Source organism: Streptomyces sp. NPDC053431, assembly GCF_044544925.1.
Classification (GTDB): Bacteria; Actinomycetota; Actinomycetes; order Streptomycetales; family Streptomycetaceae; genus Streptomyces.
On sequence record NZ_JBITXX010000002.1, the window covers coordinates 1 to 105,350 of the forward strand.

The following is a 105,350-nucleotide window of genomic DNA, read 5'->3' on the forward strand; positions in this document are numbered from 1 at the left end:
CAACAGCGGCGCGATCACCGCCCACGCAGCGTCAGAAATCTCCCCATCCCTCACGACCAGACCAACGATCCGATGATCGGAAAGACACCCCCTAGGAGGCCGTCCCGGGGACGGGCTCCTGGCCGGTGCCCCGGCAGTCCGGGCAGTCCATGCCCAGGCCGCACTCGGGGCACCGCCGGCCGTCGACGAAGCCGAGACCCTCACAGGTGCGGCACGAACCCCAGCCCTCGCACATGACGCACAGGCGGTGGCCGGGCCTCAGGGTCTCCGCCGTCGCCGCGCGCGGCGGGCGGATCCAGCGGGCGTGGATCCACACGACGGGCGTCGTGCCCGAGATCCGCAGCGCGCTGCCCGCAGCCCCGACGCTCGCCTCGAACGGCCCGCGCTCGCCGGCACGGCGCGTCGCCCTGACGAACGGACGCCCGCCGAAGTCCTCGCCGGGCTCGGTGTGCCAGCCCGCCGCGCGGAACGCTTCGGCGGCGACCGGTGCCGCGGTCTCGTACGGGACCCGGGGCAGGAGCAGCGAGAGCGGGAAGCGCTTTCCCGTCATCGGACGCACGGTGGTGCGGTCGTCGGTCCGCTCCTCCGCCCGAGGCGCCACGCCGGGGGCGACGGCGGCCGCGACCGCCCGCAGCTCCTCCCGCAACCACGTGACCGCGCGCGCGAACTCCTCGGCGGCGCCCTCGATCTCCAGGCTCATGGCCGGCCTCCCCTCCCCGCCCTCACTGTACGGACGTGACACTCCCTCAGCCGGTGCGCCCTCGGCGCAGGGAGATGTGGGGCTCGAACGCGTCCAGGAGCAGCTCGCGCATCCGGGGCGCCGACATCTCCGCCGTCCCCGCCAGCACCTGGATCGCCAGGCCGTCCACCAAGCCGGTGAACCTGCTGGTCAGAGCCTCGGGGTCGGCGTCCGCGCCCATGCCCTCGGCCTGGCAGGCGCGGACCAGGTCGAGGACCGTCCGCCGCCAGCGGGCGTAGACGGCGCGCTGCCCCTCCCGCAGCGCCGGGTCGAGGATCGCCTCGGTCCAGGACTGCACCCACACCGACCACTCCTCACGGTCCTCCTCATGGGAGATCAGCTGGACGTCGATCAGCCGGCGCAGCTTCTCGACCGCGCCGTCCGCGTCCCTGAACTCGGCGTCGAGGCGCCGGTGGAGCCGGTCCGCGCAGTGGAGCAGGGCCGCGCGCAGGGCGTCGCCCTTGGCCGGGAAGTGGTAGTGGACGGTCCCGGTGCTCGTCCCGCACGCGCCCGCGATGTCGGCGACGCGCACCTGGTGGAAACCCCGGCGGGCGATCAGTCCGGCCGTCACCCGCAGGATCTGCTCCTTGCGCGCCTCCGGGTCCACGGCGTCCGCCCGACGACGCGCCCCCGCCCCAGCCGAGGGCAAGGGGGCGGCGGGCGGGCGCCCCCGACCGGTCCGCAGATACCGCACGGAGACCCCGCCCTCCCGTGCGAGGGCGGCGAGTTCCGGATCCGTGAGCCGGCGGCTGCCGCGCAGCGCCTTGGACAGCGCGGTGGGGCCCATGCCGATCCGCCCCGCGAACTCCCGCTGGCTCACCCCCGCCGCGCGCACCACCAGCCGCGCCCGCTCGGCCACGTTCCCCGGCTCGGCCACGTTCCCCGGCTCGTCCACCGGCCGCCCGTTCTCCGCCGGCGCGTTCACCTGTCGGCTCGCAGGGCCGCCAGGACCTCGTCGGCGGCCCGGTATCCGGAGGAGAGGGCGCCGTCGATGTAGCCGTTCCACTCGGACGCCGTCTCGGTGCCGGCCCAGTGCACGGGCCCCGTCGGCTCGCGCCAGCCGTGCGCGCCGGCGGCGCTCCACCCGCCGGGCGTCAGATAGGCCTCGTACCCGCCCCTGGCGAAGGGGTCGCGGGTCCAGATCTTCTCCGTGTAGTCGCGCGGTCGCCCGGCCCGGGGCCCGACCACGGACGCGAAGCAGGCCAGCGCCGCCGCCCGGCGGGCGGCGGCGTCCAGGGCCTCGAAGCGGTCCAGGCGGTCGCCGTACACGAAGCCCACGAGAATGCCGGGGGAGCCGTCGGAGGAGTGCTCGGCGGAGGAGTGTTCGACGGAGAAGCGCGCGGTGGAGAAGCGCTCGGCGGAGAAGTGCTCGGGCGAGTCGTCCGGTGAGTTGTCGAACACGACGCCGACCGGTCCCTCGTCGTACAGCGTGGCCACCCCGGAGAGCCCCTCCTCGCGCCAGAAAGGAGTGTCGTACACCGCGTGCACCTTGGCGACGCGTCCCATGGGGCGTGCGCGAGCCAGGCCTCCCGGGCGGCCGGGAGCGGCGGCGTGAACTCCAGGGCGCGGACGGCGTGTGGGGGCAGCGCCACGATCGCCCGCCGGGCGCGGATCTCCGACGTGTCGGTGCGGACGCGGACGCCCTCCGGGCCGTGGGCGAGGGACCGTGCCCGCTCGCCGAGCCGGAGCCCCTTCCCGTCCCGCTCCCGCTCCGGCGCGCGGAGGAGGGCGGCGACGGCGTGGGCCGGGCCCGCCGCGCCCGTGGTGAAGCGCCGGTCCTGCGCGCAGCCGCGGGTCTCCATCAGCTGCTCGTAGCCGCCCGCGGCCGCGAGGTAGAAGAGCACGTGGAAGAGGGAGATCTCGTCGGGCTCCGCGCACCACAGGCCCTGGACGGCGAGGGCGAGCCGGCGCAGGGCGTCGGGATCGTGCGTCTCGGAGCGGAAGAAGTCCCCGGCCGTGCGGGCGTCCCACTCCGCGAAGCGCGGGGTGCGCCACGGCCGGACGGTGTCCACGGTGCCGGCGAGGGCGTCCAGGAGCCCGGTGACCCGGGCGTACTCGGCGGTGCCCGGCCCGTCCTCGGGCGCCGCGCCGCGATAGGGGACCCGCGCACCGTCGTGCCAGATCTCGATGTGACTGCCCTCCTCCCAGGTGGGGAAGGTGGGGCAGCCGAAGCGTGCGGCGAGGGCGACGAGCCGGGTCTGGGTGGGGCCGACCCACTGCCCTCCGTGGTCGATGGTCGTGCCGTCCGGCCGGGTCTCGGTGAGCACCCGGCCGCCGACCCGGTCGGCGGCCTCGATCAGGGTGAGGTCCACGGCGTGGTCGTGGAGCCGGAGTGCCGAGGCCAGTCCGGCATATCCGCCGCCCACGACGACGACCTCGGATTCGATCAGACGCGTGCTGCTCCGAATCTCCATGGCCCGAGAGGATGCGGCAACACTGACGGACGCGTCAACGGTTGCGGCAACGCGGACCGTGCAGTGAGCCCGGGATCAGCGCGCGGACTTCAACGCCTCGTGGTCGATGCCCAGTTCGCGCACGAGCGCGTCGTCGACCCAGGCCAGCATCGTCGTGCGGCTGAGCGGTCCCTGGTACGAGGTGGTCTGCACGGCCAGTCCGTCGAGCAGGGCGGTGAGCCGCCAGGCCGCGTCGGCGGGGTGCTCGCACCCGAACTCGCCGGCGGCGACGCCCTCCGCCACGACCTCGGCGATCGCGGCCTTCCACTGCTGGTCGAGGTCGTGGGTGACCTTGCGCAGGGCGGGCTCGCGCAGCGCGGCCGCCCAGCCCTCGATCCACAGGCGCCAGCCCTTGGCCTGTCCGGTCGGGGCGTACCAGCGCACCGCCGAGCGCAGCCGCCGGGTCGCGCTGGTGCGGGGCTTGTTCAGGATCTCGCGCAGCTGGGCGAGATCACCCTCGGCGGCGTGCGCGAAGGCCTCGGCGACGAGCAGTTCCTTGGTGGAGAAGTGGTAGAGCACCAGCGAGCTGCTGACCCCGAGCACCGAGGCGACGTCCGCGATGCGCACGTTGCTCACGCCCCGGGCCTCGATCTGCTCGACCGCGACGCGCAGGATCTCCGCGCGCCGCTCCTCCACGCTCAACCGGACTCTGGCCACACCCGCACCCTACACAGCCCTTGACAGTGCCGTGTGGCCGGGCTCACAGTGCAGGCTACTGACTGGCTGTTCAGTCAGCAGGCGTGTCACCCATGCCGCTCCCGTACGAGATCCCCCCGTGTCGCCGTAGGAGCCAGCCCCGTGACCCACGTACCCGTCACCCCCAGCAGAACGCCTGAACCGTCCCCCGCAGAGCCGTCCCCCGCGATCCCCGACCTCTCCTCCGGCTGGAGCGCGCAGCGCGGCCGGCTGCGCAAGGAACTGCGCCGCTTCGACGTCCTGCTGTTCCTCGTCTGCACCCTCGTCGGACTCGACACCATCGGCTCGGTCGCGGCCCAGGGCCCGCAGGGACTGACCTGGATGGCCGTCCTCGCGCTGCTCTTCTTCCTCCCCTACGGACTCCTCGTCGCCGAACTCGGCTCCGCCTTCCCCGTCCAGGGCGGCCCCTACGTGTGGACCCGGCTCGCCTTCGGCCGGCTCACCGCGGGCCTCAACCAGATCCTCTACTGGATCTCCAACCCGGTGTGGGTCGGCGGCAGCCTCTGCATCATCGCCCTCACCACCTGGGAGGAGTTCTTCACCCCGCTGCCCGGTCCGTGGAAGTACGTCGCCGGGCTCGTCTTCATCTGGGGTGGCGCGCTCGCCGTCGTGCGGTCCGTCCGGGTCGGCAAGTGGGTGCCCATCGCCGGGGCCGTCGCGCGCGTCGTGCTGCTCGGCTTCTTCCTCGTCTCGGTCGTCGTCTACGCCGTGAAGAACGGCCTGCATCCCCTGCCCGCCCACGAGTTCACCCCGACGTACGCCGGATTCGTGGCCCTCGTCCCCGTCCTCATCTTCAACTACGTCGGCTTCGAACTCCCCAGCTCCGCCGCCGAGGAGATGCGCAACCCGCGCCGTGACATCCCGCTCGCCATCCTCCGCTCCGGGTTCGCCTCGCTGCTGCTCTACGGCGGCCCGATCCTCGGCATCCTCTTCGTGCTGCCCGGCGACCGGATCGGCAGTCTCGGCGGCTTCATCGACGCGTGCAAGGCCGTGTTCACCGTGTACGGGGGCTCCGTCGCCGCCGACGGCACCGTCACGCTCACCGGGGCCGGCGCCGTCCTCGGCGGTGTCGCCGCCGCCGGCCTCATCGTCGGCCTGCTCACCTCCGGCGTCACCTGGGCCATGGGCGCCCACCGGGCCCAGGCCGTGGCCTGCGCCGACGGCGCGGGACCGGCCTGGCTCGGCACGATCTCCGAGAAGCACGGCACCCCGGTCCGGGTGAACCTGCTGTCCGCGGTCCTCGCCTCCGTCCTGCTCGTCGTGGCGCTCAACCTCACCGAGGGCGACGGCGAGAAGTACTTCGCGGCGGGCCTCGGCCTGACGATCTGCACCACCTTCATCTCGTACGTCGTCACCTTCCCGAGCCTGGTGGTGCTGCGTCGCCGCTACCCCGACACGCCCCGCCCGTACCGCGTGCCCGGCGGACGCGTCGGCGCCTGGACGGTCACCGTGCTCGCGACCGGCCTCGTCGCCTTCACGGTCGTGGTGCTGATCTGGCCGGGCTTCGGCGTGGGCTGGTTCGGTACGGACGGCTCACCGGCCGACTCGCTCCCGGCGGCGTTCGCGGGCCGACGCGCGGAGTACACCCTCAGCCAGGTCGTGCCGCTGCTGGTCATCGCGGTCATCGGCCTCGTCTTCTACGCCCTGGGCGCGAAGACACGGCGTACGACCGAGGAGTGACGAGGAGGCACGGGTGAGGGAAGGGGGCGGCCGTGGTGGGCCGCCCCCGACGGCGCGTGGGTCGGCGGGAGACCGGGAGCGCGCCGGCCGCCCCGAGGGGCGGGCGCCAGGCCGCGCCGCCCCGTCGGGACCCGTCAGGCCGGCACTCCGTGGGCGTCGAGGGCGACCGCGCCGCCCGGGTGGACGAGCAGCGGATTGACCTCGACTTCGGCGAGCTCGGGATGCGCGACCGCGGCCCGCGAAAGGGCGCACAGGGCGTCGGCGGCGGCGTCGAGGTCGACCGGGGGAGCTCCCCGCCAGCCCGTGAGCAGGGGAGCGTGGCGGAGGGAGAGGAGCAGGGCGCGGGCGCGGGACGGAGTGAGCGGGGCGAGGGCGAGCGCCGTGTCGGCGAGGAGTTCGGCCGTGACTCCGCCGAGGCCGACCATGGCGACCGGTCCGAACGCCGGGTCGTACCGTACCCCCGCGATGAGTTCGACGGCGTGCGGGTGCGCGGCCATCGCCTCCACCACGAAGCGGCCGGCCCCGGTCGCCGTCCTCATCCTGGCGAACGCCGCGCGCAGCCCGGCCTCGTCCGCGACGCCCAGGGCCACGCCGCCCGCCTCCGTCTTGTGCGCCAGGCCCATCGCCTTGAGCGCCAGGGGATACCCGACGCGCAGGAGGGCGGCCTCGGCCGCCTCGTCGGCGGTGGTGACGAACGCGGCGGCGGGGAAGTCGAGTCCGTGGCCGGCCAGGAGGGCGCGGACGGTCTCGTAGCCGCCGTCCGCGGCGAGCGGTGCGCCGCGCCCGGACGGGCGGGACGGGAGGGCCGGCGGCGGCTGCGGCACCGTCCGGTCCAGCCGGGCCGTGTGCGCCAGCGCCGTCGCTGCCTGCTCGATCCGCTCGTAGACGGGCACGCCGCACCCGCGCAGCACCGTCAGGGCCGGCGTGTCGCGCGCCATGGTGTGCACGACGAGGGTCCGCCCCGACTCCCGCGCGGCGGCGCCCAACGCGCGTGCGACCTCGCACTCCTGGTCGGCCTGCTCGGGGTTCGCGGTGGCGTAGTCGCCGAAGTAGCCGGTGAGCACCGTGGCGTCGGTGTCGCCGCCGTCGAGCAACGCGCGCGTGACGTGCGCGTAGTTGCGCAGGTCCGCCTCGCCCGCTCCCGCCAGGTCGACCGGGTTGCCACTGCCGGCCCGGCTCGGCAGGTGCGCGCTGACGGCGGCCCTGGTGGCCTCCGTGAGCAGCGGCACGTCGAGGCCGCGGGCCACGAACGCGTCGGCCGCCAGCGCACCCTGGCCGCCGCTGTCGCCGACGACGGCCACGCGCAGCGGGGGCGTCGGGGCGTGGCCGTGGTCTTCGGGGCGCGGCCCCGGGTGCGTACGGTCGCGTCTGTGCCGCGCCGCCAACAGCACGGCCGTGTCGACGAGTTCACCGGCGGACTCCACCAGCGCCGCGCCCGTGTCGCGGCAGACGGCCGCCACGACCGAACGGGCGCTCACGAGGGCGCCCGTGTGGGAGGCCGCCGCTCGGCCCGAGGCTTCGCTGCGGCCGAGGGTGAGGAGGAGGACCGGCTTGCCGGCCGCGTGGGCGGCGGCCAGGGTGCGGGCCAGGCGCCGGCCGTCGCGGAAGTCCTCCACGTAGGCGGCGACGACCCGGGTCGCCTCGTGGGCGATCAGTGCGTCGAGCGCGTCGGCCGCGTCGATGTCGCGCTGGTTGCCGAGCGACACGAAGCGGGAGAAGCCCTGCCCGGCCCGCGCGAGCAGTCGGCCGATCTCCAGGGCCAGGTTGCCGCTCTGCGAGACGAGGCCGACCGAGCCCGCCGGGAAGTCGCCCCAGCTGAGCCGGAGTTCGGTCGTGGTGTCGACCACGCCCATGCAGTTCGGGCCGAGCAGCCGCCCGCCGTGCGCGGTGACGAGGGCGGCGAGCTCCCGCTCCTCCGCCGGGTCGGCCCCGCCGGAGGTGATCACGGTGAAGCAGCGGGCGCCCGCGGCGAGCCCCTCGACGACCACCGGCCGGACCTGCCGGGGCGGGACGGCGACCACGACGTGCTCCGGGGCCGTCGGCAGCGCCCCGATGCCTGGCAGGAACGGCACGCCGTCGAGGCCGCCGCCCCGCCGGTTGACCAGGTGGACGGTGCGCCGGGCACGCCCGGCGAGGGCTCCGGAGGCCAGCCAGTAGCCCCACTTGGCCGGATCGGCGGAGGCGCCGACGACGGCGACGGACCGCGGGTCGAAGAGCGCGTCGAGGCTCATGCGTACCAGCCGAAGCGCTCGGCGATCACCGGCAGCCGGTCGGCGACGACCGCGTGCGCGGCGACGCGCGGGGTGGTCGCGTCCCGCTCCGCCCGGTCCAGGACCTGTTCGACCAGGCTGCGCATCGAGCGCCGGATGTGGGCGAAGGCCTCGTCCGCGTCGGCGCCGATGTCGCCGAACAGGGTCCACCACCACCAGGCGTTCGTCGCGGAGTTGACGACCACGTCCGGCAGGACCGTGATGCCGCGGGCGGTGAGCAGCTCCTCCGCGTCGGGCAGCACCGGCATGTTGGCCGCCTCGACGATCCACCGGGCCGTGACCGCTGCCTGGTTGACGGCGTCGATCGTGTACGAGACGGCCGCCGGGACCAGCACGTCCGCCGGTACGGACAGCCAGGCGTCACCCGGCAGTTCGCTCGCGCCCGCCCGCAGCGCGGACCGGTCCACGGTGCCGTACGTGTCGCGGGCGGCGAGCAGCGCCTCGACGTCCAGGCCGTCCGGATCGGCGATCGTCCCCTTCACGTCGGCGACCGCGACGATCCTGAGCCCGGCCCGGGCGAGGAAGCGGGCGGTCGCCCCGCCCATCGTGCCGAAGCCCTGCACCGCCACCCGGGTGCCGGCGTGCGGGACGCCGGCCCGGTCGAGGGCGGTCAGGACGGACTCGGCGACCCCGCAGCCGCCCGCCAGCTCGTCGAGCCCGATGCCGTCGACCTCCACGGCGAACGCGTCCGCCAGCCGGCGGCGGGCGGTGTCCTCGTCGTCGAGCAGCGGATAGACGGCCTGGATCGAGGAGACGAGACCGGCCTCCGCGGCCGCCCGGTCGACGAGGTCCTGGGTGAGCCCGAGGTCCTCCCCGGTGGTCCAGAAGCGCTCGACGTACGGGCGCATCGCGCGCAGATAGCGCACGAGCACCCCGTACGCCTCCGGGTCGCGCGGGTCGCAGTCGATGCCGCCCTTGGCACCGCCGAGCGGCACGTACCGGGCCCGGGGGTCGTAGTGCAGGGCCTCCTTCATGGTCATCCCGCGGGCCAGTCCGGCGACCTCGTCGAGCGTGCAGCCCGCCCGCATCCGCAGCCCGCCGCTGGACACGCCGCGCACGAGCCGGTCGATCACCAGATGGCCCTGGCGGCCGGTGACGTGGTCGGTCCAGGTGAGGGAGACGAGCGGAGGGGTGGAGGCGGGGGTGGTCTCTGGGGGCGTCATCTCGGGGACTCCTCGGGGACGGTGACGACGGTGGGTCCTGGGGTGACCAGTGCTTCGGCCAGGGCGGCGGCGAGTTCCGCGGGCGTACGGACCGCCGTGCCGTGCCCGCCGTAGGCGCGGGCGAGCCCGGGCAGGTCCACCGCCGGCAGGTCGACGGCGGTCGGGGCGTCCCCGCGCGCGGCCATCTCCTCGCGGATCTCGCCGTACCCGCCGTTGTCGAAGACCACGACGGGCAGCGGCAGGCCGGCCTGGGCGGCGGTGGCCAGCTCCTGCACGGAGAACTGCAGCCCGCCGTCACCGCTCAGGGCGACGACCTGCCGCTCGGGGCACGCGGTCTTCGCGCCGATCGCGGCGGGCAGGGCGTAGCCGAGGGTGCCGAAGCCGGTCGGATGCAGATAGCGGCCCTCGGGGCCGACCGGCAGGTGCGGCAGCGCCCCGTAGTAGCAGCACTGGGCACTGTCGGAGGTGACGACGGCGTCCTCGGCGAGCACCCGGCGCATCGCCCGCAGATGCGGCACCCAGCGCGCGTCCCGCGCCCGGGTCTCGTCGTCGCGGGTGGTGCGCAAATCCGTGACGAGAGCGCCGAGATCGGGCTCGTCGTCGGCCCCGGCGCCGGCGCGGGCCCGCCCCCGGCACGCGGTGAGCAGCGCGCCGAGGGTGGCGCGGGCGTCGCCGACCAGCGGAAAATCCGCCGGCCGGCCCGTGTACATCTGGGCCGGGTCGACGTCCACACGGATCAGCATGCCCGTCAGGACCGGCAGCGGGCCCCACACGTCGGACTCGGCCAGCTCCGTGCCGACGGCGAGCACGACGTCACGGTCGGCCAGCCACTTCTGCACGGCCGGACTGTGCAGCGACACGCCGAGCGAGAGCGGGTGGCGCTCGTCGACGATCCCCTTGCCGTTGGCGGTGGTGACCACCGGCGCGCCCAGCGCGCCGGCCAGCGCCCGGCACTGCGCGGCCGCCGCCCGCGCACCCCCGCCGAGGACGAGCGCGGGACGCCGGGCGCCGAGCAGCGCGTCGGCCGCCGCCCGTACGCCCGCGGGATCCGGCTCGGACGGCGCGGCCGGCGGGGCGAGCCGCTCGGGCCCGGCCGGCTCCACGGCCTCCAGGAGGTCGAGCGGCACCTCGATGTGCACCGGCCGTGGCCGGCCCGTACGGAAGAGGGTGAAGGCCCGGGCCACCGCCGCGCCGATCTCGTCGACGGACGACACCCGATGGCTGAACGCGGCGACGCCCCGCAGGGCCTCCGTCTGGCTGTGCGCCTCGTGCAGCAGGCCGGTGGACTGCCGGGGGTGCCGCAGCGGCATTCCGGGCGAGACGACGAGCATCGGCACGCTGTCGGAGTACGCCTGGCCGACCGCCGCCGCGATGTTCAGCAGCGCGGGCCCCGTGGTGGTGATCGCGACGCCCGGCCGCCCGGACACCCGCGCGTAGGCGTCGGCCGCGTACCCCGCGCCCTGTTCGTGCCGGGGCGTCACATGCCGGATGCCATAGGGCTGGAGATGGCGGTAGATCTCCAGGTTGTGCGTCCCCGGGATGCCGAACGCGTCGGTGACGCCGTGCGCGGCGAGCGCGCGGACGACGGCCTCGCCGCCGGTGCGGCTGCCGGCGGAGTGCGGCGGGCCCGCGGGGGCGGCGGTCGCCGGCGGACGGGCGGGCGGACGCGGGCCGGCCGCCGCGGCCGCCGGGCGGTCGGCCGGAGGGTGTCCCGTCATCACAGCCCCCGCGCGATGACGAGCCGCATGATGTCCGAGGTGCCCTCCTCGATCTCCTCCAGCTTGGCGTCCCGCATCCACTGCTCGACCGGGTACTCGCGCGAGTAGCCCCAGCCGCCCAGGGTCTGCACCGCCGCCCAGGTGCAGTACGCGGCCGTCTCCGACGCCGTCAGCTTGGCCATGGCGGCCTCGGTCGTCGCCGGCAGACCCGCGTCGAGGCGCTTGGCGGCGCGCCAGGTCATCAGCCGGGCCTGCTCGACGCGGGTGCGCATGTCGGCGAGCCGGAAGGCGACGGCCTGGTGCTCGATGATCGGCTTCCCGAACTGCTCCCGGGTGCGCGCGTAGTCGCGGGCGTACTCGTACGCGGCCCGCGCCACCCCCGTCGCCGCCGCGCCGAGCACGGTGCGCGAGACGTCGAAGGTCCGCATGAGCCCGTGGAAGCCCCGGCCCTCGGCGCCGAGCCGGTGCTCGTCGGGGACGAAGGCGCCGGCGAAGAAGATCTCGCGGCAGACGATCGCGCGCTGGCCCATCTTCCGCATCGGCTCCCCGAAGGTGACGCCCGGCGTGTCCTTGCGCAGCAGGAACGCCGTCACGCCGCGGGAGCGCAGGCCGGGATCGGTCTTGGCGAAGACGACGTACTGCTCGGCCTCGCCCGCGTTGGAGATCCACGCCTTCTGCCCGTCGAGCAGGTAGCCGCCTTCGGTGCGGGTGGCCGTCGTCACGATGGACGCGGCGTCCGAACCGGCGCCCGGCTCGGTGGTGGCGAGCGCGGTCATCGGGGTGTCGGCGCCGGTCAGCGGGGTGAGCCAGGTCCGCTTCTGCTCCTCGGTGCCGAGGGCGAGCAGCGGGTCGGCGAAGAAGCCGTTGGAGCAGAGCAGATTGCCGATGCCGAGGTCGCCGACGCACAGCTCCTCCTGCACCAGGCACTGCGTGAAGACGTCGGTGAAGCCGCCGCCCCCGTACTCCTCGGGAAGCATGAAGCCGGTGATGCCGACCTTGGCGGCCTTCTGCCACAGGTCCCACGGCGTCTCGACGTCGGCCTCGTCCACGGCCCGGGCGCGAGGGCGGATCTCGTCGCGGGCGAAGCTCCGGCTCAGCTCGACGATGCCCCGCTGCTCGGCGGTGAACGGGATCAGCTCGGTGGGGAGGTCGGACATGGTGCCTCCTGGTGCGACAACGGGCTACTGACTGAACCGTCAGTCAGTATCGAGGGCGGCGGGCGGCGCTGTCAACGGACCGGGACCAGGCCGTCCGGCGGCGCCGCGGCCGCGGCGCCCCACGGGCCGCGCGGTTCCCGTAGGGTCGGAAAATGGCCAAGTACTTCGACGTCCACCCGCAGTCGCCGCAGCCGCGCACCATCGGCACCGTGGTCGACAGCCTCCGGGCCGACGCCCTCATCGCGTACCCCACCGACTCCTGCTTCGCGCTGGGCTGCCGGATCGGCAACCACGAGGGGCTCGAGCGGATCCGGTCCATCCGGCGCCTCGACGACCGGCACCACTTCACGCTGATCTGCGAGAACTTCGCACAGCTGGGCCAGTTCGTCCACGTCGACAACGACGTCTTCCGCGCCGTCAAGGCGGCGACCCCGGGCAGCTACACCTTCATCCTCCCCGCCACCAAGGAGGTGCCGCGCCGCCTCATGCACCCCAAGAAGAAGACGGTCGGGGTGCGGATCCCGGACCACGCCGTGACCCGGGCCCTCCTCGCCGCGCTGGGCGAGCCCCTCGTGTCGAGCACCCTGCTGCTGCCCGACGAGGAGGAGCCGCTGACCCAGGGCTGGGAGATCAAGGAGCGGCTCGACCACGTGCTCGACGCCGTCGTCGACTCCGGCGACTGCGGCACGGAACCGACCACCGTCGTCGACTTCTCCAGCGGTGAGGCGGAGATCGTACGGCGGGGGGCCGGCGACCCGTCGCGCTTCGAGTGACCCGGAGACCCGCCCGCTGATCCGACGACCCGCCCGCGCCGGGGAGCCGCCGGCGCCGATGCCCGGGGACACCGACCCGACCTGCTGCGATGTCAGTGGGCCGGGTTAGTGTGCCCTGCAAGGCGCACTGGGCGAACGAAGACGAACGAACCGTACGAAGCGGAAGAAACGGAGGCCGACCATGAGCAGGAACCGTGCCGGCCGCCCGCCGGGCACCCGGACGAACGACGACGGGCTGACCGAGCGGCAGCAGCAGATCCTCGACATCATCCGGTCTCACACGCGTCGGCACGGGTTCCCGCCCTCGATGCGCGAGATCGCCGCCGCGGCCGGTCTCCTCAGCACCTCCAGCGTCTCGCACCAGATCCGGGCCCTGGAGAAGAAGGGGGTCCTCCGGCAGGACCCCCAGCGTCCGCGCGCCTACGTCCTCGCCGACGGCCTCTCCGAGGGCCCGGGCATCGGCGGCCCCGAGGGCCGGGCCAGGAGCCAGGCCGAGCTCCTCGGCGAGCGGCAGGCCGTCGTGGTGCCCCTCGTCGGCCGGATCGCGGCCGGTGTGCCCATCACCGCCGAGGAGCTGGTCGAGGACAATCTCGTCCTGCCCGCCCAGGTCGTCGGAGCGGGCCGGCTGTTCGCCGTGACCGTCGTCGGCGACTCGATGCGGGACGCCCACATCGAGGACGGTGACCTAGTCGTCGTACGGGCCCAGGACACCGCGGACGACGGTGACATCGTCGCCGCCATGCTGGACGGCGAGGCCACCGTCAAGCGTCTCGCCCACGACGGCCCGCACGTGTGGCTGAATCCGGCCAACCCCGCGTACGAGCCGATCCCCGGCGACGAGGCCGTGATCCTCGGCAAGGTCGTGTCCGTGCTGCGCCGGCTCTGACCGGCGCGGGCCGGCCGGGGGCCCGCGCGCGGGCGGGGAACCGGACCGGCCCGGCGCAGGTCCGGCTCCGGTCGGCCGGGACCGGGGCTCAGGGCCTTCCCGGACCGGCCCGGATCGGCTCGACCCAGCCCGGCCCCGGATCGGCTCGCCCCAGCCCGGCCCCGGTCGGCTCAGCCCAGCCCGGCCCCGGTCGGCTCAGCCCAGCGCGGCGGCGTTCGGCACGACGACGCCGTACAGGTCGCCGATGGTCGCGAGCGCGCCCCGGTGGAGCTGCTCGGCGGAGACCTCGCCGCGCACGGTGCCCAGCGGGCGGGTGGCGCAGGCGTCCGCGACGACCGTGGGGCGGTTGCCGCGGAGGAAGGCGCCGGCCGTCGTGAACGCCACGCACATGTGGGTCATGAACCCGGCGACGACGACGTCCTTGTGTCCGGCGGCGTCGAGGTGCTCGCCGAGGTCGGTCCCGACGAAGCCGTCGGGCGCGGTCTTGACGACGACGGGCTCGCCCTCGGCCGGCGCCACCCGGGGGTGGATCTGCCCGATCTCGGCACGGATGTCGTACGGCGTGCCCTCGCCGCCGTCGTTGACGACGTGGACGACCTTGGCGCCGGCGGCCCGGGCCCGGGCGAGCAGTTCGGCGGCCGCGTCCAGGGCGGCCTCCCAGCCGGTCAGCTCCATCACGCCCCGGGTGTAGGTGTTCTGGTAGTCGATCAGGACCAGCGTGGAGCCGGCGAGCGAGGCCGGGGTCTGATCGAAGCCGCTGAGCTCGCGCAGCGTGGCCGAAGGCGTGGTGGCAGGCATGAGTGTCCCTTCCAGGGGGATTCGGGTGCGGATCGGTGCGGTCGGAGTCCCTGCGCGGACCCGGTCCGCGCGGCTCCTCGACCGTGCCTCCACGCTACGAACCACTCCCGGATGGCGGCAATGTCATGTGAGCCGCAGATCCGGACATCGCTCCTCCCCGGGCTGGGCCTCCGCGGCTGCGGTCGGGTGCCTCCCGAAGATCTTGCGCCCTGGTCACCGTCGTGGTCGGATGTGCTGTCCTTTCCAAGATCACGACATGGGGGGTAAGTGATGACCGGACACATGGACCGCCGTTCCGTCATACGCGGCGTGGCCACGGCCGGAGCCGGCGTCGCCGCGGGCGCGCTGGTGAGCGGCGGAAGCCCGGCGTACGCGGCGGGGGCCGGCGGCGACCCGTACGTGGTCAACGTCATGAGCCACAACGCCGACCCGACCGGCGCCACGCCGAGCGACGCGGCCTTCCGGGCCGCCGCGGCCGAACTGCTCTCGGCCGCCAACTGGCAGAAGAACCCGATCTCGGGCACGATCCTGAAGAAGGTCCTGTTGATCCCGCCGGGCAACTACCTTCTGACGGAGCCCGATTCGCTGCTGCCGAACGTCGACGGCCGCGGGGGCGGCGGGGTCGTCGACGGCATCTCGATCAGCGGTTACGGCAAGCGGACCTCGCGGATCGTGTACGCGCCCACGGCCAACGACACCACGCTGTGGACCAACTACCGCCGCTACAAGAACATCCGGATCTCCGGCCTCACCTTCACCAGCACCAACCCCACCTCCAGCTTCTGCTACTCCTACTCGGAGGACGGCGGCTACGGGGCGCAGGACACCTGGTACACCGACGTGGAGTGGCGCGGCGACTGGAAGCGCGGCATCGGTCTGGACGGCCCCGCCGACGCCCCTTCCGGGCAGCAGGTGCCGCAGTCCGACCTCAACAGCGAGATGGGCTGGGACCACTGCCAGATCGGCGGCACCTACTCCGAGGCGTTCCTCGTCATGGGGATGAACACCGGCGCCACGCAGCAGGACCAGTTCCTCAACTACTGGTTCCGCGACTGCAAGGTGGAGTTCAAGTCCGGCGTGTTCGTGAAGAACATCCGGGGCGGCTCGATGAACTTCATCGGCGGCTCCTACATCCTCACCGACGCGGCCAAGCCCGGCACCTTCTTCCAGCTGACGTCCGACGCCGCCACCCGCTTCGACTCCGTGCTGCGTCTGTACGTCCAGGGCATCCGCTTCGAGGTGCAGAGCAAGAACCACAAGGTGATCGACTCGCGCTGGACCCGGGGCAACATCACCTTCGTGTCCTGTGACGACACCGCCCAGCACTTCCGGGACTGGGCGCCGGACGCCGTGCCCCACACCTACGCCTTCGACGTCGACGGCAACAGCGGCCCGATGGTCCGCTACGTCGACTGCGCGCTGATGGGCTCGCACAAGGTGGTGACGGGGACCGCGCCGACCACCTCGGGCAAGGTGCTCTACGACGGCTGTCGCTTCATCGACATGAACAAGCCGACGGGCGCCGACGGCTTCCTGCGCTGGACGGGCGTCGCACCGCGGCACGAGATGCGCGACTGCCTCGCGGGACCGACCTACACGGCGGACGTGAAGTACCCGGCCTGACGGTCGCCCCGCGGCCCGGCTCCCACCTGGTCCGACGCCCCGCCCGGTGCCCCGTGCCGACACCCCGGGCGGTACGCTGCCGCGCGTAACGGTGGCTGGCAAAGGGAACGATTCGGCTCATGGGGCGTCAGAAGTACAGAGACATAGCGGGCTTGGTGGCGGCGACAGCGGTGCTGTTCGCCGCCACCGGCTGCGCCGGGCCGGACGGCGCCGGGCGCCCCGGCTCGGGCCTCCCCGGCGCCGAGGGGAAGGGCCCGGGCTCCTCGGCGTCGGCCGCGCCCTCGTCCTCGTCCGCTCCCACGACGCCGCCCTCCCGGGGTGGGGCGCCCGGCGGTGCCGCCGACGGCGACGGCGGGCTGCCCGGTCTGCCGGGCGCCGGCCAGGCCCGCACCCAGCTGGCCGGCCTCACCGTCGCGCCGCAGCGGTCGATGACCGGCTACAGCCGTGAGAAGTTCCCGCTCTGGGCCGAGCAGGGCCACAGCTGCAACACCCGCGAGGCCGTCCTCGAACGCGACGGGACGGACGTCCGGCGGGACGGCGAGTGCCGCGCCGTGTCCGGAACCTGGGTCAGCGTCTACGACGGGAAGAGCTTCACCAAGGCGTCCGGCCTGGACATCGACCACGTGGTGCCGCTCGCCAACGCGTGGCGATCCGGAGCGGACAGCTGGACGCAGGAGAAGCGCAAGGCCTTCGCGAACGACCTGACCCACCCGCAACTGCTCGCCGTCTCCGCCGTGTCCAACCGCTCCAAGGGCGATCAGGGTCCCGACGAGTGGCAGCCGCCCTCCCGCGCGTACTGGTGCACGTACGCGCGTGCCTGGACCTCGGTGAAGTCGACGTACGGCCTGACGGTGACGCCCGCGGAGAAGACCACGCTCGGGCGCATGCTGGACACCTGCGGCGGTTGACCCGCACGGCCGGGCCCGCGCCGACCGACCCGTGCCGGAGCCCGCTCGGAAAGGCCCGCTCGGAAAGGCCCGAGCGGAAAGGTCCGAGCGGAAAGGTCCGGGAGGCGATGTCCGTGCGGCAAGGTCCATGCGCCGAAGTCCACGCGGCGAAGTCCGCGGAGGGGCGGCACGGTGGAGACCCCCGTACCCCGCGTGCCGCCCCTCCTCCCCCCGATAGAGAGCAGCTCGGGTCCGTCACCCCGGCCTTACGACTTCCTCCCGCCCCTCGACGGGAGCACCATCGTGGGCCGAGCCGGAGAGAGACGGTGGCGCCGCGGCTACGGGGGTGTGACCGCGGCGCCGTGACCGACGATAGTGACCGGTGGGACGCCCCCTGCAGCCGTCCGTTTGGGGGGCTTGCGGGCCCCGGCGGTGAGGGCGACGACCGCCGCCCGCCGGCCCCGAGGGTCAGCCCCCGTCGAGACTGTCCTCCCGGACCCGTACGGCGAGGTCGATCTTCGTGTACGCGGGGCGGCCGGCCTGCCGGTACTTCGCCTTCACCCGGTCCAGGTAGTCCTTCGCGGTGTGCACCGTGATGCCCGCCCGCCGGGCGGTCGACTTGAGGGTGAGCCCGGAGGCGTAGTCGAGCAGGATCTGCCGCTCGCGCGGCGAGAGCCGGGGTGCCGCCGGGCCGCTGTCGTGCGCACAGGCGAAGGCGAGCTCGGGGGAGTGGGCGCCGAGACCGGCGGCCACGTCCTTGACGGCGGCGACCAGGGTCGGCAGGTCGTTGTCCTTCGTCAGATAGCCGTCGGCCCCGGCCCGCACGGACTCGATGATCCGGTGCCGGTCGGGGACCGTGCTGATCACCAGGACCCGGCTGCCCGTCGCGAGCAGGCGCCGGATGTTGTCCGCGGGCGCCGAGCCGTCGCGCAGGACGAGGTCGAGCAGGACCACGTCGGGCGCCTCGTACTCCCCTTCTCCTGTGCCGACTTCGGCGTCCGTCCGGGAGGTCAGGAGCTCGTCGACGGTGGCGGCCGTCGCGACCAGGCGCAGTTCCGGGACACCCCCCAGCCAGGCCCTCATGCCGTCCAGGAGCATCCGGTCGTCGTCGACGACCGCTACGGTGATCATCCGGGCCATCTCAGCTCCACCCTCACGCCCTCGCCGGGCGCGGTGTCGACCACCGCCCGGCCGCCGATCTCGGTCATCCGGGCGTGCACCGAGCCGCGCAGCCCGAAGCCGGGTACGTAGTCCTCGGGGTCGAAGCCGGGTCCCCGGTCGACCACCGTGACCACGGCGCCGCCCTTGCCGTCGGCCGCGCCGGTCGCGGTGAGGTAGGCGTGCCCGGTGCCCGCGTGCCGCCGTACGTTGTTCAGGGCCTCGCGCGCGGCGTCCGCGAACGCGGCGGCGACCTCCGGAGGCACGGCGGGCAGGTCATGGTACTGGGCGGTGACCCGCAGCCGCAGCGCCTCCACCGAGCTCACCGCCTCCTCCAGGGCCGCCCCCATGCCCGGGTGGTGGACCTCGTCGGCGGTCTGCTGGATCAGCCGCCGCAGATAGGCCGCCTCCCGGGCGCAGCGCTCGCGCACCTCGGGGGCGTTGGCGTCGACGCCGCCGGCCGCGAGGGTGGTGAGGGTGGCGAGAACGGTGTCGTGCAGCGCCCGGTGGTGGTCGAGCCGCTCGGCGTAGCGGGCCTTCTGCGCCTCGGCGGCGAGCGCGCGGGCGTTGGCCTCGTCGAGGAGGCGGCCCTGGCGGCGCAGGTACCACCACATGATCGAGGTCATGACGGCCGAGGAGAGCACGGAGTTGAGGTGTCCGCCGAGGACGGCCCGGCTCGCGCCCACCAGGTGGTAGCCGACGAGGTGTGTCGCGGCGAGCAGCGCGACCGCGGAGAGGGCCTGGGACCGGCCGAGGGCGATGGCCGCGGCGCCGCTCGCCGAGCCGCCGAGCAGCATCGCCCAGCCGATCGCCGGTGTCTCGCGCACCCCGGCCCACGCGTACAGGACGAACGGCAGCGCGCAGCCGACGACGAGGACGTCCGCCCAGATCTGCCGGGGGTCGAACCAGCCGCGGCGCAGGGCCGTTCCGTAGACCAGGACGCTCAGTCCGAGCGCGGCGGCGATCCCCAGGTACTGCAGGGGATGGGCGCCGGGGTGCTGGACGACGGCGAGGACGCCGACCGTCAGATGGCTCGCCCGGTAGAGCAGAGTGGTGAGGATCATGAAGGACCGGGCGCGCTGGAGCGCGGAGCCCGCGCCGCCCGTTCGTCTCCATGCGGGCAAGCGCCATCTGAGTATGGACCGCACCGGCAAGACCGCGCCTTTCTTCCGCCGTGTCACGACTGTCCCCGTCGCCCCGCATTCTGCCCGCGCGGAGAGCCGTCGTCAGGGCTTCTACCAGCCGTTTTGTCGAAGGAGTGAAGGAGGTGTGCGGAAGATGTGCGGTGGGTGCGTACCGAAGGGTAACAGGGTGCTTCCGAAGGCTTGTTGGGTGTGGCAAGTCCGTGGTTACCTCGGGTAAGTCCTCGTCCGGAGCCGGAAGAAGGAACCCCCATGCCCTCTCCCCGAACGTCCCGCCCGCATCCCCGCCCCCGCCCCGGCCGCGTCCGCCGGCGCCTCGGCGGCACCCTCGCCGCCGCCCTCGCCGTCCTCGCCGCCGTGGGCGGCGGAGGGGCCACCGCCACCCCGGCCGCGGCCGACTCCGGCGGCCTGCGCGAGGTCATGTTCGTGGGGAACAACTGGGACGGCACCGCCGACGTCATCCAGTCCCGCGGCGACTTCCGTCGGGTCGGGCGGGTGAACGTGATCCCCGACCGCGAGGAGCGGATGCGGGAGATCTCCCTCGACCCGATCAAGCTGGCCTTCTTCCTCGGGGTGCGCAGCGGTCCTGGTGAGGGGCACGACCAGTTCGTCGACGACATGTACGCCACCCCGGACGGCTCCGCCATGGTCGTCTCCCGGCCCAGCTTCGCCGACGTCGTCTCCGTCGACCTGCGCACCGGACGGATCAACTGGCGTTTCGCGGTGGCCGGTTACCGCTCCGACCACATGGCGGTCTCGCCCGACGGCACCCGCGTCGCCGTCTCCGCCTCCACGGCCGACACCGTCCACGTCCTCGACATCGTCACCGGCCGCCAGCTCGGCTCCTTCAAGACCGGCGACAAACCGCACGAGAACGTCTTCACCTCCGACGGCCTGCTCTGGAACATGTCCATCGGCGAGGTCACCACCGCCCTCGACGCGCCCTGGCTCGACTGGACCAAGGGCGACCGGAAGATCACCGTCGTCGACGCGAACACCTTCAGGACCGTTCGCGTCATCGACATGCGCGAGCGCCTCGACGCCTTCGGGCGCGGTGACCTCTCCGACGCCGTCCGGCCCCTCGTCTTCACCCCCGACGAGAAGAAGCTCTACTTCCAGGTCTCCTTCTTCAACGGCTTCCTGGAGTACGACGTCGCCACCGACCGCATCACCCGCCTGAAGGCCCTGCCCGGCAACGCGGCGACGAACCCCGACCGCACCACCTGGGTCAACGACTCGCGCCACCACGGTCTCTCCATGAGCCCCGACGGCACCAAGCTGTGCGTCGCCGGCACCATGGACGACTACGCGACCGTCGTCGACCGCGCCACCCTCCAGCAGGGCCCGCTGGTCGAGGCCAACAAGCCCTACTGGGCGACCGTCAGCGGTGACGGGCAGTCCTGCGTCGTCTCCGAGAGCGGCGCCGACCGGGTCACCGCGATCGACTTCGCCACCGGGCAGCGGATCGCCACGGTCGACGTCGGCGACCACCCGCAGCGCGTCCGCCTCGCCCACGTGCCCGCCGACTGGACGGGCCCGACCGCGGGCTGACCGCCCGCGCCCGCGCCCGCGACCGCGACGAAGGGGCCTGCCGGATCCGATCCGGCAGGCCCCTTCGTCATGCGGTGCGGTGCGGACGATCAGGCGTTCAGGACGCCCCGGTCGTGACTCACGACCGGGTGACCTTCACCTCGTAGAGCGAATAGCCCCAGCCGGTCGCCCGGCCCGCGCCGTGCACCCGCAGATAGCGGGCCGACTGCGACGGGAACTCCGCCGTGTCGTAGCCGCCGTCCCCGGAGTCGGTGGACCAGGCGGTCCGCCAGGTGCTGCCGTCGTCCGAGAGCTCGATCCGGTACGCGCGCGCATAGGCCCGCTCCCAGTCGAGGGTCACCCGGCCCACCCGGCGCACCGAGCCCAGGTCGACCTGCCACCACTGGTCGTCCGACCACTCGCTGGCCCAGCGGGTGCCGGTGTCGCCGTCGAGGGCGCGGCCGGGGGAGTAGTTCACGAACGGGTTCCACCACTCCGAGGTGCTCGCCGACGTCGGCTGGCCCGCGGCGATGTTGACGCCCATCTCGTGCTTCTCGGTGGACTTCCAGGTCGTCAGGTACGACTCCGCGCCGTTCGCCAGCTCGCCGACGACGCCCGGACCGCCGGGAGTGAGCCGGATCTGCTCGATCCAGTCCGGGACGAGACCGTTGTGCGCGGCGCCGTCCGTGTTGAGGTCCCAGGTGCGCTGACCCGTGACCTGCCGGTCGAGCACCGAGCCGCCGTCGAAGCTCTTGAACGGGTACTTCACGGCGTTCGGGGCGTCCGCGCCGACCGGGCCGGGCCAGCCGCCGACGCCGTTCATGTCGGTGCCGTAGCCGAGGCCGACGCCGTACTTCTTGCGCAGCTCGGCCTTCTGCCCGGCCTCGCCGATGAAGCCCTGCGCGTTGTGCATGTACTCGGCGACGAAGCCGCCGAGCCGGTAGACCCGCTCCGTCCAGTCCAGGTCCATCCAGCTGTGGCTGGAGATGACGCCGGGGTACTCCTCGGCCTCCAGGATGTCCAGGGCGCGGCCGGCCGCCTTGACGCTCATGTGGTCGAGCTCCAGCATCATGCCGCGCTGCATCATGCCCTTCAGGGCGTACTCGCCGAGCCGGGTGAGGCCGCGCGTGTTGCAGCGGGCGTCCGAGGCGTACGAGGGCACGCTCACGCCGGCCGGCAGCTTCTCCGCCAGCGCGGGCAGCACCGTGGCGAGGCCGATCGGGTTGTCGTGCTGGGGGCCGGCGCACCTCTCCGTGGCCCAGAAGGTGCCCGTGGAGAGGAACTGGCCGACGTTCACCGCGACGCCGGTGGTGCCGCTGTCGAAGCGGACGCCGCACAGCGCGTTGTCGAACTTGTGGCAGAGGAACATGCTGCGCACGCCGAGCGAGTGCAGCTCGTCGAGGCCCTTGTCGATGTCCGCCTGGCTGCACTGGGCGATGTCGAGGATCATCTTGCAGCCGAACGGCTCCGAGGTCTCCACGCCGAGCACCACCGCGAGCTTGCCCTGCTCGATCACCGAACGGGCCTGCGCGGAGTCGGTGACGATGCGGAACCAGCCCTTGCCGGGGCCGCCGTACATGCGGTCCACGTAGTCCTGCAGCTCGTAGGACTTGCGGGCCTCCAGGCGGATGGCGTCCATCTCGTCGCAGCCGCGGTCGCGCGGCAGCAGCGAGCAGATCAGGCCGTTGGTGACCAGGTCGTTGACGAGCACCCGCTGCCCGCCGCGCCAGGCCCGCTCGACCCACGCGTAGTAGTTCTGCTGGTGGCTCAGGGAGTTGTGGGCCGGCCAGTCCTTGAAGGTGGGCCAGCCCACCGGGTCGTGCTTGCCGTTGTCACCGCCCGTGAGGTGCTCGAAGAGGGCGCCCGAGCCGTCCGGGTAGTGCTCCGGACAGTCCTTGAGCGCCTCGGGGGCGCCGCCCTCGGAGAAGGTCTGGCCGCAGATCATGCGGCCGCCGAACCCCTCGTTGGACATGAGGTGGTTGTGCGCGTCGACGAAGCCGCGCACCTTGCCGTCGGCGGTCGTCCCCTTGAAGGGGGCGCCGGTCACGTTGATCTGCGAGTCGGGTGCCGGCCGGGCGGTCGGCTCCCACCAGGAGCCGGCGTCCGCGGCGGGGACCGGGCCCGCGCCGAAGACGACGGTGGCCAGGGCGATGAACAGGGAGACGACGGCGAACCGGCCGCCCGCCCCGCGTGTTGTCGGTCGAGTCATGGTCAGCGATGCCTTCGGTCATGGGGGATACCGGGCTGCGAGCCGTCCTGGGTGTTTCTTGCGGTAACAGTGGGCTCGGCCAGAGGATCGCGAGGAACTACCAGTGAGTCAAGAGTCCGGGTCAAATGACCTGTTGAAGGATCTCAGCCCTCGATGAGCGCCACGAGGTGGTCGGCGGTGGTGTCGAGCAGGGCCGCCGCGGCCCGCTCGTCGCCCAGCACCAGGTACTGCAGGGTGAGCCCGTCGATCGTCGCCGCGAGCACCCGCGCGAGCAGCTCCACCGGCACCCGGGGCGTCACCTCGCGGAGCGCGCACACCTGCTCGATCAGGATCGACGCCGACGCCACGTACTGTTCGTACTGGGCCCGGGCGAGATGCTCGAAGCCCTCCTCCCGGAGCGCGTACTGGGTGAGCTCGTAGGTCAGCATGTGTTCGGCCGGGTGGGCCTTCACATGGTCCCAGTACGTGCCGAGCGCGCCGCGGACGGTCTCGCGCAGCGTGGCCCTCGGCTCCACCCCGGACATCACCCGGGCCACGTAGTTGCCGGTGATCGAGCCGATCGCGGCTTCCAGGAGGGCCTGCTTGGAGTCGAAGCAGTAGTGGAAGACGCTCAGCGACACCCCGGCCTCGGCGCAGATCGCGCGGGTCGTGGTCCGCGCCACCCCGTCCCTGGCCATGACCCGGACCGCCGCGTCCACCAGCTGCCGGCGTCGTTCGGCCGACGGCATCCGCGCCATGCTTCCTCCTCGCGTCGGGGCCACAGGGTAACCGCCCCACCGGGGCGGCCGACCAGCACCGCTCCCGCCCCCACCCCGAAAGGTCACTCCTTCCCGTGCGGCGAGTGCGCCGCCTGGAACGCCGGCCGCGCGCCGGCGCCCGCGCCGATGCCGGCGAGGAGGTCGTCGAGCTCCAGGAAGACCTCCCGCCGTTCCCGGCCGCAGGCGGTGGCGAGCCGGGCCACGACCAGGTCCTCCAGGGCGGGCGCCCGCTTGTCTTCCAGACCTTGTCGGCGAGGCCGACGAGCAGGTCCTCCAGCTCCACGCCCGGCGTGTCCCACGAGGCGTGGCTGGCGGCGAAGCGGGCGCGCGCCGCGTCCACCCCGTGGGCGAGGAGGAGTTCCCGTCCGGCCGGTTCGTGCCGCGGGCCAGGGGCGGACGGCTCCGCCGGATGCGGCGTCCTGCCGATGTCGTGGGTCGCGGCCCCGAAGAGCGCCGCGTCGCGGTCGAACGGCAGCGCCGGACATCGTTCCTCGAGCCGGTCGGCCGGTGCTCGGGGTTGCCCCGCCGTGAACTGAGGGGTGCACAGGCCTTGTCAGTGCAATTTCACATTACTATTTTACTGCTCACGCGGCGGTGCACCATGACCGTCAACTCCCGCGTGAGCCACGGGAGTTCGCCGCGCATCCCCCACTACTCCCGACCAGGAGCCCAGGTGTCCCAGCGCAGAATCGTGCGTACCTCCCTCCTCGCCACCGCCGTCGCGGTGACCCTCGTCGCCTCCGCCGGGCAGGCCGTGACCCAGGCGGCCGAGCCCGTGGCGAAGCCGGCGGTGCCGGCCGCGTTCGCGGCCCCCGGCCCCGCCGCGAACCCCTTCGACGAGGTCGAGCACGTCGCCGACGCCCGTACGGGCAAGGCGAGTCCGGCCCCCGCCCCCGGCGGCGTCACCCGGCCCCGCGTTCCCGGACCGGCCAAGGCGGCGCCCAGGAAGGCCAAGGCCGACGCCGCGCCCGCCCTCGCGGCCGGCGTGCCCTGCACGCTCGACGGCATCACCGGGCTCTCGCCCGACCGGTTCGCCGACTTCCTCGCCGACCCCGCGGTCACCTCCGACGGCTGTCTGCGCAGCCTGATCTGGACCTGGGACGCCCGGCTCGCCCCGGTCATGTCCGACGCGCACGTCCAGGCCGTCGCCCGCCGCATATCCACCCTGGCGGCCGCCCACGACGGCCGTGACTCCTCGCACCTGGAGGAGATGTTCACCTACCTCCACGCGGTCGCGTACCACGACTTCTCGCGCCCCGAGATCGACATCACGGACGCCGCCACCGTCGACGTGATACGCCAGGCCATCGCCGACTTCGGCGGCGCCGCCCGCACCTTCGACGTCACCGCCTCCAACGCCCGCACGCTGCGCGAGGCCCTCTACATCGGCAGCGCCCCCGGCCTCCGCCAGCACCAGCTCGGACTGATCGTCAAGGTGCTCGCCACCATGGACGCGCAGCACACCGCCACCAACCAGGACCCCACCTGGGCCGGCGCCGCGCTCGCCGCCCTGTCCGTCAACTACCTGGGCGTGTATCCCGGCAACCAGGACACCGCCTTCCACGCGGCGGTCAAGGCCGCCCCGGCCTACCGCGCCGCCTTCAAGGCGTTCGCCGGCCACACCCACCTCAAGGGCACGGCCAACGCCTGGGTGGTCCGTGACGCCCTCTCCGAGTACGGCCGCTTCGGGCAGATAGCCGGCCTCCAGGACGGCGTCGTCGCCGACCTCGGCGTGCTGCTCGGCCAGGTCGAGTCCGGCTTCGGCTACGGCAGCGAGCCGTGGGCCAAGCTCGTCACCTGGCTCAACACCTACGACGCCTGCGCGCCGTACAACGTGTGCAAGGCGGACATCGAGAAGCGGCTCTTCCCCTTCACGTACACCTACGACAACGGCGGCATCAAGGTCCGCACCGCCCTCGACCGGGCCACCGTCGACCAGCTCTACTACGCGAGCAAGCAGGTCAAGTCCCAGTACCACCGCGTGCTCGGCACCGACCAGCCGCTGGCGGGCGACCCCAACACCACCCTCAACATCGTCCTCTACGCCTCCCGCGCCGACTACGAGAACTACCACCCGCTGCTCACCGGCTACTCGACCAACAACGGCGGCATCTACATCGAGAACGGCGCCACCTTCTACACGTACCAGCGGCGCGTCCCCCAGGACTCCAGCCTCACCCTGGAAGAGCTCTTCCGGCACGAGTACACCCACTACCTCAACGGGCGCTTCGCCGTCCCCGGCTTCTTCGGCGAGGGCCCCTGGTACCAGGGCGACCGCACCACCGCCATGGACGAGGGCACCGCCGAGTTCTTCGACGGAGCCACCCGCGACAACGGCATCGCCGTCCGCAAGTCGCTGGTCCGCGGCGTCATCAACGACACCGCCAACGGCGGCCCGCGCATGAGCGTGCGCCAGCTCCTGCACGCCACCTACGACGGCGACGGCTTCCGCTTCTACAACTACGCGGGCACCTTCTTCGAGTTCCTCTGGACCGAGCGCCCGAGCCTGCTCCGCGAGATGTACGGGCGGCTGCGCGCCGACGACGTGGCCGGTTACGACGCCTGGCGCGAGCGCCTCAGCGCCGACCCCGGCCTCCAGGCCGCCTACGACCGCTTCCTGGACACCCAGATCGCGCAGGTGGACCGCCTCTACGTGCCGAACACGAGCTTCACGCCCAACGAGCAGCTCCGCGACACCACGGCCGCCCAGGTCCGCTCCGCCTTCTCCGCGGCGACCTACAGCAACCCCGACTGCGTGGAGAACGGCGACCCCGGCAAGAAGCGCTTCGTCTGCACCGGCCGCATCACCGCGAACCTGTCCGACGCCTCCAGCGCGGACCGGGTCTTCAAGGACATGTCCGAGACCGTCGACTACTTCATCCTCGACCGGGCGGGCGCGGCCACCAACAACCTCGCCGACATGAACTGCTCCTTCGGCCCGGTGGAGATCTGGTCCACCCGCACCGCCGGCACGTCCAGCTACCGCTGCGAGGGCCCGCTCCGCAGCTGATCCGTCAGGCCAGGCTCAGTTGACGCGTGCCCGGGTCCGGAAGGGCCTGGGCACGCACTGAAGAATGTGACATATTACTGCCGTGCCCAAGAGACACTCCCTGGACGCCGTGATCATCGGTGCCGGCGTCGTCGGAGCCGCCTGCGCCTACTACGCGGCCCGCTCCGGCCTCTCCGTCGCCGTCGTCGACCGCGGTCCCGTCGCGGGCGGCACCACGGGTGCCGGGGAAGGAAACCTGCTCGTCTCCGACAAGGAGGCGGGCCCCGAGCTCGACCTCGCGCTGCTGTCCACGAGACTCTGGCGCGAACTGTCCGACGCACTCCCGCCGGACACGGAGTACGAGCCCAAGGGCGGTCTCGTCGTGGCGCCCGACGAGACCACCCTCAAGGCCCTCCGCGCCTTCGCGGAGGGCCAGCGGGCCGCCGGCGTGACGGCCACCGAGATTCCCGGCGACGCCCTGAACGACCTCGAGCCCCATCTGGCCCCCGGCCACGCCGGCGGCTTCCACTACCCGCAGGACGCCCAGGTACAGCCCGCGAAGGCGGCCGCCCGCCTACTCGCCGCCGCCGAGGCCGAGACCTACCTCGGCGAAGAGGTCACGGACATCCTCCGCGGCCCCGACGGGGCGATCCGCGGCGTCCGCACCCCGAAGCGCGAACTCCTCGCCCCCGCCGTGGTCAACGCCGCCGGCACCTGGGGCGGCGACGTGGCCCGGCTCGCCGGCACCGACCTCCCGGTCCTGCCCCGCCGCGGCTTCGTCCTCGTCACCGAACCGCTGCCCCGCGTGGTCCGCCACAAGGTCTACGCCGCCGACTACATCGCCGACGTGGCCAGCGGTTCCGCGGCGCTCCAGTCGTCGGCGGTCGTCGAGGGCACCCCCGCGGGGCCGGTCCTCATCGGCGCGACCCGTGAACGGGTGGGCTTCGACCGGTCGCTGTCCCTCGAAGCCCTGCGCCGCCTCGCCTCGCAGGCGGCGGCGCTCTTCCCGGTCCTGGCGGACGTCGACGTCCTCCGTGCCTACCACGGCTTCCGCCCGTACCTCCCGGACCACCTCCCGGCCATCGGCCCCGACCCCCGGGTCCCCGGACTTCACCACGCCTGCGGCCACGAGGGAGCGGGCATCGGTCTGGCGCCGGCGACGGGCGTCCTCGTCGCGGCCGGCCTGCGGGGCACCGAAGCGCCCCTGGACCCGGGCCCGTTCGACCCGGCCCGCGACTTCGGCCGGGCGGACGCGGAGGGTGCGGAGTGAACGCGGAGACGTGGGGACCCGGACCCTCCGCCAGGCGCCACGCACCCCCGAAGGAGCCCCCGATGCCCACCGTCACCTTCGACGGACGCGAACTTCCGCTCCGGGAGGGCCAGTCCCTCGCGGCCGTCCTCTGGTCGGCGGGCATCCTCGCCTGGCGCACCACCCGCGAGACGGGCGCGCCCCGCGGCGTGTTCTGCGGGATCGGGCAGTGCTACGACTGCCTGGTCACCGTCAACGGCCGGCCCAACCAGCGCGCCTGCGTCGTGCCGGCCCGTCCGGGCGACACCGTGACCACCCAGGAGGGAACCGGCCGTGCCGCACTCGGCTGCTGATCGGGCTGCTGATCTCGCGATCGTCGGAGCGGGTCCGGCCGGCCTCGCCGCCGCCGTCACCGCCGCCGACCTCGGCCTGTCCGTGGTCCTGCTCGACGCCGGAGCGCGCCCGGGCGGCCAGTACTACCGGCACCCCGCGCCCGAACTGGACCCGACCGGCGCGCGGGCGCTCCACCACGACTGGCAGGCCTTCGCCGCCCGTGAACGCCGCCTGCGCGCGCACGAGAAGGCGGGCCGCGTCGGCTACCTGCCGGACCACCACGTGTGGACGATCGAGTCCGCCGGGCCGGTGCGGACCCTCCGTGCCCGCACCTCGGACGACACCGCCGTCACGGTCACGGCCGGCGCGGTCCTCCTCGCGACGGGCGCCTACGAGCGCCACCTCCCCTTCCCGGGCTGGACCCTGCCGGGAGTCGTCGGCGCCGGGGGAGCGCAGGCCATGCTGAAGGGCGGGCTGGTCCTGCCCGGCCGACGGATCGTCGTCGCCGGCAGCGGCCCCCTGCTGCTGGCCGTCGCGGCCTCGCTCGCGGGCGCCGGAGCGCGGGTGCCCGCCGTGGTGGAGGCCTCGGCGTACGGCGGCTACGCCCGTCACGCGGCGACCCTCCTGCGCAACCCGGGGAAGCTCGTCGAGGGCGCCCGCTACGGCACCGCGCTGGCCCGCCGTCACATCAGGCTGCTCACCCGGCACGCCGTGGTCGAGGCGCACGGCACGGACCGGGTCGAGGCGGTCACCCTCGCCCGGCTCGACCGGGACTGGCGCCCGATCGCCGGCACGGCCCGCCGCGTCCCCTGCGACGCCGTGGCCGTCGGCCACGGCCTGGTCCCCGAACTGTCCCTGGCGACGGCCCTCGGCTGCGCGACCCGGACGGCCCCCGACGGCACGGTGGCCCTCGCCCTGAGCGACGACCAGCGCACGTCGGTGCCGGGTGTCTGGTCGGCCGGCGAGACCGGCGGCATCGGCGGCGCGCAACTCGCCCTCGTCGAGGGGGAGCTGGCGGCCCACGACATCGCCCGCGCCGCGGGCAGGGCGACGCCGGGCCGTCCCGCAGCCGACACCCTCCGCTCCAGCGGCGCTCCCCGACCCACCTCGGCGGACGCCGTCGCGGGCCTGCGCCGTCGCCGTACCCGCCTGCGCGCCTTCGCCGACGCGATGGCCGCGGCCCATCGCCCGGGCGCGGGCTGGGCGGACTGGCTGACGCCGACGACCGACGTCTGCCGCTGCGAGGAGGTCCCGGCGGCCCGGATCACGGAAGCCGTGGACGAGCTCGGCGCCCGCGACCCCCGCACCGTCAAACTCCTCACCCGCGCGGGGATGGGCTGGTGCCAGGGCCGAATGTGCGGCCCCGCCGTGGCGGCGCTGTGCGGTGCGGGCCCGACGCCCGACCGCCGGCCGCTCGCCTGCCCGGTCCCGCTACGCCACCTGGCCGAGCTCCCTCGGCAGAACGGCTGACGGATTGCGCGCCGCACCCTTGTGGCCGTAGTCCGGGATTCAGTAAAATGTCACACACTACAAAGGAGTTGCTGATGAGCGTCCCCACCTGGACCCCCGACCGCCCCTGGCGCGGCATCATGGTCGCCACCACCCTCCCCCTCCGCGAGGACCTCACCGTCGACCACGACGCCTACGCCGAGCACGTGCGCTGGCTGCTCGACAACGGCTGCGACGGCGTCGTCCCCAACGGCTCGCTGGGGGAGTACCAGACCCTCACCGCCGAGGAGCGCGCCCGCGTCGTCCGCACGGCGGTCGAGGCGGCCGGCGACGGAGCCAGGGTCATGCCCGGTGTCGCCGCCTACGGCAGCGCCGAGTCCCGGCGATGGGCCGAGCAGGCCGCCGAGGCGGGCGCGGGCTCCGTGCTCCTCCTCCCGCCGAACGCCTACCGCGCCGACGAGGCCGCCGTCCTCGCCCACTACGCGGAGGTCGCGCGGGCCGGACTCCCGATCGTCGCGTACAACAACCCGATCGACACCAAGGTCGACCTGACGCCCGCCCTGCTCGCCCGCCTCCACGCCGCGGGCGACATCGTCGCGGTCAAGGAGTTCAGCGGCGATGTGCGCCGGGCCTACGAGATCGCCGAACTCGCTCCGGAGCTCGACCTGTTGATCGGTGCCGACGACGTCCTCCTCGAACTCGCCCTGGCCGGGGCCGTCGGCTGGATCGCCGGTTACCCCAACGCCCTCCCCGCGTCCTGCGCCGAGCTCTACCACGCCGCCGTCGCCGGCGACCTGGCCACCGCCCTGCCGCTCTACAAGTCCCTGCACGCGCTGCTCCGCTGGGACTCCAAGACCGAGTTCGTCCAGGCCATCAAGCTCTCCATGGACCTCGCGGGACGCCCCGGCGGCGCCACCCGCCCGCCGCGCCTCCCGCTCACCGGCGCCGTCGAGACCGCCGTACGCTCCGCCACCGAGAAGGCCCTGGCCGACGGCCACCACTGACCCCCGGGGAGAACCATGCGCACCCGTCACATCTACCACGCGGTGGACTCGCACACCGAGGGCATGCCCACCCGGGTGATCACCGGCGGCGTCGGGGTGATCCCCGGCGCCACCATGGCCGAGAAGCGGCTCCACTTCCTGGAGCACCTCGACCACCTCCGCACCCTCCTCATGTACGAGCCGCGCGGCCACGCCGCCATGAGCGGCGCGATCCTCCAGCCGCCGACCCGCCCCGACGCGGACTACGGCGTGCTGTTCATCGAGGTCTCCGGCCTGCTCCCGATGTGCGGCCACGGCACCATCGGCGTGGCGACCGTCCTCGTCGAGACCGGCATGGTCCCGGTCGCCGAGCCCGTCACCACCGTCCGGCTCGACACCCCGGCCGGCCTCGTCAGCGTGGACGTCCGCGTCGAGGACGGCGCCGCCACCGCCGTCACCCTCACCAACGTCCCCGCCTTCTCCGTCGGCCTCGACCTCAAGGCCGAGGTGCCCGGCCACGGCACGGTCACCTACGACCTCGCGTACGGCGGCAACTTCTACGCCTTCGTGGAGCTCGACTCCCTCGGGCTGCCCTTCGACCGGGCCCGCAAGGAGGACCTGCTCGCCGCGGGCCTCGCCCTCATGGACGTCGTCAACAACGGCCCCGACCGGCCGGTCCACCCCGAGGACCCGGCCCAGGGCGGCGTGAAGCACGTCTACCTCGCCGCCCCCGGCTCCGACGCCCGCCGCTCCCGGCACGCGATGGCCATCCACCCCGGCTGGTTCGACCGCTCCCCGTGCGGTACGGGCACCAGCGCGCGGATGGCCCAGCTGCACGCGCGCGGACTGCTGCCGCTGGACACGGACTTCGTCAACGAGTCCTTCATCGGCACCGAGTTCACCGGGCGCCTGGTCGCCGAGACGACGGTCGCCGGACGGCCCGCCGTCGTCCCCACCGTCACCGGCCGGGCCTGGATCACCGGCACGGCCCAGTACTTCCTCGACCCCACCGACCCCTTCCCCGCGGGATTCCTCCTGTGAGCCCGACCGAGGAGCGCACGACCCGCATGACCGGGATCCGCACCACCGACTACCACACCGCGGGCGAGCCGTTCAGGATCGTCGACCCGGTCGCCGCCGGCCTGCCCCCGCTGCCCGGTGACACCGTCGCCGAACGCCGTGCCGCCCTCCTCGCCCCCGGAGGCGACGGCACGGCCCCGCGCCCGACCCCGCACGACACCCTGCGTCGCCTCCTCGTCCAGGAACCGCGCGGTCACGCGGGCATGTACGGCGGTTTCGTCGTGCCCCCGGACGACGACGGCGCCCATCTCGGCGTCCTTTTCTGGCACAAGGACGGCTACTCGACCGCCTGCGGTCACGGCACCATGGCGCTCGGCGCCTGGGCGGTCGACTCCGGACTGGTCACCGCCCCCGCCGACCGGGACGTCCAGGTCCGCGTCGACGTGCCCTCCGGGCGGGTCACCGCGACCGTGCACCGCGAAGGCGGGCGCACCACCGGCGTCACCTTCCGCAACGTCCCGGCCCGGGTCACCGGGCGCGAGGTGCCGGTCGACACGAGCTTCGGCACCGTCACGGCCGACCTCGCGTACGCCGGAGCCTGCTACGCCTCCGTCGCCGCCCGCGACCTCGGCCTGGCCGTCGACCGGAGGCACCTGCCGGAACTCGTCCGCGCCGGACGGGAGATCCGGGCGGCGCTCGCCGGCCACCCGGCCACGCGGCACCCCGACGGGCCCCTGCTGTCCGGGGTGTACGGGGTGATCCTGTACGACGAGCTCGCGGACGGCCCGAAGGGCCCGCACCAGCGGAACGTCACGGTCTTCGCGGACGGCCAGATCGACCGCTCGCCCTGCGGCTCCGGCACCTCGGCGCGACTGGCCCTCCTCGCCGCCGAGGGCCGCCTCACGGGCGACCGGGAACTGACCCACGAGTCGATCACCGGCACCTTCTTCACGGGCCGCGCCGTGGCCGAGCGCGCGGGGGACCGGTCCCGGGCGGCCGGGGAGGGGCTCGTCACCGAGGTGACGGGCGCCGCCCACCGCACCGGCGAGCACCTCTTCGCCCTCGACCCGGACGACACCCTCGGCACCGGGTTCCTGCTGTGAACGCCGACCGCCTCCTCCAGCTCGATGCCACGGCCGTCGGACGGCTGCTCACGCCCGCCGAGGCGGTCGACGCGCTCGCCGACGGGCTCCGCGCCGGACTCGACCCGGAGGCCGGCCCGCCGCGGACCGCGCTCCCGGTACCGGCCGGCGAGCTGCTGCTCATGCCGGCCGCCACCGGCTCCTGGGCGGGCGTGAAGATCGCCGGGGTCGCCCCCGGCAACCCAGCCCGCGGCCTGCCCCGCATCACCGGCGGCTATCTGCTCCTCGACGGCCCGACCCTCCGCCCCGTGGCACTCCTCGACGGCGCCGCGCTCACCACCCTCCGTACCCCGGCGGTCTCGGCCCTGGCGATCCGTCACCTCACCTCGTCCGCAGGTGCGTCGCGGGTCGTGCTCTTCGGCGCCGGCCCCCAGGCGTACGGACACCTCGCGGCGGTGCTCGCGGTACGGAAGGTGGCCGCGGTGGCGGTCGTCGCCCGCAACCAGGAGCGTGCGCGGCGGCTCGTCGCCCACGCGCGGGACCTCGGTGTGCCGGAGGCCCGGACCGGAACGCCCGAGGACGTGGCGGGCGCGGACCTGGTCCTGTGCTGCACGACCGCGCGCACCCCGCTCTTCGACGGCCGGCTCGTCGCGCCCGGCGCCATGGTCGTCGCGGTCGGCTCGCACGAGCCGGACGCCCGGGAGACCGACACGGCACTGGTCCGGCGGGCCGCGGTGTACGTCGAGGCGCGGGCGGCGGCCCTGCGCGAGGCGGGGGACCTGCTGATCCCGCTGGCCGAGGGCGCGATCGGCCCGGACCACATCGCCGGCACGCTGGCCGACCTGGCCGGCGGGTCCGAGGGCCCGGGCCCGGCGGACCCGGCGGCGCCCCGCCTCTTCAAGAGCGTCGGCATGGCCTGGGAGGATCTCGCGGTGGCGGTCGCCGTGTACCGCGCGGCGAGGAGGGCCGCGGACGCGACCGGCGAGGGCGGCGGCGAAACGTGACATTGTACGCTGTCCCCCTGCGAGTTCTCGGAGGATCAGCGTGGGTGACCTGAAGCAGCACAGTCTCATCAAGGCCCAGGAGCGGCTCCGCGACCAGGTCGGTCACGCGCTCCGAGCCGCCCTGATAGCGGGCGAACTCCGGCCGGGCAGCGTCTATTCGGCGCCCGGCCTGGCCGCCGAGCTGGGCGTGTCGGCCACCCCGGTGCGTGAGGCGATGCTCGACCTCGCCCGCGAGGGCCTCGTCGAGCCGGTCCGCAACAAGGGCTTCCGGATCACCGAGGTCAGCGAGCGGGAGCTCGACCAGTGCACCGAGCTGCGGATGCTGATCGAGGTCCCCACCGTCGGCCGGGTCACCGAACTCGCCACCCGGGAACAGCTGGAGGAGCTCCGCCCGCTCGCCGAGGAGATCGTGACCAACGCGCGTGAGCACAACCTCATCGGCTATCTCGAGGCCGACCGCCGCTTCCACCTCACGCTCCTCGGCCTGGCCGGAAACGACCGGCTCGTCGAGACCGTCGGCGACCTGCGCAAGCGGTCCCGGCTCTACGGCCTCACGGGCCTGGACGAGGCCGGCAAGCTGGTCTCGTCCGCCGAGGAGCACGTGGAGCTGCTCGACCTGATGATCGCCGGCGACGTGAAGGGCGCCGAGGCCTGCATGCACCGCCACCTCGGCCATGTGCGCTCGCTGTGGGCCGAGGCCCGCGACGAGCCGGTCGAGCGCCCGGCCGGCCGCCTCGGCCCGGTCGGCAAGGCCCGCAAGAGCTGACGGGCGCCCCCCCGGCCGTCCCGGGCCGGCCAGACCGACGGCGAGACCCGGGCTGACCGGGCCGCCCGGCGAGACCCAAGCCGACCCCGGCGAATTCGGGCTGACCGGGCCACCGGGGCCACCGGGGCGACCCGGGCCACATGGGCCACCCGGGCCACCCGGCCCGACCGGGCCACCGGGCCGGCCCGCCGGGAGGCTGCCCGTCGGTCAGCCCATCGACTGTCCGTACAGGTGGTCGACGGGCATCTTCATCAGGACCCGCCGGTCGGCCACCATCACCGACCGGTACTCCTCCCAGTCCGGGTGCTCCCCGGCGGCCAGCCGGTAGTACTCCACCAGCGCCTCCACCTCGGGCCCGTAGGGGTCGCTCCCCGGCCCGGTCAGGGTCACCGTGCCCTCGGCGGTCGCCCACGACCGGCCGTCCTCGGAGGTGACCTCCAGCGCGGCCCGTGGATCGCGCCGCAGGTTCGCCGTCTTGGCGCGGCCCTCGGTCATCGACACGTAGACGGTGTCGGTCCCGGGGTCGTAACAGGGCATCACGGGGGAGAGCTGGGGGCGCCCGTCGGCCTTGATGGTGGCGAGGACACCGAGCCGGCTTCTGGCGAGAAGGGCGCGGGCGTCGAACCGTGTGGTGGTCATGTCTCTCGTCAAGTGCCGAACACCGCCGCCTTGTTCCCGCCGCCCGCCGCGGACGTCCGGATCAGGCCACCCCGGCCGGGGCAGGGCACGAGCCCCGCGCCGTGCCCGGGGCGGGGTCACCTCCTGGGGAACCGCCGCCACTGCGGGCCCGCGCTCGCCACGGTCAGCGCCGTGACCGCGCTGGCCAGGCCGAGCACCGCGCCGGCGGCGACGTCGCCGGGATAGTGGACGCCGGTGTGGACCCGGGAGTAGCCCACGGCGCTCGCGAGGACGCCGAGCGGGACCGCGGCGGGCGGGAACACCACTCCCACCGCCGTGGCGAAGGCGACCGCCGACGCCGTGTGCCCGGACGGGAAGGACGCCGAAGTCGGCATCCGCACATGGCGGTCCACCGTCACCCGGGCCGCCTCCCGGTCCGGGCGCCGCCGGCGCACCAGGCGCTTGCCGAGCAGGTTGGCCGAGGCCGAGGCCACCGCGATCGCGCCGACACCGACCACCGCGGCCATCCGGGGGCGCCCGGGCACCAGGGCGAGGGCCGCGGCGACACCGAACGAGATCTTGGAGTGGTCGGCGGTGTGGGAGAGCCGGCGGAAGCCCCGGTCGAGGGTCGGCGTCGGCGTCGCGGCGACCGCCGCGTACAGGGCGCCGTCCACGGCTCTCATGTCGGAGAGCATCGCGCGGACCGTCGCCCGGGGATCGCGCCGCCGCGGGCGCCCGGCCGGGTCCGAGAACGGGGACCCGTTCTCCGGAGCCGGTGTGGTGTCGTTCAGGGGAGGTTCGGCCATGGGATTCTCCTCAGCTGTGGCTGAAGGCGAGGACGACGATCCGCCGCCAGGACAGGGGATGGGCGGGGGGCGCCGTACCGGGGCGGTCACGGGGGACGACGACGCGCAGCGCCCGCGGCCGCAGTGTGCAGGTGACCGGGGTCGGCAGCATGAGGGCCTCGCCGTCGACGGCCACCGGCAGCGAGTCGGCCTCGGAGGTGACCTCGACCCGCTGGGCGGTCAACACGTTCAGACCGGTGGACGAGGCACCGCGGACCGCGAGCTCGGCGGCCTGCGCCGCGCCCTCCACGCGGACGGCGATCACGCCCAGTTCCCCGCCGTCCAGGCGGGCCCGGTGACCGCCACCAAGCGGATCCGGCGTGGTGTACGGGTTGTTGCTGACCAGCAGGGCCTGCTGGGAGAGCAGCTGGGTGGAGCCGGCCAGGGCGTCGAAGCGCCGGCCGCCGCCCGTCAGCAGGTCGGGCATCACGTTCAGGGCCGTCTCCGCCTTGGCGTCGCGGTACTCGGGGCGCTGCACGACATCCGCGTACACGCCGAAGGAGACGGTGTTGACGAAGGGACGGCCGGAGACGTCGCCCAGGTCGACGCGAAGCTCCTCACCGTCCGTCAGGGCGCCCAGGCAGCTCGACGGGTCGGAGCGGTCGAGACCGAGGTCCAGGGCGAAGTGGTTGCGGGTGCCCGCGCTGATCACCAGGAACGGCAGATCGTGCTCGGCGGCCACCGCGGCCACCAGTGCCTGGGTGCCGTCGCCGCCCGCCACGCCCAGCAGGTCGGCGCCCTCCGCGACGGCGGAGCGGGCCAGTTCGGTCACGTCCCGCATCTCACCGTCGGGCCCGTCCGGGTCGAGGACGATCACCCGCGCGCCGAGGCTCTCCGCCTTCTCGACGAGCCCGAACCGGCCGACCTTGCCGCCGCCCGACTTCGGGTTCATCAGGAGGACGGGCCGCCGCGGGCGCGCCGCGGGTCTCGTCCGGATCCGGTGGTCGGGACGGCGCATCGCCGTGCGGGCGCAGAGCAGGGCCACCGACCAGAGCGCGAGCGAGCTGAGCGCGGTCCGCCACAGGCCGTTGCCCAGGTAGAGCAGCAGCACGCCCACGGGCGCGCCGATCCCGAGCAGCGCGCCCAGCAACCGGACCGGACCGCGGTGAGCGAGGAACCACCACACGCCGACCGCGCACAAAGCCAGGCCCGCGAGACCGACCACGAGGACGAGGACACCGCCCCCGCCGAAGGGCACGAACAGGGCGACGACGGCTGCCACGGCACACAGCAGAGCGCATCGCGCGAGCATCCGCGCCCCCGTGCGGGCCCGGATCCGGTCCAGCGCGAGCGCTCGGACGCGTGCCCGCCGACGCGTCCGGTCCTCGGTGTCTCCGCTCACCGTAGCCTCCCGACGTCCATGGCCCAGCTTCCCGCCCACGGGCTTCTGACACCGCCTCACCGGGCCGTTCGAGTGGCGGCGCGGCCGGCACGCGGCGACACGGCGGGATGTCCCGCGTGTCCGTCCGGATACCGATTGTGGCACGGACGGATCGACGACAAGATCGCTTGGATGCGTGATGATGTGAAGCTCTGCGACGGGGTCGTCACCCTGTCGCCGCTCGACCCCGCCGAGGCGGCCACGACCTCCGCGCCCGGCCCCACCCGCCCCCGTCCGCGCCGGCGGTGGCGCGCGCACGGCACCGGCCGCACCTTCGCGATCCGGGCCGGCCGGCTGGTCGGCACCGTGGAGCTGCGCCCGCCGGCCGCCGGGGCCGCCCACGGCGACGTCGACCTGACCTACGCCCTCCGTCCCGAGGCGCGCGGCCGCGGCTTCGCCACCCGGGCGGTCCTGCTCGCCTGCGACCACGCCCGTACGGAAGGCGCCCGCCGAGCCGTCATCGTCACGGCCGCCGACGACCCGGCCGCCTCCGCCGTCGCCCACCGCGCCGGCTTCGTACGCCGCGGTCAGATCAGCCACGCCGACGGCGCCGTCTACGACTGGCACGTGAAGGACCTCGCCGGCACGGACTGACCCCGGCCCGGCCGGTCCGCCCGGCCGGAACGCGGGACCGGCGGGGCGGCACGTGTGTTCTCAGGCCAGGATGCCGCTGCCGTGCGGCGCGTACAGGTCCAGCAGCCTGACCCGCGTCACGTGCAGCCGGTGGGCCAGGATCCGGCCCACCCAGTACGTCACGGACGCGCCGAACTCGGCGTCCGTGCGGCACATCGAGCGGACGGCCGTCGCGTCGAACTCGTACGCCCTGACCGGCGTCATCGCCTCCGCGCCCGACTGGCACAGATAGGGCGGGAACATCCACGACAGACCGACGAGCTCGCCGTGCCGCAGCGTCTCGATCACCGGTGAGCCGCGCCCCGGCACCTTCGCGTCGAGCGTGACCGCGCCCGTCTTCACGATCCAGAAGCGGTCGGCGCGGTCCTGCTCCTCGAAGAGGCGGTGCCCGGACTCGAAGTACACGTCCTCGGCGAAGGCCATGAGCCGTTCCCGGTGCTCCGGCGGCAGCGTGCTGACCTTGGGTGCGGCGGTGCTCATGGCGGACCTCCTCGGACCTGCGGCTGCGGTGCGTCCGCCTCCAGTGTCCGTCGCCCCCGCGCCGTACGCAGTCGCCGCACGCGCCCCGTCACACGGACGCCGCAGCGCGACCACGGAGGGTGTTCCTGTGGTCGCGGTGCGTCGCGTCCCTACCGTGCGAGGACGCCCTCGCTGCCGGCGATCAGCACCCAGGGCGGTGTGCGGCCGTCGGACCCGGACGCCGCCGTCGCGGCCTCCTCGTACAGTGCGAAGAAGCAGTCCAGGCGCCGGCCCTCGTGCGGGCCGCGGTCGCCCGGCCGGTCGGCGGCGAGGAGGAAGACGGTCTCGCCGGGCGCGGGTGCGGGCAGGGCCTTGTGGGAGTGCGCGAAGTGAGGAGGAGTGTCGAGACCGGCCGCCAGCCAGCCGTCGACATCGGCCTCCAGCGCCTCGGCCTGCTCGTCGAGTGCGTGCCGCCGGTACCAGGCCGCACCTTCCTCCCGTATCCGCAGCAGCAGCGCCCGGTCGGCCGGGCCGGGGGCGGGGACGGTGCCGTCGTCGGACTGGCGGGCCCGGAAGCGGTCGACGAGCGGGATGAGGGAGTCCGTGAGCACGCGGCCCTCGGCGCGCAGGTACTCCGGGATGGCTGCGGTGATGGGAGGCTCCCCTCTCGGTGTCGCCGTGGACACCGGCGAGATCGTGCGCGGGGAGAAGATCCAAGCAAGCCGGGGCACCCGGAGGCAAGGCCTCCGGGCCGGTGTCCCGCATCCCGGTCACCGGCCAACGGCCAACGGCCACCGGACACCCGTCACCGGAGCGGGAGACCGTCACCGGCTACCGCCCGACGGCCGGCCACCGGTACTCCTCCGCCTCGTCCGGCGTGCGCCCTCCCGGCGGAGGGCGGAGCATGAACCTGGGGAGGGAGCGGCAGCACGCGGTCGGTGTCCCCCGAGGAGGGTGCCATGGGCGTCCCGGACGGAGGCGACGCACTCGTCGTACTCAAAGACGTCGACAAACACTTCGGCGCGCTCCATGTGCTCCAGTCCATCGACCTCACCATCCACCGCGGGGAGGTCGTGGTCGTCATCGGGCCCTCCGGATCGGGCAAGTCCACGCTCTGCCGCGCCATCAACCGCCTGGAGACGATCGACTCCGGCACCATCACCATCGACGGCAAGCCGCTCCCGGCCGAGGGCAAGGCCCTGGCCGCGCTCCGCGCCGACGTCGGCATGGTCTTCCAGTCCTTCAACCTCTTCGCGCACAAGACCGTGCTCGCCAACGTCACCCTCGGCCAGATCAAGGTCCGCAAGAAGGACCGCGGGAAGGCCGAGGAGCGGGCCCGCTCGCTGCTGGAGCGGGTCGGGGTGGCCAACCAGGCGGACAAGTACCCGGCGCAGCTCTCCGGCGGTCAGCAGCAGCGGGTGGCGATCGCCCGCGCGCTGGCGATGGAGCCGAAGGTGATGCTGTTCGACGAGCCGACCTCGGCGCTCGACCCGGAGATGATCAACGAGGTCCTGGAGGTCATGCAGCAGCTGGCCCGGGACGGCATGACGATGGTGGTCGTCACCCACGAGATGGGCTTCGCCCGCTCGGCCGCCAACCGCGTGGTCTTCATGGCGGACGGCCGGATCGTCGAATCGGCCACCCCCGACGAGTTCTTCAGCAACCCGCGCAGCGAGCGCGCCAAGGACTTCCTGTCGAAGATCCTCCACCACTGACCCGTATCCGAAGTCCGTTCTCACCTGGGGTGATGACCATGAACCCGAACAGGACCCGCAGGCTCACCCTGGCCGCGGCCGCCGCTGTGGTGCTCTCCTTCACCGGAGCCGCGTGCAGCGACGACGGCGGTGGCGGGTCGGGAGACGGCGACAAGAAGATCACCGTCGGCATCAAGTTCGACCAGCCCGGCATCGGGCTCAAGACGCCGGACGGCAAGTACACGGGCTTCGACGTCGCCGTCGCCACGTACGTAGCGAAGCAGCTCGGCTACAAGCCGTCCGACATCGTCTGGAAGGAGGCCAAGAGCGCCGACCGCGAGACGCTGCTGCAGCGCGGCGACGTGGACTTCATCGCCGCCTCCTACTCGATCAACGACAAGCGGCTCCAGAAGGTCGACTTCGCCGGTCCCTACCTGCTGGCCCATCAGGACGTGCTGATCCGCGCGAACGACAACTCCATCACCAAGCCTTCCGACCTCAACAACAAGAAGCTGTGCTCGGTCACCGGCTCCACCTCCGCGCAGAACGTGAAGACGAAGCTCGCCCCGCAGGCGCAGCTCCAGGAGTACGGCGGCTACTCCGAATGCCTGACCGGCCTGGAGAACGGCGTGATCGACGCCCTCACCACCGACGACTCGATCCTCGCCGGCTACGCCGCGCAGCCCGAGTTCAAGGGCAAGTTCAAGCTCGGCGGCTTCAAGATGAGCAACGAGAACTACGGCATCGGCGTCCAGAAGGGCAGCGAACTCAAGGCCAAGATCAACGCGGCGCTGCAGAAGATGGTCGCCGACGGGTCCTGGCAGAAGGCCGTGGACGAGAACTTCGGCCCCGCCGGATACAAGAACGAACCCGCCCCGAAGATCGGCGTCGTCGTCCAGTGAGCAGGGCAGGCAGCCGTGTTCGACTTCCTTGAGGGTTACGACATCCTGGGAGCCTTCTGGACCACGGTCCAGTTGACGATCTACTCCGCCATCGGCTCCCTCATCTGGGGGACGCTGCTGGCCGCCATGCGGGTCAGCCCCGTCCCCCTCATGCGGGGCTTCGGCTCCGTCTACGTCAACATCGTCCGCAACATCCCGCTCACCGTCATCATCGTCTTCACCTCCCTCGGTCTCTTCCAGACCCTCGGAGTGAGCATGGGCGCCAAGGACTTCACGACCATCAACTTCCGGCTCGCCGTCCTCGGCCTCATCGCGTACACCTCCGCCTTCGTCTGCGAGGCGCTCCGCTCCGGCATCAACACCGTCCCCCTGGGGCAGGTCGAGGCCGCGCGCGCGATCGGGCTGAACTTCACCCAGACGCTGCGGCTGATCGTGCTGCCCCAGGCCTTCCGTTCGGTCGTCGGGCCCCTCACCAACGTCCTCATCGCCCTCACCAAGAACACCACCGTCGCCGCAGCCATCGGCGTCGCCGAAGCCGCGCTGCTGATGCGGGAGATGATCGAGAACGAGGCCCAGCTCCTCCTCATCTCCGCGATCTTCGCCTTCGGCTTCATCTGCCTGACCCTGCCGACCGGGCTGTTCCTCGGCTGGGTCGCCAAGAAGGTGGCGGTGAAACGATGAGCAAGCCCACCGTCCTCTACGACGTGCCCGGGCCGCACGCCCGGCGCCGCAACGTCCTCTACACGCTGGTCTTCGTGGTCGGCCTGGCCGCCGTCGTCTGGTGGGTGCTGCAGAGCCTCGCCGACAAGGACCAGCTCGCCTGGGCCAAGTGGTCGCCCTTCTTCACCGACCCCCGGGTCTGGACCACGTACATCCTCCCGGCCCTGCAGAACACCGTGATCGCCGCCGCCCTCGCCATGGTCATCGCGCTGCCTCTCGGCGCGCTCTTCGGCATCGCCCGGCTCTCCGACCACGCCTGGGTCCGCGCCGTGGCCGGCACGGTCGTGGAGTTCTTCCGGGCCATCCCGGTCCTGATCCTGATGCTCTTCGCCAACGCGGCCTACTCGGAGTTCACCGACGTCAGCCCCGAGAACCGGCCCCTGTACGCGGTCGTCACCGGCCTCGTGCTCTACAACGCCTCCGTCCTCGCCGAGGTCGTGCGCGCGGGCATCCTCGCCCTGCCGGCCGGCCAGACCGACGCGGCCAAGGCGATCGGCATGCGCAAGGGCCAGACCATGACGTACGTGCTGCTGCCGCAGTCCGTCACGGCGATGCTGCCGGCCCTCGTCAGCCAGCTCGTCGTCATCGTGAAGGACACCGCGCTCGGCGGCGCGATGCTCGGCTTCTCCGAGCTCCTCGCCTCCGTCCGGCCGATGAGCGCCAACTACGGTGCGAACACCATCGCGTCCTTCACCGTCGTGGCCGTCATCTTCGTCGTCCTCAACTTCCTCCTCACCAGCTTCGCCGCCTGGCTGGAGGGCAGGCTGCGCCGCGGCAAGAAGACCACCGGCGCGGTCGTCGGCGTCGAGGCCGTGGAAGAGCTCGCCGTCCCCGGGGAGCACCAGCACCCGCCGACGGGAGGCGGAGAGCGGCCCTGAGCGGGAGGGGCGCGGCGGGGCGAGCCGGGCCTCAGGTCTTTCCGGTCTTCGGCGTCGCCCCTGGGCCCCCGATGTCCGGTGCGGCCCGAGGCCCCCGACCCCGCGACCCCCGACCCCGCTCCCCGGCCTCCCCGCCCCCCGGCCTTCCCGCCCCCGGGCCTTCCCGCCCCCGGTCTTCCCGATCCCCCGGCCTCCCCGCCCCGACCCTCCGACTTCCCCGCCCCCCGGGCCTCCCCGACCCCTCGGACTTCCCCGCCCCCCGACTTCTTACGGTCCGGTGACCGGAAGCCCCACCCCCTCACCTCCGGCGACTCCCGTGCCGAGAATCAAGGGCATGACCGCCACACCCCCCACGCTCACCCCCACGGACCGTCTCCTCGCCGCGCTCGGCGGACTCGTCGCCGGGTACGGCGGCCTCGCCGTCGCCGCGCTCGTCGCCGTCCTGGTGCGGCCCGAGGCCGGACCCGTACCCGCCGTCGGGGACGCGGTCGTCGACCGGACGCCCGCCGGGATCAAGGAGTGGGCGATCCGTACGTTCGGCGAGAGCGACAAGGCGGTCCTGGAGTTCGGCATCCTCGTGCTGCTCGCGGGCCTCGCCGCCGCCCTCGGCCTGCTCGCCCTGCGCCGGCCGGTCGCGGCCGTCGCGGGCGTGGCCGTGCTGGGCGCGGTCGGGGCACTCGCCGCCGTCACCCGCCCCGACTCCACGTCCCCCGCCGACGCGCTGCCCTCGCTGGTCGGGGCGGCGGCCGCCGCGGTCGTCCTGTACGTGCTGGCCCGGCGCCTGACCGCCCCGCGCGCCGGCGCCGCCGCGGCCCCGGACCGGCGGGGCTTCCTGCTGACCGGCGCCGGCATGGTGCTCGGCGCGACCGGCGCCATGGTCCTCGCCCGCAGCGTGGGCTCCACCCGCTCCGAGCACGCCACGGCCTCCCGTAACGCCCTCCGGCTGCCCCGGCCCGCGTCGCCCGCCCCCGCCGTCCCGCGCGGAGCCCAGTTGCCCGTCGAGGGCATCAGCCCCTTCGTCACCCCGAACCGCGACTTCTACCGGGTCGACACGGCCCTCGTCGTCCCGCGCGTCGACGCCGACACCTGGCAGCTGCGCGTGCACGGCAGGGGAGTGCCGCGGGAGCGGGTGTTCACCCTGGCCGAGCTGATGCGCCGTGAGGTCGTCGAGCGGGACGTCACCCTCGCCTGCGTCTCCAACGAGGTCGGCGGCCCCCTCGTCGGCAACGCCCGCTGGCTCGGCGTCCGCCTGGCCGACCTGCTGCGCGAGTGCGGGGTGCGCCCGCCCTCGGCCGGCGGCCCGGCCGACCAGCTGGTGGCCCGCTCGGTGGACGGGATGACCATCGGCACCCCCGTCGAGGCCGTCATGGACGGCCGCGACGCCCTCCTCGCCTTCGGCATGAACGGCGAGCCCCTGCCCTTCGAGCACGGATTCCCCGTCCGCATGGTCGTCCCCGGGCTGTACGGGTACGTCTCCGCCTGCAAATGGATCGCGTCCGTCGAGCTGACCACCTTCGCCGCGTACGACGCCTACTGGGTGCCGCGCGGCTGGGCCGCCCAGGCGCCGATCAAGACCGAGTCCCGCATCGACACCCCGCGCGCCTTCGGCCGGGCCACCGCCGGGACCGTCGCCGTCGCCGGGGTGGCCTGGGCCCAGCACCGGGGCGTCTCCCGGGTGCAGGTACGGGTCGACGACGGGCCCTGGCAGGACGCCGAGCTCGGCGCGGAGGACAGCCGGGACACCTGGCGCCAGTGGGTCCACCGCTGGCAGGCCGAACCGGGCCGGCACACCCTCACCGTGCGGGCCACCGACGGCACCGGCGCGGTCCAGACCGAACAGCGGCAGGGCACGATGCCCGACGGGGCCACCGGCTACCACTCGGTCGTCGTGACGGTCGACCCGGCCTGAGCCGCCCCGCGGCGCCACCTGCGGATGAGCGGACGGGCCGGGCGGCGCACCATGAAGACATGGACGGCACGCCCGACCTCAGGGACGTCAGCGCGCCGGGCCGGCTCGCCGGGCCCGACGAGGGCGTCAGCACCGCGGAGCTGGCCCTCGCCGCACGCAACCACGGTCTGCCCCTCGAAGCGCTCCGTTACGACACCACACCGCCCGGCCTCCACTACGTCCTGGTCCACTACGACATCCCGGACGTCGACCCCGACCCCGAGGACTGGCGGCTCGGCGTCGGCGGCCGGGTCGCCCGTCCCCTCTCCCTGGACCTGGCGGCGCTGCGCGAGCGGCCCGCCGTCACCCATCGGGTCACCCTGGAGTGCGCCGGCAACGGCCGGGCCCGCCTCGCGCCCCGCCCGGTCAGCCAGCCCTGGCTGGTGGAGGCCGTCGGCACGGCCGACTGGACCGGCGTCCCGCTGGCCGGGCTGCTCGCCGAGGCGGGCGTCGCCGACGGCGCGGTCGAGGCCGTCTTCACCGGCGCCGACCACGGCGTCGAGCGCGGCACCGAGCAGGACTACCGGCGCAGCCTGCCGCTGTCCGTCGCCGCCGATCCCGCCCGGGGCGTGCTCGTGGCGTACGCGATGAACGGCGGCCCGCTCCCGCCCCAGCACGGACACCCGCTGCGGCTCGTCGTGCCCGGCTGGTACGGCATGGCGAGCGTCAAGTGGCTGCGCGACATCACCGTCACCGACACCCCGTTCACCGGCTTCCAGCAGTCGGTCGCCTACCGCTACCGGCAGGAGCCCGACGACCCCGGCGAGCCCGTGGACGTCATCGCGCCCCGCGCCCTGATGACCCCGCCCGGCTTCCCCGACTTCATGTCCCGCACCCGCGTCGTGCGGCCCGGCCAGGTCCCGCTGTCCGGCCGCGCCTGGTCCGGACACGCGCCGGTGGTCCGGGTGGAGCTAAGCACGGACGGCGAGAAGAGCTGGACGGACGCCCAAGTGACCGCCGACCCGGACCGGCCCTTCGCGTGGGCCGCGTGGCGCACGACGTGGACCGCGACCCCCGGCTCGTACGTGCTCACCGTCCGCGCCACCGACGCCACCGGCCGCACCCAGCCGCTCACGGCACCGTGGAACCGCGGCGGCTTCGGCAACAACCTGGTCCAGCGGGTCGAGGTGGTGTGCGTCGCGTAGGCGAGCGGCCGAGCGGCGGCCCGGCGAGCGGGAGGGTGGGCCTGCTCACGTAGGCCCGACGGGCCCGTGGTCCGCCCGGAGGTCCGGGATAGAGTCGCCCCGGGACGTCCACCGCAGACACCGCACGACCGAGGAGCATTCCGTGACCGACCCGGAGACCATCGCCCTGCAGCAGCAGATCGCCCGGGAGCTGGAGGTCGCCGAGACCTTCGACCCGAGCGCGGAGATCGAGCGCCGGGTCGCCTTCCTCGCCGAGCGCCTCACCTCCACGGGCCTGCGCTCGCTGGTCCTGGGCATCAGCGGCGGCGTCGACTCCACCACCACGGGACGGCTCTGCCAGCTCGCCGTCGAGCGGGCCCGCGCCGCCGGGCACGACGCCACGTTCTACGCCATGCGCCTGCCGTACGGGGTCCAGGCCGACGAGCACGACGCCCAGCTCGCGCTCGACTTCATCAAGGCCGACCGGGTCCTCACCGTGGACATCAAGCCGGCCAGCGACGCCGCCCTCGACGCGACCCGCGCCGCCGGGGTCGCCTTCCGCGACGCCCACCACGAGGACTTCGTGCACGGCAACATCAAGGCCCGGCAGCGGATGATCGCCCAGTACGCGGTCGCCGGCGCCCACGACGGCCTGGTCGTCGGCACCGACCACGCGGCCGAGGCGGTCTCCGGCTTCTTCACGAAGTACGGCGACGGCGCGGCCGACCTCGTCCCGCTCACCGGCCTCACCAAGCGCCGGGTCCGCGCCGTCGCGGACCGGCTCGGCGCCCCCGCGGAGCTGGTCTGGAAGACCCCGACGGCCGACCTGGAGACCCTGGACCCGGGCAAGCCGGACGAGGACGCGCTCGGCGTGACGTACGACGAGATCGACGACTTCCTGGAGGGCAAGCCGGTAGGCGAGGTCGCCTTCGCGTCGATCGTGCGCCGCTACGAGCTGACCGACCACAAGCGCAAGCTCCCCATCGCCCCCTGACCCGTAGGGGGTCCGGGTCCGCTGTCACCCTCGGGTGACGGCGGAGGACCATCCGGCCGTTTCCGCGTGGCGGGGGCGGCCGGGTGTGCGCCCGGTGGTGTGCCCTGAGGGGACGTCAGCAGACGCCCCACCGAAGGGAGAACCGCCCGTGTTCGGGAACACCAAGGCATTCAGCAGCTTCTCGGTCGACGACCTCGACGCCGCCCGTCGCTTCTACGACGAGACCCTGGGCCTCGGGACGGCCGAGGAAGGGGAGGGCGACATGCGGATGCTGTTCCTGACCCTCGCCGGCGGGGCGAGGGTCTTCGTCTATCCGAAGGGCGACCAGCACCGGCCGGCGAGCTTCACGGTCCTCAACTTCGAGGTGGACGACATCGATTCCGCGGTCGAGGACCTGAAGGCGCGCGGGGTGGAGTTCCAGCGCTACCCCGGCTTCGAGTTCGACGGCAACGACATCTGCCGCGACACCCGGGGCCCCGCCATCGCCTGGTTCACCGACCCGGCGAAGAACGTCCTCGCCGTGCTCCAGCCCTAGGGCGTGTCCGGAAAGTCCCGCCTGCCCTCCGGGCAGCGGCGGGAGTGGGACGGCAGGACCCGGGAGATCGACCAAGGCCGTGGGCTAGGGTGTGGCCATGACTACCGGGATGGCATCGCGCCGCACACGGATCGGTGACCCGGTGCTCCGCTGAGCGCCGCGCGGGCCGATGCGGGCCCGCCGCCCGATCGAGGATCCCGCGCCGCCGCGCGGGCTCCGCCTCCGTCGTGTTGACCACAGGTTCGACACATCCACCACGACAGGAGGTCCCATGCCCATCGAGACGCTGCTGATTCCCACCCCGGACGGTCAGGCCGACGCCTTCGCCGCCTTCCCCGACCGCGGCGAGCGGCACCCCGGGGTGCTGATGTACCCGGACGGCTTCGGCATCCGGCCCGTGCTGCGGGAGATGGCCCGCGAACTGGCCGGACACGGCTACTACGTGCTCGTCCCGAACCTCTTCTACCGCCACGGCCCGGCACCGGTGGTCGAACTCCCCGAGCACATCGGGGAAGAGGACCGGCCCGCGGTCTTCGCCCGGCTGATGCCCTTGATAGAGGCGCACACCACCGAACGCGTCCTGAGCGACGCCGACGCCTACCTCGGGTTCCTCACCGACCGGCCCGAGGTCGGCGCCGGTCCGCTCGCGGTGACCGGCTACTGCATCGGCGGCCTCCTGGCGATGCGCACCGCCGCGGCCCACCCCGGCCGGGTGGCCGCCGTGGCCGCGTTCCACGGCCCCGTGGGCGCCGACGGGCCCGGCCTCTTCTCCGGACTCACCGCCGAGGTCCACCTCGGCCACGCCGAGGGCGACATGACTCCGGAGGCACTCGGCGAGCTCAACCAGGCCCTGGACGCCGCGGGTGTCGCCCACACCTCCGAGATCTACCCCGGCACCGTCCACGGCTTCACCATGTCCGACACCGACGCGTTCAGCGCCTCCGGGCTGCAGCGCCACTGGGACCGCCTGCTCCCCCTCCTGGACCGCACCGTGGGCGTCAGCTGAGACTCCGGCCGGAGGACCGGGCCGAACCATTCGGCTCCGTGTGGCCGCAGGGCCGCCCCCGCCGGCTCGGGGGCGGCCCCCAGGGCCTCCCACCCGTGCCCCCTGAACGGTGTGCGCCGCCGTCGTGTGATCCACTGTCCTGGCGGGGGAGCGTCACGAACAGGAGCACGTCGCCTTGTCCACCTACCGCCAGCCCGGCCTCGTCCTCACCGACCGCCGCTTCACCGTGCCCCTCGACCACGCCCGCCCCGGCGGCGAGACGATCGAGGTCTACGGACGCGAGGTCGTCGCGAGTGACAAGGCGCACCGCACCGATCTGCCGTGGCTGCTCTACCTGGAGGGCGGACCCGGCTTCGGCGCGCGGCGCTTCGTCGGTCCGCAGGCCTGGCTCGGCCGGGCCGTCCAGGAGTTCCGCGTCCTCCTCCTCGACCAGCGCGGCACCGGACGCTCCACCCCCGCCAACCGGCAGACCCTGCCCCTCCGCGGCACCCCGCGCGAGCAGGCCGCCTACCTCGCCCACTTCCGCGCCGACTCCATCGTCCGGGACTGCGAGCTGATCCGCCGGGACCTCACCGGCGGCGCCCCCTGGACCGTCCTCGGCCAGAGCTTCGGCGGCTTCTGCGCCACCCACTACCTGTCCACCGCCCCCGAAGGGCTGGCCACCGTCCTCGTCACCGGCGGACTGCCGTCCCTGCACGCCACCGCCGACGACGTCTACCGCGCCGCCTACCCCCGCGTCCGCGCCAAGAACACGGCCCACTACGCCCGCTACCCCGACGACGTCGAGCGGGTCCGCCGGATCGCCGCCCACCTCCACGAGCGGCAGGTCACCCTGCCCGGCGGGGGCCGGCTCACCCCCGAGGCCTTCCAGTCCCTCGGCATCCTCCTCGGCGGCGGAGAGGGGAGCCACCAGCTCCATCTGCTCCTCGAGGACGCCTTCGTGCCCACCCCGGCCGGCCCCGCCCTCTCCGACGCCTTCCTCGAGAACGTCCAGGCCCACCTCTCCTTCGCCGGCCACCCGCTCTACGCCGTCCTCCACGAGGCCATCTACGCCCAGGGCGCGGGACCGACCGACTGGGCCGCCGAACGGGTGCGCGCCGAGTTCCCCGAGTTCGACGCGCCCAAGGCCCTCGCCGGCGACGGGCCCGTCCTCTTCACCGGGGAGACGGTCCACCCCTGGCACTTCACCACCGACCCGGCGCTGTCCCCGCTCCGCGAGACCGCCGAGCTGCTCGCGGCCCGCGCCGACTGGGCCCCGCTGTACGACCCCGCCCGCCTCGCGGCCAACGAGGTGCCGGCCGCCGCCGTGATCTACCACGCCGACATGTACGTGGACACCGCGCACTCCCTGGAGACCGCGCGGGCCGTCCGCGGCCTGCGCACCTGGGTCACCGACGAGTTCGAGCACGACGGCGTCCGGGCCGGCGGCCGGCGCGTCCTCGACCGCCTCCTCGCCCTCGCCCGCGACGAGCTGTGAGCGCGGGCGGGCGAGCGCCGTCCCTCCGCACTCCGCACGGGAGCAATCCCCGGCCCCGGGGATAGGATTCGCGGCGCAATCGATCAGCAATCGGCGCAGCAGGGGGCCCGGTGGCACACCGCGAGATTCCGGCGACCGGACGCGAGCTGAAGTTCCGGGCCCTCGTGGCCCAGCTGCGGCAGGGCATGCTCGACGGCACCTGGCCGCCCGGCAGCAAGCTGCCCACCGAGCGGGCCCTCGCCGCCGAGACCGGCGTCTCGGTGACCACCGTACGTCGCGCCTACGAGGACCTCGTCGCGCTCGGCCTGGTCGAACGCCGCCAGGGCGCGGGCACGTTCGCCGCCCACCGTCCCGAGGAGCGGCGCGCCGACCGCAGGGTGGTCGGCGTCCTCGTCCCCGACACGGCCTTCTACTACCCGCGGGTGCTGCACGGCATCGAGCAGGAGCTCGCCGCGGCCGGCGCACGGCTCGTCCTCGCCTGCTCGCACTACGACCCCGACGAGGAGGACGCCGCCGTCGAACGGCTCCTGTCCGCCGGCGTCCACGGGCTGCTGCTCGTCCCCACCCTGCACACCGCCACCGACCCGGGCCGCCGGGCCGAGGAACTCCTGGCCCTGTCCGTCCCCGCCGTCCTCGTCGAGCGCCGGCTCGCCGCGTACGGGCCCGGCGACCCCACCGAGCACGTGTGCACCGACCACGAGGGCGGCGCCTACGACGCCGTACGCCACCTGCGCGGCCTCGGGCACCGGCGGCTCGGCCTCGTGGTCCGCTCCGACGCCCCCACCACCGCCCCCATCGGGTCCGGCTTCGCCCGCGCGATCGCCGACCTCGGTCTGCCGACGCCCTGTCACCAGAGCGACGCCATGGCCGAGTGGAACCCCGAGCGCGCCGACCGGGCCGTGGCCGCGCTGCGCGCCGCGGGCGCCACCGCCGCGCTCTGCTTCGGCGACCGCGAGGCCGCGCTGGTCCTCGCCGCCGCCCGCCGGGCGGGCCTGCGGGTCCCCGACGACCTCGCCCTGATCTCGTACGACAACGAGTTCGCGGACGTCGCGGAGACCCCGCTGACGGCCGTGTCCCCGCCCAAGTTCCAGGTCGGCAGGCTCGCCGCGCAGATCCTGCTGCGCCGGCTCACCGAGGGCGGGGCCTCCCCGCTCCACCAGGTCCAGCTGCGCCCCCGGCTCGTCGTGCGCGCCTCGTGCGGGGCGGCGCCGGGGGACGGCGCGCGCCGGGACGCGCACAAAAGTCCAAGCCCCGCTCACTGATTGCTCATGGTGCCGCGCTCGCGCCGCGGGATACAAACCGTCCGAGCCCCGAGCTCCCCGCGCCGAGAGAGGGACGGACATGACCACCCACGTCGACACCGAGATCGCCAGCCAGCCCGACTGCTGGCGGCGCGCCGCCGAGATCGCCGCCGAACGGGTCGCGTTGCTGCCCCGTGCCGGGGAGCGGATCGCCGTGGTCGGCTGCGGCACCTCGTACTTCATCGCCCGCGCCTACGCCGCCCTGCGCGAGTCCCTCGGCGCGGGGGAGACCGACGCCTTCCCCGCCTCCGACCCGACCCCGCTCGGCCGCGGCTACGACCGGATCGTCGCCCTCACCCGCTCCGGCACCACGACCGAGGTCGCCGAGCTGCTCGCCCGGGCCGCCGGCCGGATCCCGACCCTGGCCCTCACCGGGGTCCCCGACAGCCCGGCCGGACACCACGCCGACACGGTGCTCGACCTGGTGTTCGCCGACGAACGCTCCGTCGTCCAGACCCGGTTCGCCACCACCGCGCTCCAACTCCTGCGCGCCGGGCTCGGCGTCGACCTCGGCCCGTCGATCGTGGACGCGGACCTCGCCCTGTACGAGCCGCTGCCGGCCGCGTGGGAGCGGCACGACCAGTTCACCTTCCTCGGCACCGGCTGGACCGTCGGTCTCGCCGACGAGGCCGCGCTCAAGCTCCGCGAGGCGGCCCGCGCCTGGACGGAGTCCTACCCGGCGATGGAGTACCGGCACGGGCCGATCAGCATCAGCGACCCCGGCAGCCTGGTCTGGTGCCTCGGCCCCGTCCCGCCCGGCCTCGCCGACGAAGTCTCCGCGACCGGCGCCCGGTTCGTCGCCGACGCCGTCGACCCGGTCGCCGCGCTGGTGCGCGCCCAGCGGCTCGCCGTCTCCCTCGCGGGCCGCCGCGGCCTCAACCCCGACCGCCCGCGCCACCTCACCCGCTCCGTGATCCTCGCCGGGGCCCGCTGACCCCCTGACGCGGCCGCGCCGCCGGCGATCCGGTCAGGGCCCCGGCCCGTATCCTGCGCCCATGACCGAGAAATCCGAACAGGCCCTGCCGCAGCTGGCCGAGATGCCCTCCGACTGGCAGCGCGCGCTCGCCGTCGTCGCTCACCCCGACGACCTGGAGTACGGCTGCGCCGCGGCCGTCGCGGGCTGGACGGACGCCGGCAAGGAGGTCGCCTACGTGCTGGTCACGCGGGGCGAGGCCGGCATCGACACCGTCGACCCGGCCACCTGCGGTCCGCTGCGCGAGCGGGAGCAGCGGGCGAGCGCGGCGGTCGTGGGCGTCGGGACCGTCGAGTTCCTCGACCACGAGGACGGCATGATCTCGTACGACCTCGGCCTGCGCCGCGACATCGCCGCCGCGATCCGCCGGCACCGGCCCGAACTCGTCATCACCCTCAACCACCGCGACACCTGGGGCCCGGAGCCCGGCGGCTTCTGGAACACCCCCGACCACCGGGCCGTCGGCCGCGCCACCCTGGACGCGGCGGCGGACGCGGGCAACCGCTGGATCTTCCCCGAGCTCACCGAGCAGGGCCTCGAACCCTGGAACGGGGTCCGCTGGGTGGCCGTGGCCGGTTCGAACCTGCCGACCCACGCCGTCGACGCCCGCCCGGGACTGGAGCGCGCCCACCGCTCGCTCCTCGCCCACCGCACGTACATCGAGGCGCTGACCGACCGGGACCCGGAGGAGTACGTCCGCGACTTCGTCGCCGAGTCGACCGGCCGCGCCGCCGCCCGCTTCGGCGGCCGCCCCGCGGTGGCGTTCGAGGTGTTCCCCCGCTGACGGGCCGGAGCTAGTCTCACCCCAGGAATCTGACGCATCGTCAGGATGCTGGGGGTGTGCGGTGATCGACACGCTCGACCACACCGTCCCGAAGGGTGAGGAACGCCTCTCCCTCCGGGTCGAGGACGGCGTCGGGGTGCTCACCCTGTGCCGCCCGGAGAAGCTCAACGGCTGGAGCTGGGAGGCGAGTCGGCAGCTCGGCGTGTTCGCCGACCGGATCCGCTTCGACGAGCGGATCCGGGTCGTGCTGCTGCGCGCCGAGGGCCGGGCCTTCTGCGCCGGCATCGACGTCACCGCGCCCGGTGGCGCCATCACCGGCCGGTCGGCGGCCGAGCGGACCGAGCACTACGCCGAGGGCATCCGCTGGGTCCACGAGCGGTTCGCCGCCTTCGCCCGGCTGCCGCAGCCGATCGTCGCAGCCGTCCAGGGCTACTGCCTCGGCTTCGGCTTCGAACTGGCCCTCATGGCCGACATCCGCATCGCCGCAGAGGACGCCGTCTTCGCCCTCCCCGAGACCGGCATCGGCGTCGCCGTGGACGCGGGCGGCGATCTGCGCATCGCCCGCGAGGCCGGGGCCGGCTGGGCCAAGTACCTCGCGCTCACCGGCCGGCGGATCGACGCGGCCACCGCCGCCCGGCTCGGCCTCGTCCAACAGGTCACGCCCGTCGCCGACCTGGCCCGGGAGGCCGCCGGGACGGCGGCCGTCATCGCGGCGGCGGCCCCGCTCGCCGTCCGCGCCGTGAAGCGCGACGTCGACGCCTACGCCGACCAGGGGATGGCCGCCGCCCTCGACCGCACCGCGCTCGCCGCCGCGCTCACCCTCACCTCCGAGGACGCCCGCGAGGGCTACGCGGCGAAGGCGGCCCGCAGGCCGCCCCGATTCGAAGGCCGCTGACCCGGCCCGCGCCCGCTCACATCGAGGGGGACGGCTTCAGGACGGCGAAGGGCGCCCCGAACGGGTCCGCGAACCAGGCGATCCGGCCCACCTGCGGCACGTCCGCCGGCGGCATCAGGACCGAACCGCCGCTCTCCTGCACCGTCGCGGCGGTCATGTCGGGGTCCGTCACCATGAAGTACGGCACCCAGCGCGAGACGCTCGCCCCGGCCTGGAGCGGGGCCGCGCCGCCGAACGAGGCGTCCTTCAGGTCGCCCTCGGCCGTGGAGATCACCCGGTACGTCATGCCCGGCGCGTCCATCGTCTCCCAGCGCCAGCCGAACAGCGCGCCGTAGAAGGCGAGGGTGGCCTCCGGGTCGCCCGTGTGCAGCTCGACCCACAACAGGGCGTCGGGCTCCGAGGTCCGGTCCAGGCCCTTGACCGTGCCCGGCTGCCACACGGCGAACCGCGCGCCGCCCGGGTCGGTCAGGGCGGCCATCCGGCCCGCGTCCATGACGTCGAAGGCCGCCATGCGCACCGTCCCGCCGTTGGCCTCGGCCGCGTGCGCGGTGGCGTCCGCGTCCGGCGTCTGGAAGTAGACGGTCCAGGCGCTGCTCGCGCCCTCCTCGGTGAGCGGGCCGAGCGCCCCGACCGTCCGGCCGCCCTGCTGGAAGAAGCCGTAGCCGCCCGCGTCGGGCCCGGCGGAGGCGAAGTCCCAGCCGAAGACCCGCCCGTAGAACGTGGCGGCGGCGTCGGTGTCGGGGCTGCCGAGATCGATCCAGCTGGGCGAGCCCGTGGTGAAGTCCGTACCGAGCATGGGGTGAATCCCGTCCTTCCGGTGGATGAAGATCTTTCGGTCACCATGGCCGATCCTCGCCCCCGCCCCCGGCCCGTGCCGCCCTGTCGGCCGGGTTTCATCCGCACGGCCTACCGCGCGTCGGGCCCCGCCGCGAACCGCCCCCGCCCCAGCTGGGTGCGCACCGGCACCACGGGCTCGTTGACGAGGGAACGCCGCTGCCAGTTCGCCCCGTCCACCACCAGCGTGTGCCCGCTTACGAAGCGGGCGTACGGGGAGGCCAGGAAGGTCGCCGCCCAGCCCAGCTCGCGGGGCAGGCCCACCCGCAGCGCCGGCTGACGGGCGTCCAGCCCTCCCGGGGTCCGGTCCAGGCTCTCCCGGATGTCCGCCACCATGTCCTCGTGCGGCATGAGCCCCGGCACCAGGCCGTTCACCTGGATCCCGTACGGTCCCCACTCCACGGCCAGGGTCTCGGTCAGGTTCTTCACCCCGGCCTTCGCCGCCGCCGAGTGCGCGTGCCCGGGCCCGCCCGTCCAGGCGTAAGAGGCCCCGACGTTGACGACCGAGCCGGGCGTCCCGGCCGCCAGATGCCGCCGGGCGAACTCCCGCGTCGTGAACCAGGTCCCGTTGAGCGTGATGTCCACGACCGCCCGCCAGCCGTTCGGTGACAGGTCCTCCGCCGGCACGGGGAAGTTCGCGGCGGCACAGTTCACCAGCACGTCCGGGCGGGCGCCGAGCCGCGCCTCGCAGGCGTCGAACACGGTGGCGAGCCGCTCCGGCTCGCGGATGTCGCACGCCCCGGTCACCACCCGCGTCCCCGCGACCCCGGCCAGCTCCTCGCGCGCCGCCGCGAGCCGCGCGGCGGTCCGCCCCACGATCGCCAGATCCGCCCCCAGCCGCGCGAACTCGGCGGCGATCGCCTTCCCGAGCCCGGACCCCCCACCGGTCACCAGGACCGCCCGCCCTGCGAAGGTGCCCGCGGGCAGCGCGGCGGCGCCGAGCGGGGGAGGCGCGGGCAGCCCCGGCGGATGCGCACTCGTCTCGTCCGTCATGGCGCATCGATAGCGCGCGGCCCGCGAGAACGGAAGGCCCGGGGAGGCGATCGGCGCGTGGCGGAGGTGGCGAGAGGGCCGCGGGCGGTCAGCCGGTGGGGCGCGTAGGGGGCTCCGGCGCACGTTGCCGGGGCGTCGTCGGGGCGCCAGGGGCGCCGACGAGGCTCGGAGGCAGCGCGGATGGGCGTTGCGGGCCGTTGGCGGGGCGCCGGCCTGTGTTGCCGGGCCGTCGTCCGGGTGCCGGCGGGTGTTGCCGGGCCGTCGTCCGGCGCCGGCGGCCCTTTGCGGGCCGCCGCCGGGCCCCGGAGGGGGCTCCCCGGCCCGGAGCGAAGGGCCCGGGCGGTCATGCCACCCCCGCGCCCGCCTTCCGGTCCAGATCCGCGAACAGCAGGTCCGCGTTGACCATCGCCGCGGCGCGGTAGCCGCCGCTCGCCGCGTTCACCACCTGCTCCTGCGCGCCGATCACGTTCCCCGCCGCCCACACGCCCGGCACGCTGGTCCGGAACGTCTCGTCGACCGTGACGAAGGTGCCGAGCGGCGTCTCGTGCGTGGCCGCGCCCAGTGCGGTGAGCAGCCCGTCGCGGGGCCTCGTCCGGGTGCCCACGAAGAGCACCTCGCGCGGTACGACCCGCCCGTCCGCCATCCGTACGCCCGTCAGCCCGCCCTCCTCGACCACCAGGCCCGCCACCTCGCCGGTCACGACCGTCACGCCGGCCGCGGCGAGCCGGGCCGTGTCCTCGGGCGAGGGGTCCGGGGCGGTGTGCAGGAAGAGGGTCACGTCGGGGGACCACTGGGAGACCATCAGGGCCTGGTGCGCCGGCATCACCGGATGCGCGAGGACACCGAACGCCCGGTCGCGGACCTCCCAGCCGTGGCAGTACGGGCAGTGGAGCACGTCCTTCCCCCACCGCTCGGCCACGCCGTCGACCGCCGGGAGCTCGTCCGCCAGACCGGTGGTGACGACCAGCCGGCGCGCCCGGAGCCGCCGCCCGTCCGCGAGCGTCAGCGCGAAGCCCGCGTCCCCGTGCGGGACGGCGCCGGTGACCAGGCCGTGCGTCCGGTCCACGCCGTACGCGGCGATCTCCTGCCGCCCGGCCGCCAGGAAGTCGGCCGGGCTCATGCCGTCCCGGGTGAGATAGCCCTGCATGTGGGCGGCGGGGGCGTTGCGCGGCTCGCCGGCGTCGACCACGAGCGTCCGGCGCCGGGCCCGGCCCAGGACCAGGGCCGCGCTGAGCCCGGCCGCGCCGCCGCCGACCACCACCACGTCGTACGTGCCGGCCCCGGCCTCCGTGCCGGCCCCGGCCTCCGTGCCGGCCCCGGCCTCCGTGCCGGCCCCGGCCTCCGTGCCGGCCCCGGTCTCCGTGTCGGCCTCGGCCTCGGTCCTGATCTGGGTCCTGATCTGGGTCTCGGTCTCGCCGAGGGGGTTCTCGTTCATGCCGCGAGAGTGACCCGGTGCCGCATGTTTGACAAACAGAGTTGCTGTTTCTGCAATGGATGCATGACTGCCGCAGACCGCCACGACCACCGCCACGACCACAGCCGTGCAGAGCCCCGTGAAGACCGCCGCGAGGACCGGGGCGAGGGCCACCGCGAAGACGCCCGGATCGACGACGTCCTGAACGAGGTCGGCCCCCGCCTGCGCCGCATCCGGCGCGAGCGCGGCGCCACCCTCGCCGAGCTGTCCACCGCCACCGGCATCTCGGTGAGCACCCTCTCGCGCCTGGAGTCGGGGCAGCGCAAGCCCAGCCTCGAACTGCTGTTGCTGATCGCCCGCGCCCACCAGGTGCCGCTGGACGAGCTGGTCGGCGCCCCGCCGGTCGGCGACCCGCGCGTCAAGGCCAGGCCGATCGTCCGCCACGGCCGCACGATGTACCCGCTCACCCGCCAGCCCGGCGGGCTCCAGGCCTACAAGGTCGTGCAGGAGGCCGGCTCCGAGGTGCCCGACCCGCGGGTCCACGAGGGCTACGAGTGGCTGTACGTGCTGTCCGGGCGGCTGCGGCTCGTCCTCGGCGAGCACGACGTGGTGCTGGGCGCCGGCGAGGCCGCCGAGTTCGACACCCGGGTGCCGCACTGGTTCGGCCCGGCGGGGGACCGGCCGGTGGAGTTCCTGAGCCTGTTCGGCCCGCAGGGCGAGCGGATGCACGTACGGGCGCGGCCGAAGAGCTCCTGAGGCCCCGTCCGGCCGGGCCGACGGCGCCGACCGGGGCCTGTCTCAGGCGTTTCCCGGCGCCGGCCGGGCGCGTCCCAGGCATTCCCGGCGCCCGCGAGCCGGCCGGGCCGGGCGGGGGCGACAGCCGGGGCGCGCGCTCCCGGGTGGGACGTCCGCGGTGATCGCATGGCGGGCGAATCCGGCAGCGGCGGAAAGAGGACGTGCGAGTCCGGTTCCGCGAAGCCAAGCGACCGCTTAGTATGCGAGCGATCCCGCAGGACGCGCGACAGCACATGGAGGCCCCGATGCAGGCATGGCGAGTGCACGAGAACGGTGAACCGGGCGAGGTGATGCAGCTCGACGAGACCGGACGCCCCGAGCCGGGCCCCGGTCAGGTGCTGCTCAAGGTCCGCGCCACCGGGCTCAACTTCCCGGACGCCCTGCTGTGCCGGGGCCAGTACCAGGTGCGGCCCCCGCTCCCCTTCACGCCGGGCGTGGAGATCTGCGCCGAGACGGAGGACGGCCGCCGCGTCATCGCGACCCCGGCCCTGCCGCACGGCGGCCTCGCGGAGTACGCGGTCGCCGACGAGGTCGCCCTGCTGCCCGCGCCCGAGGCGCTGGACGACGCCGAGGCCGCCGCCCTGCACATCGGCTACCAGACCGGCTGGTTCGGCCTGCACCGCAGGGCCGGCCTGCGGGAGGGCGAGACGCTGCTCGTGCACGCCGCCGCGGGCGGGGTCGGCAGCGCCGCCGTCCAGCTCGGCAAGGCGGCCGGCGCCACCGTCATCGGCGTCGTCGGCGGCGCCGACAAGGCGGCGGTCGCCCGTGACCTCGGCTGTGACGTCGTGGTCGACCGGCACGCCGAGGACGTCGTCACGGCCGTCAAGGAGGCCACCGGCGGCCGTGGCGCCGACGTGATCTACGACCCGGTCGGCGGCGCCGCCTACCAGCAGTCCGCCAAGCTGGTGGCCTTCGAGGGCCGGATCCTGATCGTCGGCTTCGCGAGCGGCACCGTCCCGGCCCCCACGCTCAACCACGCCCTGATCAAGAACTACTCGATCGTGGGCCTGCACTGGGGCCTCTACAACCTCAAGGACCCGGCCGCCGTCCTGCGCTGCCACGAGACCCTCACCGAGCTCGCCGCGAAGGGCCTCGTCAAGCCCTACGTGAGCGAGCGCGTCGCCTTCGACGCCGCCGCCGACGCCGTGCAGCGCATCTCCGAGGGCACCACCACCGGCCGCCTCGTCGTCCTTCCGGAAGGAGCCCGCGCATGACGGCAGACCGTACCGGCGCCGCCGAACTCGTCGAGCGCACCCGGCGGTTGCTCGCCGAGCACCCGCCCGCCACGACCGACCGCCGCGACTTCCTGCGTGCCCGCTTCGACGCCGGTCTCGCCTGGGTGCACTACCCGGTGGGCCTCGGCGGACTCGACGCCCCGCGTTCCCTCCAGGCCGTCGTCGACGCCGAACTCGCCGCCGCCAAAGCCCCCGACAACGACCCCCGCCGGATCGGCATCGGCCTCGGCATGGCCGCCCCCACCCTCCTCGCGTACGGCTCCGAGGAGATCAAGGAGCGTTTCCTGAAGCCTCTGTGGGTCGGCGAGGAGGTCTGGTGCCAGCTCTTCAGCGAGCCGGGCGCCGGCTCCGACCTCGCCGCTCTCGGCACCCGCGCGGTGCGTGACGGCGACGACTGGGTGGTCGACGGGCAGAAGGTGTGGACCTCCAGTGCCCATGTGGCCCGGTGGGCCATCCTCATCGCCCGCACCGACCCGGACCTGCCCAAGCACCGGGGCATCACCTACTTCGTCTGCGACATGACCGACCCGGGCGTCGAGGTCAGGCCGCTGCGCCAGATCACCGGCGAGGCCGAGTTCAACGAGGTCTTCCTGACGAACGTCCGCATCCCCGACGCCCACCGCCTCGGCGAGGTGGGCGACGGCTGGCGGGTCGCGCAGACCACCCTCATGAACGAGCGCGTCTCCATCGGCGGCGCCCGCGTCCCCCGCGAGGGCGGCATGATCGGCAAGGCCGCCGAGACCTGGCGGTCCCGCCCCGAGCTGCGCACCCACGACCTGCACCGCCGGCTGCTCGACCTGTGGGTCGACGCCGAGGTGGCCCGGCTCACCGGGGAGCGGCTGCGCCAGCAGCTCGTGGCCGGCCAGCCCGGTCCCGAAGGCAGTGCCATGAAGCTCGGCTTCGCCCGTCTGAACCAGGCCGTCAGCGCCCTGGAGGTGGAACTCCTGGGCGACGAAGGCCTGTTGTACGGGGACTGGGCGATGGCCAGGCCGGACCTGGTCGACTTCACCGGCCGCGACGCGGGCTACCGCTATCTGCGCGCCAAGGGCAACTCGATCGAGGGCGGCACGACCGAGGTGCTGCTCAACATCGTCGCCGAGCGGGTCCTGGGCCTGCCCGCCGAGCCCCGCAACGACAAGGACGTCGCCTGGAAGGACCTCGCCCGATGACGGAACCCACGGCCACGGCCGACCTGCTGTACTCCGACACCGAGGACGACCTGCGGGCCGCGGTCCGCTCCCTGCTCTCCGACCGGGCCGACGCGCAGACCGTGCTCGGCCGCATGGAGGGCGACAGCCCGTACGTCCCCGGGCTCTGGGAGGCCCTCGGCGGCGGGATCGGCGCCGCCGGACTGCTCGTCCCCGAGAAGCTCGGCGGCCAGGGCGCGAGCCACCGCGAGGCCGCCGTGGTCCTGGAGGAGCTCGGCCGGGCGGTCACCCCCGTCCCGTACCTCACCAGCGCGGTGGTGGCGACCGAGACGCTGCTGGCGCTCGGCGCCGACGACGGTCCCGTCGCGGAGCTCCTCGCGGCGCTGGCGGGCGGCGGCAGCGTCGCCGTCCTCGCGGTCCCGCTCTCGACCGCGCCGGCGGACACGGGTGTCCGCTCCGGCCCCGTGCCGGCCGTCGCGGACGCCCTCGCCGCCGACGTCCTCCTCGTCCCGCGCGCCGACGGACTGTACGCCGTCCCCGCCGGCGACGCGGTGATCACCCCGCGCTCCTCGCTCGACCTGACCCGGCCGCTGGCCGTGGTCGACGCGGACGGTGCCGCCGGCACCCGCCTCGCCGGTGCCGAGGCCTCGGCCGCCGCCGTCCGGCGGGGACTGCTCGCCGGGGCGGGGCTGCTCGCCTCCGAGCAGCTCGGCATCGCCGAGTGGTGCCTGGAGGAGACGGTCCGGCACACGAAGGAACGGCACCAGTTCAACCGGCCGATCGGCTCCTTCCAGGCGCTGAAGCACCGGATGGCCCAGCTCTGGCTGGACCTCGTGGGTGCCCGCGCCGCGGCCCGCGCCGCGGCCGACGCGCTGGCGACCGGCGCCCCCGACGCCGCGCTGACGGTGGCCGTCGCCCAGGCGTACTGCTCCAGGACCGCCGTACGCGCCGCCGAGGAGTGCGTCCAGCTGCACGGCGGCATCGGCATGACCTGGGAGCACCCCGCGCACCTGGCGCTGAAGCGGGCCAAGTCCGACCAGACGGCGCTGGGTTCGGCCGGCCGGCACCACGACGCCATCGCCGCGCTGGTGGACCTGCCCGCCCCCAGGTAAGGGGCCCATGCGTCCGCACCCCTCTACATGCTGTTTAATTGCGAGCTGTTCGCAATAACAGTTGATCTTCAAGAGGGGTGTGGACACCATGGCCGCCCGATCCGTCCGACGCGCGACCGCCGCGACACTCGCCGGGGCCACCGCCCTTGCCGCGGCGGCCTGCTCGAACCCCGGCGGCACCGGCGGCCCCGGAGGGCCCAAGGATTCCGCGGTCGTCGGCATCGCCTACGAACCGGAGACCCTCAGCCCCCTCCTCGGCTACGGCAAGGACGGCAACTCCAAGATCTTCGACGGGCTGCTCTCCTTCGACGCCGACATGAAGCTGCGCCCCGCCCTCGCCGCCGCCCTGCCCACCGTCAGCGCCGACGGCCTGACGTACACGTACAAGCTGCGCCACGGCGTGAAGTTCAGCGACGGGCAGCCCTTCACAGCCGAGGACGTCGTCTTCACCTACCGGACCGTGCTCGACCCGAGGACCAACAACGCCTCACGCACCGAGCTCGACGCGCTCAAGGACGTCAGGGCCGTCGGCGAGGACACCGTCGTCTTCACCCTCAGGTACCCCTACGCGCCCTTCGCCCAGCGCACCGTCCTCGCCATCGCCCCCGAGCACGTCGCCGGCCGCCAGGACGTCAACACCGGCCCCTTCACGACCGAGCCGGTCGGCACCGGCCCGTACGTCCTCACCGGCTGGTCCAGGGGCGAGAAACTGACCTTCCAGGCCAACCCCGCCTACTGGGGCGGCGCTCCGGCCGTCAAGAAGCTCACCATGGCCGTCATCAAGGACGACGACGTCCGCGCCACCCGGCTGCGCGCCGGCGACCTCGACGCCGCCGTCCTGCCGCCCGCCCTCGCCGAAGGATTCAAGGGCGACCGGACGAAGCGGACGTACACCGCCACCACCTACGACTACCGCACCGTCACCCTCCCCACCCACAACCCGGTCGCCGGCGACGTGGCCGTCCGCCGCGCCCTCGACCTCGCCGTCGACCGGCAGACCATGGTCGACAAGATCCTCGAAGGCGCCGGCAAGCCCGCCTACGGCCCCGTCCCGACCGACAGCCCGTGGTTCGCCCAGGGCACCGAACGCCGCCACGACCTCGCCGGGGCGCGGAAGATCCTCGACGAGGCCGGCTGGAAACCCGGCCCCGACGGCGTCCGCGTCAAGAACGGCGTGCGCGCCGCCTTCCCGCTCTGGTACCTCTCCGGCGACAAGCTCCGCCAGGACCACGCCCTCGCCTACGCCTCCGACGCCAGGAAGGCCGGCATCGCCGTCACCACCCAGGCCGGCACCTGGGAGGTCATCGAACCCCGCATGAAGACCGACGCCGTCCTGGCCGGCGGCGGCTCACCCGGCGATCCCGACTTCGACCAGTACCTCCTCCTGAAGTCCGACCTCGCCGGCGACGGCTTCAACAACATGGCCCGGTACGCCGACCCGACCGTCGACCGGGCGCTGGAGGCCGGCCGCCGCACCGACGACCCCGCCGAGCGCCGGGCCGCCTACGACACCGTCCAGCGGCAGCTCGTGAAGAACCCCGGCTACACCTTCCTCACCCACGTCGACCACCTCTACGTCGTCGACGACCGCTGGGACGCGACACCCGGCGGCGGCCTCAGCACCCAGGTCGAGCCGCACGACCACGGCCTCGGCTCCGGCCCCTGGTGGAACATCGAGGACTGGCGGCCGAAGAACGCCGGAGCGACCACGAAGTGAGCCGCCGCCTTCCCTGGGGAGCCATGACCCGGATGACGGGACGGCGCGCCCTGGCCGCCGTCCCCGTCCTCCTCGCGGTCACCCTCGCGGTCTTCGCCGTGGCCGCCGCCTCCCCCTTCGACCCCGTCAAGGCCTACGCCGGCACCGCCGGACTCACCGCCTCGCAGGAGAACCTGGACCAGCTGCGCGCCAACCTCGGCGCCGACCGGCCCTGGCTCACCCGCTGGTGGGAATGGCTCGGCCACGCCGTCCGGGGCGACCTCGGCGACTCCGGCGTCATGCGGCAGCCCGTCGCCGACGTGATCACCGAGCGCGTCGGCTGGTCCGCGCTGCTCGCCGGCACCGCCTTCCTCGTCGCCCTCACCCTCGGCACCGCCCTCGGCGTCCTCGCGGGGCGCCGCCGCGGCGGCCTCCTCGACCGGGCCGTCAGCTCCGCCGCGTACACGCTGGAAGCCGCCCCCGCCTTCTGGCTCGGGCTGCTCGCCCTCTGGTTCTTCGCCCTGAAGCTGGGCGCGCTGCCCGCCGGCGGCCTCACCGACACCGCGAGCGACACCGTCACCGTCGGCCAGGTCGCGCGCCACCTCGTGCTGCCCGCGCTCGTCCTCGGGATCTCCCAACTGCCCTGGTTCTACCTCTACGTACGCCAGGGGGTCGGCGACGCCCTGGAGGAGGACCCGGTACGCGGCGCCCGCGCCCGCGGACTCGCCGAACGGACCGTCCTCACGGGCCACGCCCTGCGCTCCGGCATGCTGCCCGTGCTCACGCTCGTCGGCTCCCGCGTCCCCGAACTCATCACCGGCGCCCTCCTCGTCGAGACGGTCTTCAGCTGGCCCGGCGTCGCCGCCGCCACCGTCCAGGCCGCCGTCTCCGTCGACTTCCCGCTGCTCGCGGCCCTCACCGTGCTCGCCACCGCGGCCGTGCTGCTCGGCAACCTGCTCTCCGACCTCCTGTACGGGCTCGCCGACCCGAGGGTGGGCTTCGATGGCTGACCCCCGCACGCGGCGGATCCGCCTGTGGAGCTCCGCCCTCACCATCGGAGCCGTCGTTCTCGCCGTGCTCCTCGTCCCGCCGTTCGTCCAGCTGGACGAACAGGCCGTCGACCTCGGGCGGAAGCTCCTGCCGCCCTCCTGGGAACACCCCTTCGGCACTGACGACGTCGGCCGCGACCTGCTTCTGCGCTGCGTCTACGGCCTGCGGATCTCCCTCCTCGTCGGCCTGGTCGCGGCCCTCGTCGCCGGCGTCGTCGGCACCGCCGTCGGTGCCGCGGCCGGCGCGATCGGCGGCCGTTTCGACCGGTTCGTGATGCGGATCGTCGACGGCTTCTCGGCCGTGCCGCACCTGCTGCTCGGCATCTTCGTGGTGGCCATGTTCCGGCCCGGGGTCTGGCCCGTGATCCTGTCCGTGGCGGTCACCCACTGGCTGTCCACCGCCCGGATCGTCCGCTCCGAGGTCCTCTCGCTGCGCTCCCGGCCCTTCGTCGACGCGGCGGTCTCCGGCGGTTCCTCGCGGTGGCGGATCGCCGTACGGCACCTGCTGCCGGCGGTGCTCCCGCAGGCCGGGCTCGCCGCCGTCCTCATGGTGCCGCACGCCATGTGGCACGAATCCGCGCTGTCCTTCCTCGGTCTCGGGCTGCCCAGCCACCGGGCCGGCCTCGGCAACCTCGTCCAGACCGCCCGCTCCTCGCTGCTCGCCGGAGACTGGTGGCCCACCCTCTTCCCCGGCCTCCTCCTCGTCGTGCCGACCCTCGCCCTCGCCGGACTCGCCGGAGTCTGGCGCGACCGGCTCGACCCGCGCCGCCGATCGGAGCTGATGCTGTGAACGAGCGGATCGCGCGCGCCCTCGACGCCGTCACCGCCGAGCGCGCCTCCGACGCCGTGCTCGGCGTCCGCGGCCTCACCGTCCGCTTCCGGCTGCGCGGCGGGCGCACCGTCGCCGCCGTCACCGATGTCTCCTTCGACCTCGCGGCGGGGGAGTGCCTCGCCCTCGTCGGCGAGAGCGGCTGCGGCAAGTCCGTCCTCGCCTCCGCCCTCCTCGGTCTCCTCCCCGGCAACGCGGAGACCACGGGCACCGCGCTCCTGGCGGCCGGCCCCGGCCCCGGCGCGGCCGAGGCACATACCGGCACCGACCGGCACGGTGGGGCGGCGGTCGGTGTCGGTCGGGGCCTGCGCGGCGATGGGGCGGTGGTCGGTGTCGGTCGGGGCTCGCCCGGTGAGGCGGCGGTCGGTGACGGCCGGGGCTCGCGCGCCGAGGCGGTGCACCCGCCCGTCCTCGATCTGCTCGCCGCCGACGAACGCACCCTCGCCCGCACCGTACGCGGCCGGCGCGTCGGGCTCGTGCCGCAGAGCCCCGCCGCTCACCTCACCTCGGTGCGCACCGTACGTGCCCACCTGGAGGAGACCGTACGGGCCCTCACCGACACCCCACGACGCGAGCGGCGCGCGGCGGCCGAGGCGGCCGCCGCACGGGCCGCGTTCCCGGCCGGGCACCTCGACCGCTACCCCCACGAACTGTCCGGGGGCCTCGCCCAGCGGGCCGCCACCGCGCTCGCGCTCATCGGCGACGCGCCGCTGCTGCTCGCCGACGAACCCACCACCGGACTCGACCGTGAGCTCGTCGACCGCACCGCCGACGAGCTGCGCCGCCACGCCGACCGGGGCAAGGCCCTGCTGCTGATCACCCACGACCTGGCGGCGGCCCGCCGGGTCGCCGACCGGGTGGCCGTCATGTACGCCGGGCGGATCGTCGAAGTCGCCGCCGCCGCCCGCTTCTTCGGCGACCCGGGCCCCCGCCACCCCTACGCCCGCGGGCTCCTCGACGCCCTGCCCGATCGGGAGTTCACCCCGATCCCCGGACTGCCGCCGGAACTCTCCGCCCTTCCTGAGGGCTGCGCCTTCGCCCCCCGGTGCGCCCGGGCGAGCGCCTCCTGCGCGGTGCGGCCGGAGTTCCGGGCGGGTGCCGCCTGCCACCACCCGCTGGGAGCGTCCCGTGCTTGAACTCCACTCCGTCACCGCCGGATACGAACCCCGCACCCCCGTCGTCCGGGGCGCCACCCTCACGGTCGCCCCCGGCGAGGCCGTCGGTCTGCTCGGTCCGAGCGGCTGCGGCAAGTCCACCCTGGCCCGGGTCGCCGCGCTGCTGCACCGGCCCGACGCGGGCCGGGTCGTCCTCGACGGCACCGAGGTCCGGACCTGGCGGCACCGCGCCCCGCGCGCCCTGCGCACCGCCGTCGGCGTCGTCTTCCAGCAGCCCCGCCTGTCCGCCGACCCCCGGCTGCGGCTCGCCGACCTGATAGCCGAACCACTGCGTGCGACCGGCCGCCGAGAACGCGTCCGGGAACGCCTCGCCGCGCTCGTGCCGACGGTCGGCCTCACCGAGGACCTGCTCGCCCGCCGCCCCCACGAGGTCAGCGACGGCCAGCTGCAACGCGCCTGCCTGGCCCGTGCCCTGGTCCTGCGGCCCCGTTGGCTGGTCTGCGACGAGATGACCGCGATGCTCGACGCCTCGACCACCGCTGCCCTCGTCGCGGCCGTCGAGAGCTACCGCGCGGAGACCGGCGCGGGCCTGCTCGCCGTCGGCCACGACCGGATCCTCCTGGAACGCTGGTGCGACCGCACGGTCGAGTGGGCGGAGCTCACCGGCCGCCCGGGAGAGAATGCGGTATGACCAGCCCTTGGACCCGCCTGCCCGACGCCCATCCCCTCGGCGGCATGCGACCTGTCCTGGAGGCGGAGGAGTCGATCCTCGGCCACGAGCCGCGGCACGGGTACGAGGACCGCTGCTGGGTGCTGCACACGATCCACGACGGAGCGCGGCGGCTGCGCTGGCGCGAGGTCCTGGCGGGCGCGGGGAGGCGTCTGGAGGACTGGACGCACACGCCCTCGTACCGCCTCTTCCTGGGCGTCGACGGCCGTGAGAGCCACGAGGGCCCGTCGGCCGGGGAGATCGACCGCGACTGTCTTGTCCGGCTCACGGCCCTCCTCGCCCGGCACGGCGCCGACGGACCGGACACGGTGTGCTACGCCGCCCAGGCACCGATCGAGGACGTCGGCTCGCCCGTCCCGGCCCGCCGCGGCCGCCTCGCCGACGCCCCCGCGCACCACGACCGGTGTGCGGATCCGGGCGCGGGAGAGGGACAGTTCCCGGCCACCTGGTGGGCGGTCGACGGCTCCTGGTTCGTCCTGACCGACTGGGACCTGAGCGCCACGGAGGTCTTCGGCAGCGCCGCGCTCGTCGCCGACCTCCTCGCCGACGACGAGATCGAGGCCGTGCGCCTGCCGAGCATCAGGGAAGCCCTGGCCGGCGCCTGAGGAACGGCCTGCTCCGGAAAGTCACCCGGATGGCCGCCACGCCATACCGCCGTCCGGATCGTCCCTTCCGTCACACTGTCCGCCGAACGCCGCAATTCCGGTGCGGCGCAAGGAGGATGAGCGCGATGGCCATTTCCGTATCCGTGGTGCTGCTTCTGCTGATCCTGGCGGTGATCTTTCTCCGCAGCGGCGGCCTGAAGTTCTCGCACGCCCTCGTGTGCGCCCTGCTCGGCTTCTTCCTGGCGAGCACCAGCATGGCCCCGACGATCCAGAACGGGGTGGCCGCCACCGCCAACGTGGTCTCCAGCCTGAAACCCTGAGGCCGTCCCCGCTCCATCGTTTCATGATCGTGAAGTGCCCGTGAAACAGCGGGCATGTCCATGTACAAGTCAGGCGCTCCCGCCTAGCGTCGGCCGCCGGCGCGACCGTCGTACGGACCCGAGGAGCCGCATTGACCACCCGACCCCCCAGTCGGCGAGCCCGCGCAACAGCGCTGACCGCCGCCGTGAGCGCGACCGTTCTCGCGCTCGCCACGCCCGCCCTCGCCGACGAGATACCGCTCGCCCCCGGACACCGGCTCGTCGACCACTACGAGGGCGCGCCCGCCACCGCCCGCCCCGTCCCCGCCGAGGCCCCGCCCCAGCACCCCTACCTCGCCCCCAACGGGCGCAGCGGCATGCACGCCGACGCCGCCGGCAGCGGCACCCACCCCTACTCCGGGCCGCTCGGCCGCGAGCCGCGCGTCGACAGCGAGAAGATCGCCGCGCTCGGCGGCGAATGCGCCACCGTCACCTTCGACGCCGGCGGCCGGCTCGTCACCGTGTGCGGCACCTTCCAGGGCTTCCTGCTCAAGCTCCTCGACCCGCGCACCCTCGACACCCTCGCCGAGTACCAGCTGCCGCAGCGCTCCTCCACCGTCGAGGCCATCACCCGGCTCGACTTCGCGAAGATCTTCAAGGACACCTCCGGCGGCGCCTACTTCTACCTCGACGACCGCGACCGGGTCGTCCTCGCCGACTCCCGCCAGCACGTCCTGCGCATCGCCCACCGCCAGAAGCCCGACGGGGCCTGGGAGTTCGTCGTCGAGGACGACTGGGACCTCACCCCGCTCGTCCCGCACGACTGCGTCAGCTGGACCAACCTCTTCCCCAGCGGCGTCTGCGACCCCGTCACCTCCGTCATGCCCGACTGGCAGGGCCGCGTCTGGTGGGTCACCCGGCTCGGCCGGGTCGGCACCGTCGACCCCGCCACCGCCGCCATCCGCGCGATCCGGCTCGACGGCGAGGAGATCCAGAACTCCTTCTCCGTCGCCGAGGACGGCGTCTCGATCGTCTCCGACCACGCCCTCTACAGCTTCCGCGCCGACGCCGACGGCACCCCGCGGATCCAGTGGCGCCAGACCTACGACCGGGGCACCGGAACCAAGCCCGGCTCCGTGAACCAGGGCTCGGGCACCACCCCCGACCTCTTCGGCCAGAACGGCGCGCGGTACGTCGCCATCACCGACAACGCCGACGACCGCATGAACGTCCTCGTCTACCGGCGCGGCACGGACGTCGCCGCCGCCGACCGCCTCGTCTGCAAGGTCCCGGTCTTCGGCCACGGCGCCTCCACCACCGACAACTCCCTGATCAGCTGGGGCAACAGCCTGGTCGTCGAGAACAACTACGGCTACGAGAACCCCACCACGCTCACCTTCGGCCGCAGTGTCGTCGGCGGTGCCACCCGGATCGACGTCCGGCCCGACGGCAGCGGCTGCGACACCGTGTGGCAGAGCGACGTCCGCTCGCCCTCCACTGTGCCCAAGCTGTCCACCGCCAACGGACTGCTCTACTTCTACGAGAAGCGGCCCAACGCCCTCGGCATCGACGCCTGGTACCTGACGGCCGTCGACTTCCGCACCGGCGCCCGCGCCTGGTCGCGACTCACCGGCACCGGCCCCGCCTACGACAACAACTGGGCGCCGATCACCATCGGACCTGATGGGACAGCGTATGTGGGAGTCTTCAACGGGTTGGTAGCAGTGCACGACGCGAACTGAAGCGGCTGCGCCCCAGGGCCGTCACCCCTCGGGCGCTCCCGCGGGCCGCTCGGCCTGGTCGCCGCAGGGGACGACCGCCACGACTCGCCTCTCCTCGGCTCGACCTTCGATGCGGCCATCGGGGCAGGTGGGACCCCTGCCCGAGGAGGTGAACGTCAACCTCGACCGGGGCTACGACAACAACAAGTCCTGTAATCCGCCAGCCGAGTCGGGCTTCACCGTCCGATGCTCAACGAGCCGCTACCGCTGGGACGGCCGCCCCACCACCCGACGCCTCAAGTGATCCATCTGCCGGTCGGCCCTAATCGAGTGCGAGAGTTCCGGTACGGGTGGTACAAGGTCCGCGTGACTGATCATCTCTCCTTCCCCACCCTGCTGCGGATGATTGACGAGCGTTCCGCCGCGTTCCGCGCCGCCGTCGCCGCGGCCCCCAGCCTCGACGCCGACGTCCCGTCCTGCCCGGGCTGGACGCTGTACGACCTGGCGAACCACCTCAGTGAGGGGAACCGCTTCTGGGCCTACATCGTGCTGAACACCGCGCCGGGTGACGAACGGCCCAGCAAGGACGGGCTGGCGGCGCCCAGGGAGCGCGAGGAGCTCATAACCTGGCTGGCCGACTCGACGGAGCAGCTGCTCACCGCCCTGCGCGAGGCCGGCCCGGACCGGGGCTGCTGGGCCTGGTGGGAGCCGCTGGCCTCGCCGCACACGGTGGCCGCCGTGGCCCGCCGCCGCGTCCCGGAATCACTGATCCACACCTACGACGCCCAGCTGGCCTCCGGTAATCCGCAGGAGCTGCCGACGACCGAGGCGGTCGACGCCGTCGAGGAGTTCCTCGCCACCGTCTGCACCGTCACGGTCCCGTGGCCGGGCGAGCCCGCCACCATGGACTACCACGCGGCCGAGGCCGGCTCGTGGCGCCAGACGGTGGACGCCGCCGGTTCCCGCTTCACCCGCCTCACCGCGGCGGAGGCCGCCGAGAGCAAGCCCACCGCCGCCATCCACGGCACGGCGAGCGAGATGGCCCTGCTCATGTACATGCGCATCCCGGCCGGCTCGCTGCGGATCGAGGGCGACGCCGACCTGCTCCGGCAGCTGCAGGACTGGGGCTGAGGCCGACCGGCAGACGGATCACTTGAGGCGTCGGGTGGTTGGGGAGGCCGTCCCAGCGGTAGCCGCTCGTCGAGCGTCGGATGAGCATGCGGAGCCTGATGAGAGTGGCGGCGAGGTAGAGATGGAAGTCCACGACGCGTAGCCGGAGCCGTGGACCAGCGCGAGCACGAGGTACCCGAAAACGGTCCGGTCTGGAATCCGTCGCCGGTTGCAACCAGCGGATGGCTCTTGGCGTATCCCTTCCGCAGTGCAGCAGAGCGGCGAAGTGGTTCCACAGGGGTTCCGAAAGGCATGCTGGGACCGCAGGCACGAGCGCTTCGGGTGATCACAGAGCATCAAGAACTCCATGATCCCTGAGGCTCGTGCCTGCCTTGCGTTCGGGCCCGCCTGGGCTGCCCCACTCACCATTTGCCAGTCGGTCTCAGTTCACGAACGAGTGACAACAAAGGCGCCGCACTGGCGTCAGGCAGCTAACCTGGCGCCCCCACACCGAGCACGGGGGGCGCGATGTCCGACGAACCGCCAGTCATCAAATTCTACCGGAGCACACCGACCAACACGACTCGCTTCTCGCTCGACCTGGAGAAGATTGCCGCAGCCACGTCAGCCGTCGCAGCCGCGGGCGGCGTCGTCTTCACCGGCATTACAGCAATCACCTGGGATGACTCTGGAACGCCAGCAGCCGGCCTGCCTGGGTGGTTCCTCCCCAGCGCCGGCGTGCTGGTCCTTCTCGTGACACTCGCTCTGGCGACGGCACTCATCGTAAGAGAGCGGCGTCGCGCCGCAGTGAAGAGAGAAGAACAAGTCCGCGTCGAGAATGCTGCGGAACGCCTCAAGGAGCACATGGAGCTCGCCAGCCTGGTGAACTTCAACCGCTTGCTCCTTGAGCGTTACCACGGCATCGCTACCAAGCAGGCCAACAAGTCCTTCATCAGTGCCATCGTCGCCATGGGTGTCGGGCTCGCCGTGCTCGTCGGAGCATTCATCGCCTCCATGCATTTCACGGCCCAGGGCGAGCGCCTGTTCATCGGCTCCCTCGCGGCCCTGGCCACCGGCTTCGTCGGCTACCTCAGCAAGACCTTCCTGGCCGTCTACGACCGATCGCTACAGCAGCTCAATCAGTACTTCAACCAGCCTGTTCTCAACCAGTACTTCCTGACGGCGGAGCGAATCACCGACCAGCTGGAGGGACAGAAGCGGGACGAGCTGATGACCCAGATCGTCATGGATGTGCTGGAGACCGGCAAGCAGATGCATCAGGTCACGGGAGGCGGCCCGAAGCCCAGGCCGAAGGCACCCAAGATCGGGCGCCAGCGCAGCAAGCCGCAGGCCCGGCAACAGCGCTGATCGACCAGGCAGGTGGATGAAGCCCGAGGACCGTCGCCTGGAGCTGGTTCGCGCCGACTGACCACAGTGGGCCCGTAGGCGCCGGCATGGCTACCGTAGCGCTCCTCCACAAGGGCACCAGCAGTGGCAAGCTCCAGGCGTACCCGGGCTACCCGTGGGTGATGCCACTCCGGAACATCGGCCCGCGCCCGCGTAGGTCACAGGACAGCCACACAGCCCCCACACCGCCCCCATGTCCGCCACCCTGGGCCGATGCGCAGACTCACCACCACCGCCCTCACGGCCACCCTGCTCCTGGGTCTCGCCGCCTGTGGCGGTAATGACGAACCGACGGTCACCAAGACCAGCACCCCACCCGAGCCGACCACCAGCTCCGCTATCCCTTCGGCCACCCCGACGCCATCCACCTACAAGATCGGCGAGTCCGCCAAGGTCGACGACACTCAGAACGGGGTCAAGTTCACCACCACAGTCCTTGCCTACACACAGCCGGCGAAGGGCCCGCAGCCCCCGGACGTCACTACCCAAGGTGGCGACGTCTGGGCAACCGTCGAGGCCAAGATCTGCAACGTCGAGGGCAAGACCGTGACGGTCAGCCAGTTCCCTTGGTCTCTTGCCTACGCCGACGGCACGATTGTGGAGATCACCGGTAGCACAGGCGGCGACCTCCCAAAGCCGGAGTTCCCCATGGACGAGCCAGTCAAGGCAGGCCGGTGCGTCAAGGGCAAGATCCCGTTCGCTGTAATGGCCAAGCAGCGGCCGGAACGCATCGTCTATGCACCTCAGTCGCTTGCTGACAACCCCGTCGAGTGGGCCGTGCCAGCTGAGTAGCGGAAGGTGGCGCCCCCTGTCGTTCACCTGTGACCACCTCATCCCCCTAAGCCGCAGGGGCGATCTCCTTGACTCCGCGAATGCCCGCTCGGTGCATCGCGCCTGCAACGGCGGTCGAGGTAACTGCATGCGGCCCAGCGCGCCCCATAGGGCCTCACGGAGTTGGTGACGTGCTGTACGTCGTCACAGGTTCGCCGCCCTCGGGTTATTCCTGCTGGAGCCAGGCTCACGCAACAGCGCGTGACCGTGTCATCAACCTTGACCTGATCACCCGCGCTGTCCGGTCCTTGTGCCCGGCAGCGCAACCAAGAACCCAGGTGTCGGCCCGGTCGAACCGACAGAGGGCCGACCAGGACACGCGCGAGTGGATGCCCCTCGGCGCCCGTAGGTGCGCACCGACGAGCCCCCACCTCCGCCGACGTGCAGGAGGTGGGGGCTCTGTCATCTCTACCGGCAGGTGACCCGGGTCGGATGCGCCGACTACTCGTTTGGTGTGGCCGGTTCGGTGTGCCGGACGCGCTTCTTCGACGCGACTCGACGCGGGCGCCTTCGAGGGTCTTCGCGACTCGGCCCTCGTCTGCCTTTGCCGGGGGAGTGGGAAACGCTCCCCTTCTACGAGAAGCGGCCCAACGCCCTCGGCGTCGACGCCTGGTACCTGACGGCCGCCGACTTCCGCACCGGCGCCTGACCCCTCACCGCACACGAGGGCGCCCGGGACCGCCGTGGTCCCGGGCACCCGCCTCCGTCGGGCGTGCGGTCACTCCATCTCGGGCATCTCGCCGACCGTCGTCCGCGTGTCGATCACCGCGAAGGCCGCGCCCTGCGGGTCGAGCAGGGCGGCGAAGCGCCCGAACGGACTGTCCTCCGGGCCGAACACCTTCCGCCCGCCGGCCGCCAGGGCGGCCTCGATCGCCTTGTCGCAGTTGTCGACCGCGAAGTAGATCTGGATGTACGAGGGGATCTCCGCCGGGAAGTCCTGCGCCGTCATCACCATCCGGCCGAGCAGCGGGTCGGCACCGAGGTCGAAGACCCGGTAGTCGATCTTGTCGTCCTTGATCTTCTTCGAGTTGTAGCCGAACACCGCCGTGTAGAAGGCGTCGGCCTTCGCCGGCTCACGCGTGAACACCTCGGCCCACACGTAGGTGCCCGCCTCGCCCTGGGCCTCGAAGCCCTCGTGGGTGCCGGCCTGCCACACGCCGAAGACACAGCCCGTGGGGTCCTGCGCGAGGCACATGGAGCCGAAGTCGCCCACCTGCATCGGCTCCATCAGGAGCGTGCCACCCGCGTCCTTGATCTTCTCGGCGGTGGCGGCGACGTCGGGCGAGGCGAAGTACAGACACCACGCCGACTGCGGCTCGCCTTCCTGCCCGGGCATCGGCGGGACGACCGCCGCGACCGCCTTCCCGTTCCTGTAGGCCTGGGTGTAGTTGCCGAACTCCGAGGCGGACTCGCCGAAGGTCCAGCCCAGCACGTCGCCGTAGAACGACTTCGCACCCTCGAGGTCGGTGAACATCGCGTCGGTCCAGACCGGCTCGCCGTGAGTTCGTGAGGCCATGACGATGACTCGCTTCCGATCGATGACGTCCTTGTCTCGACGCCACGCTAGCCACCTCCGGCCCACCCCGCTCGGTGACGCACGGTGCACCTCCCGGATGATCAGCCGGTGCGCGGATCAGCGGCGGAATTCGCGCGCCGGCGGGTACAGCTCCTTGACCAGAGACCAGAACACCGGGAAGTCGGGGATGTCCTTCGCCTCCCGCGACCAGCGCCCGCTGCCGGAGGTCCGCACCACGACCAGACCGTCCCCGCGCCACTCGCACCGCCGCACCCGCTCCCACGGCACCACCGCCCGCGCCGGCAGCCCGATCCCCCGCCCGTGCAGGCTCACGTCACCGAACGTGACCGCCCCGCCCGCCTCCAAGGCGTCCACGGCGGGCGGCAGCGCGCGCCGTACCGTCTCGTCGAGCACGATCTGGGCCAGCTCGCGGATCTGCGAGTCGGCGGGCCGGGGCACCGTCTCCTCGTCGAGGAACCCGCCGACCGTCACCCCCTCCCGCGGGCCGGTCCACAGCCGGTACGCGTAGTGGGTACCCGTGTAGCCGCCGTTCACATGGACGCGGGTGACGTCCTGGTGCATCGCCGTCACCCGCCGCCAGGCCACCGCCCGCGCCGTCCCGCCCTCACCCGGGCAGACCAGCCCCCGCGCGTACAGGTACACGTACTCCCCGGGCCGCAGCGCCGTCTCCCGCGCCCGCGACCACCGCCACAGGAACCACCCCGCCGCCCCGAACGGCACGAGGAGCAGCGGGATGCCGAGCCGGGGCCCGACCAGCCGGCTGGCGAGGGCGGGCATCGCGACGGAGGCCAGGACGAGAAGGAGAACGAGCGGCGGCGCCCAGGGCCGCCGCCGTAACGCACTCGGGTCGTCGGTGTGCCGGGCGCGGAACCCTCGCAGATAGGCGCCGAGGTCCGCTTCCCGTGCCGCCCGTGTCGCCGCCTCGTCCGGCGGCGGCACCGTCACCCGGTCGAGCTGCTCCATGGCGCATCCCCCCGACCGCATCATGACAGCGGCCGGAGGTTCGGACCAGGCCCCTCGCACGCCGGGGAAGTGGGATACCGCGCGCGTGCCTATCGGGCGGCGGGCAGCGCGCGCGGGATGACGTCGTAGCGGTGGAACGCCGAGTCGGGGAGCGGGAGTTCGGGGCGCCAGAACTTCAGGGCCTGGGCCGAGGGGACGAACAGGGACGTGGGCAGGGCGTCGGGCGGGAACCACTCCCAGCGCTCGATCTTGTCCGGCTCGGCGACGGCCGGGGCGCCGGTGTGCGCGTGGACCACAGTCGCCGCCGTCAGCCGGGTCAGGTCCGCCGACGTCACGGTGTCCAGGACCAGGCCGATCACCGACACGTCGGCCGGGTCGGCGACGAGCGTGGTCTCCTCGGCGAGTTCGCGGACCGCCGCCTGCTCGATGGACTCGCCCGGATCCACCTTGCCGCCGGGCAGCTCCCACACGCCCGAGCGGTGCAGCCCGAGCAGCACCCGACCGGCGGCGTCCGTCACCACCACGCCGGCACCCAGGGAGGCCTGGGCGGCGGGAGGCTGGGCGTTGCGGTGGGCGGGCGCGGTCATGGTGTCTCCTCGTACGGGGCCGATAGCTGCCACCGCCCCACCCAACACCATGCCACCGACATCCGTGCCGGGCGGGCGCGTGTGCCTGTGAGCGGGCGTTCCCCTGGTGTTGCCCGGGCGGCCGGCGCGCCTGGTGTCCCGGGCGTGCCGGGCGTGCCGGGCGTGCTCGGTCCCCCGCACGAGCCTTGGGTCCGCCTGCCCTGCGTGGCCGGTGTGCCCCGTGTCCTGGTGCCCCCGCGAGCCCCGCGTGGCTGGCGTCGCAGCGTGTCCGGTGTGCCCCGTGTGGCCGGTGTCCCGCGCGTGCCCCGCGTGCCCGATGTGTCCCGTGTGCTCGCTGGGCCCGGTGTGCTGGGGCCCGCTGATCCCGTGTGCGCGTGCCCGGTGTGCCGGGGCCCGCTGAGCGCCGGGCGGGCTCTACAGGACCGCGATGCCCAGGGGGCGCGATCCGGCCGGCAGCCGGTGGGTGGAGCCGTCGGCGAGGTCGACGACGGTAAGGCCGTCCCAGAAGCCGTCCCGGGTGAACCCGCCCGTCACGTACGCGGTCCTGCCGTCGGCGGAGACGGCGACGTCCTCGTGCGGGCCGTCCAAGGGGATCACGCGCTCGCTGCCGTCCGGCCGGCGGACGGTGAGCGACGGCCCCCGGTCGGTGTCCGGGTCGATCGGACCGGTGCCGACCGTGAGCAGCGTGCCGTCGGGGGTGACGGTGACACCGTGCTGGTGGGTGTCGGCCGTCATCGGGCGGATCTCCTGGCGTCCGGTGCGCGGGTCGACCACCACGAGGCGTTCGCCCTCGAAGGGCAGCAGCAGACGCCCGTCGGCGGGCGAGACGGCCGTGTAGTGCGGCTTCAGCCAGGACCCGAGCCCGCCTTCCGTGGCGTACGGGGCGACCTCGATCCGGCGGGTCCGCAGGCTGTCGGCCCGCACCACGGTCACGTCGAAGGAGTCGTGGTTCGTCGCGTACACCTCGGAGCCGTCGCGGGAGACGTCGACGTCGAAGGGGCGCCGGCCGACCGACGCCCGGTCGGTGACCCGGAGCGTCGCCGTGTCGATCACCTCGAGGGTGCCGTTGCCGCCGGGCACGTTGACGCCCACGTACACCCGTCGTCCCTCCGGGGACAGTGCAATGCCCATGCCGCCGCCCCGGTACTCGCCGGTGGTCACCGGGCCCGTCCTGGTCCGGTAGGGCACGAGCGCGAGGCGGGTACGCGTCTTGGTGTCCACCACGGCCACACCCTCGGCCGTCGCGACCCATGCCCGCCCGTCCGCGCCGACGACGAGACCGTACGGGGCGGTGCCGACCTCGACGGACGCGAACGGGCCCCGGGCCGGGTCGACGAACGTGACCGTGTCGGAGCCGAAGTCGGCGACGAGCAGCGTCCCCTCGGGGGTGCTGCCGGTGGGGGCGGGCACCGCGGTCGCCGGTGCGGAGGCCGTGACCGGCCGGCTCTCGGCGGACCGGGCGGGGTCCCCGGCGGCCTGGGCGCAGCCGGCGAGGAGGGCGGTGGAGGCGGCCAGCGTGACGAGGGCGCGGGTTCGTTTCATCGGCGGGCTCCCAGGGACAGGACGGCGTAAAGATCACGGGCGCGGACGGTCGCCCCGCCCCACAGCCCATGCTCGGCCCGCCCCGACCCCGCCGAGGTCATCCGATCGGCCGACCCGACGATCCCACGCCCCCCGCTGCGCCCACCCGACGCCCACCGGACCAGCCCCTCGCCTCCGCCGCGCTCGCCCCCCGTTGTGGGCAGTCGTCCCGCTGGGGCGGGACGGGTGGGCACAACGGGACGTAGCCCCTTGCCGGGCCTAGGCTTCCCGCGCCCTGACGTCGACCACTGAGGCGCGGCGCCCTCTGGCGGGCGTAGGAGCGAGGGGCGAATGCGCCGCCAGGGCGCCGTCCCGTGTGCCCACCCGTCCCGCCCCGGCGGGACGATTGCCCACACGGAGGGGGCGAAGGCCCGTTCAGGCCGGGCCCGCCCGCGGCCGGCCCCGCGCGCGCGTGGGTCGGGGCGGGCGTGGGCCGCCGCCGGGGCGCCGTCTGTGTGCCCCCCGTCCTGCCGCAGCGGGACGATTGCCCACGCGGAGGGGCGAAGGCCGGTCGGGCCGGGCACGGCCGCAGTCGGCCGCGCGCGGGCGTGGGTTCGGGCGGGCTGGGCCGCCGCCAGGGCGCCGTCCGGTGTGCCTGCTCGTCCCGCCCCGGCGGGACGATTGTCCACACGGAGGGGGCGAAGGCCGGTCGGGCCGGGCACGGCTGTGGTCGGCCGCGCGCGGGCGTCGGGCGGGGCAGGCGGGGCTGGCGCCGCCACGGCGCAGTCGCGTGTGCCCCACCCGTCGCGCCCCTGCGGGACGCGGGCCCACGGCGCAGGCCCACGGAGGGGGCGGAGGCACAGGCGTGTGGGGGCGCTCAGTGTCTCGGTAGGTTTGCCGCGCCGCCTCGGGTCACCGCGCGGACCGGGATCCCCGCGCGGTCCAGCAGGCTCGCGGCGACCGTCGCGCGGCGGCCGCTGCCGCAGAAGGTCCAGATCTCGCCGTCGCGGGGGAGCGCGCCGACGCGGGCGGGCAGCTCGGACAGGGGGATGGCCAGGGTGCCGGGGATGCCGCCCTCGGGCCGCTGCGGCCGGACGTCGAGGGCTCGGACCTCGCCCAGGCGGGCGGCCAGTTCGGTGGCGTCCGCCGTGCGGAAGGAGCGGAGCGGCCGGCCGGCCGCCGCCCACGCGTCCGTGCCGCCCGTGAGGACGCCGGCCACGTTCTCGTAGCCGATGCGGAGCAGTTGGACCACCGCCGTCACGGCGGCCTCGTCCTCCGGCTCGGGCAGGACGAGGACGAGCCGGGCGCCGAAGGGGACGACCTCCGCGACCAGGCTCGCGAAGCGCTCGTCCAGCTCCTCGCAGAGCGCCCCCGGGACGTGCCCCGCCGCGAAGGCCCGGCGGTCGCGCCCGTCGACGATCTGCGCGCCCTCGCCGGCGAGCCCCGCGACCGTCGCGGGCGACAGCGGCCTGGGCGTGGGCACGCCGCCCAGGACGGCGGGCCCGGCGCGGTTGAGCGGCGCCATGTGCCGGTAGTACGCCGGGTACGGCGGCAGGTCCGTGGCGCGCGTCGCGACGTACTCGGCCTCGTCGCGCGGCGCCAGCGCCGGGTTGTCGCGCCGTTCGGCGCCCACCGTCGTCGTACGGTCGCGCCCCCGTGCCACGGGACCGGACGCGCAGGAGCTGCCCGCGCCGTGCGTCGGCAGCACGCGGGTGGCGTCCGGCAGGCGCGTGAGCCGGTGCAGCGAGCGGTACTGCGCGCGGGCCAGCTCCTCGGTGTGCGCGGCGCCGGACAGGTCCGTGCGGCCCGCGCTGCCGACGAGCAGACTCCCGCCGGTGAAGACGGCGGCCGGCGGCCCCTCGGGGCTGTCGAGGACGAGGTACGCGGTGTGTTCGGCGGTGTGGCCGGGGGTCTCCATCGCCCGTACGGTGACGTCCCCGACGGTGATCTCGTCGTCCTCGGCGAGCGGCAGGTGGTCGAAGGCGTACGGCGCGCGGGCGGGACCCGCCACGGTGGCGCCGGTCGCGGACCGTACCTCCAGGGCGCCGGAGACGTAGTCGTTGTGGACGTGCGTCTCCAGGACGTAACGGATGCTCACCCCGCGGCCGGCGCAGCGTTCCACGAGCTCCCAGCTGTCCCGCTGCGGGTCGACGAGGGCGGCCTCGTCGCCGCTCACGAGCAGATAGCTGGTGTCGCCGAGCGACGCGGTGGTGATGACCTCGATGTCGTGCACGTCCCGTACCTCCCGCGCGTTCCACACGCCCCCGGGTTCCGCACGCCCCCGGGTTCCGCAGGCCCCCGCGTTCCGCACGCCCCCGTGCTCCGTGCGGCTCAGACGACGACCACCTCGACGGAGGCGACCGGATTGCAGCCGTAGCCCCCGGCGTTCCACGGCGCCCGCGGCGGCTGGACGTCGCCGCGCGCGTCGGTCGCGCGGGCGAGGACCCGGAAGCGGCCGGGGGAACGCGGGGTCCAGGCGAAGGACCAGTCCGTCCAGGCGTACGGCCCCGAGGGCGCCGCCAGGACCGCGTCGCGCCAGGGGTCCGCCTCCGCGTCCGGCTCGTCCTCGTGCACGGTCCGCACCTCGACCCGCCGCACCACCGCTCCGTCGCCCGTCCAGGCGTGCCCCCGCACCACGGTCTCCCGGCCGCGTCGCAGGTCGTCGTCCTGCTCGGGGGCGGTGATCAGCGACTTGACCCGGAGTCCGGCGACGGGCGCGCCGACGGCGCCGTCGGCGTCGACGTACACGTACTCCTCGGTCTGGAACACCCCCGCGAACGGCTCGGTCACCGCCCGCACCCCGGCCAGCCACTTCACGTCGGCCACGGCGAACCGTCCGGGCACCACCAGCCGTACCGGCGCGCCGTGTTCGGGGGTGAGGGGCGCGCCGTCGAGCCGGGTGGCGAGCAGGGTGTCCGGGTGGAGGGCGACGGCCGGCGGCAGACTCCGCTCGAACGCGGTCCGCCGACCGCGTACGGCCCCGGAGTCGGCGCCGGTGAAGACGAACTCGACCGCCGCCGGCGCGACCCCGGCCCGCTCGGCGAGCAGCCGGAACGGCACACCGGCGAAGCGGACACAGCCGACCGCCCGCTGCCCCCAGGGCAGTCCGCGCGGGCGGGGGGACATGCGGGCGCGCCCGTTGCCCGCGCATTCGAGGACGACGTCGAGTTCGCGGTGGGGGAGGGCGGCCAGCTCGGCGTACCCGAGGGTGTACGGGGTGCGCACGGCGCCCTCGAAGCGCAGCCGCCAGGCGTCCGGCGGGATGTGCGGGACGGCGAAGTGGTCGCGCACGAAGAGGGCGCCGGCGGGGGTGACCGGTGCAGCCAGGGCGGCCGACGGCGTCTGGGCGTTGTACGGGTCGGCGGTCACCGTCTCGGGGGACCAGGCGGTGGCGCCTGGCCCGCGGGGGAGCACGGAGGCGCACATGGTTCCTCCAGGCTACGCCCGGAATCCGGGCTCATCCTGGCAGAACGCATTTGTCAGGACAAAGGTATTGACATGCGTCAGATAGGGAGGAGACTCGTCAATACACCGGAATACCGGAGAGAGCCGCACCCGCCGACGGAGACGTCCGGAGGCCCGCGTGACCCGATCTCGGCTCTGGCCAGGCCCCCGGCAGATCCTGCCGGTCACGGAGGTGTCGGTGACGACCGACGGTCCGAGTACCGGACGTGGATCGCCGGGGACTGTCGCGTCCGGGCCCCTCGCCGGGGACTGTCGTGTCCGGGCCCCTTCGCCGTGTCCGGACCCCTTCGCGTCCGGTCCCTCCGCGCCGCGTCCGGTGCCTTCGCGTCCGGTCCGGGTCCCTTGGTGTCCGGGCCCCTTCGCTGTGTCCGGGCCCCTTCGCGTCCCGGTCCCTTCGTCCTGTCCGGGTCCCTTCACGCACTCGCCCGGCTCCCCGCCATCCGGCTGCCGGACCCTCCTGCCGCGACCGCGCCCCCCTGCGGCATACTGACCCCTCCTTGATCAACAGAATGTTTAAGGAGGAGTCTTGGCCGCCAGTTTCAAGACGGTCATCGAGGTCGGCCCCGCCCACCTCGCCCAGGCGGAGGCCCTCGGCCGCGCCTTCCAGGAGGCCATCGCACCGGCCACCGTCAACTACGACTTCGACCACATCCGCGACGCCGCCGCCGCGCTCCCGGGCAGCGCCATCGTGAAGATGGTCCGCGGCTGGGGGCTCCAGGAGGAGGCCCCGGTCCTGGTCATGGTGCTCTCCCTGAAGGAGGCGGTGCGCCAGGCCCTGCCGCCCGAGGCGGCGGAGGCCTCGTTCTGGGACACCATCGAGCGCGAACTGGTGAGTGCCTTCACCGGCCTCGCCGACCAGGAGGGCCTGCCCGGACTCGCGTACTACGAGGAGGGTGCGGACCGCACGCGCTACTACCGGGACGTCTTCTTCGCCCTCCAGGACGAGGAGACCGGCGACTACCTGTACGCCGTCGCCTTCTGCATCGACGTCACCGTCGGCCTCGACAAGGCCCGCGTCGGCGCGCTGCGGATGACGGACATCGCCCCGTTCGCGATCCGCCTCAACGCGATCGTCGTCCGTCAGGAGCTCACGCTCACCCCCGCCTGATCCCACCCCGTCCACGGCCCGCCGTCCCGGGCCATGGCCCCAGCCCTCTACCGGGCGGTAGCGTCCGTGCGCGACCGTAGCTCGGCGGAAGGGTGAGGCACACGATGGACCAGCGGTTCGGCGACTACCAGAACGAGATCTATCTCAACGGCCTCTTCGGCACGCTGCCCAAGCTGCCGATGACCTTCGCCGAGCTCGAACGGCGGGCCGAGGCCGCACTCCCGCCCTCCCTCTGGTCGTACGTCGCCGGCGGCGCGGGCGACGAGTACACCCAGCAGGCCAACGCCGAGGCCTTCCGGCGCTGGGGCCTGGTGCCCCGCATGATGGTCGGCGCGGCCCGACGGGATCTGTCCGTCGACCTGTTCGGGACACGGCTGCCCACCCCTCTGCTCATGGCGCCCGTCGGCGTCATAGGCCTCTGCGCCCAGGACGGCCACGGCGACCTCGCCACCGCCCGCGCCGCGGCCCGCACCGGCGTGCCGATGATCGCGTCCACCCTGACCGTGGACCCGATGGAGCAGGTGGCCGCGGAGTTCGGCGACACCCCCGGCTTCTTCCAGCTCTACACACCGACCGACCGCGCCCTCGCCGAGAGCCTCGTACGGCGCGCCGAGGCGGCCGGCTTCCGCGGCATCGTCGTCACCCTCGACACCTGGGTCACCGGCTGGCGCCCCCGCGACCTCGCCACCGCCAACTTCCCCCAGCTGCGCGGCCACTGCCTCGCCAACTACACCTCGGACCCGGTCTTCCGGGCCCGCCTGGCGAAGGCGCCCGAGGAGGACCCCCAGGCCGCCGTGCTGGAGTGGACCGGCATCTTCGGCAATCCACTGACCTGGGACGACCTGCCCTGGCTGCGTTCCCTGACCAGCCTGCCGCTCATCCTCAAGGGCATCTGCCACCCCGAGGACGTCCGCCGCGCCAGGGACGGCGGCGTGGACGGCGTCTACTGCTCCAACCACGGCGGCCGCCAGGCCAACGGCGGCCTGCCCGCCCTCGACGCCCTCCCGGACGTCGTGGCAGCCGCCGACGGACTGCCCGTGCTCTTCGACTCGGGCGTCCGCACCGGCGCCGACGTCGTCAAGGCACTCGCCCTCGGCGCCACCGCGGTCGCCGTCGGCCGTCCGTACGCGTACGGCCTCGCCCTCGACGGCACCGACGGGATCGTCCACGTGCTGCGCTCGCTGCTGGCCGAGGCCGACCTGGTGATGGCCGTCGACGGCTACCCGACCCTCGGGGACCTCCGGGCGGAGGGGGCGCTGCGCAGGCTCTGAGGGTACGGAGCCGGCGACGTGACGGGCGGCGGGACGAGGTACGGAGGGGCGGAGGGGCCGGCGGGGGTGGTGCGGCGGGGCGGTGCGGCGGGATCAGCGGCGGCCGAGGACCTCCGCGAGCCGGGAGAAGCCGTCCGCGCCGTGGCCGAGTCCCACCGTCCGGCGGGCCAGACCTTCGGCGGCGCGCATCACCCCCGCGTCGATGCCGTGGGCCTCGGAGGTGTGCACGATGTGGGCCATCGACGACACGGCGGAGGTCAGCGGATTGCCCTCGCCCGAGTAACCGCCGCTCTCCACGTCATCCGCCCACTCCTGGAAGAGCGGCGGCAGGATCGCGCCGATGCCCTGGGCGAACGGGGCGAGTTCGCGCGGCGAGACGCCCTCCGCGCCGGCCACGGCCAGCGCGTGCACATAGCCGGCCATCGACGTCCAGAAGATGTCCAGGAGTGCGATGTCGTACGCCGCGGCGCGGCCGATGTCCTCGCCGAGGTGGGTGTGGGTGCCGCCCAGGACGTCGAGCACCGGTCGGTGCGCGCGGTAGAGGTCCTCGGGGCCGCTGTGGATGAGGACCGCGTGGGGCGTGCCGATGGTCGGGGTCGGCGTCATGATGGCGCCGTCGAGGTAGCCGATGCCGTGCGCGCCGGCCCAACGTCCGGTGTCCCGGGCCCGGTCGGGGGTGTCGGCCGAGAGGTTCACCAGGGTGCGTCCCTTGAGCGCGGCGGTGACCGCGTCCTGGCGCAGCACCGCGTCGGAGGCGTCGTAGTCGACCAGACAGACGACCGTCAGAGGACTCGCCGCGACCGCCTCCGCGGCGCTCGCGGCCCCGGTCGCGCCCTGCGCGACGAGCTCGCGGTCACGGCCCGGAGTGCGGTTCCACACGGTGGTGCGCACCCCGGCGGCCACGAAGGCGCCGGCCAGCGCCCGGCCCATGGGGCCGAGGCCGATCACGGTGACGGCCCGCTCCGGCGCGGACTGCGGGGAAGAAGACATGGGGGAACTCCCTTGTAGAGGTGGGAACTGAGACAGAGACGGAAAACGGCAAGGCCGAAGGAAGAGAAGGACGAGGACGATGGGACGCATCCGAGCGCAGCGCACGGACGTGTGCGGCGTGACCGCCGCCGTCGCCGTGATCGAGGGCAAATGGAAGACCCTGCTGCTGTGGCTGCTGGAGTCCGGCCCGCACCGGCCCGGCGAACTGCGCCGGAAGATCCCGGAGATCAGCGAGAAGGTGCTGACCCAGACTTTGCGGGAGATGGAGACGGACGGACTCGTGCACCGCGAGGTGTACGACGTGGTCCCCCCGAAGACGGTCTACTCGCTGACCGACGACGGCCGCGAGCTCTCCGAGGCGCTGGCCGCGCTCTCGCACTGGGGTCACCGCCGGATCGACCGGCTCACCGCGGAACAGGCCGCCTTCTGAAGCTTCTGACGCCCCGTCACTCTCCTTTCTCCCGGCCACCACCAGGCTCTCCCGTGGCGCACGCGGCGACAAGTACCCACAAAAAAGTGGGTATGGTGAAGTACGGTGATCGTCGTACGTAGACGTTCGGAGGGGGAGACATGGCGACCACCAGCAGGGCGATCAGGTTCCACGCGTACGGCGGCCCGGAGGTGCTGCGGATCGAGCGCGAGGAGGTGGGCGAGCCGGGGCCGGGCGAGCTGCGCGTACGGATCGACGCCGTCGGACTCAACCGGGCCGAGGTGCTCTTCCGCAGCGGCATCTACATCGAGGACGTCGAGGAGTTCCCCGCCCGCCTCGGGGCCGAGGCCGCCGGCGTCGTGGAGGCGGTCGGCGCGGAGGTGTCCGGCTTCGCGCCCGGCGACCCGGTCAGCGTGGTGCCCGCCTTCTCCATGAACGCGTACGGGGTCTACGCCGAGCGCGCGATCGTGCCCGCCGCGGCCGTTCTGCACCGCCCCGAGGGGCTCGACGCGGTCGACGGGGCCGCGGTCTGGATGCCGTACCTCACCGCCTACGGCGCGCTCGTCCAGGTCGGCGGCATGAGCGCGGGCGACACGGTCGTCATCACCGCCGCCTCCAGCAGTGTCGGGCTCGCCGCGATCCAGATCGCCCGGCGGCTCGGCGCCCTGCCGATCGCCACCACCCGCACCACCGCCAAGAAGGCCGCGCTGCTGGCCGCCGGGGCGGCCGAGGTGATCGTCGACGAGGAGAAGGACCTCGTCGAGCGGGTGCGCGCGGCGACCGGCGGACGGGGCGCCGAATTCGTCTTCGACGCCGTCGCCGGGCCCGGGGTGCTCGACCTCGGCCGGGTCGTCGCCCCCGGCGGCACCCTGTTCGTGTACGGCGCGCTGAGCGGTGAGCCGACCCCGTACCCGGGCTTCGACCTGGGGATGCCGGCCCTCAACATCCGCACGTACACGGTCCACGAGATCACCCGCGACGCCGAGCGGCTGCGGCGCGCCGCGGCGTTCGTCTCCTCCGGACTGCGGTCGGGGGCCTTCCGGCCGGTCGTCGACCGCACCTTCCCGTTGGAGCGGATCGCCGAGGCGCACCGCTACCTGGAGGAGGGCACCCAGGTGGGCAAGATCGTCGTCACGGTCGACCACGACGTCTAGGGCACACCCTCGTGGGCCTGGCCGGATGCCTCGCGGCCGGCGGGCCCCGGCGGTGCTACGCGGTACGGCGTTCCCGGCGCGGCCACCGGCGGCGCCGGGGGCGGTCCGGCAGCCAGCCGAAGGCCAGCGAGCTGCCGACCAGCCCGAGCAGCATGCCGACGAAGAAGCCGCCCAGGTTCGAGGTCACCCAGCTCGCGAGCGAGGCGAGCACGCCGATAACCGAATAGAACAGGCGTTGGCGGGGGTTGAACACGATGAGCAGCCCGCACACCACCATGATCATCGGTAGCACGTAGCCCGCCAGGCTGTCGGCGCCGGCCGTGAGGATCACCGAGACGCTGGCCTGCTGGGTCAGCAGGATCTCCGCGCCGCCGAGCGCCAGGGCCAGTCCCGCCCCGAACGGGCGCCGGTGCCGCCAGCGCCGGAACGCCCGCCAGGGGTGCCGGCCGCCGGACGCGTCCGTCATCAGCAGCCCTTCGAGCTGAAGCCCATGTGCAGATCGGGCAGGGTGAACCGGGTGGCGGTCGTGGCGTAGTTGTTCTGCCGCACGTTCTTGATGGCGACGGTGTCGGCCTGCTGCCCGAACGAGCCCAGCGGGCCCTTGACCGGGGGCTTGTCGAAGGTGCTGGCGTCCCCGCCGATCTCGATGTTGTCGAACTCGGCCAGCTTCGCCGCCATCTCCGTGGAGTCGGTGGTCAGCCCGGAGGCCTTCACGGGGATGCCCTTGTTGCCCGCGGTGATGACCAGGTTCGTGCCGCCCAGCTCGACGCTCTGGCAGAGGTTGGTCAGCTTCGCCTCGCGGATGGCGGTCACGATGACCAGCACCTGGCCGCCCGTGTCGCCCGCGTTGGGACTGCCCTCGGCCATGTTGTCCAGCGCGCCGAACTGGCCGAAGCCCGTGCCCTCCAGGGTGTCCGCGGTCACGGTGAACGGCATGCCGGAGATGGCGAACTGGGCGGCGAGCGCGCCCTGGGCGGTGAGTACCACCAGGGTCGAGGCGGCGAGGAGGGCGGGCACGCCCATCAGGGCGGCGCGTCGGTAGCGCACCCCGCCACGTCTCTCGGAGTCGCCGGGCGGGCGGGGGGAGTCGGGTTCGGTGGTGCCTAAGGACAGGGCCATGCGGTGCTCCTGACACGAAGAAGGGAACGGAGCGCGGCGACGTCCTGGCGCGGACAGTTCCCCGACCCGCCTGGGTCTTCCCGGACCTGGTGCGAAGGCAGCCGTGCCGCAGGGAACCGAAACGGACCGTACGCGGGGTGGGACGGGTCGTCAACTCCCCAGTAACAAATGCTTGTTGACGATCATTCAGGCGGGTGGCTGGGGTGGCCGGGCGCCGTCGACCGCTGGGCTTGGAGCGGCCCCCAGGGCGGGCTCGGGGCGGCCCGGGCGGGAGCCCAGGGCGGGCTCGGGGCGGCCCGGGCCGGAGCCCGGGCGGGTGGATCACCCGGGCGCGGGCGGATCACCCGGACGCGGTGAACGGCGCCACGACCACGTGCACGAGCACGTCGAGCAGCTCCGGCAGCCCCCTGCCGGCGTCGGCGAACCGGCCCTCGTCCACCGCCCGGATGACCGCCGCGTGCACGGCCCCGACCACCGTGTCCACCAGCTCGGCCCGGGCCACCCCCGCCGGCCCGGGCGGGGCATCCGCGAAGAAGCGGCGAAAACCGGCCAGAAGTTCCACCCGCGCCTGACGGCCCGCGGGCCCCACCGAGCCGATCTCCACCGCCATCGTGGCGAACGCCGGGTTCTGCGCGAGCAGGTCGAGCAACACCCCCAGCCCGGCCCGTACGGCGACCGGCCAGGCGGCCGCGCCACCCGCCTCGTCGTACGACCGCTGCATGGCCCGCACCACCGTCTTCGTCCCGCCCCGGAACGCGGCGAGCACGGCGTCCTCCTTGCCGGAGAAGAGCTCGTAGAAGACCGGGCGGGTCACCCCGGCGGCCCGGCAGATGTCACTGATCCGCGCACCCGTGTACCCGTTCGCCGCGACCGTGCGGGCCACCCCGTCGAGCAGGCGCTCCCGCTGCCGGGAGGCCACCTCCTCGGGGCTGAGCCGGCGCGGGCCCGGGCGCAGCGAGCGCTCGGGCTCGCGGCCCGTACGGGCTCCCGGCAGGACGAGTTCCTCCTCGGCGCCCCGAACGCTCGTCATCGGCCACATCCTTCTGCGGTTGTTGACGTCACATACTCGCCAGGATTACAACCCTCATGGGTTTTCCTCTCGGTGCGCCGGGCGGACCGGTGGGACCGCGCCCCCGTGGGACGGGACGCGCCTCCACCGCACACCGCGCCGCACACCGAGTATTACGCTCCACCCCGTATCGCGACACCGCCGCAGGAGATCCGTGGCGCCGGATCGTTCCGGCGGCGGCCGTCGCCGACCGCGCAGCCGCGTCACCACGCACACGTCCCCCCGCCCCCCGGTGCCCGTGCCCGTCCCCCGCGCGCGGCGCTGCCCTGGCGGGGCCGGTGCGTGATCCCACGCGCGGCGCGCACCCCCCCCGTGACGAGCCCCCGTGCGCACGCGTCCGCGTGCCCACGCACCCACGCAGACCATCGAGTTCTCTCACCCTCCGCCATCGTGCGAAAGGAACCCCCATGGACAAGCGTGCTCTCTCCGCCGCCTTAGGCGCCGCCGTCGCCGCGGTGCTCGCGGTGACCGCCTCCGCCTCCGCGACCGCCTCCGCCGGCAACGTCCTGACCACCGGAGCGGCGGGCGGCACCGCCGTCGCCTCCGGTGACGTCCTCTCGGCCTCCCTGGCCACCGGGACCAAGGCCAGGATCGCGACCACCGCCGGCGGCAGCACCGGCATCACCTGCGGCACCTCCGCGTTCACCGCCACGGCGAACACCAACCCCGCCGCGCCCGGCACCGCCACCGAGACGGTCACGGCCCACACGCTCAGCAGCTGCACCACCAACATCGTCGGCGCGACGGGCGTGCAGAGCATCACCGTCAACAACCTGCCCTTCGCCGCGTCGGTGAGCTCCGGCGGCTCGCTCACCGTCTCCGCGGGCGCCGCGGGCCCGATCCAGACCACCCTCAAGATCAACACGATCCTGGGCGTCACCACGTGCGTCTACCGGGCCGGCAGCCTCACGGCGACACCGGACAACGCCGACAACTCGCTCACCTTCACCGACCAGCTGTTCACCAAGTACAGCGGCCCCGGCACCTGTCCGGGCAGCGGCTACTTCACCGCGAAGTACGGGCCGGTGCTCGACACCAGCCAGGCGGGCAGCCCGGCGGTGTTCGTGAACTGACGTACCCCACGGGGAGGCGACGACCCGTAGGGCGGCTCCGTGTCCTCGCGGCGGCGCGAGGACACGGAGCCGTGACGGTGCGCGGACCCGGAGCCGTCACGGTGCGGGAAGCGGGGCCGTGCAGGAGGCGGCAGCGGGCGGCGCATCCTGAGAGCGCTCAGCCCTCCAGACGATCGAGCACGGCCCGGGCCGCCCGGGCCACCGCCTCCCGGGTCTCCTCGGTGTGGTCCGTCGTCTCGAAACCGTGGTGGGCGTGGGGGGCCTCGATGAGGTCCACCTCCGCGCCCGCCTTCCCGGCGGCCACCAGGAACGCGTCGACCGTCGCCTGGAGCGTCGGGTGTTCCAGGCCCGCCCGGGTCAGCACGACCGGTGGGCCACCCGCCCCCACCGCGTCCACCGGGCGGAACCGGTCGGGCACGGCACGCCAGTCCGCCGGCGCCGCCAGCAGGGGATAGGTCAGCGCCACGCACCGCAGCCACGGCGGCGGTGCCGCCAGCCAGTCCGCCGCGAGCAGACCGCCGGCGGACAGGAACCACAGGGCGATCCGGTCGCCGTCGACCCTGGGGTCCGCCCGGACCAGCTCCACCGCCGCGGCGACGTCCTCGGCCGCCGCCGGATAGGCGGCGGGGCCGTACAGCCGGTGGTCCAGGGTCGCGCCGACCGCGCCCAGGCCCGCCAGGTACCTCCCGTAACCGACGAAGGTCGGCCAGTCGCGCGGGGTGGGCCGCCGGTCCGGCGAGACCGGCCCGCCGTGCACGAACAGCACGGCGGGGCGCGGACCTTCGGCCTCCGGGAGATACAGGTCCACCGTCCCCCGGCGCTCGCGCGGCCGTTCCGCCACGTCGAGCAGGAACGTTCCCGTGTCCGCGGGCGGCGCGCAGGCCGGGGCGGTCAGCCGCCGTCCCTCGTCGGCCGCGGCTCGCAGCAGCACGTCCGCCAGCGGGCCGGGCGCGGACAGCATCGGCCAGTGGCCCGTGTCGAGTTCGAAGAAGCCCACCCGGGGATCGGCCAGCACCCGGAACTGCGGCGGCCCCGAGGCGACCAGCATCTCGACCATCGAGATCGACGAACCGTTCGCCGTGCACAGCACGCCCGTCGTCGGCCGGTCGAAAGGGCTTCCCGTCAGGCGCATCGGCTGGGTGAGGGTGCGCAGCGGCTGCGGCACGGCCAGCCGGTCGAGCCGGGCCAGGTCCTCGGCGGACAGGCCCGCCGTACTGCCCCAGCGCCCCCACTCCTCGCCCGACGGCGCCGGCATGAAACCGGCCACCCCGCCCCGTCCGGCCTCGGACAACTGCGGCATGAGCGCGATGGGCGCGTCACCGTCCCCCGGCATTCCGGCGTCCAGGTACACGACCCGCGCGCACCGGTGCGGCCGCCGGTCGGCGGCGCCCAGCACCGGATGGATCGCGTAGTCGTGCCCGACGAGCACGACCTCCTCGTCCGGCCCGATCCCGTCGATCACCCGCACCACGTCCTCGACGTGCGCCTCCAGATCCGGACCAAGATCCGGACCAAGATCCGGACCAAGATCCGGACCAAGATCCGGACCAAGATCCGGACCTGGATCCGGAACCGCGTCGGTGTCCACGTCCCCCTCCACGTCCTCCTCTGTGTCGACGTCCGCGACCGAAGCCCCGCCACCGCCACCGCCCTCGCCGTCGGGGCCGCCCCCCATCCCCGAGAGCGTCACCGCGTACGCCTCGGCCCCGGCCGCACGCAGCCGCGCGACCACCTCCTGCCACACCCACCCGCCGGTGAACGGCCCGGAAACCAACACGAAAGCCGCCATCGCGTCCTCTCCTTACCTCGCCTCGCGACGTCCTCGTCCCGTACGGGCGGCACGGTAGGAACTCCCCCTGGGGGAGGTTCAATCGAGGCCCGTGCCCGGGCGTCGCGACCGGCGCGCCCGGGCTCGTTCCCACGCCGCCGATCCCCGATTGACCCTGGCCGTCAACCGACTTGGTGCGACCGGTGACCGGAATGCGAGAGTGAGGCGTCGCGAAGGAGTGTCGGACGAGGGGACGGCGGCGTGGGACTGGGGACGGTGGCGATCACGGGCGCGGCGGGGACCATCGGTTCCGTGCTGCGGGAGGCGCTGCGCGACGAGGCGGAACGCCTCGTCCTGATCGACCGCGTACCGCTGCCGCCCGCGCCGCCTGCGGCCGAACGGGCGGCCGGGGCGCGGCCGGTGGCAGCGGCGGGCAACGAGGAGGTCCGCACCGCGGATCTGCGGGACGCGGCCGCCGTGGAGGCGGCGCTCGCGGGGGCCGACGCCGTCCTCCACCTGGGCGGCCTGCCGGACGAGGCACCTCTGCCGGAGCTGCTCGACACCAACGTGCTCGGCACCCACCACGTCCTGGAGGCGGCCCGCCGCCGCGGCATCCACCGCGTGGTGCTGGCCGGCAGCAACCGGGTGACCGGCTTCTGTCCCGTGGGCCGTCCCACCGGCCCGCGCGAGCCGGTGCGCCCCGACGGTCTGTACGGGGTGAGCAAGGTGGCCGTCGAGGCCCTCGGCCGCCTCTATGCCGACAAGTTCGGGCTCTCCGTGCTCTGTCTGCGCATCGGCAGCTTCGAGCGGGCGCCCACCGAGCCCCGCCACCTCGCCACCTGGCTGAGCCACCGCGACGCCGTCGGCTACGTCCGGGCCGCGCTGACCGCCCCGCCCACCCCCGGCTTCACCGCGGTGTACGCCGTGTCCGCCAACACCCGCCGCTTCTGGGAGCTCCCCGGCCCCGCCGAACTGGACTACACCCCGGTCGACGACGCCGAGACCCACGCGGCCGGCATCCCCGGCGCGGACCGCGCACCCGATCCGGCCGCGCCGCAGGGCGGCCCCTACGCCCGCCCGGAGTTCACCCTGCCCCATCTCCCTCACCCGCCGGGTCTCCCGAGCCCCGAGGCCCGACCGTGACCGCGGACGACGGCCGGTGGAGCATCGGCGAACTCGCCGAGCGCGCGGGAGTCACCGTCAAGACCGTCCGTTTCTACTCCGACCGCGGACTGCTTCCCGAGGCGGGCCGCAGCGGCGGCGGTCACCGCCGTTACGGCCCCGAGGCCCTGGACCGGCTCCGGCTCATCCGGTCGCTGCGCACGCTCGACCTCCCCGTGTCGGACGTCGGCCGCGTGCTCGACGAGGACGACGCCCTGGAGGACGTCGTCGCCCGCCGGCTGAGCGAGGTGAGCGGCCGGCTGACCGCCCTGCGCTGGCGCGAGGCGTCGCTGCGGCTGCTGCGTGACTGCCCGCCGGAGCAGCGGGCGGAGCGGCTGCGGCTGCTGGGCGACGTCTCCCTGCCGCCCGACACGACGGCGCTCGCGCGGTTCTGGCGGCGCACCCTCCCCGTACGCCTGCCGGCCGCCCTCGCGGCCACGGTCGTCGACGCCGCCGTACCGCAGCCGCCCGCCGATCCGACGCCCGCGCAGGTGCTGATCTTCGCGCGGCTCCACGCCCTCGTCGCCCGGGCGGCCCCGCCGGTCGTCCATCTGGCGGACCTGGAGCACCGGCCGGCGCTGCTGTACCCGGGCCTCGGCGAGGCGTACGACCTGGCGGCACCGGCCGTACGGGCCGGACGGGCGCCCGCCGGGGGCGAGGCGCTCGACCGCTTCGTCGCCGCCTACGCGGACGCGCTCGGCGCCCGCGACACCCGCGCCTTCCGACGCGGACTCGCCAGGCTGATGGTCACGAGCGCGGACCCGCTGATCGGCCGCTACTGGCAACTCGCGGGCGAGCTCGCCGACGAGCAGGACGGCCCCACCCCGGGCGCCGCCCACGGCTGGCTGTGCGCCGCCTTGAAGTCGGACTTCGGGGAGCCGCCGGGGTCGCGGGCGTTGCCGGGGCCGGACGGGGCGCCGGGATCGCAGGGGGCGCAGGAGGCGCGGGGGTCGCAGGAGCCGCCTGGGGTGGTTCCGTCGGGCTGGGGCTGGTGAACCCTGCGTGACCTCGCGTAGGGAGTGGGCAGCGGGCGGCGGTCAGCAAGCAGCAGACGGCGGACGGCAGTCAGCGGACGGCCTGGCAGTAGTCAGCAGGCGGCCGCCGGCCGCGTGCCGGGCCGGCGGCCTGTCCGCCCTCACCCCTCAGGCCGGCCGGAAGCCGCCGCGCCGCTCGTACGCGAGATGGGCCGCCGCCGCGACCGGCGGCACGGCGACGGCCAGCGCCAGCGCCCACCCGAGTCCCGCGTGGAGCAGCACCAGTGCGCCGGTGAGCGCACCGAGGAGCAGGGTCAGGGCGGAGAGCAGCCGGCGCAGCGAGGGGGCGCCCCAGTGGTCCGCCGCCAGACCGGTGAGCGAGCGGGTGAGCACGGTGGTCGTGAGGTCGGGGACCGCGAGCCGGTGCGCGACGGCGTTCTGCAGACCCATGGCCGTGCCCATCAGGACGAGCACGGGGTAGCGGCCCGCGCCGGCCTGGTGGGCGACCAGCGCGGCGGCGAGCAGGACGGTCTGCACGCCGACCAGCGGACGGAACGGCACCCCCGTGCCTCCCCGGCGCCATCGTCCGGCCGCGGCCGCGCCGAGGAGGAACGCCGACAGGGCGGTCAGGGAGCCCGCCGCCGACAGCCCGGCGGCGCCGGCCAGGGCGAATCCGCAGAAGACCACGTTGCCCGTCATGTTGGCCGCGAACACATGACCGAGACCGAGGAAGCTCGCCGCGTCGACCAGCCCGCTCGCGAAGGTCAGGACGATCAGCAGCCAGGGAAACGCCCCGAAGCGCCTGGTGTCGGGGAACAACCGCCACACCGGCGTCCCCGAACGCCGCCGCCCGTTCCCACTCCCACTCCCACGGCCCTCTCCGCTCACGCCCCCGCTCACTTCCGACCACCCGTGGGCGCCCCGGTTCCCCCGTGCAGCCGCCGTCCTCCGTCCGCCATGCCCCCAGTGGACCAGGGGCGAACGACCACCGCGACCGGGCAGCCGCCGGTCCACGGAGCGCCTGGGTCTTGTCGTCGAGCTCCCGTCGTCGCCCGGAGGCGGCCCCGACAGGCGGGAGTTCGACGACAGGGACTAGCGGTCCGCCGGTTCGCGGAGGCGGCGGAGTTCCGCGTCGGCCCGGCGTACGCCCTCCTGGTAGCCGTGCGCCACGCCGAGTTCACGGGCCCGGAGGAGGGCCGCCTCCGCCTCGGCGGGGTGGCCCAGGTCGAGCAGGGCGGCGCCGGCCGTGGTGTGCATCATGCTGTGGCGGATGCCCACCAGGCCGTTGACGGTGTCGCCGTCGAGGGCGAGGCCCTCCCGGGCGCAGGCGAGGGCGGCGGAGGGGTCGCCCGCCGCGAGGAACTGGCGGGCGCGGTGCTCCAGGGCCAGGACCTCCGTCATCACGTCGCCGGTGCCGCGTACGAGAGCCACGGCGCGTGCGGTGTGGCCGAGCGACTCGGGGGTCACGCCGGTCCGGTCGAGCGCGACCGCGAGGTTGACCAGGGCGGTCGCCTCGCTGGACGGCTCGCCGGCCCGCGCCGCGAGCGCGGGCGCGAGCCGCAGGTGCACCAGGGCTTCGGCGAGCCGGCCGTCCTGGGTGAGCAGCCAGCCGAGCAGCGCCCTCGCCCGCGACTCGGCGTCCGGGTCGTCGATTCGTGCGGCCGAGTCGACGGCGTCCTCCAGGAGCGGCACCCAGCCGTCGTGGCTGTTCCAGAGGATGTACGGCCACTGGAGGATGCCGAGGCGCCATGCCCGGTCGTGGTGCCCGGCGGCCCGCGCGGACGCGACCGCGGCGGCGAGGTTGTCCCGCTCGGCCGCGTACCAGAGCAGCGCGGCGTCCCGGCCCGCGAAGTGCGGGGCGGTACGGGGCACCCGGGCCTCCGACGGGGCGGCGCAGCACGGCTGGTCGTCGGGCTCGGCGGCCCGGGCGGCCGCCATGGCCGTCAGCGTGTAGTGGTCGAGCAGCCGCAGCAGGGCGTCCTCGTCGGGGTCGAGACTGCGGGCGTAGAGCCGTACGAGATCGTGCAGCGTGTGCCGGCCCGGCGCCCACTCGGTGAGCAGGTGGGCGTCGCAGAGCCGGTCGAGTGCCTCGGCCGCGACCGCGGGCGCCCGGTCGAGCAGCGCGGCGGCCGCCGGCCGGTCGAGGTCGGTGCCCGTGACCACTCCCAACTGCCGGAACAGCCGGGCCGCCTCCTCCGGCAGCCCCTGCACGGTCAGGCGCAGCGCCGCCGCCACGCCCGACCCGTCGGCGCTGTCCGCGCCGTCCACCGAGAGCAGGGCCAGGCGGCGCTGCTCGTCGGCGAGTTCGGCGGCCAGGTCGGCGAGCCGCCAGCTCGGCCGGGCGGCCAGCTGCGCGGCCGTGACCCGCAGCGCGAGCGGCAGCCCGTCGCACAGCTCGGCGAGCCGGCGGGCGGCGTCCGGTTCGGCGGCGATCCGGTCGGCGCCGACGGCGGCCGCGAGCAGCGCGGCGGACTCGTCGCGTCCGAGCACCCCGAGCGGCACCGGCCGTGCGAGCTCGCTCGCGACCAGGCCGCCGAGCCGCAGCCGCGAGGTCACCACGGCAGCGCTCCGCGCCCCGGCGGGCAGCAACGGCCTGGCCCGGTCGGCGCTGCGCACGTTGTCCAGGACGACCAGCAGCGCCCGGCCCTCGGTGAGGGACCGGTAGAGGGCGGCCGCCGCCGTCGCCGACTCCGGCACCCGACGGGGCGGCACACCCAGCGCCGGCAGGAACTCCCGCAGCACGTCGGCCGCGTCGAGCCCCTCGTCGGCGCTGAACCCGCGCAGATCGGCGTACAGCACCCCGTCCGGGAAGTCGTCGGCCCGCCGATGCGCCCAGTGCAACGCGAACGCGGTCTTCCCGACCCCGGCGGGCCCGGTCACGAGCGCCACCCGCGCCTCGTCCACGGCGGCGTCGAGCGCGGCGAGCTCCCGCTCACGACCGAGGAAGCCGCGCGGGGTACGGGGGAGCAGATCGGGTGCCGGAAGGGGCGGGGGAGCGGGCGCCCCCAGGCCACCTCCGGGCGCCGCTCCGGCCGCCGCCGGGACGCCCCAGGGGGCGTCGGGCCAGGCGGAGGCGGCGGCCGATGCCCCGGCGGCGGGCAGCCCGCCGACGTCGTGCAGAGCCGCGCCCCTTGGCAAGCCGCCGCCGGGGTCGGCACCGGCGTGGAGGGCGCCGGTGGCCGGGTGGCCGGAGGGGTGCGCACCGGCGGGGTGCGCGCCGGAGGGGTGCGCGCCGGAGGGGTGGGCGCCGGCGGGGTGAGAGGCGGTCGGGTGTGCGGCGGCGTGAAGGGGCCCGGCGGAGTGCGCGCCCGTGGGATGCGATCCAGGGGGCACCGGCCCGGGGGAGAACGGCCCCGCGGGAAGCGGCCCATGGGGAGGTGACCCAGGGGGAACCGACCCGGCGGGGTGGGTGCCGCCGGGGGCGGGCATGCCGGCCGGGTCATGGGCGCCCCGGCCCGCGAGCGTGCCGCCGGGCTCGTGAGCACCGCCGTGGATGAACTCGCCACCTATGCCCTGGGAGCCGGTGTGGCTGAAGGTGCCGCGCGGGTCGTGGGAGGCCCCGTGGGGGAAGGCGCCGTTCGGGTCGTGCGTGCCGCCGTGGGCGAAGGCGCCGTTCGGGTCGTGCGCGCCGCCGTGGGCGAAGGCGCGGCTCGGGTCGTGGGCGCCGCCGTGCGCACCGCCGGGTTCGTGGGCCCCCCAGTCGGCGGATCCTCCGCCGGCGCCGTGGGGCCCGGCGTGGCCGCTCGGGTCGTGGGTGCTCCCGTGCGCGAGCGGGCCGCCGGGTTCGTGAGCGCCGCCGCCGTGGCCGCGCGAGGCGCCAGGACCGTCCACGGGTCCCCCGGCCCCTACCGAGCCCACGATCCCCCCGCTCCCCACCGAGCCCGCGAGCCCCCCGGTCCCCGTCCCGCCCGCGGCGCTCGGGAAGCCCGTGTGGACCGTGCCCTGGCCCACTGCCGGCAGGCCGCGCAGTACCGCCTCGTACGCGGCGCGCAGCGCGGGACCGGGGTCGACGCCCAGTTCGTCGGCGAGTTGGGTGCGGGTGCGGTGGTAGCAGTCGAGGGCGTCGGACTGGTGGCCGGCCCGGTACAGGGAGAGGATCAGCGTGGCCGCGAGCGACTCGCGCAACGGGTTCGCGGCGGCCTCCGCGCGGAGCAGGGCCGCCGCCTTGGCGTGCTCGCCGAGGCGCCCGTACGCCGCGGCCAGCTGTTCCACCGAGACGAGCCGGGTCTCCTCCAGCGCGCGGGCCGCCACGAGCAGCGGTTCGCTCGCGACGGTGCCGGTGAGCGCGGGGCCCCGCCACAGGGACAGGGCCTCGCGGAGCATGAGCACCGCGTCCCCCGGGTGCTTCTGGTGCCCGGCGAGCTGGACCAGCTCCTCGAAGCGGTGGGTGTCGAGGAGCTGGTCGGGCATGCGCAGCTCGTACGCCTGGGCGTGGGTGGCCAGCTCCACCCCGTAGTCCTCGGCCCCGCCCTGCTCGAAGAGCGCCCGCAGCCGCGAGACGTGTCCCTGCACGACGGTGCGGGCGCGGGCGGGCGGGTCCTCCTCCCAGACCGTGTCGATCAGCCGGTCGACGGGGACGACGGCGTTCGCGCGCAGCAGCAGCGCCGCGAGTACGCTGCGCCGCTTGGCGGGGCCGAGCGGCAGCTCACCTGCCTCGGCCGCGATGGACACCGTCCCGAGCAGGCGGAACTCCACCCGGCCCTCCCTGTCACTGTTTCCTGTCCCGTGGGCCTCCCAGTATCCCCACCCCGTCGCCCAGGACCTTTGTCGGAACCCTCCAGACGTCGGGATGAGGCCGGAACCGGCGGTCCCCGGCCGGTTCCGTACGCGTCAGGCGTGGGGGTCGAACGGGATGCCGGCCGGCATGGCACGGCTCAGGTGGGAGGCGAAGTCGGAGTCCCGGATCTTCAGCGTGGCCGAGCCGAAGTCCGCGCCCGTCAGCTTGTCGCGCAGGCCGGCCGGGTAGCCGTTCCAGCCGACGAGGCGCGGGTAGAACCAGGCGCCGGTGGAGTTCTCGATGCGGTCGTCGGTGGTGTTGGCGAAGCGGTAGCAGTGGGTGGAGAGCCCGTCCTTGTGGTAGACGATCTTGGGGTGCGTGCCGTCGAAGCGCACGGACGAGCGCGCGGCGATCTGGTAGCCGCTGTGCTGCGACACGGACACGTACCGGACCTCGTTCCCGCTGATCCACACCACGACGTGTTCCCAGTCGTGGGTGTGCCCGATGGCCAGGGGGCCGATCGTGGCCTGGTCCTTCTCGTAGTAGCCGGCGTACATGACGGCGCACCAGCCGTTGTTGCACTTCGCGCGGGAGTAGCTGTTGGCCGCGGCGAGCTGGGCGGGGTCGTGGCAGTGCCCGTTGACGGCGCCGCCGAGCTTGAGGCCGGGGTTGAGGGTGCCGTCGGAGCCGATGGCGGCGGTCATGTAGCAGCCGTCGGTGTCGAAGTCGTACGCCGGGGCGAAGGTCTGGTCGAGACCGTCGGCGTTCTGGGGGAGCGGCGGGAGCACGGCGGCGTGGGCCGTGGCCGGCACGCCGAGGACGAGGAGCAGGGCGCCCAGCACGGCGGCGAGCGCGGTGCGCCGGGTCCGCGATGCGGATAGCAGGTGCATGTCAACTCCTTGACTGTGAGGGGCGGCCCAGACCCTCGCAGCCGGGCGACGGGCCGTCAAGAGCCCGTCGCCCAGGACGCGTTCGGATGCTCCTGCCCCAGTGCCGCCGGCAGGTGGGCGACCGGCGGACCGCGGTCGACCTTGCGTCAGGCGACGGCGACGCGGGTACGGGCCTCGCCGGCGTCGATCCTCCGGATGGCGACGCCCTTCAGGCGGATCCGCCGGATGCTCGCCGGGGCGAGCGAAACGCCCGGGCCGGTCTCCACGAGGGCGTCTCTCCGACTCCCGGATGAAGATCGAGACAGAGGTGTACGCGCGCCGGACCGCCACGGATCGGCCCGACCCGCGCGCCCCGGAGCGGTGACCAGGCCGACGGTGGCCGCACCGTTCCTCTGTCTTTCGGCAGAGAGGCGCATCCGCCGTGAGGTGCACGTGTTCCCGCGGTCCCGGCATCGATACTGGTCGGCGTGGTACGCACTCCTCCGTTCGCCGGTCCCGTTCGTGGTCACCCGTCCCGAGGGCCGGGCTCCGCGGCGCTCCGCCCGGCGGTGGAGACGGCCGGAGCCGGGCTCGCGGGGCTCGGGGTGTGGGCGGCGGTCGGGTACCTCGACTTCCTGCCGCACCCGTACGCGCAGCTGGCCGCGCTCCTGGTCGGGGTCGGGCTCTTCCCGTGGCGGCGGCGCCTCCCCGCGGCCGTGCTGTTCGTGCTCGCCGCGCTGACCGGGCTCGCGCCCTGCGTCGGTCCGGTGACCGCCGCGACCGCGTACACGGTGGCCCGGCGGACGGTGGCGGCGCGGCGACGGGCCCGGCTGCTCGGCGGGGCGGCGCTGCTCGTCGCCGGGTGCGCGACGGTGTCCGCGCCCCTGCTCGGACCCGGGGCGATGCCGTACGGGTTCGCGCTCGGGCTCGTGCTCACCGCGACCGCCGTCGTCGTCCCCGGGCTGGTCGGCACCTCGTACGGGCAGCAGCGGCGGCTCGTACGGGCGCTGCGCGAGCGCGGGGACGCGGCCGAGCGGGCCCGGCGCTTCGCCGACAGCGAGGCCCGCATCCATGAGCGGTCCCGCATCGCCGCCGAGATGCACGACCTCGTCGGGCATCGGCTCAGTCTCGTCTCGCTGCACGCCGGAGGGCTGGAGCTCGCCCTCGCACGCGCCGATCCCGAACTGCGCGAGGAAGCCGTCCTCGTGCGGCGCACCACCCGCGACGCCATGCGCGAGCTCCGTCAGGCCCTCGGCGTCCTCGGGCCGCTCGGCCGGGACACCGGGTCCGCGGCCCTCACCGACGCCACCGGCACCCGCGCCGACGTCGAGACCCTCGTGGCCGAGTCGCGGGACGGAGGCATCGCCGTACGCCTGGACTGGACCGGGCCCGACCTCGACGCCCGCCCGGCCCGGGTGCGCCGCGCGGTGCACCGGCTCGTCCGCGAGTCCCTGACCAACGTGCACCGTTACGCGCCCGACGCGCACGTCACCGTGACCGTGGCCCACCACGACGAGGCCGTCCGGGTCGAGGTGCGCAACGGCGCCCCGGCCGCGCCCCCGCTCTCCGCCGGCGACCTCGGCACCGGCCGAGGACTCACCGGCCTGCGCGAGCGCGTCGAACTCCTCGGCGGGACCTTCGACGCCGGGCCCGGCCCGGCCGGCGGCTTCCGGGTCGAGGCGTGCGTTCCGACGGAGCCGGATGACGACCCCGCCCCCGCTCCCGGCCCTGCTCCCGCCGCCCGGCGACCGGGGTCCGGGCGGGCCGGCGAGCCCTCGCCCGATGCGCCGGGCGCCGACGGAGACACCGGTGCGCTCGGCGCCGAACGGCTCACCGCGCAGGCGCTCACCCTCGCCCTCGGACTCGGGGTGCTGAGCGTGCTCATGACCCTCGGCATCGCCTTCGTGTACGCGAACGCGCCGCACCAGGACGCCGGGCCCCGCCCGCTGCCGCGGGTCGGCATGACGTACGACGAGGTGTCGGCGGCGGGCGTCCTCGACAACGCGGCTGTCCGGGCCGCCGCCACCGGGCACGAGCCGCCCCGGCCCGCCGGAACGGCCGGCTGCGTCTACCCCTTCGCCGGCGCCACCGAGTCCCGCCCCGGCTCCCTGACCATCGCCCGCTACTGCTTCGACGCCGCACGGCGCCTCATCGCCATCGACCGCTTCACCGTCCCGGCCGTCCGGGACGCCACACCCTGGGAGACCCCGTGACCGGAGCCGCCCGTCCGCCCGTCCGCGTCCTGCTCGCCGACGACGAGGCCATGATCCGCCACGGCGTGCGTCTGATCCTCCGGCACGCCGAGGGCATCGACGTCGTCGCCGAGGCCCCCGACGGACAGCAGGCCGTCGAACTGGCCGCCGTCCACCACCCCGACGTGGTGCTGCTCGACATCCGGATGCCGGTGTGCGACGGCCTCGCGGCGATCGCCCCGCTGCTCGCCCTCGACCCCGCGCCGCGCGTGGTGATGCTGACCACCTTCGGCGACGACGACAACGTCGTACGGGCCCTGCGCGAGGGGGCCGCCGGGTTCCTCCTCAAGGACGACGGGCCGCAGGAGCTGATCAGCGCGGTACGGGCGGCCGCCGCCGGCGACGCCGTGCTCTCGCCGGGCGTCACCGGCACGGTCGTCGCCCGGATGCTGCGCGCCCACGACCCCCGGGAGGCCGCGGGGCCGGCCGCGGACGAGCGGATCGCCCGGCTCACCGCGCGCGAGCGGGAGGTCCTCGCGATGCTCGGCGAGGGGCTGTCGAACCAGGACGTCGCCGACCGGCTCGGCATCGGCACCGGAACCGTGAAGACCCACGTGGGCGCCATCCTGGACAAGACCGGCACGACCAGCCGCGTCCAGGCCGCCCTCCTGGCCCATCGGACCGGCCTCGCGCCCTGACCGAACCGCACCGCCGGGCTCCGCCCTCCCTCCGACCTTCGGCAGAGACGATCCCGCCCTCACCGGTCTTTCGGCAGAGGTCAAGTCCCGCCTCCAGCACGACCTTTCCGCAGCTGGGGGCCATGAGGATGGATCCGTCCCCAGGCCCGGGAGCTCCTCCCGGGCCGTCGCACGCCAGGCGGAGTTGCCATGTCACAGTCCCTCCCTTCCTCCCGCGCCGCGCTCAGGGAGCCGGCCGCCCGCGCGATCGGGCTGACCAAGACCTACGGCAAGGGGGAGACCCGGGTCACCGCGCTCGACGGCGTCTCCGTGGAGTTCGCGCGCGGCCGGTTCACCGCCGTCATGGGGCCCTCCGGGTCCGGCAAGTCCACGTTGATGCACTGCATGGCCGGTCTGGACGCGGTGAGCTCCGGCTCGGCCCGGATCGGGGACGTCGAACTGTCCGGGCTGGCCGACCGGGAGCTGACCCGGCTGCGCCGGGAGAAGGTCGGCTTCGTGTTCCAGGGGTTCAACCTGCTGCCGACCCTCACCGCGCTCGAGAACATCACCCTGCCCCTGCGGCTGGCCGGCCGCCGGCCCGACGCCGCCTGGCTGGACGCCGTCGTCGGCACCGTGGGGCTCGCCGGGCGCCTCGCGCACCGGCCCGCCGAGCTCTCCGGCGGTCAGCAGCAGCGCGTCGCCGTGGCCCGGGCCCTCGTCTCCCGCCCCGAGATCGTGTTCGCCGACGAGCCGACCGGCAACCTCGACTCCCGCTCCGGCGCCGAAGTGCTCGGCTTCCTCGCGGACTCGGTGCGCGAACTCGGTCAGACGGTGGTGATGGTCACCCACGACCCCGCTGCCGCCGCCCACGCCGACCGCGTCGTGTTCCTCGCCGACGGGCGCCTGGTGGACGAGCTGTACGAGCCGAGCTCCGGCGCCGTCCTGGACCGGATGCTCGCCTTCGAGAGCCGCGGCCGGACCTCCTGAGCCCGTACGACGGGCGATCCGGCGTTCGCCACCCGTCACACGCGCCGCCCGCCGTTCCCGTCAACCGTTCGGCGCCGCCCCACCTCCTCGGCCCTCCCGCCCTTCGGCGCCTCACCCCTTCCCGCTCTCCCTCGGAAAGCCGACCATGCTGCGAACAGCCCTGCGCAACGCCCTCGCGCACCAGGCCCGATTGCTCACCACCCTCCTCGCGGTCGCCCTCGGCGTCGCGTTCGTCTCCGGTTCCCTCGTCTTCGCCGACACCATCACGGCCGCCTACCGGGCCTCCTTCGCGAGGAGTTACGCCGGTGTCGCGGTCACCGTCGAGCCCGTGTACGCCCCCGGCCCCTCCGCCGACCGGCGCGGCCCCGCCCTCGACGACGCGCTCGTGGCCCGGCTGGCCGCCGTGCCGGGAGTCGCCGCCGCCCGTCCCACGGTGGACGGCTCGGTCACGGCGGCCGCGAAGGACGGCTCCCCGATGCGCGCCGACAACGCGATGGGCAGGCTGGCCGCCGCGTACGTGCCCGGAGCCGGCGGCACGGACGCCCGTCACCCGCTGACCGCCGGGCGCGCCCCGCGCACGGCCGGGGAGGTGGCGCTGGAGCGCGGCACCGCCGCGGCCGGCGGGTACGTCCTGGGCGACACCGTCACCCTGGCCGTCGACGGGCCCGTGCTGCGGATGAAACTGGTCGGCCTGGTCTCCACCGACGACACCCGGGTCACGGCCGGCGGCACGCTCGCCGTGTTCGACAAGTCCACCGCGCAGCGCCTGTTCGCCGCCCCCGGCCGCTACACCGGGATCGACCTGTCGGCCGCACCGGGCACCGACGCGGCCGAACTCGCCACGCGCGTGGGTCCCTTGCTGCCCGCCGGCCGGGCCGAGGCGACCACGGCCGCCGCGAAGGCGGCTCAGCAGGCGGTCTTCGTCGACACCAAGACCGAGGGCTACTCCCGGCTGCCCCTGATCTTCGCCGTGGTGTCGCTCTTCATCGGCTCGTTCCTCATCGCCAACACGTTCACCATGCTCGTCACGCGCCGCTCCCGCGAGATCGCGCTGCTGCGCGCGATCGGCGCCACCCGTCGCCAGGTGGTCGGGTCCGTGCTCGCCGAGGCGGCCCTGGTCGGCCTCGTCGCTTCGGCCGCCGGGTTCGCCCTCGGGCTCGGCGTCGCCTCCGTCCTGCCCGGGCTGCTGGGCACCGCGGACGACCCGCTGCCCCAGGGGCCGCTCGTCGTCGGGCCCGCCCCCGTGCTTGCCTCGCTCGTCGTCGGTGTCGGCGTCACGGTGGTCGCCGCGTGGCTGCCCTCCCGCCGCGCCGCCCGGATCGCGCCCGTCGAGGCGATGCGCGCTGCCGAGCAGCCGTCCGCGGCCGCCTCCGGGCCGTCCCGGATCCGGGCCGCGATCGGCGGGCTCGTGCTGCTGCTCGGCGTCGGCGTGCTGCTCTCCCTGAGCGACGCCCAGGACGCCTCCGACGCGCACCTCCGGACCGCCATGCTCGGTTGCGGCGTCCTGGCGACCGGGCTGATCGTGCTCGCCCCGGTCCTCGCCGGCCCGGTGATCCGCCTCGTCGGCCGGCTCACCGCACGCCTCGGCGTCGTCGGCGAGCTCGCCGAGGACAACGCGCTGCGCGATCCGCGCCGTACCGCCGCCACCGCCGTGGCCCTGATGATCAGCACCGCGCTGGTCTCCGGTCTGGCCGTCGTCGACCACTCCTCCAGCCGGGCCCTGGACGCCCAGGCCGCCGCCGGCCTCCGCGCGGACTACGTCATCGGCACCCGGGGGACCGGCACCACCGCCGTCGACGCGGCCGCGGTCCGGCGGGTGGCCGCGCTGCCCGGGGTCGCGACCGCGTCCGCCGTCGCCGACTCCACCTTCTCCGCCGGCGGCTCCGTACGGCAGGTCTCCGGCGTCGATCCGCAGACCGTGGGCGCCGTCATGAAGCTCCACTTCACCGCCGGTTCCGCCGCCGTCGGGCCGGGCCGGATCGCCGTCTCCAGCCGCTTCGCCCGCGAGCAGCGGATCGGGGTCGGCGACCGGTTCGAGGCCGCCATCGGTCCCGGCGCGAGCTCCGGTGCCGCCCGGGGCGCGCGTCAGCGCTCCTTCACGGTCGTCGGCGTCTATGCCGACAACCCCACCGCCCGGGACGTCCTCGCCTTCCGCGGCGACGTCCAGCGCTCCGCGTTCCTGCCCGGCTCCGTCCAGCGCGTCCTCGTGACCACCACCGAGCGCGGCGGCGCCGCGCCCGACCTGGAGAAGCGGCTGCGCGAGGCCGTCGACCACAGCCCCCTGCTGACGGTCCAGAGCCGTGCCCAGCTGGTACGGGAGCAGGCCGGTGTCGCGGGTGACCTGATCACCCTGGTCTTCGGGCTGCTGGCCATCGGCGTGGTCATCTCCGCGCTCGGCATGGTCAACACCCTCGCCCTGTCCGTCGCCGAACGCACCCGCGAGATCGGCGTCCTGCGGGCCCTCGGCATGGACCGGGCCGGCGTCCGGCGCATGATCCGGCTCGAATCGCTCGCCGTCGCCGCGTACGGCACGCTGCTCGGCCTGGTCTGCGGCCTGTTCGGGGCGTGGCGGGTCAGCGGGCTCGCCAACGGGGCCGTACCCCAGTACGCGTTCTCGCCGCCCTGGGGCGTCCTCGCCCTCGTCGTCGTCCTGTCGCCGGCCGTCGGCGCCGCGGCGGCCGCGCTGCCGGCCCGCCGGGCCGCCGCGCTCGGCCCGCTGCGCGCGGTCGCCGAGGCCTGACCGGGTCCACGAGGGGGCGGACCCCGACGACCGGGGGCGCGTGGGGGGCGCGCGGAGCGTCAAGGAAGCGGGCCCGGCTTCGCCGGATCGTGTGGGACGCGGGGGAAGATCGCGGAACTCGGTGCCGGACACGGCAGGATCGGTGGGGCAGGGGTCGACGACCGACAGGAGCCGTGGGGGCTCCTGGACCCCGTACCCGAGCGTCGTGCGCCGACATCGCCGCTCACCGCCGCCCCCGGACGAGGCTCCGCTCCGGGGGCGGTGTCGTAGGCCCTGTCGTGGGAAGCCCCCCCCCCCCCCGGCCCCCAACGGGGGTGGGAGAGAAGCCCCCCGGCCCCGCGCCGGGGCGCAAACTACCGAGGCGGGGAGCCAC

93 protein-coding genes and 2 pseudogenes are annotated in these 105,350 nt (G+C 74.2%); 58 read left to right on the forward strand and 37 right to left on the reverse strand.

What is annotated here, in order from left to right; translation table 11 throughout:
* Positions 1-91 precede the first annotated feature (91 nt).
* The 5 genes and pseudogenes from ACIGXE_RS05970 to ACIGXE_RS05990 form a co-directional block, all read right to left on the reverse strand.
* Positions 92-700, reverse strand: a complete 609-nt coding sequence (locus ACIGXE_RS05970; RefSeq protein ID WP_399743837.1) for a hypothetical protein — start codon at positions 698-700, stop codon at positions 92-94.
* 46 nt (positions 701-746) lie between these two features.
* On the reverse strand, positions 747-1,664 hold the full coding sequence (locus ACIGXE_RS05975) for a TetR family transcriptional regulator C-terminal domain-containing protein (protein ID WP_399743840.1): 918 nt from the start codon (positions 1,662-1,664) through the stop codon (positions 747-749).
* Positions 1,661-2,218: a flavin monoamine oxidase family protein gene (locus ACIGXE_RS05980; protein ID WP_399743842.1), complete on the reverse strand. Its 558-nt coding sequence runs from the start codon at positions 2,216-2,218 to the stop codon at positions 1,661-1,663. The genes ACIGXE_RS05975 and ACIGXE_RS05980 overlap by 4 nt, the downstream gene beginning before the upstream one ends.
* A 104-nt stretch (positions 2,219-2,322) precedes the next feature.
* Positions 2,323-3,153, reverse strand: a pseudogene (locus ACIGXE_RS05985) (flavin monoamine oxidase family protein); the annotation flags it as partial.
* A gap of 75 nt (positions 3,154-3,228) precedes the next feature.
* Positions 3,229-3,849 (reverse strand): TetR/AcrR family transcriptional regulator, encoded by a 621-nt coding sequence (locus ACIGXE_RS05990; RefSeq protein WP_399743845.1) that lies wholly within the window; start codon positions 3,847-3,849, stop codon positions 3,229-3,231.
* Positions 3,850-3,990: 141 nt separating this feature from the next.
* Between ACIGXE_RS05990 and ACIGXE_RS05995 the strand changes: the two genes are divergently transcribed.
* A complete protein-coding gene (locus ACIGXE_RS05995) occupies positions 3,991-5,568 on the forward strand; it encodes an APC family permease (RefSeq protein WP_399743848.1) in 1,578 nt (525 codons plus the stop codon).
* 134 nt (positions 5,569-5,702) lie between these two features.
* On the opposite strand, the gene ACIGXE_RS06000 is transcribed toward ACIGXE_RS05995, so the two are convergent.
* The 4 genes from ACIGXE_RS06000 to ACIGXE_RS06015 are packed head-to-tail and all read right to left on the reverse strand — an operon-like array spanning position 5,703 to position 11,876.
* Positions 5,703-7,799, reverse strand: a complete 2,097-nt coding sequence (locus ACIGXE_RS06000; RefSeq protein ID WP_399743851.1) for an acetate--CoA ligase family protein — start codon at positions 7,797-7,799, stop codon at positions 5,703-5,705.
* Positions 7,796-9,001 (reverse strand): Glu/Leu/Phe/Val dehydrogenase dimerization domain-containing protein, encoded by a 1,206-nt coding sequence (locus tag ACIGXE_RS06005; RefSeq protein ID WP_399743854.1) that lies wholly within the window; start codon positions 8,999-9,001, stop codon positions 7,796-7,798. The genes ACIGXE_RS06000 and ACIGXE_RS06005 overlap by 4 nt, the downstream gene beginning before the upstream one ends.
* Positions 8,998-10,719 carry a 5-guanidino-2-oxopentanoate decarboxylase gene (locus ACIGXE_RS06010; protein WP_399743857.1) on the reverse strand — a complete coding sequence of 574 codons (1,722 nt, stop codon included), beginning with the start codon at positions 10,717-10,719 and terminating at the stop codon, positions 8,998-9,000. Before ACIGXE_RS06010 ends, ACIGXE_RS06005 begins: the two co-directional genes overlap by 4 nt.
* Positions 10,719-11,876 carry an acyl-CoA dehydrogenase family protein gene (locus tag ACIGXE_RS06015; protein WP_399743860.1) on the reverse strand — a complete coding sequence of 386 codons (1,158 nt, stop codon included), beginning with the start codon at positions 11,874-11,876 and terminating at the stop codon, positions 10,719-10,721. Before ACIGXE_RS06015 ends, ACIGXE_RS06010 begins: the two co-directional genes overlap by 1 nt.
* 152 nt (positions 11,877-12,028) lie before the next feature.
* Between ACIGXE_RS06015 and ACIGXE_RS06020 the strand changes: the two genes are divergently transcribed.
* A complete protein-coding gene (locus tag ACIGXE_RS06020) occupies positions 12,029-12,649 on the forward strand; it encodes an L-threonylcarbamoyladenylate synthase (RefSeq protein ID WP_399743863.1) in 621 nt (206 codons plus the stop codon).
* Between the two features lie 181 nt (positions 12,650-12,830).
* The gene (gene lexA / locus ACIGXE_RS06025; RefSeq protein WP_399743866.1) at positions 12,831-13,535 is read left to right on the forward strand and encodes a transcriptional repressor LexA; all 705 of its coding nucleotides are present in this window, start codon (positions 12,831-12,833) and stop codon (positions 13,533-13,535) included.
* A 195-nt stretch (positions 13,536-13,730) separates the two neighbouring features.
* Here the strand turns inward: lexA and ACIGXE_RS06030 are convergent, their stop codons facing one another.
* A complete protein-coding gene (locus ACIGXE_RS06030; RefSeq protein WP_399743870.1) occupies positions 13,731-14,333 on the reverse strand; it encodes an isochorismatase family protein in 603 nt (200 codons plus the stop codon).
* Positions 14,334-14,615: 282 nt separating this feature from the next.
* On the opposite strand from ACIGXE_RS06030, the gene ACIGXE_RS06035 reads away from it, so the two are divergent.
* Together ACIGXE_RS06035 and ACIGXE_RS06040 are read left to right on the forward strand one after the other, a co-directional pair.
* Positions 14,616-15,956, forward strand: a complete 1,341-nt coding sequence (locus ACIGXE_RS06035) for a hypothetical protein (protein WP_399743873.1) — start codon at positions 14,616-14,618, stop codon at positions 15,954-15,956.
* A 155-nt stretch (positions 15,957-16,111) separates the two neighbouring features.
* Entirely contained in the window at positions 16,112-16,864 is a 753-nt protein-coding gene (locus tag ACIGXE_RS06040; RefSeq protein WP_399743876.1) for a DUF1524 domain-containing protein, read from the forward strand.
* 447 nt (positions 16,865-17,311) lie between these two features.
* On the opposite strand, the gene ACIGXE_RS06045 is transcribed toward ACIGXE_RS06040, so the two are convergent.
* Both ACIGXE_RS06045 and ACIGXE_RS06050 read right to left on the reverse strand, forming a co-directional pair.
* Positions 17,312-17,974: a response regulator gene (locus tag ACIGXE_RS06045; RefSeq protein ID WP_399743879.1), complete on the reverse strand. Its 663-nt coding sequence runs from the start codon at positions 17,972-17,974 to the stop codon at positions 17,312-17,314.
* Positions 17,971-19,125 carry a sensor histidine kinase gene (locus ACIGXE_RS06050; RefSeq protein WP_399743883.1) on the reverse strand — a complete coding sequence of 385 codons (1,155 nt, stop codon included), beginning with the start codon at positions 19,123-19,125 and terminating at the stop codon, positions 17,971-17,973. The genes ACIGXE_RS06045 and ACIGXE_RS06050 overlap by 4 nt, the downstream gene beginning before the upstream one ends.
* 270 nt (positions 19,126-19,395) lie before the next feature.
* Between ACIGXE_RS06050 and ACIGXE_RS06055 the strand changes: the two genes are divergently transcribed.
* Entirely contained in the window at positions 19,396-20,694 is a 1,299-nt protein-coding gene (locus ACIGXE_RS06055; protein ID WP_399743886.1) for a YncE family protein, read from the forward strand.
* 118 nt (positions 20,695-20,812) lie between these two features.
* On the opposite strand, the gene ACIGXE_RS06060 is transcribed toward ACIGXE_RS06055, so the two are convergent.
* From ACIGXE_RS06060 to ACIGXE_RS06070, 3 genes are all read right to left on the reverse strand, one after another.
* Complete coding sequence (locus tag ACIGXE_RS06060; protein ID WP_399743889.1) at positions 20,813-22,882, reverse strand: discoidin domain-containing protein; 2,070 nt, start codon at positions 22,880-22,882, stop codon at positions 20,813-20,815.
* Positions 22,883-23,025: 143 nt separating this feature from the next.
* Positions 23,026-23,619, reverse strand: a complete 594-nt coding sequence (locus ACIGXE_RS06065) for a TetR/AcrR family transcriptional regulator (RefSeq protein WP_399743892.1) — start codon at positions 23,617-23,619, stop codon at positions 23,026-23,028.
* Positions 23,620-23,702: 83 nt separating this feature from the next.
* The gene (locus tag ACIGXE_RS06070; protein WP_399743895.1) at positions 23,703-23,843 is read right to left on the reverse strand and encodes a hypothetical protein; all 141 of its coding nucleotides are present in this window, start codon (positions 23,841-23,843) and stop codon (positions 23,703-23,705) included.
* 470 nt (positions 23,844-24,313) lie between these two features.
* Between ACIGXE_RS06070 and ACIGXE_RS06075 the strand changes: the two genes are divergently transcribed.
* The 9 genes from ACIGXE_RS06075 (at position 24,314) to ACIGXE_RS06115 (ending at position 34,515) form a co-directional block, all read left to right on the forward strand.
* Positions 24,314-26,650: a collagenase gene (locus ACIGXE_RS06075; RefSeq protein ID WP_399743898.1), complete on the forward strand. Its 2,337-nt coding sequence runs from the start codon at positions 24,314-24,316 to the stop codon at positions 26,648-26,650.
* Between the two features lie 82 nt (positions 26,651-26,732).
* Positions 26,733-27,899: an NAD(P)/FAD-dependent oxidoreductase gene (locus ACIGXE_RS06080; protein ID WP_399743901.1), complete on the forward strand. Its 1,167-nt coding sequence runs from the start codon at positions 26,733-26,735 to the stop codon at positions 27,897-27,899.
* A 62-nt stretch (positions 27,900-27,961) separates the two neighbouring features.
* Entirely contained in the window at positions 27,962-28,231 is a 270-nt protein-coding gene (locus tag ACIGXE_RS06085; protein WP_399743904.1) for a (2Fe-2S)-binding protein, read from the forward strand.
* Positions 28,212-29,681, forward strand: coding sequence for an FAD-dependent oxidoreductase (locus ACIGXE_RS06090; protein WP_399743908.1), 1,470 nt, complete (start codon positions 28,212-28,214; stop codon positions 29,679-29,681). Before ACIGXE_RS06085 ends, ACIGXE_RS06090 begins: the two co-directional genes overlap by 20 nt.
* A 74-nt stretch (positions 29,682-29,755) precedes the next feature.
* Positions 29,756-30,664 (forward strand): dihydrodipicolinate synthase family protein, encoded by a 909-nt coding sequence (locus tag ACIGXE_RS06095; RefSeq protein WP_399743911.1) that lies wholly within the window; start codon positions 29,756-29,758, stop codon positions 30,662-30,664.
* 15 nt (positions 30,665-30,679) lie between these two features.
* Complete coding sequence (locus ACIGXE_RS06100) at positions 30,680-31,684, forward strand: proline racemase family protein (RefSeq protein WP_399743914.1); 1,005 nt, start codon at positions 30,680-30,682, stop codon at positions 31,682-31,684.
* Positions 31,685-31,710: 26 nt separating this feature from the next.
* Complete coding sequence (locus ACIGXE_RS06105) at positions 31,711-32,766, forward strand: proline racemase family protein (RefSeq protein ID WP_399745132.1); 1,056 nt, start codon at positions 31,711-31,713, stop codon at positions 32,764-32,766.
* Positions 32,763-33,749, forward strand: a complete 987-nt coding sequence (locus ACIGXE_RS06110) for an ornithine cyclodeaminase family protein (RefSeq protein ID WP_399743917.1) — start codon at positions 32,763-32,765, stop codon at positions 33,747-33,749. Before ACIGXE_RS06105 ends, ACIGXE_RS06110 begins: the two co-directional genes overlap by 4 nt.
* A 40-nt stretch (positions 33,750-33,789) precedes the next feature.
* Positions 33,790-34,515: a GntR family transcriptional regulator gene (locus ACIGXE_RS06115; RefSeq protein ID WP_399743920.1), complete on the forward strand. Its 726-nt coding sequence runs from the start codon at positions 33,790-33,792 to the stop codon at positions 34,513-34,515.
* A gap of 207 nt (positions 34,516-34,722) precedes the next feature.
* On the opposite strand, the gene ACIGXE_RS06120 is transcribed toward ACIGXE_RS06115, so the two are convergent.
* The 3 genes from ACIGXE_RS06120 to ACIGXE_RS06130 all read right to left on the reverse strand — a co-directional run bounded on the left by ACIGXE_RS06120 (position 34,723) and on the right by ACIGXE_RS06130 (position 37,230).
* Positions 34,723-35,154, reverse strand: a complete 432-nt coding sequence (locus tag ACIGXE_RS06120) for a PPOX class F420-dependent oxidoreductase (RefSeq protein ID WP_399743923.1) — start codon at positions 35,152-35,154, stop codon at positions 34,723-34,725.
* Positions 35,155-35,270: 116 nt separating this feature from the next.
* On the reverse strand, positions 35,271-35,939 hold the full coding sequence (locus ACIGXE_RS06125; protein WP_399743926.1) for a phosphatase PAP2 family protein: 669 nt from the start codon (positions 35,937-35,939) through the stop codon (positions 35,271-35,273).
* 10 nt (positions 35,940-35,949) lie between these two features.
* On the reverse strand, positions 35,950-37,230 hold the full coding sequence (locus ACIGXE_RS06130) for a diacylglycerol/lipid kinase family protein (protein WP_399745134.1): 1,281 nt from the start codon (positions 37,228-37,230) through the stop codon (positions 35,950-35,952).
* A gap of 261 nt (positions 37,231-37,491) precedes the next feature.
* On the opposite strand from ACIGXE_RS06130, the gene ACIGXE_RS06135 reads away from it, so the two are divergent.
* Entirely contained in the window at positions 37,492-37,953 is a 462-nt protein-coding gene (locus tag ACIGXE_RS06135; RefSeq protein ID WP_399743929.1) for a GNAT family N-acetyltransferase, read from the forward strand.
* A 60-nt stretch (positions 37,954-38,013) separates the two neighbouring features.
* On the opposite strand, the gene ACIGXE_RS06140 is transcribed toward ACIGXE_RS06135, so the two are convergent.
* Together ACIGXE_RS06140 and ACIGXE_RS06145 are read right to left on the reverse strand one after the other, a co-directional pair.
* Complete coding sequence (locus tag ACIGXE_RS06140; RefSeq protein WP_399743932.1) at positions 38,014-38,472, reverse strand: Crp/Fnr family transcriptional regulator; 459 nt, start codon at positions 38,470-38,472, stop codon at positions 38,014-38,016.
* Between the two features lie 149 nt (positions 38,473-38,621).
* Positions 38,622-39,137 (reverse strand): hypothetical protein, encoded by a 516-nt coding sequence (locus tag ACIGXE_RS06145; RefSeq protein ID WP_399743935.1) that lies wholly within the window; start codon positions 39,135-39,137, stop codon positions 38,622-38,624.
* 273 nt (positions 39,138-39,410) lie between these two features.
* On the opposite strand from ACIGXE_RS06145, the gene ACIGXE_RS06150 reads away from it, so the two are divergent.
* From ACIGXE_RS06150 to ACIGXE_RS06215, 14 genes are all read left to right on the forward strand, one after another.
* Entirely contained in the window at positions 39,411-40,166 is a 756-nt protein-coding gene (locus ACIGXE_RS06150) for an amino acid ABC transporter ATP-binding protein (RefSeq protein WP_399743938.1), read from the forward strand.
* A gap of 38 nt (positions 40,167-40,204) precedes the next feature.
* On the forward strand, positions 40,205-41,047 hold the full coding sequence (locus ACIGXE_RS06155) for a glutamate ABC transporter substrate-binding protein (RefSeq protein WP_399743941.1): 843 nt from the start codon (positions 40,205-40,207) through the stop codon (positions 41,045-41,047).
* A 15-nt stretch (positions 41,048-41,062) separates the two neighbouring features.
* Positions 41,063-41,728: an amino acid ABC transporter permease gene (locus tag ACIGXE_RS06160; protein ID WP_399743943.1), complete on the forward strand. Its 666-nt coding sequence runs from the start codon at positions 41,063-41,065 to the stop codon at positions 41,726-41,728.
* Positions 41,725-42,645, forward strand: coding sequence for an amino acid ABC transporter permease (locus tag ACIGXE_RS06165; protein ID WP_399743946.1), 921 nt, complete (start codon positions 41,725-41,727; stop codon positions 42,643-42,645). The genes ACIGXE_RS06160 and ACIGXE_RS06165 overlap by 4 nt, the downstream gene beginning before the upstream one ends.
* A 334-nt stretch (positions 42,646-42,979) precedes the next feature.
* The gene (locus ACIGXE_RS06170; protein ID WP_399743949.1) at positions 42,980-44,554 is read left to right on the forward strand and encodes a molybdopterin-dependent oxidoreductase; all 1,575 of its coding nucleotides are present in this window, start codon (positions 42,980-42,982) and stop codon (positions 44,552-44,554) included.
* A gap of 59 nt (positions 44,555-44,613) precedes the next feature.
* The gene (locus ACIGXE_RS06175) at positions 44,614-45,738 is read left to right on the forward strand and encodes a sulfite oxidase (protein ID WP_399743952.1); all 1,125 of its coding nucleotides are present in this window, start codon (positions 44,614-44,616) and stop codon (positions 45,736-45,738) included.
* 142 nt (positions 45,739-45,880) lie between these two features.
* Positions 45,881-46,711 carry an ammonia-dependent NAD(+) synthetase gene (gene nadE, locus ACIGXE_RS06180; RefSeq protein ID WP_399743955.1) on the forward strand — a complete coding sequence of 277 codons (831 nt, stop codon included), beginning with the start codon at positions 45,881-45,883 and terminating at the stop codon, positions 46,709-46,711.
* A gap of 148 nt (positions 46,712-46,859) precedes the next feature.
* A complete protein-coding gene (locus tag ACIGXE_RS06185) occupies positions 46,860-47,246 on the forward strand; it encodes a VOC family protein (RefSeq protein WP_399743958.1) in 387 nt (128 codons plus the stop codon).
* Between the two features lie 271 nt (positions 47,247-47,517).
* The gene (locus ACIGXE_RS06190; RefSeq protein ID WP_399743961.1) at positions 47,518-48,252 is read left to right on the forward strand and encodes a dienelactone hydrolase family protein; all 735 of its coding nucleotides are present in this window, start codon (positions 47,518-47,520) and stop codon (positions 48,250-48,252) included.
* Between the two features lie 175 nt (positions 48,253-48,427).
* Positions 48,428-49,729: an alpha/beta fold hydrolase gene (locus ACIGXE_RS06195; RefSeq protein ID WP_399743964.1), complete on the forward strand. Its 1,302-nt coding sequence runs from the start codon at positions 48,428-48,430 to the stop codon at positions 49,727-49,729.
* Positions 49,730-49,839: 110 nt separating this feature from the next.
* Positions 49,840-50,991 (forward strand): LacI family DNA-binding transcriptional regulator, encoded by a 1,152-nt coding sequence (locus ACIGXE_RS06200; RefSeq protein WP_399743967.1) that lies wholly within the window; start codon positions 49,840-49,842, stop codon positions 50,989-50,991.
* Between the two features lie 79 nt (positions 50,992-51,070).
* Entirely contained in the window at positions 51,071-51,964 is an 894-nt protein-coding gene (locus ACIGXE_RS06205) for an SIS domain-containing protein (RefSeq protein WP_399743970.1), read from the forward strand.
* Between the two features lie 61 nt (positions 51,965-52,025).
* Positions 52,026-52,787, forward strand: a complete 762-nt coding sequence (locus tag ACIGXE_RS06210) for a PIG-L deacetylase family protein (RefSeq protein ID WP_399743973.1) — start codon at positions 52,026-52,028, stop codon at positions 52,785-52,787.
* Between the two features lie 61 nt (positions 52,788-52,848).
* Positions 52,849-53,682, forward strand: coding sequence for an enoyl-CoA hydratase/isomerase family protein (locus ACIGXE_RS06215; RefSeq protein WP_399743976.1), 834 nt, complete (start codon positions 52,849-52,851; stop codon positions 53,680-53,682).
* Positions 53,683-53,698: 16 nt separating this feature from the next.
* On the opposite strand, the gene ACIGXE_RS06220 is transcribed toward ACIGXE_RS06215, so the two are convergent.
* From ACIGXE_RS06220 to ACIGXE_RS06230, 3 genes are all read right to left on the reverse strand, one after another.
* Positions 53,699-54,478, reverse strand: a complete 780-nt coding sequence (locus ACIGXE_RS06220) for a VOC family protein (protein ID WP_399743979.1) — start codon at positions 54,476-54,478, stop codon at positions 53,699-53,701.
* A gap of 110 nt (positions 54,479-54,588) precedes the next feature.
* Positions 54,589-55,509 carry an SDR family oxidoreductase gene (locus tag ACIGXE_RS06225; protein WP_399743982.1) on the reverse strand — a complete coding sequence of 307 codons (921 nt, stop codon included), beginning with the start codon at positions 55,507-55,509 and terminating at the stop codon, positions 54,589-54,591.
* A gap of 343 nt (positions 55,510-55,852) precedes the next feature.
* Positions 55,853-56,944 (reverse strand): NAD(P)/FAD-dependent oxidoreductase, encoded by a 1,092-nt coding sequence (locus ACIGXE_RS06230; protein ID WP_399743985.1) that lies wholly within the window; start codon positions 56,942-56,944, stop codon positions 55,853-55,855.
* A 63-nt stretch (positions 56,945-57,007) separates the two neighbouring features.
* Here ACIGXE_RS06230 and ACIGXE_RS06235 point away from each other — a divergent pair, with 63 nt between their 5' ends.
* From ACIGXE_RS06235 to ACIGXE_RS06315, 17 genes and pseudogenes are all read left to right on the forward strand, one after another.
* Positions 57,008-57,679: a helix-turn-helix domain-containing protein gene (locus tag ACIGXE_RS06235; RefSeq protein ID WP_399743988.1), complete on the forward strand. Its 672-nt coding sequence runs from the start codon at positions 57,008-57,010 to the stop codon at positions 57,677-57,679.
* A gap of 284 nt (positions 57,680-57,963) precedes the next feature.
* Positions 57,964-58,932, forward strand: coding sequence for an NADPH:quinone oxidoreductase family protein (locus tag ACIGXE_RS06240; RefSeq protein ID WP_399743991.1), 969 nt, complete (start codon positions 57,964-57,966; stop codon positions 58,930-58,932).
* On the forward strand, positions 58,929-60,122 hold the full coding sequence (locus ACIGXE_RS06245) for an acyl-CoA dehydrogenase family protein (RefSeq protein ID WP_399743994.1): 1,194 nt from the start codon (positions 58,929-58,931) through the stop codon (positions 60,120-60,122). The genes ACIGXE_RS06240 and ACIGXE_RS06245 overlap by 4 nt, the downstream gene beginning before the upstream one ends.
* A complete protein-coding gene (locus tag ACIGXE_RS06250; RefSeq protein ID WP_399743997.1) occupies positions 60,119-61,213 on the forward strand; it encodes an acyl-CoA dehydrogenase family protein in 1,095 nt (364 codons plus the stop codon). The genes ACIGXE_RS06245 and ACIGXE_RS06250 overlap by 4 nt, the downstream gene beginning before the upstream one ends.
* An 88-nt stretch (positions 61,214-61,301) precedes the next feature.
* The gene (locus ACIGXE_RS06255; RefSeq protein WP_399744000.1) at positions 61,302-62,930 is read left to right on the forward strand and encodes an ABC transporter substrate-binding protein; all 1,629 of its coding nucleotides are present in this window, start codon (positions 61,302-61,304) and stop codon (positions 62,928-62,930) included.
* On the forward strand, positions 62,927-63,919 hold the full coding sequence (locus ACIGXE_RS06260; RefSeq protein WP_399744003.1) for an ABC transporter permease: 993 nt from the start codon (positions 62,927-62,929) through the stop codon (positions 63,917-63,919). The genes ACIGXE_RS06255 and ACIGXE_RS06260 overlap by 4 nt, the downstream gene beginning before the upstream one ends.
* Positions 63,912-64,748: an ABC transporter permease gene (locus ACIGXE_RS06265; RefSeq protein ID WP_399744006.1), complete on the forward strand. Its 837-nt coding sequence runs from the start codon at positions 63,912-63,914 to the stop codon at positions 64,746-64,748. The genes ACIGXE_RS06260 and ACIGXE_RS06265 overlap by 8 nt, the downstream gene beginning before the upstream one ends.
* Complete coding sequence (locus ACIGXE_RS06270; RefSeq protein ID WP_399744009.1) at positions 64,745-65,923, forward strand: ABC transporter ATP-binding protein; 1,179 nt, start codon at positions 64,745-64,747, stop codon at positions 65,921-65,923. Before ACIGXE_RS06265 ends, ACIGXE_RS06270 begins: the two co-directional genes overlap by 4 nt.
* Positions 65,916-66,593, forward strand: a complete 678-nt coding sequence (locus ACIGXE_RS06275) for an ABC transporter ATP-binding protein (protein ID WP_399744012.1) — start codon at positions 65,916-65,918, stop codon at positions 66,591-66,593. The genes ACIGXE_RS06270 and ACIGXE_RS06275 overlap by 8 nt, the downstream gene beginning before the upstream one ends.
* Positions 66,590-67,237 carry a hypothetical protein gene (locus ACIGXE_RS06280; RefSeq protein WP_399744015.1) on the forward strand — a complete coding sequence of 216 codons (648 nt, stop codon included), beginning with the start codon at positions 66,590-66,592 and terminating at the stop codon, positions 67,235-67,237. Before ACIGXE_RS06275 ends, ACIGXE_RS06280 begins: the two co-directional genes overlap by 4 nt.
* A gap of 125 nt (positions 67,238-67,362) precedes the next feature.
* The gene (locus ACIGXE_RS06285) at positions 67,363-67,557 is read left to right on the forward strand and encodes a hypothetical protein (protein ID WP_399744018.1); all 195 of its coding nucleotides are present in this window, start codon (positions 67,363-67,365) and stop codon (positions 67,555-67,557) included.
* A 185-nt stretch (positions 67,558-67,742) separates the two neighbouring features.
* Positions 67,743-69,278, forward strand: a complete 1,536-nt coding sequence (locus ACIGXE_RS06290; RefSeq protein WP_399744020.1) for a hypothetical protein — start codon at positions 67,743-67,745, stop codon at positions 69,276-69,278.
* A 45-nt stretch (positions 69,279-69,323) separates the two neighbouring features.
* A pseudogene (locus tag ACIGXE_RS06295) lies at positions 69,324-69,561 on the forward strand (hypothetical protein); the annotation flags it as partial.
* 62 nt (positions 69,562-69,623) lie between these two features.
* Entirely contained in the window at positions 69,624-70,388 is a 765-nt protein-coding gene (locus ACIGXE_RS06300) for a maleylpyruvate isomerase family mycothiol-dependent enzyme (protein WP_399744023.1), read from the forward strand.
* 507 nt (positions 70,389-70,895) lie between these two features.
* Complete coding sequence (locus tag ACIGXE_RS06305; protein ID WP_399744026.1) at positions 70,896-71,735, forward strand: hypothetical protein; 840 nt, start codon at positions 70,896-70,898, stop codon at positions 71,733-71,735.
* Between the two features lie 252 nt (positions 71,736-71,987).
* Positions 71,988-72,566 carry a DUF4352 domain-containing protein gene (locus ACIGXE_RS06310; protein ID WP_399744029.1) on the forward strand — a complete coding sequence of 193 codons (579 nt, stop codon included), beginning with the start codon at positions 71,988-71,990 and terminating at the stop codon, positions 72,564-72,566.
* Entirely contained in the window at positions 72,511-72,735 is a 225-nt protein-coding gene (locus ACIGXE_RS06315) for an HNH endonuclease (protein WP_399744032.1), read from the forward strand. Before ACIGXE_RS06310 ends, ACIGXE_RS06315 begins: the two co-directional genes overlap by 56 nt.
* Positions 72,736-73,323: 588 nt before the next feature.
* Here the strand turns inward: ACIGXE_RS06315 and ACIGXE_RS06320 are convergent.
* From ACIGXE_RS06320 to ACIGXE_RS06345, 6 genes are all read right to left on the reverse strand, one after another.
* Positions 73,324-74,121, reverse strand: coding sequence for a VOC family protein (locus ACIGXE_RS06320; protein ID WP_399744035.1), 798 nt, complete (start codon positions 74,119-74,121; stop codon positions 73,324-73,326).
* A gap of 117 nt (positions 74,122-74,238) precedes the next feature.
* Positions 74,239-75,105: a DUF6585 family protein gene (locus ACIGXE_RS06325; RefSeq protein WP_399744038.1), complete on the reverse strand. Its 867-nt coding sequence runs from the start codon at positions 75,103-75,105 to the stop codon at positions 74,239-74,241.
* A gap of 89 nt (positions 75,106-75,194) precedes the next feature.
* Positions 75,195-75,692, reverse strand: a complete 498-nt coding sequence (locus ACIGXE_RS06330; RefSeq protein ID WP_399744041.1) for an NUDIX hydrolase — start codon at positions 75,690-75,692, stop codon at positions 75,195-75,197.
* A 414-nt stretch (positions 75,693-76,106) separates the two neighbouring features.
* Entirely contained in the window at positions 76,107-77,234 is a 1,128-nt protein-coding gene (locus ACIGXE_RS06335) for a hypothetical protein (RefSeq protein ID WP_399744044.1), read from the reverse strand.
* A gap of 856 nt (positions 77,235-78,090) precedes the next feature.
* Positions 78,091-79,446, reverse strand: a complete 1,356-nt coding sequence (locus ACIGXE_RS06340; RefSeq protein ID WP_399744047.1) for a rhodanese-like domain-containing protein — start codon at positions 79,444-79,446, stop codon at positions 78,091-78,093.
* A gap of 98 nt (positions 79,447-79,544) precedes the next feature.
* Positions 79,545-80,639, reverse strand: a complete 1,095-nt coding sequence (locus ACIGXE_RS06345) for a molybdopterin-dependent oxidoreductase (RefSeq protein ID WP_399744050.1) — start codon at positions 80,637-80,639, stop codon at positions 79,545-79,547.
* Between the two features lie 565 nt (positions 80,640-81,204).
* Between ACIGXE_RS06345 and ACIGXE_RS06350 the strand changes: the two genes are divergently transcribed.
* Together ACIGXE_RS06350 and ACIGXE_RS06355 are read left to right on the forward strand one after the other, a co-directional pair.
* On the forward strand, positions 81,205-81,786 hold the full coding sequence (locus ACIGXE_RS06350) for a Type-2Aa cytolytic delta-endotoxin (RefSeq protein WP_399744052.1): 582 nt from the start codon (positions 81,205-81,207) through the stop codon (positions 81,784-81,786).
* 104 nt (positions 81,787-81,890) lie between these two features.
* Complete coding sequence (locus ACIGXE_RS06355; protein ID WP_399744055.1) at positions 81,891-83,057, forward strand: alpha-hydroxy-acid oxidizing protein; 1,167 nt, start codon at positions 81,891-81,893, stop codon at positions 83,055-83,057.
* A 93-nt stretch (positions 83,058-83,150) separates the two neighbouring features.
* Here ACIGXE_RS06355 and ACIGXE_RS06360 read toward each other — a convergent pair whose 3' ends face one another.
* Positions 83,151-84,047, reverse strand: coding sequence for an NAD(P)-dependent oxidoreductase (locus tag ACIGXE_RS06360; RefSeq protein ID WP_399744058.1), 897 nt, complete (start codon positions 84,045-84,047; stop codon positions 83,151-83,153).
* Positions 84,048-84,126: 79 nt separating this feature from the next.
* Here ACIGXE_RS06360 and ACIGXE_RS06365 point away from each other — a divergent pair, with 79 nt between their 5' ends.
* Complete coding sequence (locus tag ACIGXE_RS06365; RefSeq protein WP_399744061.1) at positions 84,127-84,477, forward strand: winged helix-turn-helix transcriptional regulator; 351 nt, start codon at positions 84,127-84,129, stop codon at positions 84,475-84,477.
* 140 nt (positions 84,478-84,617) lie between these two features.
* Entirely contained in the window at positions 84,618-85,631 is a 1,014-nt protein-coding gene (locus tag ACIGXE_RS06370; protein ID WP_399744064.1) for a zinc-dependent alcohol dehydrogenase family protein, read from the forward strand.
* 55 nt (positions 85,632-85,686) lie between these two features.
* On the opposite strand, the gene ACIGXE_RS06375 is transcribed toward ACIGXE_RS06370, so the two are convergent.
* The 3 genes from ACIGXE_RS06375 to ACIGXE_RS06385 form a co-directional block, all read right to left on the reverse strand.
* A complete protein-coding gene (locus tag ACIGXE_RS06375; protein ID WP_399744067.1) occupies positions 85,687-86,097 on the reverse strand; it encodes a DUF6114 domain-containing protein in 411 nt (136 codons plus the stop codon).
* Positions 86,097-86,750 carry a DUF6230 family protein gene (locus tag ACIGXE_RS06380; RefSeq protein WP_399744070.1) on the reverse strand — a complete coding sequence of 218 codons (654 nt, stop codon included), beginning with the start codon at positions 86,748-86,750 and terminating at the stop codon, positions 86,097-86,099. The genes ACIGXE_RS06375 and ACIGXE_RS06380 overlap by 1 nt, the downstream gene beginning before the upstream one ends.
* Before the next feature lie 340 nt (positions 86,751-87,090).
* The gene (locus ACIGXE_RS06385) at positions 87,091-87,780 is read right to left on the reverse strand and encodes a TetR/AcrR family transcriptional regulator (RefSeq protein ID WP_399744073.1); all 690 of its coding nucleotides are present in this window, start codon (positions 87,778-87,780) and stop codon (positions 87,091-87,093) included.
* A 446-nt stretch (positions 87,781-88,226) separates the two neighbouring features.
* On the opposite strand from ACIGXE_RS06385, the gene ACIGXE_RS06390 reads away from it, so the two are divergent.
* Positions 88,227-88,892, forward strand: a complete 666-nt coding sequence (locus ACIGXE_RS06390) for a Tat pathway signal sequence domain protein (protein ID WP_399744076.1) — start codon at positions 88,227-88,229, stop codon at positions 88,890-88,892.
* A 157-nt stretch (positions 88,893-89,049) separates the two neighbouring features.
* On the opposite strand, the gene ACIGXE_RS06395 is transcribed toward ACIGXE_RS06390, so the two are convergent.
* The gene (locus tag ACIGXE_RS06395; protein ID WP_399744079.1) at positions 89,050-90,681 is read right to left on the reverse strand and encodes an alpha/beta hydrolase; all 1,632 of its coding nucleotides are present in this window, start codon (positions 90,679-90,681) and stop codon (positions 89,050-89,052) included.
* Between the two features lie 240 nt (positions 90,682-90,921).
* On the opposite strand from ACIGXE_RS06395, the gene ACIGXE_RS06400 reads away from it, so the two are divergent.
* On the forward strand, positions 90,922-91,803 hold the full coding sequence (locus ACIGXE_RS06400; RefSeq protein WP_399744082.1) for an NAD-dependent epimerase/dehydratase family protein: 882 nt from the start codon (positions 90,922-90,924) through the stop codon (positions 91,801-91,803).
* Positions 91,800-92,816 carry a MerR family transcriptional regulator gene (locus ACIGXE_RS06405; protein WP_399744085.1) on the forward strand — a complete coding sequence of 339 codons (1,017 nt, stop codon included), beginning with the start codon at positions 91,800-91,802 and terminating at the stop codon, positions 92,814-92,816. Before ACIGXE_RS06400 ends, ACIGXE_RS06405 begins: the two co-directional genes overlap by 4 nt.
* A 147-nt stretch (positions 92,817-92,963) precedes the next feature.
* Here ACIGXE_RS06405 and ACIGXE_RS06410 read toward each other — a convergent pair whose 3' ends face one another.
* The 3 genes from ACIGXE_RS06410 to ACIGXE_RS06420 all read right to left on the reverse strand — a co-directional run bounded on the left by ACIGXE_RS06410 (position 92,964) and on the right by ACIGXE_RS06420 (position 98,402).
* Entirely contained in the window at positions 92,964-93,623 is a 660-nt protein-coding gene (locus ACIGXE_RS06410; RefSeq protein ID WP_399744088.1) for a YoaK family protein, read from the reverse strand.
* A 264-nt stretch (positions 93,624-93,887) separates the two neighbouring features.
* A complete protein-coding gene (locus ACIGXE_RS06415; RefSeq protein WP_399744091.1) occupies positions 93,888-97,490 on the reverse strand; it encodes a BTAD domain-containing putative transcriptional regulator in 3,603 nt (1,200 codons plus the stop codon).
* Between the two features lie 135 nt (positions 97,491-97,625).
* Positions 97,626-98,402, reverse strand: coding sequence for an NPP1 family protein (locus tag ACIGXE_RS06420; RefSeq protein WP_399744093.1), 777 nt, complete (start codon positions 98,400-98,402; stop codon positions 97,626-97,628).
* A 467-nt stretch (positions 98,403-98,869) separates the two neighbouring features.
* On the opposite strand from ACIGXE_RS06420, the gene ACIGXE_RS06425 reads away from it, so the two are divergent.
* The 4 genes from ACIGXE_RS06425 (at position 98,870) to ACIGXE_RS06440 (ending at position 104,977) form a co-directional block, all read left to right on the forward strand.
* Positions 98,870-100,594: a sensor histidine kinase gene (locus ACIGXE_RS06425; RefSeq protein WP_399744095.1), complete on the forward strand. Its 1,725-nt coding sequence runs from the start codon at positions 98,870-98,872 to the stop codon at positions 100,592-100,594.
* Between the two features lie 50 nt (positions 100,595-100,644).
* Positions 100,645-101,271: a response regulator gene (locus ACIGXE_RS06430; RefSeq protein WP_399745136.1), complete on the forward strand. Its 627-nt coding sequence runs from the start codon at positions 100,645-100,647 to the stop codon at positions 101,269-101,271.
* Positions 101,272-101,460: 189 nt separating this feature from the next.
* Positions 101,461-102,237, forward strand: coding sequence for an ABC transporter ATP-binding protein (locus tag ACIGXE_RS06435; RefSeq protein ID WP_399744098.1), 777 nt, complete (start codon positions 101,461-101,463; stop codon positions 102,235-102,237).
* A gap of 145 nt (positions 102,238-102,382) precedes the next feature.
* On the forward strand, positions 102,383-104,977 hold the full coding sequence (locus ACIGXE_RS06440) for an ABC transporter permease (protein ID WP_399744100.1): 2,595 nt from the start codon (positions 102,383-102,385) through the stop codon (positions 104,975-104,977).
* The last annotated feature ends 373 nt before the right edge of the window (positions 104,978-105,350 follow it).

Bases quoted from the DNA above. Each gene is read 5' to 3' on its own strand.
- ACIGXE_RS05970 (WP_399743837.1), bottom strand. From the start codon at position 700: ATGAGCCTGGAGATCGAGGGCGCCGCCGAGGAGTTCGCGCGCGCGGTC.
- ACIGXE_RS06000 (WP_399743851.1), bottom strand. From the start codon at position 7,799: ATGAGCCTCGACGCGCTCTTCGACCCGCGGTCCGTCGCCGTCGTCGGC.
- ACIGXE_RS06005 (WP_399743854.1), bottom strand. From the start codon at position 9,001: ATGACGCCCCCAGAGACCACCCCCGCCTCCACCCCTCCGCTCGTCTCC.
- ACIGXE_RS06010 (WP_399743857.1), bottom strand. From the start codon at position 10,719: ATGACGGGACACCCTCCGGCCGACCGCCCGGCGGCCGCGGCGGCCGGC.
- ACIGXE_RS06015 (WP_399743860.1), bottom strand. From the start codon at position 11,876: ATGTCCGACCTCCCCACCGAGCTGATCCCGTTCACCGCCGAGCAGCGG.
- ACIGXE_RS06020 (WP_399743863.1), top strand. From the start codon at position 12,029: ATGGCCAAGTACTTCGACGTCCACCCGCAGTCGCCGCAGCCGCGCACC.
- lexA (WP_399743866.1), top strand. From the start codon at position 12,831: ATGAGCAGGAACCGTGCCGGCCGCCCGCCGGGCACCCGGACGAACGAC.
- ACIGXE_RS06030 (WP_399743870.1), bottom strand. From the start codon at position 14,333: ATGCCTGCCACCACGCCTTCGGCCACGCTGCGCGAGCTCAGCGGCTTC.
- ACIGXE_RS06035 (WP_399743873.1), top strand. From the start codon at position 14,616: ATGGACCGCCGTTCCGTCATACGCGGCGTGGCCACGGCCGGAGCCGGC.
- ACIGXE_RS06045 (WP_399743879.1), bottom strand. From the start codon at position 17,974: ATGATCACCGTAGCGGTCGTCGACGACGACCGGATGCTCCTGGACGGC.
- ACIGXE_RS06055 (WP_399743886.1), top strand. From the start codon at position 19,396: ATGCCCTCTCCCCGAACGTCCCGCCCGCATCCCCGCCCCCGCCCCGGC.
- ACIGXE_RS06060 (WP_399743889.1), bottom strand. From the start codon at position 22,882: ATGACTCGACCGACAACACGCGGGGCGGGCGGCCGGTTCGCCGTCGTC.
- ACIGXE_RS06065 (WP_399743892.1), bottom strand. From the start codon at position 23,619: ATGGCGCGGATGCCGTCGGCCGAACGACGCCGGCAGCTGGTGGACGCG.
- ACIGXE_RS06085 (WP_399743904.1), top strand. From the start codon at position 27,962: ATGCCCACCGTCACCTTCGACGGACGCGAACTTCCGCTCCGGGAGGGC.
- ACIGXE_RS06095 (WP_399743911.1), top strand. From the start codon at position 29,756: ATGAGCGTCCCCACCTGGACCCCCGACCGCCCCTGGCGCGGCATCATG.
- ACIGXE_RS06100 (WP_399743914.1), top strand. From the start codon at position 30,680: ATGCGCACCCGTCACATCTACCACGCGGTGGACTCGCACACCGAGGGC.
- ACIGXE_RS06105 (WP_399745132.1), top strand. From the start codon at position 31,711: ATGACCGGGATCCGCACCACCGACTACCACACCGCGGGCGAGCCGTTC.
- ACIGXE_RS06120 (WP_399743923.1), bottom strand. From the start codon at position 35,154: ATGACCACCACACGGTTCGACGCCCGCGCCCTTCTCGCCAGAAGCCGG.
- ACIGXE_RS06125 (WP_399743926.1), bottom strand. From the start codon at position 35,939: ATGGCCGAACCTCCCCTGAACGACACCACACCGGCTCCGGAGAACGGG.
- ACIGXE_RS06130 (WP_399745134.1), bottom strand. From the start codon at position 37,230: ATGCTCGCGCGATGCGCTCTGCTGTGTGCCGTGGCAGCCGTCGTCGCC.
- ACIGXE_RS06135 (WP_399743929.1), top strand. From the start codon at position 37,492: ATGCGTGATGATGTGAAGCTCTGCGACGGGGTCGTCACCCTGTCGCCG.
- ACIGXE_RS06140 (WP_399743932.1), bottom strand. From the start codon at position 38,472: ATGAGCACCGCCGCACCCAAGGTCAGCACGCTGCCGCCGGAGCACCGG.
- ACIGXE_RS06150 (WP_399743938.1), top strand. From the start codon at position 39,411: ATGGGCGTCCCGGACGGAGGCGACGCACTCGTCGTACTCAAAGACGTC.
- ACIGXE_RS06155 (WP_399743941.1), top strand. From the start codon at position 40,205: ATGAACCCGAACAGGACCCGCAGGCTCACCCTGGCCGCGGCCGCCGCT.
- ACIGXE_RS06165 (WP_399743946.1), top strand. From the start codon at position 41,725: ATGAGCAAGCCCACCGTCCTCTACGACGTGCCCGGGCCGCACGCCCGG.
- ACIGXE_RS06170 (WP_399743949.1), top strand. From the start codon at position 42,980: ATGACCGCCACACCCCCCACGCTCACCCCCACGGACCGTCTCCTCGCC.
- ACIGXE_RS06175 (WP_399743952.1), top strand. From the start codon at position 44,614: ATGGACGGCACGCCCGACCTCAGGGACGTCAGCGCGCCGGGCCGGCTC.
- ACIGXE_RS06190 (WP_399743961.1), top strand. From the start codon at position 47,518: ATGCCCATCGAGACGCTGCTGATTCCCACCCCGGACGGTCAGGCCGAC.
- ACIGXE_RS06205 (WP_399743970.1), top strand. From the start codon at position 51,071: ATGACCACCCACGTCGACACCGAGATCGCCAGCCAGCCCGACTGCTGG.
- ACIGXE_RS06210 (WP_399743973.1), top strand. From the start codon at position 52,026: ATGACCGAGAAATCCGAACAGGCCCTGCCGCAGCTGGCCGAGATGCCC.
- ACIGXE_RS06220 (WP_399743979.1), bottom strand. From the start codon at position 54,478: ATGCTCGGTACGGACTTCACCACGGGCTCGCCCAGCTGGATCGATCTC.
- ACIGXE_RS06225 (WP_399743982.1), bottom strand. From the start codon at position 55,509: ATGACGGACGAGACGAGTGCGCATCCGCCGGGGCTGCCCGCGCCTCCC.
- ACIGXE_RS06230 (WP_399743985.1), bottom strand. From the start codon at position 56,944: ATGAACGAGAACCCCCTCGGCGAGACCGAGACCCAGATCAGGACCCAG.
- ACIGXE_RS06235 (WP_399743988.1), top strand. From the start codon at position 57,008: ATGACTGCCGCAGACCGCCACGACCACCGCCACGACCACAGCCGTGCA.
- ACIGXE_RS06240 (WP_399743991.1), top strand. From the start codon at position 57,964: ATGCAGGCATGGCGAGTGCACGAGAACGGTGAACCGGGCGAGGTGATG.
- ACIGXE_RS06245 (WP_399743994.1), top strand. From the start codon at position 58,929: ATGACGGCAGACCGTACCGGCGCCGCCGAACTCGTCGAGCGCACCCGG.
- ACIGXE_RS06250 (WP_399743997.1), top strand. From the start codon at position 60,119: ATGACGGAACCCACGGCCACGGCCGACCTGCTGTACTCCGACACCGAG.
- ACIGXE_RS06255 (WP_399744000.1), top strand. From the start codon at position 61,302: ATGGCCGCCCGATCCGTCCGACGCGCGACCGCCGCGACACTCGCCGGG.
- ACIGXE_RS06265 (WP_399744006.1), top strand. From the start codon at position 63,912: ATGGCTGACCCCCGCACGCGGCGGATCCGCCTGTGGAGCTCCGCCCTC.
- ACIGXE_RS06280 (WP_399744015.1), top strand. From the start codon at position 66,590: ATGACCAGCCCTTGGACCCGCCTGCCCGACGCCCATCCCCTCGGCGGC.
- ACIGXE_RS06285 (WP_399744018.1), top strand. From the start codon at position 67,363: ATGGCCATTTCCGTATCCGTGGTGCTGCTTCTGCTGATCCTGGCGGTG.
- ACIGXE_RS06305 (WP_399744026.1), top strand. From the start codon at position 70,896: ATGTCCGACGAACCGCCAGTCATCAAATTCTACCGGAGCACACCGACC.
- ACIGXE_RS06310 (WP_399744029.1), top strand. From the start codon at position 71,988: ATGCGCAGACTCACCACCACCGCCCTCACGGCCACCCTGCTCCTGGGT.
- ACIGXE_RS06315 (WP_399744032.1), top strand. From the start codon at position 72,511: ATGCACCTCAGTCGCTTGCTGACAACCCCGTCGAGTGGGCCGTGCCAG.
- ACIGXE_RS06320 (WP_399744035.1), bottom strand. From the start codon at position 74,121: ATGGCCTCACGAACTCACGGCGAGCCGGTCTGGACCGACGCGATGTTC.
- ACIGXE_RS06325 (WP_399744038.1), bottom strand. From the start codon at position 75,105: ATGGAGCAGCTCGACCGGGTGACGGTGCCGCCGCCGGACGAGGCGGCG.
- ACIGXE_RS06330 (WP_399744041.1), bottom strand. From the start codon at position 75,692: ATGACCGCGCCCGCCCACCGCAACGCCCAGCCTCCCGCCGCCCAGGCC.
- ACIGXE_RS06335 (WP_399744044.1), bottom strand. From the start codon at position 77,234: ATGAAACGAACCCGCGCCCTCGTCACGCTGGCCGCCTCCACCGCCCTC.
- ACIGXE_RS06345 (WP_399744050.1), bottom strand. From the start codon at position 80,639: ATGTGCGCCTCCGTGCTCCCCCGCGGGCCAGGCGCCACCGCCTGGTCC.
- ACIGXE_RS06355 (WP_399744055.1), top strand. From the start codon at position 81,891: ATGGACCAGCGGTTCGGCGACTACCAGAACGAGATCTATCTCAACGGC.
- ACIGXE_RS06360 (WP_399744058.1), bottom strand. From the start codon at position 84,047: ATGTCTTCTTCCCCGCAGTCCGCGCCGGAGCGGGCCGTCACCGTGATC.
- ACIGXE_RS06365 (WP_399744061.1), top strand. From the start codon at position 84,127: ATGGGACGCATCCGAGCGCAGCGCACGGACGTGTGCGGCGTGACCGCC.
- ACIGXE_RS06370 (WP_399744064.1), top strand. From the start codon at position 84,618: ATGGCGACCACCAGCAGGGCGATCAGGTTCCACGCGTACGGCGGCCCG.
- ACIGXE_RS06375 (WP_399744067.1), bottom strand. From the start codon at position 86,097: ATGACGGACGCGTCCGGCGGCCGGCACCCCTGGCGGGCGTTCCGGCGC.
- ACIGXE_RS06380 (WP_399744070.1), bottom strand. From the start codon at position 86,750: ATGGCCCTGTCCTTAGGCACCACCGAACCCGACTCCCCCCGCCCGCCC.
- ACIGXE_RS06385 (WP_399744073.1), bottom strand. From the start codon at position 87,780: ATGACGAGCGTTCGGGGCGCCGAGGAGGAACTCGTCCTGCCGGGAGCC.
- ACIGXE_RS06390 (WP_399744076.1), top strand. From the start codon at position 88,227: ATGGACAAGCGTGCTCTCTCCGCCGCCTTAGGCGCCGCCGTCGCCGCG.
- ACIGXE_RS06395 (WP_399744079.1), bottom strand. From the start codon at position 90,681: ATGGCGGCTTTCGTGTTGGTTTCCGGGCCGTTCACCGGCGGGTGGGTG.
- ACIGXE_RS06420 (WP_399744093.1), bottom strand. From the start codon at position 98,402: ATGCACCTGCTATCCGCATCGCGGACCCGGCGCACCGCGCTCGCCGCC.
- ACIGXE_RS06430 (WP_399745136.1), top strand. From the start codon at position 100,645: ATGATCCGCCACGGCGTGCGTCTGATCCTCCGGCACGCCGAGGGCATC.
- ACIGXE_RS06435 (WP_399744098.1), top strand. From the start codon at position 101,461: ATGTCACAGTCCCTCCCTTCCTCCCGCGCCGCGCTCAGGGAGCCGGCC.
- ACIGXE_RS06440 (WP_399744100.1), top strand. From the start codon at position 102,383: ATGCTGCGAACAGCCCTGCGCAACGCCCTCGCGCACCAGGCCCGATTG.